111 protein-coding genes, 1 tRNA gene and 1 other annotated feature (1 of these 113 only partly in view) are annotated in these 98,130 nt (G+C 37.5%); of the genes, 47 read left to right on the forward strand and 65 right to left on the reverse strand.

From position 1 onward, the window contains the following. Window positions 1–521 carry the 3' portion of a sulfite exporter TauE/SafE family protein gene (locus AWM68_RS20230; RefSeq protein ID WP_066245892.1) on the forward strand. 214 nt of this gene lie to the left of the window's left edge, so 521 of the gene's 735 nt are visible here — the last part of the coding sequence; its start codon lies off the left edge, out of view; its stop codon occupies window positions 519–521. A 5-nt stretch (window positions 522–526) separates the two neighbouring features. Further along, window positions 527–886, forward strand: coding sequence for a VOC family protein (locus AWM68_RS20235; RefSeq protein WP_066245894.1), 360 nt, complete (start codon window positions 527–529; stop codon window positions 884–886). Here the strand turns inward: AWM68_RS20235 and AWM68_RS20240 are convergent. The 5 genes from AWM68_RS20240 to AWM68_RS20260 form a co-directional block, all read right to left on the reverse strand. Beyond that, complete coding sequence (locus tag AWM68_RS20240; protein ID WP_066245896.1) at window positions 883–1,773, reverse strand: cation diffusion facilitator family transporter; 891 nt, start codon at window positions 1,771–1,773, stop codon at window positions 883–885. The genes AWM68_RS20235 and AWM68_RS20240 overlap by 4 nt on opposite strands. Window positions 1,774–1,864: 91 nt before the next feature. Next, window positions 1,865–2,611 (reverse strand): SDR family NAD(P)-dependent oxidoreductase, encoded by a 747-nt coding sequence (locus tag AWM68_RS20245; protein WP_066245898.1) that lies wholly within the window; start codon window positions 2,609–2,611, stop codon window positions 1,865–1,867. Between the two features lie 118 nt (window positions 2,612–2,729). Further along, on the reverse strand, window positions 2,730–3,182 hold the full coding sequence (locus AWM68_RS20250) for a CotD family spore coat protein (protein WP_231868472.1): 453 nt from the start codon (window positions 3,180–3,182) through the stop codon (window positions 2,730–2,732). 238 nt (window positions 3,183–3,420) lie between these two features. Then, a tRNA-Val gene (locus AWM68_RS20255) sits at window positions 3,421–3,495 on the reverse strand. Between the two features lie 300 nt (window positions 3,496–3,795). Further along, a complete protein-coding gene (locus AWM68_RS20260) occupies window positions 3,796–4,353 on the reverse strand; it encodes a phosphatidylglycerophosphatase A family protein (RefSeq protein WP_066245900.1) in 558 nt (185 codons plus the stop codon). 143 nt (window positions 4,354–4,496) lie between these two features. Between AWM68_RS20260 and AWM68_RS20265 the strand changes: the two genes are divergently transcribed. From AWM68_RS20265 to AWM68_RS20280, 4 genes are all read left to right on the forward strand, one after another. Further along, window positions 4,497–5,228, forward strand: a complete 732-nt coding sequence (locus AWM68_RS20265) for an alpha/beta hydrolase (RefSeq protein ID WP_066245902.1) — start codon at window positions 4,497–4,499, stop codon at window positions 5,226–5,228. A 59-nt stretch (window positions 5,229–5,287) separates the two neighbouring features. Then, window positions 5,288–5,803, forward strand: a complete 516-nt coding sequence (locus AWM68_RS20270; protein ID WP_066245904.1) for a YjcG family protein — start codon at window positions 5,288–5,290, stop codon at window positions 5,801–5,803. A 5-nt stretch (window positions 5,804–5,808) separates the two neighbouring features. After that, window positions 5,809–6,246, forward strand: coding sequence for a GNAT family N-acetyltransferase (locus AWM68_RS20275; protein ID WP_066245906.1), 438 nt, complete (start codon window positions 5,809–5,811; stop codon window positions 6,244–6,246). Between the two features lie 84 nt (window positions 6,247–6,330). Beyond that, window positions 6,331–7,026 (forward strand): DUF421 domain-containing protein, encoded by a 696-nt coding sequence (locus AWM68_RS20280; protein ID WP_066245908.1) that lies wholly within the window; start codon window positions 6,331–6,333, stop codon window positions 7,024–7,026. On the opposite strand, the gene AWM68_RS20285 is transcribed toward AWM68_RS20280, so the two are convergent. The 5 genes from AWM68_RS20285 to AWM68_RS20305 all read right to left on the reverse strand — a co-directional run bounded on the left by AWM68_RS20285 (window position 7,007) and on the right by AWM68_RS20305 (window position 10,902). Then, window positions 7,007–7,912 carry an MBL fold metallo-hydrolase gene (locus AWM68_RS20285; RefSeq protein ID WP_066245910.1) on the reverse strand — a complete coding sequence of 302 codons (906 nt, stop codon included), beginning with the start codon at window positions 7,910–7,912 and terminating at the stop codon, window positions 7,007–7,009. The two genes, AWM68_RS20280 and AWM68_RS20285, sit on opposite strands and share 20 nt — an antisense overlap. A 138-nt stretch (window positions 7,913–8,050) precedes the next feature. Further along, window positions 8,051–8,278 (reverse strand): hypothetical protein, encoded by a 228-nt coding sequence (locus AWM68_RS20290; RefSeq protein WP_066245911.1) that lies wholly within the window; start codon window positions 8,276–8,278, stop codon window positions 8,051–8,053. Window positions 8,279–8,393: 115 nt separating this feature from the next. After that, window positions 8,394–8,666 carry a hypothetical protein gene (locus tag AWM68_RS21605; protein WP_156488486.1) on the reverse strand — a complete coding sequence of 91 codons (273 nt, stop codon included), beginning with the start codon at window positions 8,664–8,666 and terminating at the stop codon, window positions 8,394–8,396. Window positions 8,667–8,728: 62 nt separating this feature from the next. Continuing rightward, window positions 8,729–9,619, reverse strand: a complete 891-nt coding sequence (locus tag AWM68_RS20300; protein WP_066245914.1) for a hypothetical protein — start codon at window positions 9,617–9,619, stop codon at window positions 8,729–8,731. A gap of 134 nt (window positions 9,620–9,753) precedes the next feature. Next, a complete protein-coding gene (locus tag AWM68_RS20305) occupies window positions 9,754–10,902 on the reverse strand; it encodes a hypothetical protein (RefSeq protein ID WP_066245916.1) in 1,149 nt (382 codons plus the stop codon). Between the two features lie 120 nt (window positions 10,903–11,022). Here AWM68_RS20305 and AWM68_RS20310 point away from each other — a divergent pair, with 120 nt between their 5' ends. Then, on the forward strand, window positions 11,023–12,054 hold the full coding sequence (locus AWM68_RS20310; RefSeq protein WP_066245917.1) for a hypothetical protein: 1,032 nt from the start codon (window positions 11,023–11,025) through the stop codon (window positions 12,052–12,054). Beyond that, a complete protein-coding gene (locus tag AWM68_RS21610) occupies window positions 12,051–12,203 on the forward strand; it encodes a hypothetical protein (RefSeq protein WP_156488487.1) in 153 nt (50 codons plus the stop codon). The genes AWM68_RS20310 and AWM68_RS21610 overlap by 4 nt, the downstream gene beginning before the upstream one ends. Before the next feature lie 170 nt (window positions 12,204–12,373). On the opposite strand, the gene AWM68_RS21615 is transcribed toward AWM68_RS21610, so the two are convergent. Beyond that, window positions 12,374–12,649: a hypothetical protein gene (locus AWM68_RS21615; protein ID WP_156488488.1), complete on the reverse strand. Its 276-nt coding sequence runs from the start codon at window positions 12,647–12,649 to the stop codon at window positions 12,374–12,376. Window positions 12,650–13,052: 403 nt separating this feature from the next. Between AWM68_RS21615 and AWM68_RS20320 the strand changes: the two genes are divergently transcribed. The 3 genes from AWM68_RS20320 to AWM68_RS20330 all read left to right on the forward strand — a co-directional run bounded on the left by AWM68_RS20320 (window position 13,053) and on the right by AWM68_RS20330 (window position 15,467). Beyond that, window positions 13,053–13,844, forward strand: a complete 792-nt coding sequence (locus tag AWM68_RS20320; RefSeq protein WP_066245920.1) for a CsxC family protein — start codon at window positions 13,053–13,055, stop codon at window positions 13,842–13,844. 157 nt (window positions 13,845–14,001) lie between these two features. Then, a complete protein-coding gene (locus tag AWM68_RS20325) occupies window positions 14,002–14,970 on the forward strand; it encodes a CsxC family protein (protein ID WP_066245922.1) in 969 nt (322 codons plus the stop codon). Window positions 14,971–15,215: 245 nt separating this feature from the next. Next, a complete protein-coding gene (locus AWM68_RS20330) occupies window positions 15,216–15,467 on the forward strand; it encodes a hypothetical protein (protein WP_066245923.1) in 252 nt (83 codons plus the stop codon). Window positions 15,468–15,525: 58 nt separating this feature from the next. On the opposite strand, the gene AWM68_RS20335 is transcribed toward AWM68_RS20330, so the two are convergent. The 5 genes from AWM68_RS20335 to AWM68_RS20355 all read right to left on the reverse strand — a co-directional run bounded on the left by AWM68_RS20335 (window position 15,526) and on the right by AWM68_RS20355 (window position 20,176). Beyond that, window positions 15,526–16,239: a glycosyltransferase gene (locus AWM68_RS20335; protein WP_066245926.1), complete on the reverse strand. Its 714-nt coding sequence runs from the start codon at window positions 16,237–16,239 to the stop codon at window positions 15,526–15,528. 45 nt (window positions 16,240–16,284) lie between these two features. Next, entirely contained in the window at window positions 16,285–16,989 is a 705-nt protein-coding gene (locus AWM68_RS20340) for a glycosyltransferase (protein ID WP_066245928.1), read from the reverse strand. A gap of 32 nt (window positions 16,990–17,021) precedes the next feature. Further along, entirely contained in the window at window positions 17,022–18,008 is a 987-nt protein-coding gene (gene galE / locus AWM68_RS20345) for a UDP-glucose 4-epimerase GalE (RefSeq protein ID WP_066245930.1), read from the reverse strand. Window positions 18,009–18,185: 177 nt separating this feature from the next. Then, a complete protein-coding gene (gene glf, locus AWM68_RS20350) occupies window positions 18,186–19,316 on the reverse strand; it encodes a UDP-galactopyranose mutase (protein ID WP_066245933.1) in 1,131 nt (376 codons plus the stop codon). Between the two features lie 59 nt (window positions 19,317–19,375). After that, window positions 19,376–20,176: a glycosyltransferase family 2 protein gene (locus AWM68_RS20355; protein WP_066245935.1), complete on the reverse strand. Its 801-nt coding sequence runs from the start codon at window positions 20,174–20,176 to the stop codon at window positions 19,376–19,378. Between the two features lie 206 nt (window positions 20,177–20,382). Between AWM68_RS20355 and AWM68_RS20360 the strand changes: the two genes are divergently transcribed. From AWM68_RS20360 to AWM68_RS20370, 3 genes are all read left to right on the forward strand, one after another. Next, on the forward strand, window positions 20,383–21,405 hold the full coding sequence (locus AWM68_RS20360; protein ID WP_066245937.1) for a glucose-1-phosphate thymidylyltransferase: 1,023 nt from the start codon (window positions 20,383–20,385) through the stop codon (window positions 21,403–21,405). Between the two features lie 338 nt (window positions 21,406–21,743). Next, window positions 21,744–22,640: a hypothetical protein gene (locus AWM68_RS20365; protein WP_156488490.1), complete on the forward strand. Its 897-nt coding sequence runs from the start codon at window positions 21,744–21,746 to the stop codon at window positions 22,638–22,640. Continuing rightward, a complete protein-coding gene (locus AWM68_RS20370) occupies window positions 22,637–23,635 on the forward strand; it encodes a hypothetical protein (RefSeq protein ID WP_066245944.1) in 999 nt (332 codons plus the stop codon). The genes AWM68_RS20365 and AWM68_RS20370 overlap by 4 nt, the downstream gene beginning before the upstream one ends. A 55-nt stretch (window positions 23,636–23,690) precedes the next feature. On the opposite strand, the gene AWM68_RS20375 is transcribed toward AWM68_RS20370, so the two are convergent. The 7 genes from AWM68_RS20375 to AWM68_RS20405 form a co-directional block, all read right to left on the reverse strand. Further along, window positions 23,691–24,482 (reverse strand): glycosyltransferase family 2 protein, encoded by a 792-nt coding sequence (locus tag AWM68_RS20375; RefSeq protein WP_156488491.1) that lies wholly within the window; start codon window positions 24,480–24,482, stop codon window positions 23,691–23,693. 7 nt (window positions 24,483–24,489) lie between these two features. Next, on the reverse strand, window positions 24,490–25,290 hold the full coding sequence (locus AWM68_RS20380) for a glycosyltransferase family 2 protein (protein WP_066245949.1): 801 nt from the start codon (window positions 25,288–25,290) through the stop codon (window positions 24,490–24,492). Between the two features lie 126 nt (window positions 25,291–25,416). Further along, on the reverse strand, window positions 25,417–26,034 hold the full coding sequence (locus tag AWM68_RS20385; RefSeq protein WP_066245951.1) for a methyltransferase domain-containing protein: 618 nt from the start codon (window positions 26,032–26,034) through the stop codon (window positions 25,417–25,419). A gap of 32 nt (window positions 26,035–26,066) precedes the next feature. Next, complete coding sequence (locus tag AWM68_RS20390; protein WP_066245953.1) at window positions 26,067–26,750, reverse strand: PIG-L deacetylase family protein; 684 nt, start codon at window positions 26,748–26,750, stop codon at window positions 26,067–26,069. Window positions 26,751–26,837: 87 nt separating this feature from the next. Beyond that, window positions 26,838–27,824 (reverse strand): glycosyltransferase family 2 protein, encoded by a 987-nt coding sequence (locus tag AWM68_RS20395; protein WP_066245955.1) that lies wholly within the window; start codon window positions 27,822–27,824, stop codon window positions 26,838–26,840. A gap of 93 nt (window positions 27,825–27,917) precedes the next feature. After that, on the reverse strand, window positions 27,918–28,928 hold the full coding sequence (gene galE, locus AWM68_RS20400) for a UDP-glucose 4-epimerase GalE (RefSeq protein ID WP_066245958.1): 1,011 nt from the start codon (window positions 28,926–28,928) through the stop codon (window positions 27,918–27,920). Between the two features lie 37 nt (window positions 28,929–28,965). Further along, window positions 28,966–29,955, reverse strand: a complete 990-nt coding sequence (locus AWM68_RS20405) for a glycosyltransferase family 2 protein (RefSeq protein WP_066245960.1) — start codon at window positions 29,953–29,955, stop codon at window positions 28,966–28,968. A gap of 149 nt (window positions 29,956–30,104) precedes the next feature. On the opposite strand from AWM68_RS20405, the gene AWM68_RS20410 reads away from it, so the two are divergent. Then, window positions 30,105–31,400, forward strand: coding sequence for a UDP-glucose dehydrogenase family protein (locus AWM68_RS20410; protein WP_082820831.1), 1,296 nt, complete (start codon window positions 30,105–30,107; stop codon window positions 31,398–31,400). A gap of 21 nt (window positions 31,401–31,421) precedes the next feature. Beyond that, a complete protein-coding gene (locus AWM68_RS20415; RefSeq protein ID WP_066245962.1) occupies window positions 31,422–32,384 on the forward strand; it encodes a UDP-glucuronic acid decarboxylase family protein in 963 nt (320 codons plus the stop codon). A 46-nt stretch (window positions 32,385–32,430) separates the two neighbouring features. Here the strand turns inward: AWM68_RS20415 and fabI are convergent, their stop codons facing one another. From fabI to AWM68_RS20425, 3 genes are all read right to left on the reverse strand, one after another. Then, window positions 32,431–33,210 carry an enoyl-ACP reductase FabI gene (gene fabI, locus AWM68_RS20420; RefSeq protein ID WP_066245964.1) on the reverse strand — a complete coding sequence of 260 codons (780 nt, stop codon included), beginning with the start codon at window positions 33,208–33,210 and terminating at the stop codon, window positions 32,431–32,433. Between the two features lie 105 nt (window positions 33,211–33,315). Then, on the reverse strand, window positions 33,316–33,462 hold the full coding sequence (locus tag AWM68_RS21785) for a hypothetical protein (protein WP_197468218.1): 147 nt from the start codon (window positions 33,460–33,462) through the stop codon (window positions 33,316–33,318). Between the two features lie 235 nt (window positions 33,463–33,697). Then, window positions 33,698–35,542: a monovalent cation:proton antiporter family protein gene (locus tag AWM68_RS20425; protein ID WP_066245966.1), complete on the reverse strand. Its 1,845-nt coding sequence runs from the start codon at window positions 35,540–35,542 to the stop codon at window positions 33,698–33,700. Between the two features lie 151 nt (window positions 35,543–35,693). Here AWM68_RS20425 and AWM68_RS20430 point away from each other — a divergent pair, with 151 nt between their 5' ends. Together AWM68_RS20430 and prpE are read left to right on the forward strand one after the other, a co-directional pair. After that, window positions 35,694–36,851 (forward strand): FtsW/RodA/SpoVE family cell cycle protein, encoded by a 1,158-nt coding sequence (locus tag AWM68_RS20430; RefSeq protein WP_066245968.1) that lies wholly within the window; start codon window positions 35,694–35,696, stop codon window positions 36,849–36,851. 66 nt (window positions 36,852–36,917) lie between these two features. Beyond that, complete coding sequence (gene prpE, locus AWM68_RS20435; protein ID WP_066246043.1) at window positions 36,918–37,658, forward strand: bis(5'-nucleosyl)-tetraphosphatase PrpE; 741 nt, start codon at window positions 36,918–36,920, stop codon at window positions 37,656–37,658. Between the two features lie 23 nt (window positions 37,659–37,681). On the opposite strand, the gene AWM68_RS20440 is transcribed toward prpE, so the two are convergent. From AWM68_RS20440 to AWM68_RS20455, 4 genes are read right to left on the reverse strand one after another with little or no spacing between them, the layout of a single operon-like run. Then, window positions 37,682–38,572, reverse strand: a complete 891-nt coding sequence (locus AWM68_RS20440) for an RluA family pseudouridine synthase (RefSeq protein ID WP_066245971.1) — start codon at window positions 38,570–38,572, stop codon at window positions 37,682–37,684. 1 nt (window position 38,573) lies between these two features. Next, entirely contained in the window at window positions 38,574–39,368 is a 795-nt protein-coding gene (locus AWM68_RS20445) for an NAD kinase (RefSeq protein WP_066245974.1), read from the reverse strand. Between the two features lie 14 nt (window positions 39,369–39,382). After that, window positions 39,383–40,030, reverse strand: a complete 648-nt coding sequence (locus AWM68_RS20450; protein WP_066245976.1) for a GTP pyrophosphokinase — start codon at window positions 40,028–40,030, stop codon at window positions 39,383–39,385. Beyond that, the gene (locus tag AWM68_RS20455) at window positions 40,027–40,425 is read right to left on the reverse strand and encodes a hypothetical protein (RefSeq protein ID WP_066245978.1); all 399 of its coding nucleotides are present in this window, start codon (window positions 40,423–40,425) and stop codon (window positions 40,027–40,029) included. Before AWM68_RS20455 ends, AWM68_RS20450 begins: the two co-directional genes overlap by 4 nt. Window positions 40,426–40,664: 239 nt before the next feature. Between AWM68_RS20455 and AWM68_RS20460 the strand changes: the two genes are divergently transcribed. The 5 genes from AWM68_RS20460 (at window position 40,665) to AWM68_RS21620 (ending at window position 43,703) form a co-directional block, all read left to right on the forward strand. After that, window positions 40,665–41,252: a CYTH domain-containing protein gene (locus AWM68_RS20460; RefSeq protein ID WP_066245980.1), complete on the forward strand. Its 588-nt coding sequence runs from the start codon at window positions 40,665–40,667 to the stop codon at window positions 41,250–41,252. Between the two features lie 38 nt (window positions 41,253–41,290). Next, window positions 41,291–41,962, forward strand: coding sequence for a lytic transglycosylase domain-containing protein (locus tag AWM68_RS20465; RefSeq protein WP_082820832.1), 672 nt, complete (start codon window positions 41,291–41,293; stop codon window positions 41,960–41,962). 130 nt (window positions 41,963–42,092) lie between these two features. Then, window positions 42,093–42,506, forward strand: a complete 414-nt coding sequence (locus AWM68_RS20470; RefSeq protein ID WP_066245981.1) for a hypothetical protein — start codon at window positions 42,093–42,095, stop codon at window positions 42,504–42,506. Continuing rightward, window positions 42,490–43,392: a ClpXP adapter SpxH family protein gene (locus AWM68_RS20475; RefSeq protein WP_066245982.1), complete on the forward strand. Its 903-nt coding sequence runs from the start codon at window positions 42,490–42,492 to the stop codon at window positions 43,390–43,392. The genes AWM68_RS20470 and AWM68_RS20475 overlap by 17 nt, the downstream gene beginning before the upstream one ends. Before the next feature lie 134 nt (window positions 43,393–43,526). Beyond that, a complete protein-coding gene (locus AWM68_RS21620) occupies window positions 43,527–43,703 on the forward strand; it encodes a hypothetical protein (protein ID WP_156488492.1) in 177 nt (58 codons plus the stop codon). 51 nt (window positions 43,704–43,754) lie between these two features. On the opposite strand, the gene pepF is transcribed toward AWM68_RS21620, so the two are convergent. The 3 genes from pepF to mecA form a co-directional block, all read right to left on the reverse strand. Next, window positions 43,755–45,572: an oligoendopeptidase F gene (gene pepF, locus AWM68_RS20480; protein ID WP_066245983.1), complete on the reverse strand. Its 1,818-nt coding sequence runs from the start codon at window positions 45,570–45,572 to the stop codon at window positions 43,755–43,757. Between the two features lie 96 nt (window positions 45,573–45,668). After that, window positions 45,669–46,835 (reverse strand): competence protein CoiA, encoded by a 1,167-nt coding sequence (locus AWM68_RS20485; protein WP_066245984.1) that lies wholly within the window; start codon window positions 46,833–46,835, stop codon window positions 45,669–45,671. Window positions 46,836–46,997: 162 nt separating this feature from the next. After that, on the reverse strand, window positions 46,998–47,666 hold the full coding sequence (gene mecA / locus AWM68_RS20490) for an adaptor protein MecA (RefSeq protein ID WP_066245985.1): 669 nt from the start codon (window positions 47,664–47,666) through the stop codon (window positions 46,998–47,000). Between the two features lie 319 nt (window positions 47,667–47,985). Here mecA and AWM68_RS20495 point away from each other — a divergent pair, with 319 nt between their 5' ends. Continuing rightward, complete coding sequence (locus AWM68_RS20495) at window positions 47,986–48,654, forward strand: TerC family protein (protein WP_066245986.1); 669 nt, start codon at window positions 47,986–47,988, stop codon at window positions 48,652–48,654. Window positions 48,655–48,733: 79 nt separating this feature from the next. Here the strand turns inward: AWM68_RS20495 and spxA are convergent, their stop codons facing one another. From spxA to AWM68_RS20505, 3 genes are all read right to left on the reverse strand, one after another. Further along, the gene (spxA, locus tag AWM68_RS20500) at window positions 48,734–49,132 is read right to left on the reverse strand and encodes a transcriptional regulator SpxA (RefSeq protein ID WP_066245987.1); all 399 of its coding nucleotides are present in this window, start codon (window positions 49,130–49,132) and stop codon (window positions 48,734–48,736) included. 272 nt (window positions 49,133–49,404) lie between these two features. Next, the gene (locus AWM68_RS22060; protein ID WP_269446803.1) at window positions 49,405–49,539 is read right to left on the reverse strand and encodes a hypothetical protein; all 135 of its coding nucleotides are present in this window, start codon (window positions 49,537–49,539) and stop codon (window positions 49,405–49,407) included. Window positions 49,540–49,575: 36 nt separating this feature from the next. After that, entirely contained in the window at window positions 49,576–50,190 is a 615-nt protein-coding gene (locus tag AWM68_RS20505) for a GNAT family N-acetyltransferase (protein WP_066245988.1), read from the reverse strand. A 129-nt stretch (window positions 50,191–50,319) separates the two neighbouring features. Here AWM68_RS20505 and AWM68_RS20510 point away from each other — a divergent pair, with 129 nt between their 5' ends. The 3 genes from AWM68_RS20510 to AWM68_RS20520 all read left to right on the forward strand — a co-directional run bounded on the left by AWM68_RS20510 (window position 50,320) and on the right by AWM68_RS20520 (window position 53,016). After that, on the forward strand, window positions 50,320–50,499 hold the full coding sequence (locus tag AWM68_RS20510; RefSeq protein WP_066245989.1) for a hypothetical protein: 180 nt from the start codon (window positions 50,320–50,322) through the stop codon (window positions 50,497–50,499). A gap of 96 nt (window positions 50,500–50,595) precedes the next feature. Next, window positions 50,596–52,356 carry a UbiD family decarboxylase gene (locus tag AWM68_RS20515; RefSeq protein ID WP_066245990.1) on the forward strand — a complete coding sequence of 587 codons (1,761 nt, stop codon included), beginning with the start codon at window positions 50,596–50,598 and terminating at the stop codon, window positions 52,354–52,356. A 120-nt stretch (window positions 52,357–52,476) separates the two neighbouring features. After that, window positions 52,477–53,016 carry an HD domain-containing protein gene (locus tag AWM68_RS20520; RefSeq protein WP_066245991.1) on the forward strand — a complete coding sequence of 180 codons (540 nt, stop codon included), beginning with the start codon at window positions 52,477–52,479 and terminating at the stop codon, window positions 53,014–53,016. Window positions 53,017–53,045: 29 nt separating this feature from the next. Here the strand turns inward: AWM68_RS20520 and AWM68_RS20525 are convergent, their stop codons facing one another. The 6 genes from AWM68_RS20525 to AWM68_RS20550 form a co-directional block, all read right to left on the reverse strand. Next, on the reverse strand, window positions 53,046–53,897 hold the full coding sequence (locus AWM68_RS20525; protein ID WP_066245992.1) for a DegV family protein: 852 nt from the start codon (window positions 53,895–53,897) through the stop codon (window positions 53,046–53,048). A 144-nt stretch (window positions 53,898–54,041) separates the two neighbouring features. After that, window positions 54,042–55,040 (reverse strand): ABC transporter ATP-binding protein, encoded by a 999-nt coding sequence (locus tag AWM68_RS20530; RefSeq protein ID WP_066245993.1) that lies wholly within the window; start codon window positions 55,038–55,040, stop codon window positions 54,042–54,044. Further along, on the reverse strand, window positions 55,040–56,059 hold the full coding sequence (locus AWM68_RS20535) for an ABC transporter ATP-binding protein (RefSeq protein ID WP_066245994.1): 1,020 nt from the start codon (window positions 56,057–56,059) through the stop codon (window positions 55,040–55,042). The genes AWM68_RS20530 and AWM68_RS20535 overlap by 1 nt, the downstream gene beginning before the upstream one ends. A gap of 15 nt (window positions 56,060–56,074) precedes the next feature. Then, window positions 56,075–57,097, reverse strand: a complete 1,023-nt coding sequence (gene opp3C, locus AWM68_RS20540) for an oligopeptide ABC transporter permease (protein ID WP_082820833.1) — start codon at window positions 57,095–57,097, stop codon at window positions 56,075–56,077. Beyond that, window positions 57,097–58,026 carry an oligopeptide ABC transporter permease gene (opp3b, locus tag AWM68_RS20545; RefSeq protein ID WP_066245996.1) on the reverse strand — a complete coding sequence of 310 codons (930 nt, stop codon included), beginning with the start codon at window positions 58,024–58,026 and terminating at the stop codon, window positions 57,097–57,099. The genes opp3C and opp3b overlap by 1 nt, the downstream gene beginning before the upstream one ends. A 238-nt stretch (window positions 58,027–58,264) precedes the next feature. Further along, a complete protein-coding gene (locus tag AWM68_RS20550; RefSeq protein ID WP_066245997.1) occupies window positions 58,265–59,944 on the reverse strand; it encodes a peptide ABC transporter substrate-binding protein in 1,680 nt (559 codons plus the stop codon). Between the two features lie 430 nt (window positions 59,945–60,374). Here AWM68_RS20550 and AWM68_RS20555 point away from each other — a divergent pair, with 430 nt between their 5' ends. Then, on the forward strand, window positions 60,375–60,746 hold the full coding sequence (locus tag AWM68_RS20555) for a DUF3899 domain-containing protein (protein WP_066245998.1): 372 nt from the start codon (window positions 60,375–60,377) through the stop codon (window positions 60,744–60,746). Between the two features lie 27 nt (window positions 60,747–60,773). Further along, window positions 60,774–61,022: a binding site (T-box leader), on the forward strand. Between the two features lie 59 nt (window positions 61,023–61,081). Beyond that, complete coding sequence (gene trpS, locus AWM68_RS20560) at window positions 61,082–62,071, forward strand: tryptophan--tRNA ligase (RefSeq protein ID WP_066245999.1); 990 nt, start codon at window positions 61,082–61,084, stop codon at window positions 62,069–62,071. A 363-nt stretch (window positions 62,072–62,434) separates the two neighbouring features. On the opposite strand, the gene AWM68_RS20565 is transcribed toward trpS, so the two are convergent. The 3 genes from AWM68_RS20565 to AWM68_RS20575 form a co-directional block, all read right to left on the reverse strand. Continuing rightward, entirely contained in the window at window positions 62,435–63,181 is a 747-nt protein-coding gene (locus AWM68_RS20565) for a YjbA family protein (protein ID WP_066246000.1), read from the reverse strand. Between the two features lie 139 nt (window positions 63,182–63,320). Then, window positions 63,321–64,559: a beta-ketoacyl-ACP synthase II gene (gene fabF / locus AWM68_RS20570; RefSeq protein ID WP_066246001.1), complete on the reverse strand. Its 1,239-nt coding sequence runs from the start codon at window positions 64,557–64,559 to the stop codon at window positions 63,321–63,323. 42 nt (window positions 64,560–64,601) lie between these two features. Further along, window positions 64,602–65,534: a beta-ketoacyl-ACP synthase III gene (locus tag AWM68_RS20575; protein WP_066246002.1), complete on the reverse strand. Its 933-nt coding sequence runs from the start codon at window positions 65,532–65,534 to the stop codon at window positions 64,602–64,604. 232 nt (window positions 65,535–65,766) lie between these two features. Between AWM68_RS20575 and AWM68_RS20580 the strand changes: the two genes are divergently transcribed. Continuing rightward, the gene (locus AWM68_RS20580) at window positions 65,767–66,069 is read left to right on the forward strand and encodes a YppG family protein (protein ID WP_066246003.1); all 303 of its coding nucleotides are present in this window, start codon (window positions 65,767–65,769) and stop codon (window positions 66,067–66,069) included. 37 nt (window positions 66,070–66,106) lie between these two features. Here the strand turns inward: AWM68_RS20580 and AWM68_RS20585 are convergent, their stop codons facing one another. The 3 genes from AWM68_RS20585 to AWM68_RS20595 form a co-directional block, all read right to left on the reverse strand. After that, window positions 66,107–66,286, reverse strand: a complete 180-nt coding sequence (locus AWM68_RS20585; RefSeq protein WP_066246004.1) for a ComZ family protein — start codon at window positions 66,284–66,286, stop codon at window positions 66,107–66,109. Window positions 66,287–66,565: 279 nt separating this feature from the next. Further along, entirely contained in the window at window positions 66,566–67,477 is a 912-nt protein-coding gene (locus AWM68_RS20590; RefSeq protein WP_066246005.1) for an NAD-dependent epimerase/dehydratase family protein, read from the reverse strand. A 114-nt stretch (window positions 67,478–67,591) separates the two neighbouring features. Further along, window positions 67,592–68,332 carry an alpha/beta hydrolase gene (locus tag AWM68_RS20595; RefSeq protein ID WP_066246006.1) on the reverse strand — a complete coding sequence of 247 codons (741 nt, stop codon included), beginning with the start codon at window positions 68,330–68,332 and terminating at the stop codon, window positions 67,592–67,594. Between the two features lie 418 nt (window positions 68,333–68,750). On the opposite strand from AWM68_RS20595, the gene AWM68_RS20600 reads away from it, so the two are divergent. Then, window positions 68,751–68,930 (forward strand): YjzD family protein, encoded by a 180-nt coding sequence (locus AWM68_RS20600; protein WP_066246007.1) that lies wholly within the window; start codon window positions 68,751–68,753, stop codon window positions 68,928–68,930. Window positions 68,931–68,968: 38 nt separating this feature from the next. Here the strand turns inward: AWM68_RS20600 and AWM68_RS20605 are convergent, their stop codons facing one another. Beyond that, window positions 68,969–69,148, reverse strand: a complete 180-nt coding sequence (locus AWM68_RS20605) for a YjzC family protein (protein ID WP_066246008.1) — start codon at window positions 69,146–69,148, stop codon at window positions 68,969–68,971. 89 nt (window positions 69,149–69,237) lie between these two features. After that, window positions 69,238–69,561, reverse strand: a complete 324-nt coding sequence (locus tag AWM68_RS20610; RefSeq protein ID WP_066246009.1) for a hypothetical protein — start codon at window positions 69,559–69,561, stop codon at window positions 69,238–69,240. Between the two features lie 89 nt (window positions 69,562–69,650). On the opposite strand from AWM68_RS20610, the gene AWM68_RS20615 reads away from it, so the two are divergent. Both AWM68_RS20615 and AWM68_RS21790 read left to right on the forward strand, forming a co-directional pair. Further along, entirely contained in the window at window positions 69,651–69,944 is a 294-nt protein-coding gene (locus AWM68_RS20615) for an HNH endonuclease (protein ID WP_066246010.1), read from the forward strand. 4 nt (window positions 69,945–69,948) lie between these two features. Beyond that, window positions 69,949–70,089, forward strand: a complete 141-nt coding sequence (locus AWM68_RS21790) for a hypothetical protein (protein ID WP_197468214.1) — start codon at window positions 69,949–69,951, stop codon at window positions 70,087–70,089. A 117-nt stretch (window positions 70,090–70,206) separates the two neighbouring features. On the opposite strand, the gene moaD is transcribed toward AWM68_RS21790, so the two are convergent. The 4 genes from moaD to AWM68_RS20635 are packed head-to-tail and all read right to left on the reverse strand — an operon-like array spanning window position 70,207 to window position 72,690. Then, the gene (moaD, locus tag AWM68_RS20620; protein WP_066246011.1) at window positions 70,207–70,446 is read right to left on the reverse strand and encodes a molybdopterin converting factor subunit 1; all 240 of its coding nucleotides are present in this window, start codon (window positions 70,444–70,446) and stop codon (window positions 70,207–70,209) included. Then, the gene (locus AWM68_RS20625; protein ID WP_066246012.1) at window positions 70,446–70,907 is read right to left on the reverse strand and encodes a molybdenum cofactor biosynthesis protein MoaE; all 462 of its coding nucleotides are present in this window, start codon (window positions 70,905–70,907) and stop codon (window positions 70,446–70,448) included. Before AWM68_RS20625 ends, moaD begins: the two co-directional genes overlap by 1 nt. After that, entirely contained in the window at window positions 70,904–71,431 is a 528-nt protein-coding gene (mobB, locus tag AWM68_RS20630) for a molybdopterin-guanine dinucleotide biosynthesis protein B (protein WP_066246013.1), read from the reverse strand. The genes AWM68_RS20625 and mobB overlap by 4 nt, the downstream gene beginning before the upstream one ends. Continuing rightward, window positions 71,371–72,690 carry a molybdopterin molybdotransferase MoeA gene (locus AWM68_RS20635; protein ID WP_269446804.1) on the reverse strand — a complete coding sequence of 440 codons (1,320 nt, stop codon included), beginning with the start codon at window positions 72,688–72,690 and terminating at the stop codon, window positions 71,371–71,373. Before AWM68_RS20635 ends, mobB begins: the two co-directional genes overlap by 61 nt. A 109-nt stretch (window positions 72,691–72,799) precedes the next feature. On the opposite strand from AWM68_RS20635, the gene AWM68_RS21625 reads away from it, so the two are divergent. Next, window positions 72,800–72,991 carry a hypothetical protein gene (locus AWM68_RS21625; RefSeq protein WP_156488493.1) on the forward strand — a complete coding sequence of 64 codons (192 nt, stop codon included), beginning with the start codon at window positions 72,800–72,802 and terminating at the stop codon, window positions 72,989–72,991. A gap of 3 nt (window positions 72,992–72,994) precedes the next feature. Here AWM68_RS21625 and AWM68_RS20645 read toward each other — a convergent pair whose 3' ends face one another. Beyond that, window positions 72,995–73,768 (reverse strand): alpha/beta fold hydrolase, encoded by a 774-nt coding sequence (locus AWM68_RS20645; RefSeq protein ID WP_066246015.1) that lies wholly within the window; start codon window positions 73,766–73,768, stop codon window positions 72,995–72,997. Between the two features lie 142 nt (window positions 73,769–73,910). On the opposite strand from AWM68_RS20645, the gene AWM68_RS20650 reads away from it, so the two are divergent. From AWM68_RS20650 to AWM68_RS22165, 3 genes are all read left to right on the forward strand, one after another. Beyond that, window positions 73,911–74,723 (forward strand): Cof-type HAD-IIB family hydrolase, encoded by an 813-nt coding sequence (locus tag AWM68_RS20650; protein ID WP_066246016.1) that lies wholly within the window; start codon window positions 73,911–73,913, stop codon window positions 74,721–74,723. A 350-nt stretch (window positions 74,724–75,073) separates the two neighbouring features. Continuing rightward, complete coding sequence (locus AWM68_RS21630) at window positions 75,074–75,217, forward strand: hypothetical protein (protein WP_156488494.1); 144 nt, start codon at window positions 75,074–75,076, stop codon at window positions 75,215–75,217. A 2-nt stretch (window positions 75,218–75,219) separates the two neighbouring features. Beyond that, window positions 75,220–75,624, forward strand: a complete 405-nt coding sequence (locus tag AWM68_RS22165; RefSeq protein WP_066246017.1) for a DUF3813 domain-containing protein — start codon at window positions 75,220–75,222, stop codon at window positions 75,622–75,624. 27 nt (window positions 75,625–75,651) lie between these two features. Here AWM68_RS22165 and AWM68_RS20660 read toward each other — a convergent pair whose 3' ends face one another. Then, window positions 75,652–76,239, reverse strand: a complete 588-nt coding sequence (locus tag AWM68_RS20660) for a GDSL-type esterase/lipase family protein (RefSeq protein WP_066246018.1) — start codon at window positions 76,237–76,239, stop codon at window positions 75,652–75,654. Window positions 76,240–76,384: 145 nt separating this feature from the next. Between AWM68_RS20660 and AWM68_RS20665 the strand changes: the two genes are divergently transcribed. Continuing rightward, window positions 76,385–76,837, forward strand: coding sequence for a GNAT family N-acetyltransferase (locus tag AWM68_RS20665; protein WP_066246019.1), 453 nt, complete (start codon window positions 76,385–76,387; stop codon window positions 76,835–76,837). 25 nt (window positions 76,838–76,862) lie between these two features. Then, entirely contained in the window at window positions 76,863–77,123 is a 261-nt protein-coding gene (locus AWM68_RS20670) for a NifU N-terminal domain-containing protein (RefSeq protein WP_066246020.1), read from the forward strand. Between the two features lie 75 nt (window positions 77,124–77,198). On the opposite strand, the gene AWM68_RS20675 is transcribed toward AWM68_RS20670, so the two are convergent. Both AWM68_RS20675 and AWM68_RS20680 read right to left on the reverse strand, forming a co-directional pair. Further along, window positions 77,199–78,017, reverse strand: coding sequence for a BsuPI-related putative proteinase inhibitor (locus AWM68_RS20675; protein WP_066246021.1), 819 nt, complete (start codon window positions 78,015–78,017; stop codon window positions 77,199–77,201). A 140-nt stretch (window positions 78,018–78,157) separates the two neighbouring features. Beyond that, window positions 78,158–79,024 (reverse strand): YitT family protein, encoded by an 867-nt coding sequence (locus AWM68_RS20680; protein WP_066246022.1) that lies wholly within the window; start codon window positions 79,022–79,024, stop codon window positions 78,158–78,160. Between the two features lie 156 nt (window positions 79,025–79,180). Here AWM68_RS20680 and AWM68_RS20685 point away from each other — a divergent pair, with 156 nt between their 5' ends. After that, entirely contained in the window at window positions 79,181–80,044 is an 864-nt protein-coding gene (locus AWM68_RS20685) for a DegV family protein (protein WP_066246023.1), read from the forward strand. A gap of 56 nt (window positions 80,045–80,100) precedes the next feature. Beyond that, window positions 80,101–80,238, forward strand: coding sequence for a hypothetical protein (locus tag AWM68_RS21795; protein WP_197468215.1), 138 nt, complete (start codon window positions 80,101–80,103; stop codon window positions 80,236–80,238). Window positions 80,239–80,293: 55 nt separating this feature from the next. On the opposite strand, the gene AWM68_RS20690 is transcribed toward AWM68_RS21795, so the two are convergent. Continuing rightward, window positions 80,294–81,430 (reverse strand): histidine kinase N-terminal domain-containing protein, encoded by a 1,137-nt coding sequence (locus tag AWM68_RS20690; RefSeq protein ID WP_066246024.1) that lies wholly within the window; start codon window positions 81,428–81,430, stop codon window positions 80,294–80,296. A 164-nt stretch (window positions 81,431–81,594) separates the two neighbouring features. Here AWM68_RS20690 and AWM68_RS20695 point away from each other — a divergent pair, with 164 nt between their 5' ends. From AWM68_RS20695 to ligD, 3 genes are read left to right on the forward strand one after another with little or no spacing between them, the layout of a single operon-like run. Then, the gene (locus AWM68_RS20695; protein WP_066246025.1) at window positions 81,595–82,476 is read left to right on the forward strand and encodes a Ku protein; all 882 of its coding nucleotides are present in this window, start codon (window positions 81,595–81,597) and stop codon (window positions 82,474–82,476) included. Further along, window positions 82,473–83,435 carry an RNA ligase family protein gene (locus tag AWM68_RS21935; RefSeq protein WP_066246026.1) on the forward strand — a complete coding sequence of 321 codons (963 nt, stop codon included), beginning with the start codon at window positions 82,473–82,475 and terminating at the stop codon, window positions 83,433–83,435. Before AWM68_RS20695 ends, AWM68_RS21935 begins: the two co-directional genes overlap by 4 nt. After that, window positions 83,408–84,328 (forward strand): non-homologous end-joining DNA ligase, encoded by a 921-nt coding sequence (gene ligD, locus AWM68_RS21940; protein WP_066246027.1) that lies wholly within the window; start codon window positions 83,408–83,410, stop codon window positions 84,326–84,328. Before AWM68_RS21935 ends, ligD begins: the two co-directional genes overlap by 28 nt. Before the next feature lie 110 nt (window positions 84,329–84,438). Here ligD and AWM68_RS20710 read toward each other — a convergent pair whose 3' ends face one another. From AWM68_RS20710 to AWM68_RS20730, 5 genes are all read right to left on the reverse strand, one after another. Beyond that, complete coding sequence (locus AWM68_RS20710; protein ID WP_066246028.1) at window positions 84,439–85,461, reverse strand: LacI family DNA-binding transcriptional regulator; 1,023 nt, start codon at window positions 85,459–85,461, stop codon at window positions 84,439–84,441. Window positions 85,462–85,749: 288 nt separating this feature from the next. Next, window positions 85,750–87,273, reverse strand: coding sequence for an alpha-amylase family glycosyl hydrolase (locus AWM68_RS20715; protein WP_066246029.1), 1,524 nt, complete (start codon window positions 87,271–87,273; stop codon window positions 85,750–85,752). A gap of 30 nt (window positions 87,274–87,303) precedes the next feature. Next, window positions 87,304–88,140, reverse strand: coding sequence for a sugar ABC transporter permease (locus tag AWM68_RS20720; protein ID WP_066246030.1), 837 nt, complete (start codon window positions 88,138–88,140; stop codon window positions 87,304–87,306). A 1-nt stretch (window position 88,141) separates the two neighbouring features. Then, window positions 88,142–89,404 carry a sugar ABC transporter permease gene (locus tag AWM68_RS20725; RefSeq protein WP_066246031.1) on the reverse strand — a complete coding sequence of 421 codons (1,263 nt, stop codon included), beginning with the start codon at window positions 89,402–89,404 and terminating at the stop codon, window positions 88,142–88,144. Between the two features lie 152 nt (window positions 89,405–89,556). Continuing rightward, window positions 89,557–90,822 (reverse strand): extracellular solute-binding protein, encoded by a 1,266-nt coding sequence (locus AWM68_RS20730; RefSeq protein WP_066246032.1) that lies wholly within the window; start codon window positions 90,820–90,822, stop codon window positions 89,557–89,559. Between the two features lie 341 nt (window positions 90,823–91,163). Here AWM68_RS20730 and AWM68_RS20735 point away from each other — a divergent pair, with 341 nt between their 5' ends. Further along, window positions 91,164–92,888, forward strand: a complete 1,725-nt coding sequence (locus AWM68_RS20735; protein ID WP_066246033.1) for a glycoside hydrolase family 13 protein — start codon at window positions 91,164–91,166, stop codon at window positions 92,886–92,888. A gap of 618 nt (window positions 92,889–93,506) precedes the next feature. Further along, window positions 93,507–94,862: an MATE family efflux transporter gene (locus tag AWM68_RS20740; RefSeq protein WP_066246034.1), complete on the forward strand. Its 1,356-nt coding sequence runs from the start codon at window positions 93,507–93,509 to the stop codon at window positions 94,860–94,862. A gap of 42 nt (window positions 94,863–94,904) precedes the next feature. On the opposite strand, the gene asnB is transcribed toward AWM68_RS20740, so the two are convergent. Next, window positions 94,905–96,752 (reverse strand): asparagine synthase (glutamine-hydrolyzing), encoded by a 1,848-nt coding sequence (gene asnB / locus AWM68_RS20745; protein WP_066246035.1) that lies wholly within the window; start codon window positions 96,750–96,752, stop codon window positions 94,905–94,907. Window positions 96,753–96,911: 159 nt separating this feature from the next. Here asnB and AWM68_RS20750 point away from each other — a divergent pair, with 159 nt between their 5' ends. After that, on the forward strand, window positions 96,912–98,000 hold the full coding sequence (locus AWM68_RS20750) for an AI-2E family transporter (RefSeq protein ID WP_066246036.1): 1,089 nt from the start codon (window positions 96,912–96,914) through the stop codon (window positions 97,998–98,000). Window positions 98,001–98,130 lie beyond the last annotated feature (130 nt).

Below are 98,130 nucleotides of genomic sequence, written 5' to 3' on the forward strand. Positions count from 1 at the left end.
TTACCGGTTCCATAAGTTTAGCTGGAGGGATATGTGGAGGATTAATAGCATCAGCAATCTCGAGGGAACACTTAACGATCATTGCCCTGGTGTTGTTAACAGGAGCATTGTTTTTAACGTTTATCAAGACGAAGAAAGATGTGCAACCAGAAATTGAAACCAAACAGCTTTCTCCAAGAAAGTATCCATACCTTTTTGGAATCGGGGCATATGACGGTATGTTTGGTCCTGGTCAAGGAACCATGCAGATGCAGCTTTTTTTGCGAAATGGGTTTACATATATTCGAACGCTATCGTTTACTCGCTTCAACACATTCTTAAGCTGCACAGGCGCTGTATTTACCTATTTGTGGGCTGGTCACTATATGTGGGGAGTGGCTATTCCATTAACGATCGGCAGTATATGCGGTGCACAAGCTGCCATTAAATTAGCACCACACTTAAAAACAAAACAAGTTACAATCCTAATGAGGACTGTAACTGTTATGCTCATCCTTCAATTAATCATCCAGTGGGGGTAAAAAAAATGAAAATCAATGGGATCCATCACATTCAATTATGTATTCCTCACAATAAAGAAGAGGAAGCAAAACATTTTTATCAAGGAATCTTGCAGCTCAAAGAAATAACAAAACCAAAATCTCTTCAAAAAAATGGCGGCATGTGGTTTCAAATCGGTAATCAAGAGCTCCATATAGGTGTTGAAGACCAGATTGGAAAAGGTAAACATCATCCCGCTTTTCTTGTGGAGTGTCTTCAAGAATTGCGTGACCATCTTATTTTTCATAACATACAGATTCAAGAAGAACTCCCAATTCCGGGTTTTGATCGCTTCACCATCCGTGATCCGTTCGGAAATCGAATTGAATTTATTGAGCATGCTTAAGCTATAGGTTTCCCATTTTCTTTTCCGTCTTCTGGTTCAACATGAATTTGTATACTTTCAACATTATAGGCCTCTTTAATGGTATCTTCTATTTTCTCTGTAATTTCGTGGCTTTCTACAACGTTTAAAGAAGGGTCAACTTTTATCGTAACATCAATGATCGCTCGATTACCGTGTTTGCGTGCTTTTAGATCACCAACATTCTCAACGCCTTCTACATCAAGAATTTTGTGCTCCATTTCTTTTCCTTCTTCATAATCAAAACCGTCAGAGAGGTTATGAGACGTTTCGGAAAAAATTTCCCAACCCGTCTTAATTATAATAATCCCCACTAACACCGCAGCTGCTGGATCTAGCCATGGTAATCCGATTTGCGCCCCAAATATTCCAACAGCTGCTCCAATACTTACAAAAGCATCGGAACGGTTATCTAATGCTGCTGCTTTTAACCCTTGGCTATTTGTTTCTTTCGCAACTTTAATGTTATAAAAATAGACAATAAGCATAACCGCTGCACCGAATAAGGCAATGATTGCTGCTATTAAAGAAGGCTCGGTTTCTACTCCTTGAAACATTTTTTTAATAGATGAGATCAGTACTTCTATTCCGATAACCACCATGATGAAAGAAGCTACCATAGAAGCAATCGTTTCCGCGCGCAGATGACCATAAGGATGATCTTCATCTGCTGGTTTTTTTGAAATTTTAAGACCAATCAATACTGCTATGGAAGCAATAATATCTGTCGCATTATTCAATCCGTCAGCTACTAAGGCATCAGATTGGTATATGAAGCCTGACACCAGTTTAACGATAGAAAGAAAAATATATGCTCCTAAACTAATATAAACACCGCGTTCCACTCTTTTTTGCTGATCAGATTGCATTCTCTATTCTCCTTCGTTCAATGATACCTTTTACATCATAAAGAATGGTTTCCGGGTGGGTCTAGAGCAATCTTTTTCCCTATAGGAAACATTAATGCTCGTATATCATTTTCCTAGTCATTCCGCCATCAATTGTAATGTTCTCCCCTGTGATAAAATTATTATCACTTTGAGCAAGGAATAAACAAGCTCTCGAAATATCAGATGGAACTCCTACTCTTTTAGATAGATGCTGATCATGATCAATTTCTCTAAGCTCTTTATAATCACCTGTATGGATCCAGCCAGGGCTTATACTGTTAACAGTAATAAAATCGTCCGTGAATGAAGCTGCAAGAGCATGTGTAAGTGCCACAATCCCCCCTTTTGTTGCAGCATAAGCTTCAGAATTCGGCTCAGACATCGAAGCTCTGGTCGATGCCATATTAATGATAGATCCGCCCCCAGTTTGAGACATATATTTACCAGTTTCTCTAGAAAACAAGAAGACGCTTCTTAAATTCGTGTTTATGATCTCATCCCATTCTTCAACAGTTAATTCATAGGGTGATTTCCATTTAGAAAGGCCTGCATTATTAATCAAACAATTAATTTTACCTAGTTTATCATGTGTTTTTGTCACAGCTTTTATGATATCTTTAGGATCTTTTACGTCGCAGGTTATACCGATTGCCTTTTGTTGTATGTTACGGACTTCTGCTAAAGTCGACTCTAGTTCATTTTCATTGTAGTCAACCAATGATGGAATCCACCCTGCTTTTGCAAAATCAATTGCTATTTGTTTTCCAATTCCGTTGGCAGCGCCAGTTACGATTACAATTTTATCTTCATTACTCATGTTTAAAACCTCCATCATTCAATATGTATTTCTATATTTATTCCCTAACTTTGTTCACTCTCAAAACTTAAAATTAGAAGAAAAAAGAAAACTGCCGACAATGTCGACAGCTTAAACATTACTTCTTGCGCCATGGACCACATGGCGGAGGGCATGGTGGCGGACAAGGACACGGGGGTAGCATAGGTTGAGTTGTTCCCAAAATATTTTGCTGCGTTGCTTGGTTTAGGACGTTTGTATTTTGTGGAAAATAATGGACATATTTATAGTTCATCTGATTTACTTGTGTTGTTTGAGTTGGATGGATCATCGGAACATATACATCCTGCTGATTATATTGAACTTGTTGATTAGTAGGACTATATTGCGCAGGCAAAACTTGTGGAGGATAATATTGAGATGGTAGAGCTTGTGGATAACCATAGCCACCCATCTGCGGCTGAGACATAGCTCCCATAACTGGACCCATCTGTCCCATGGCACCCATAGTTGGTCCCATTCCCATTGCACCAGCTGCAGGCATACCCATTCCCTTTTTAGCAAAAATACCAGGGCGTTTAAATAAACCCAAAAAAGTGTTCTCCTTTCAAAAACCATAAATCATATTTCTCTATATTTTATGTAGGACGACTTAAAAAGTTCGTCCAATTTTGAATAAAGGTGCAAATTTCGGATATGAAGACGGGTTACCACTTATACTGAGTGGGGTATATAGACAACGAATCCTCACAAGACCAGCTATAGAGGGGTTAAAAAAACTAAAAAACTTCTTATCTAGTAGATAAGAAGTCTCGTATGTATGTTTGTAGTGGTGACCTGTGAGGGACTTGAACCCCCGACCCCTTCCCTGTCAAGGAAGTGCTCTCCCACTGAGCTAACAGGTCTTAAATGTTTTCTAGCAATCGTTTATGATATTTTAAAATATACGACACCCTTATTTCTCTGTCAATCATTTTTTAAATAGATTATGTTCCCTGCTTATGATTTATAAGCCTTAAAATTAATTTATTGGCCTTTATGAAAGAGTTATAGGCCCTCCAAATTAGATTATAGGCCCATATGAAGTTTTATCGGCCCTAAAAAAAGATTTATAGGCCTTTAATTCTTTTTATAGGCCGTTCGACAGCTGCTGCTCTTTCCGCACTAAAAGCCTCCACTAATCGGAGGCTTCTTCCTATAATCTATTATCCAATCTTCTCTTCATTCTCATGCTGTGCGATTTCTTCAGCTGTTAAACGCTCTTGTTTATCCCGAAGTCTGTGTGCTAACCGGCTTGAAGCATTTGCTGCAATACTTGCAACTAGATCGTCTAAGAAAGTGTGCACTTTTCCATTTGCTATTTTCGTATCAAGCTTTTGAATAATTCCCATCTTAAATTTATCCAGATGTCCAAATGTTGTAACAGCTATGCTTCCGTAACCAAATACAGCACCTAACGCAATGGTTTCATCTACGCCGAACAATCCTTCGTCCTGTTCCACAATGCTCTGCAAAGGTTCGGAAAGCTTTTTTTGTTCAGCCAACATATCAAGCTCTACACCTACTAAAATGGCATGCTGGATCTCCCGTTTCATTAGAACGGCATCTACGCTTTCAATACACTCTTCTTTAGTAAGACCTGGTGAAAACGGAATCTGCATTTCGTAAACAATGTCTGCGATCTCTGGTATGGTGACGCCTCTTTCATTCAGCAGTCTTCTTGCAGCTGCTTCAACTTCACGACTGTGCACTCTATTTTTCAACAGACTTCACCTCATTTTTTATGTTCACTGTATGGGCTGTTATTCGTATTGATTCTTTCATTATATCATTATGTGTTACAATTATACGAGTTGAATGAAAACGCTTATAATACATGATTACTGTCAGTAAAGGGGTTCTAATTATGGCCATACTTAAGGGTTCTATTACAGATGATAAAATTTATAGCAATTACTTAGATGAAGAGATTGACTTGTTGATTTATCTTCCTTCAAGGTTTACTCCGCTTGTTAAATATCCTATTCTCATAGCACAAGATGGTAGAGATTACTTCCAACTAGGAAAGCTGGCAAAGACCGCTGATAGACTGATGGAAGAAGATCAAATGCAAAGCTGCATTATTGTAGGTGTTAATCATAAAGGGATAACAGACCGAAAAGCTAAATACGATCCTGCAGGTGAGAAACACGAAAACTATATACGATTTATGGCATTTGAACTAACACCTTACTTGAATGAAAAGTTCAACACACTTCAATTAGGTGCTGGCATGGGCTTAATTGGTGATTCATTAGGCGGATATGTGGCATTTAAATTAAGCCTTTTGTATCCAAACACGTTTGGCAAAGTTATCTTGCAATCCCCTTATGTGCCTGAAAGCCTCATAGAGACGGTTGAGGCGATCGAACAGATGCAAACCTTAACCATCTACCATTCGATTGGAGACGAAGAAGATCAATTTACAAACCCAGAAGGCATCACGCGTGACTTTTTAACTCCAAATAGGAAGATAAAAAACTTGTTGGATCAATTGGCTCTGGATTATGAATACACAGAGTTTCAAGGAAATCACCTTTGGGTAAACTGGCAAAAAGATTTAGTTCCTGCGTTAATGTTTCTTTACAACAATCACTAACTGTGGGAAATAAATAGAATATTTGGTATACTAGTTCAAAAGATGAGGGAGGAAGAATTATGAAATATGGTATTGCTATTTTTCCATCAAAAAATCTACAAGATAAAGTGAATTCCTACCGAAAACGGTATGACCCGCATTATGCCCTTATCGCGCCTCATATAACGCTTAAGGAGCCTTATGAAGCAACTGAAGAAGAACTTCAAGAACAAATCTCATATATTTCTTCTGTCGCAAAAAGCATGGATCCTTTTACAATTTCAATCAATAAAGTTGGTTCATTTCATCCTGTTAACAATGCCATTTACTTAAAAATCAGCGAAGGTACTGAAATTAAGGCCCTGCATGATCAGCTCTATTCGGGTCCACTCGAACATCAGCAACCTTACAATTTCGTACCTCATCTGACATTGGGGCAAAAACTTTCAGATGAAGAACATTCTGATGTATTAGAACGTCTGCGCATGATTGATATTGTACATGAAGAAAAAATTGATCGTTTTCAATTGCTGTACCAACTGGATAACGGCTCTTGGACAGTATATGAAACATTTCGACTTGGAAAAGGAGTTTAAACAGATTGATTAAGACATTTACAACGAACGAACATGGCTTTCAAGATGCTCTGGCTGTTAGAAGAGATGTATTTGTTCGTGAACAGCAAATTGATGAAAGTGAAGAAATTGATGGAAATGAAGATGCATCTCTTCACTTTGTTCTTTACGATAACGGTATTCCCGTAGCAGCAGCCAGGCTTCGTGAAGTAAATGGTGAAGGAAAAGTGGAACGAGTTTGCGTCCTTTCTTCCTATCGTAAAAAAGGTTTAGGAGAAAAATTGATGAAGGCAATGGAAGAAACTGCTCTCAAACGATCTTTTTCCAGCACTATATTATATGCACAAACTCAAGCGGAAGACTTTTATAAAAAACTCGGGTATAACACCACTTCTAAAGAACCTTTTTTAGATGCCAACATACCTCATGTCGCAATGAAAAAAGTATTGAAGCCGTCAACGTGACGAATTCAATACTTTTTCGTTTATAAAAAACTATTCTCGTCAAAACTGTACAGTAATACGTATTTTATGAGGAGACAATGGTTGATGGACATTCATGTTGGACAATTAACGACCGAATTAGTCGTAGGCTTTGTTGCACTTTTTTTACTCACGAAAATTCTTGGTAAAACGCAAATCTCTCAAATTACACCTTTCGATTTCATTTCATCTATCTTTTTAGGTGAATTAGTAGGCAATGCCATGTATGATGACGAAACTTCAATTTTTGTTATCCTATATGCTATTTTGATTTGGGGAACAATGATTTACGTAGTTGAAATCATCTCACAAAAATTTAAAGGTACTCGCAAATTTCTTGAGGGAGCACCTACAATAGTTATTCGGAAGGGCATCATTGATCGATACATGCTAAAAAAAAGCAAGCTCGATATTAACCAGCTACAAAACCTTGTACGACAAAAAGGCTACTTTGGTTTAAGAGAAGTTGAATATGCCATTTTAGAATCAAATGGGTCACTTAGTATCCTGCCAAAATATCAATATGGTCCTCCAAACAGACAAGATCTGAACTTGCATAGCCAGCAGCAGCCAGAATTGCCTGTAACATTGATCTTAGATGGCGAACTTAATCACGATAATCTTTCAACGGCAGGTATCTCTAAGAAAAAATTAATGGAACAACTTCATAAACATGGTTATTCTTCCGTTGAAGAAGTGGTTTACGCCGAAATGTCAGAAGGAAAACTATTATTGATGCCTTTTAATGATCAGAAAAAATAACTGGCTTTCCTTCCCATATCTTATACATCGCTTTTCCTTCTTCTTTTAGCTGTATAAAATAGGCTGAAACAGCTGTTCTAAAAAGAGTATACATTCCAATGTTAGCAGGCTGAATGTTGTGTTGTGTTAGCATTTTCGCTATTAGGTTCTCAAAAGATATTCCAGACTCTCCAGAATCCACAATGATAGAATGAACTTCATAGGCTATTTTTTCATGAACATCCATATTTGCTTGAAGGACTTCCAGATACTTCTTGGTGAATTTCCCATGACCAGGAACCATTCCTTCAACATTCATGTTTTTTAATTTTAGTAATGTCTTCTGATTTTCTTTTGCATCTACGATAAAAGGAATCTTATGTTTTTCTAGTACATCAATTCCTAAGAATGCGTCTGCCGCATAAAGAATGCCTTTATACAGTACTCCATATTGGTTATGACTGTGCCCTTTTAATTCAATGAATTCAAGTGGAAATGAACTCTTCCAAATTCCTTCTGTGCAGATTTCATCCACCACTATTGAGGGAGCTTCTAAAAATTTATTTCTCATCTCTCTTAAAGGGGAGTTCCCGTTAAATAAATAGATAGGTTCTAGAATCGGGTTTCTCATGATCGCTTCTTCTAATGAAGGGGCAATCGTATGTATGTTAAAATTTCTTTGAATATATTGAGCTCCACCAAAATGATCTGCGTGCGCATGCGTAATAAAAAGATGAGTAAGAGGCAGATTCTCACTCTTAAGATGCTGAACCGCTTTTTTGGCAGCAGATGGTTCTAAACCTGCATCAATCAACATCCCCTTGTTTTTATCTTCATTTACAATATAACCTATATTTACAGCGCTATTAAAATAATAGCACCCGGCTGCTATCTCTTGAAATTCCATATTTAACACTCCCATTCATTCATAAAAAAACTAGGCTGCAATTTTTTAGTACTGTAAGGAATGCAGTCAGCCAGTAACAAAAGTCAACTGCTTCAGCAGCAACTATGTTTGTTGATAGATCAAAAAAAAAGAAACCTACTAAATGGTTTCGTTTAAAAATAATCCTTTTCCTTCTATTTCACTAAGAATTTGATCAAACCGTCTCTGTTTTTCTATGTCTAGCTTCTTACTGTGATTAAATGTATGAACATTGTTATTTTGAATAGGAGGTACATACGATACGACCGGTAGACCTTGTTCTGGTTTTTCCATTCGACTAGCATATTGCATTCGCTGAATCGGTATATACGGTAAAATATATCCCATATGCAACATCTCCTTTTATCATCTATTCTGTTATTACATACCCTTATCCTTCTAATGGATATCAAAAAAAGAACACTCTTGATCAAGAGTGCTCAAATAAAACACGTTGGATTGCTTATTCCCACGGGTCATAAAAACAGCCGTGGTTCGAGCTTGAGCTAGAACTAGAACTAGAAGAAGATTCATGATGTTTATGACTTGATGAAGATTCATGCTTTTTATGACTGGATTCATGTCTTGAACTTGAACTTGAACTAGAGCTAGAGCTAGAAGATTCACAATGATTCTTCTTCTCATGTATTATTACTTTATCTGCTTTGATGATCACTTTATCAGCATAAATTTTCTTCCTTTTCTTCTTCTTTTTACAAAAATAACAATCTTCCATGTTTCAACCTCCTCGTATAGTACATCTTATGCATGTCTATCGAGTTGGTTATAGGCATCTCACTAAAAATTGATTGCTATATGGTTTACAGCTTTAGCTCGATAATTTTGTTTATTAAAATATACAAAGGCTTCCACCGTAATATTTTTATCTATACTGCTTTTAAAAGGAATCTGGAAATCATCCAGCGAAAGCTTATCACCGCTGTTGAATTTTGTTTCACGCAGGGGGCAGATCCACATCTCTCCACGTTCTTTTGCTTTTTCTGCCCATTCATTATCCATAAACATCCAGATGGATTGTAGCATTTCATCTTGTGAAGGAGAAGTAATTAATGAGACAATCTTTCCCTTTAAGGCACAAGTTTCAGCAGGTTGGAACCGAAAGCAGATATAGGGGTTCTCTAATGTTTCTGTTCCTATATTCTCAAGATAAAATGAGCCTCGCACAAAACCATTTTTATCTTTTGTATAAATAACCGAATAATCGAAATAGCTCATACAATTCAAGCCTAGCTTTTTCATTGGTTCAGACTTAGAATCCTCCTGTGGAAATTCTTCAAAAACAGGCTCAGATGTTCGATTAATATTTATTCGTTTTTCCATACTTTTAATACGCTGCTGATAAAGATCGATTTGCTGATCCTTATCATTTATTTCGTCTTGAATACTTTTTAATAATTCTTCGTAACCTTGAATACGTTTTTCCATTTCATGTTCTTCTAATCGATTCAGCTTTTTTGTAAGCTCCTCTACGTGAGTGCGTAGGTTCTGAAGCTCTTTTTCCTTTTCTTCGATTTGTTGAAGGAAGTTATCCTTATTTGTTTCATTCTCTAACCGTTCGATGGTTTCCTCAGCAAAGACTAGCTTTTTTTCTAAATCTAGTGCTTTTTCTTTATAATATTCTACCCTTGATATGAGCCGCTCATAGCTTAATTTATCCTTTGTCCCCATGCATCTTCCCCCTTGCAAATTAGGCTCTTTCCTTATTGTATGTAACCCCTATCCAATCGTTCACTTTTTTTTCTCTAACAAAAAGGACCAACTGGTTTCCCAGCGGTCCTTTTTACTCTTCAGATCTTTTGTATTTAATGGTGCTGCAAGCAATTTTCAACAGAAATTTCACCGTTATCAACTGTGACAGTTCCTGTTGTAAATACTTTCTTGCCATGTGAATTAATCAATTCAACCTCGAACAAACTGCCATTTGGAGTGTCAACTAGAGCTAAATTAAAGTCAAGTTTTTCTCCTTTTTTATGATGGTTATTAATTTTTCCTTTTCCGGAAATCGTTAATTTCTTTCCACCCATGAATTTATCGCAGCATAATGACTCTTGGTTAAATTCTGTTGCTGTAAAACTAAAGTCTCTTTCACCATCAGATGTGTCAGTATCATTAAAGTTCAGCAAGAATTTACTGTTAACTAACTGGAAATTCGGACAAATATCAACTAATATTGATGCACGGCCAGTTTCAGTTGCCCCACTTGACTCGCTAGTTAATCCGCTTGCCTCTCCTTCTGCTTTGCACACACAATCGGGCCTGGGAAATATGTCAGGGCATTGTTCCGGGAACGTTACCGTCGGGCACATTTCATTTATCGTTTCTTCTGCTTCTAAATCATTTTCACGAGGTGAACAGAATTTAGCTAATACCTCTAGTTTTACTTCAGCTTCAACTTGGATGTCGACGCAGAAAGTAATATCTAATGGAAAAGATCTAGGTGCTGGACTGTTCAACAAAACAGTACCAGATGGCACACGGGCTAAGATTTTTGTAATACGGCAGAATAGGTCTGTTCCGTCTGGAAAGCACAGTACAAAAGATTCAAATACAGAAGCGTTTACCAATAGTTCTGTTACTTCTTCTCCGTTTCGGTCCACAACTTTCACCTTAATATCAGTTGTAAACAGGAGTTCAACTAGCTGTGCATCTGCAAACCCACCGTTAAGTGCAACGGTTACATCTCTCTTTTCTCCTACTTGTTCGCATAGAAAATGTTCAGCACATTCATCATGTGTTTCGTTTGAAAGCGGGAATGCTGGTGGTGTTTTAGGTACTTTTGTAATGATTCTTAACGGGCGACGTCTAGGATCATCTAAAGCATCTTCTATTTTTGCAATTTGTTCAGGAGTAAAAGAAACAGTTTTTCTTACGCTTAGTGCATCCGTCACCCAGTCGTAAACTTTCTGTACGCGGATACACTCATCCTGCAAGTGTTTATGATTGTTTCCCATTGTTTCCCTTCCTTTCCTCATCATGATCTGAAGATTCCATACATACTATGGGAATAGAGTGGGTTATGACACAAGTACGACTGCCTATTTTTATAGACAACAGTTCAGGGAGGAACCAATATGAAAACATTGTGGTATAACAATCATAAAGTATGTGATGTGACACCATTAGAATATGAAGCTATCAGTCTGTTATTACCGTATTGGGGGTTGCGGATTTCTGAAGAAGGTAAAGAAATTTCAGGTGCTCTCTCCACATTTATGTTAGGAATCCATGGCCTAACACAACAAAAAGTGAAAGAGCTTAATCAACTTTTACATCATACCGGAATTACAATTACTACGGATGATCGTGAAAAATGTGATCAGAGGTTTTATGTGGATTTTCACGAGAACCATCCCATGCCTTTAGCATTAAAAACGCCTGATCAAAAACTTTATTATCTCAATCCAGCTACAAATCTACGGTCTACTGTTCAGACCGCCATTCATAAAGGAATAACATTAAAAAGAAAGGACGGTCCACTGTTTCTAGCTGTTCAACCATCATTTGATAAACAAGCCACAGAATGGATTAGTTATTTAATTATTCAAACATTCTTGAGATCACATTTTGAAGCATTAACTTCTATTTCAGAGTCTACCTATATAACATGTGTTGAAAAGGTATTGGATAAAATAAATGACCGCTTTGCATCTATTCAACTTACAGATTATAAAACAAAGACTGCAAACGTTTCAGCAGCTACTCCTGATTCTGACACAGTTACAACTTCATCCATTGGTAGAGAAACAAATGAACATGAGCAAAAAATGGTGAATCAGCCAAATAGCAAAAAGGTATTAGGACAAAAAATAGCTGTTCCACAAATCAGGCAATTTTCTGCATCTGGTTCGTTAATAACAAATGATGTTCCTAAGCCTTATGATCCTGGCTTGTTAAACAACAGAAAATCGAAGCCATTTAATCCTTTTAATTCTGCCATACAAAATAAATCTCGACCGATACATCCATTCAGCCAAAGTCAATCCGACTCACATAAAACATCAGTCATCAGTCCATTTCATTCAAAAGAGCACACTTCGTCTTTAAATCGAGAATATACTAGCGATGACACCAAGTTATTCAAACAGAGGAGAGATGGAAAGTGAATAAGGATGATGTTCAGCAACTTTTTAATGAAATTAAAGCTAATAAATCTAAAGCTTCTGCAAAAAACAAAACTCTTTTTAGCCAGCAAGTAAAAAAAGGCTGCAGCTCCTGTGGAAAAGTAAAGTGGAAACCAAATAAGAATAATTAAGAAAGCTGCGATTGTGCGGCTTTTTTTATTTGCAGTAAAAAAATTTAACTATAAATAGCCTTTTTATAAAGAAACATGATTGCTGCCGTTACCTTTCTCTCCATCTTTTCATCTAATGTAATATCGAGAGGACAACCTACCCGGAAAATAAAGGGGGTGTAAGATGTATGTTAAGAAGAAGGAATACACATCATGATTGGAATAAACATCATGATTGTCACTGTAATAAGGAACATGATTGGAATAAACATCATGATTGTCACTGTAATAAAAAACATGATTGGAATAAACATCATGATTGTCACTGTAATAAAAAACATGACTGGAATAAACATCATGATTGCCACTGTAATAAAAAACATGACTGGAATAAACATCATGATTGTCACTGTAATAAAAAGCATGATTGGAATAAACATCATGATTGCCACTGTAATAAAAAACATGACTCTTGGAAACCAAAAACACTGTTTACTAAATGTGGGGAAAATCATCACCATTGTGAAAAAGAATGTCATTGTGAATCTATAGAATGTGTTGAAATTTTATGTGTCATTAAAGATAAGGATTGTCCTTGGTGCGGAAGATAACGAAATGACAAATACGATAACATTTACAGTGAGAAATCACTTTGTCTAGTCACTAACCAATTTAAAAAGAGCCTTGAGCTCTTTTTATTTTGTTTGATTTTATGCATTCACAAGCTTAATAAAAATGAAAAAGATTGTACTAAAAAAAGGCTAAAGACATGGATAATTCGCCGTCTCAATTCAAGTGAAAATGCATCTTCTATATAAGGGAGCAAGATGAATCTGCTTCCGAAATACCTAAATAATAGGAGGAAAATAAATGTCTGTAAACCCATTTCCACGTACAACGTCAACAGAGACTTGTGATGCTACTAATGTGACACCGACTCCAATTCCAGCAGGAACACCAATTATTAAAGTTCCTGTGGTCTTGCAAGAAATTCAAGTTCAGATTCCGATGCATGCTGAGATTGACTTTCCAGCTGGTCAATCCGTTCTTGAGGTGAAAACAATCGGTAAAAAGACCTTCGTGACACAATGCAAGTTGCTTAATCGCCCACCTGCTCCAGGAACTGATCCTAATACTTTTATCGGTAAGGTTTTTCTCAGTGGCTTTGTCCGCAAAAATATTCAATATGCTGCTAATCCAACAGTGGATGCTCAAGGTGAAATTCTATCCCCAATTAATTCATTGACGGTAGAAGTTCCTTGGAGCTGTGTAGCTAGAGTAGAAGGTTTCCTAAACCTTCCAGTTGGACCTTTTACTGATGAAAGAGCTGATTTCGGTTACTTGATTTCTCAACCTCTTCCAAATAATATGAATTTCGCTGCGAAAGATCGCTTAGAAGGTACAGACCTCTCTCAATTCCATCAGATCAGTACTCAATTTTTCAACGAGATGCCGTTCTGCGAGCTTATCCAAGCTGATATTATTGAAATTGACGAGTCGTTAGACCGTGTCCCTTTAACAGGCGGAACAGGAAGCCAAGCAATTGTTGGAGAAGGTACGTTTACTCGTCTTTCTGAAAAAATGGTATTAGATTTAACACTTAAACTTTTGCAAAATCAACAAGTTCGCGTTGCTTCTTTAGGACCAGTAGTAGATCTATAATCTGCTAATAAGATTTAAATATATAAGGGCCTTTGGGCTCTTTTTTTTTGTCTTAAAAAGGCTTGCTTCTATTTGGCCAGGCAAAGGATATTCGTCCATACAGTTACAGGAAAGTAGAATAATATAAAATGCGACTATAAATTAAGGAGGAGAAATATTGAGTGTAAATCCCTTTCCCAGAACAACATCCATGAATGTTTGTAAAGCCATCATTGATCCTTTCCCATCTGCCACTCCAGCTGATGGAACAATAATTATGGTTCCTGTCTTGCTGCAAAAATTCACTGTACAAATACCAATGCATGCAAAAATTGAATTTCCAAAAGGGGAAAATGTTCTCGAAATTAAACAGATTAAAAAAAAGGTCTTCATTACCCAGTGTCGTCTCGTTCAACCTAAAGGCAGCACTACATCAGGTAATCTATTTCTGAGTGGGTTTGTACGCAAAAATATTCAATATGCAGCCAATCCAAAAGTTGACTGCGAAAAAGAAATATTGTCTACGATAAAATCATTAACGGTGGAAGTCCCTTTCGATTGTGTTGTGCAAATTGAAAGTTTTCAAAGACCGCCTGTAGGGCCCTTTTTAGACACGAGGGATGAATTTGGATACTTCACCTCTCAGCCACTTGGAAAAGGTTACGCCGAAAAAGATCGTTTACTTTCTAACGATTTGTCTCAATTTCATCAGCATAGCACAGAATTTTTTAATGAACTCCCCTTTTGTGAGATCGTCCGTTCTGATATAACTGAGTTTGATGAATCCATCGACCGTAAATGTCATATTGAACACATTCCATTTGAAAAAGAGTGCAGAGTAATCAAATGTATCACATGTAAGAAAGTACCTTGCAGAATGTGCAGCAATAACAAAAATAAAAGTGGCAGATCAACATCATTATTAAGTAATGATTTCTTTTCTGCTGATATATTTACAAAACCCGCTAAGTGTCCTCATTGCAGTCAGGAAAAACCCAAAAAATGTGAAACATGTACAAAATGCCTGTGTAAAAAATGCAATTCAAAACCGTTAACGAGAGAATGTACATTTACAGAGCTGTCAGAGAAAATGGTGTTAGACTTAACTCTTAAATTACTCCAAAAACAACTTGTTTTACTTGATTAATAGAACTCTAAATTTAACCAAAAAAAGCTGCCATTTGCGGCTTTTTTTTTACTATTGATGCTTTTTAAAACAAATTTATAAGATGAATTACCAACACTAGAGACCGTACTAGATAATGAGCTCTTAAAGTTAGGAATTTGCCCTTTTTTGTACAAGTAGGTATAAAACCATACAAAAGTCCGTCCAGTTAAATATATTATATTATCCCTGAAATTTCAGGAAGGTTATAAAAAGGAGGAACATAAATGAGTTTATTTCATAACAATAGCTGCGGTCGCCAAAACAGCCAATGTACAGGTTGCGTGTGTGATGTACTAAGAAGATTATCACCAGGATCTTTAGTTAACATCATCTTAAAAGGTGGAGATGATTTTCTAGATGGAGAACTTACTTTCGCATGCTTAGACTCTGATACTTGCTGTGCTACATTTATCTTAGACGGTTATCCATTAATCATTGACTGTGAAAAAATTGCAGCTATTCAAGTTCTAACTTAATAGAATTCCAATCTGCAAAAAGAAATCAGGAACATTCCTGATTTCTTTTTTTGTGCTGCTATTCTTTTGTAATCAGCTTTTCAAATTGATCCGTAATTGCAATCTCTTTACATAGTTTTAGCAGGGTATCATTTCTGACTTTCCAAGTATGCTCATTCGGTTCTCCGCTTCTTAAGTAAACATAGTTTTCTTTGGCTGAAGAATAGATTTTAAAGCCATTTTGAATGCACGCTTTACAGAAAGCAGCATCTTCTGCAATGTTTGTGTTCGGAAACTGCACAGTGTTAAATACACTTTTTTTTATAATTAATGTTCCACCCATCAATAAGTTATTATTATATTTGCCCTCGTTATCCGCAAGCTTTCCACCAAATCGATTAGGGTTAAACTCCGTCAATAGCTTTTGCTTTTTAAAGTACATATAAATAGTCGTTTTTCCTACAACAGAAGCATTCGTTATTTCAAATGCCTTCATGCTATGTTTTAAGTAATAAGGAGAATAGTAATCATCATCATCGAACTTAGCAACATATGAGTATCTCGCTTTCTTCACCCCAAAATTAAGGCATTCTCCAAGAGAAGCGGATTCAGGTAATTGATAAACCGAAATGTTTGGGTATGATTCCGTTTCTTTTTTCCATTTTTCAATATCCAAATGATCTTTATTTAAAATAATGATTAATTCTTTATCTTCCCAAATTTGTCTGTTAAAGTTTTGCAATATATTTTCAAGACTATCTTGTCGTATTGTGCATGTTATGATAGAAATCATGACTATTTCCTCCCTTGTGCCAGAAAGCTGCTTTATACAACAAGGCTATTCAATATAGTCTTTGAAATTCTTAGTATTCGCAATTATTTTGCTTACACTGATAATAACATCAACCGGAACTTTCCAAGTATGCTGACCTTCGTCATCATTTCGTATATACACAAAATCATCCTTTGAAGAGGAATATACTTTAAATCCACTTTTAACACAATCCATAGTAAAAACACGGTCAAGTTCTTTTATTTGGTCTGCAAATTTTACTTTTTCATGGACGATCTTTTTAAAAACTAAAGTTCCCCCTTGCAAATACTGCTTGGCAAAACTCTTTTGATCATTAACAAATTGGTTTTCGTTATCCGGGTTAAAAACAGCTAAGATTTGTCTGTTTTTCAAATAAATATATACGGAAGTTTTTCCTATAACATCTACATCTAGCTTTCTAAGATTCTGAACTGATTTCTCTAAATAAGATGAACTGTAATAATCATCATCTTCAAAATTTGCAACAAGATCAAACCTTGCCTTTTCAACTGCAAAGTTAATACAAGCTCCTAAACTAGAATTCTGAGGTAATTGATAAACTGATATATTTTTATATTCTAATGCTTTTTCTTTCCATTTTTTAATGTCCATTCCATCATGATTTAAAATTATAATCAATTCCTTAGGTTCGAAGGTTTGATTATTGTAATTTTGAAATATGTTATCCATACAATGATCTCTGATGGTACAGGTAATTACTGAAACCATAAACGGCTCCCTTCTTATTCTATAGTCATATTTCACTTTTTTGCGTATCCATTTGGATGGGCTGAAAACCATTTCCATGCCGTTTCAATCATCTGTTTAAGATTGTATTTCGCTTCCCAGTTTAATTCATTCTTAATTCGCAAAGAACTTGCGATTAATGCTGGTGGATCTCCCTCTCTCCTTTTTACGTATTCCACTTTTGCTTTTTTATTTGTAACGTTCTCACACATCTGTATAATCTCTTTGACCGAGTAGCCTTTTTCATTTCCAACATTATAAATTTTGTGCGTACTGTTATTTTTTATCATATGCTCTAGCGCTCTGACATGAGCATTTGCCAGATCTGTTACGTGTATATAATCCCTGATGCACGTCCCGTCTTTAGTTCCATAATCGTTTCCATACACTTGAATTTTTTTCTTTTTTCCGGCAAGATGCTTTAGAATACTTGGAATTAAATGTGTTTCTGGATCGTGGTCTTCACCCAGTTCGCCATAAATATCAGCACCTGCTACATTAAAGTAACGTAATATTACATAGTTCAACTTATATGCATAATGAAAGTCTCTAATTAATTGTTCGCACATTAACTTTGACCATCCATATGGATTTATTGGTTTTGTTTCTAGATTTTCATTAATCAAGGAATTCGTTATTCCATATACTGCACATGAAGATGAAAATACAATGTTTCTTACTTGATGTTTGTTCATTACTTTTAATAAATTTAGAGTTCCTTGAACATTGTTTTCATAATAGATGGCAGGATCCTTTACTGATTCACCTACATAACAATATGCGGCAAAATGGATGACGGCAGATATAGGGTATTGTGAGAAAACGGAATCTATATCCCGATCATTCCGAATGTCACCTTTAATAAATTTTGCTTTTACTTGAACCGCCTCTATATGACCCTCAATCAAATTATCTAAAACGACAACTTCATAACCCTTGTTAATTAACTCTTTAACTACATGACTCCCAATATATCCAGCTCCACCAGTGACTAAAATCATACTTAAATCACACCCCACAATTTATGATCAACCCTATCAACTACATTCTCTATACACCTATCTTTAGATTTATTGAATACCTTGAGGAAATATGAATGAAAACAAAAAACCTTCCATTTTAAAATAGGGAAGGAATCAAATAGACCAAACTTATAAAATTCTAAAAGGAGAAAAATGCTACGGGTTACTAGGTTTAATTTCGGTTTCGAATAGATGTAAAGCTCTAGCTGCAACTTGGTCCATATTAAAGTATTTGTATTCTGCCAATCTGCCTGCAAAAATTACTTGATTTTTTAATTGCTGTGTTTCTTGATGGTATAATGTATATTTTTCATTATTCTCTTTTCGAAGTATTGGATAATAAGGCTCATTGACACCCGCTTTATAAGCTTTCGGATATTCAATAGAAATAGTAGTGCCCTTTGCATATTGTCCTGTTAGCTTTTTATATTCCGTAATACGGGTAAAATCGAATTCATTTGGATAGTTGACTTGTCCTGCTTCCTGAAAATCGTCTTTTTCATGATATTGAAAGTCAAATTTTAAGCTTCTGTAAGGCAAAGCACCATGCTTATAATCAAAAAAGGAATCGATCGGTCCGGTGTATACCATTCGTTTATAATCAATTTCATTAGAAACTTCTTTATAATCAGTATTTAATAATACCTTAATTCTTTGGTGTTTTAAGATCCTTTTAAACATGTTTGTGTAGCCGTGTTTAGGCAGTGCTTGATACTTATCCTTAAAATATCGATCATCTCTGCTAAAAGAAAAAGGAACACGACCAGTAACCGAGGCATCAAGCTCTTCCGGCTTCAGATCCCATTGCTTAACCGTGTAGCCTAGAAATACATTTCGATAAATGTAGTTACCTAAAAAACTAAGTTCTTGATTTTCATGTTCAATCATTTTAAATACTGGAATTTTATCACCAAAGCTATAATTTTCATACAATAATTCTTCTAATCTATGTGAGATACTTATAGGAAATAAGGCTTGAATAGAGTTTAAGTTGAATGGGACCGGTACTTTTTTTCCTTCTACAACAGCAAGCACTCTGTGATAATAAGGAGTCCAATCTGTAAATTTTGAAAGATATTCCCATACTTTTTTAGAATTCGTATGAAATAGATGCGGGCCATATTTATGAACTAATATTCCGTTCTCATCAAAGTAATCGTACGCATTTCCTCCGATATGATCCCGGCTTTCCACAATTAACACATTCTCTCCAAGCTGTGAAGCTATACGCTCCGCTATGATACATCCTGTAAAGCCAGCACCTACTATTAACCAATCAAACTTCATTTTCCTCACCCGCTTTTTCTTAACGTTTTCTCGATGGCAAAGAAGGATGTGACACCTAGTCACACCCCTTTTTTCTTTGGCTGCAGTTGTGCGATTTGCCTCCATCCGCAATAGGTCTTAAAAATGGGTTCATACTTATCTCCCCATTTTTTTAAAGTATACTGTACAAGCCATTCAAACACTTCATTATAAAGAGCAATTTTTTTGGTAGCATTATTCGGATGCTGCCGATAATTGTAAAGCATTTCATTCATCCAATGTATTTCAAAATGTTCGATCAGTAAATAATCTATTCTTCTATCCTCCATGTGCCTGCCTTCCCAAGGGTCATCAGTTGGCCATCCACCTACGCTTTTCAACGCAGTCGTACGATAAAATCTAGGGAAGGGAACATCATTTGATAACATAAATTCATATCGGTCATTATAGGAACGGCCCCCTATTCGCGGTACCTCAAGTAACATGTTTCCATCTCTATCCTGATATACATCGGTCTTATTTCCCCAAATCAGGGCAACATTTTCAGAAACTTGATCTATTTCTTTTCTCATTTTTTCTATTGTATTCGGAAATAGCCAGTCATCTGCATCCAATTTTAAAATATACGGTGTATGAATAGTGGCTAATCCTCTATTTTGTGTTTTGGACTGGCCTAGATTACTGTGGTTTTTTAAAAGAGTCACACGGGAATCTTTTAAAAATTCCTCAATGATTAATAGACTATTATCCGTCGAATGATCATCTACCAAAACAATTTGCCATTCCTTATAGGTCTGTTTAAATACACTCTCGATTGCATCTTTAAGAAACCGACCTGGGTTATAGGAAGGAATTAAAACAGTAACATCAGGTTTCTTCACATTTTTCTCCTTTCCATTTCAGTTTTCATTCTCCCCCTTCGTTACTTGGTCATCAGAACTCCGTTAAAGGGTAGAGTCATATAATCTAATAGTTCTATATGTTATCTGCTCATTTTTGTTTTGTAAGTCACAATGCCAACATGAATTCATACTATATATATATACTTTTAAAAGTAGTTAATTCGTATTATGGTGGTGGAAGTTTTTTGAAAGGAATTATCTTAGCAGCAGGAAGAGGAAGCAGATTACAGCCCTTTTCATTTACGCAGCCAAAAACAATGCTCCCTATAGCAAATAAACCCGTTTTGGAATATTGTATTGAAAACTTAAAAAAGGCCAATGTTAAAGAAATTGGAATAGTGATTAACTCATTACAGCACGAAATTATTAATTATATCCATTCCAGATTTGATCAGTCGGTTAAAATAACGTTTATCTTTCAGCATGAAGCAAAAGGAATTGCTCATGCATTAAAACAGGCAGAAGAATATATAAATAATGAGCCATTTATACTCTTATTAGGTGATAACTTGATTAAAGAGCCCCTTATTTCTCTTAAAAATCATTTAGAAAATCCAGAAATCAGCAGCTCTATCATGTTAGCAAAGGTTGATTCTCCAAAGGATTTTGGAATTGCAGAAATCAGAAATGAAGAAATTATTAAATTAGAAGAAAAACCATCGTTTCCAAAGTCTAACCTGGCAGTGATTGGAGCATACGCTTTTCGCCCTTCTATTTTTAAAGCAATTAGCCAAATAACTCCTTCCGCACGGGGAGAACTTGAAATTACTGATGCTATTCAATGGTTAATTGATAATGGACAAACAATCTCATATACGATTACCAACAAGCCTTATACTGATGTTGGCACGACGGAAAGATGGCTGATTGCTAACCATTGGGTATTAAGCGAGATAAATGCTTCATCTGAATTGAAAAATAAAAATGATGTAAAAATACAAAATTCTACTATTATACCACCGGTTGTTATTGGGCCAGGCTGTACTGTGACCAATTCAACAATCGGTCCATATGTAACCATTGGTACAGGCTCTTTTATAGAGAATTGTAAAATACAAAATAGTATTCTTCTCGAAGAAACGGTTATTAAAGATTGTTCTTGCACTTTTAAAGATGCCATATTCGGAAGAGAAACATATATTGAAGGATTAAAAGGCAATCTAGCAAGCTGTGTTTTGGGGGACAAAACAAAAATCATTTTAAGCTAATATAAAAAACTGTTCCACTTGAACCTTAAATGGAGAATCAATACGCTAATACCTTTATCGGGTACTGACGTATTTCTAAATGTTGTCATTAGTTACTTTAATTAAGTTCCTGTATGCAGCTTATAACCTTGAGTTACCTATTTTTGTAACATCATCAAGGAAATTATCATACTTTAAGATATATGTTCTTAAAAGAAAAGGTGTAAATTATGATATTTTGTACATCAGTCTGTTTGAATCATCTTGGAAAAGCAAAGGTATTAGCAAATTCCCTAAAAAAACATATGCCTAATAGCAGATTGGTAATGTGTTTGATAGAGAAAACGATGCCTTCGAATTTGAAAAATGATCCAGACTTTGACGAAGTCGTTCTGGCTAAAGATATGGGTTTTGCTAATTTTGAAATGATGATTTTTAAATATACGCAATACGAAACTGCCTGTGCTTGTAAAGGACAACTTCTAAGGTATGTTTACCAGAAATACAGCGATGAGAAATTCGTTTGTTACATTGATTCAGACACACAAGTATTTTACAGTTTTGATGAAGTCCTTTCCGCATTTAAGACGCATTCCATTGTCTTTACTCCCCACCTAAATGCCCCACCTGAAGATACGCATACAATCTGGGGAGAAAATGCTGAAATCTTATACCTGAGAGTTGGAATCATCAATGGCGGTTTTATTGGGTTGAAACGGTCAACGGAAACTGAAAAGTTTTTAACTTGGTGGACAGTCAGGCTTGAACACCATGCATTTTTTGATGCGGAAATGGGACTGTTTACCGATCAGAGATGGCTTACTGCTGCACTTGTTTTGTTTGATGATATCTATATCCTGAAGCACGACGGTTATAATGTGGCTTTTTGGAATATTAAACAGCGGTACATTACAATAAATCAAGAAGGTTATGCTGCGAACGGCGTTCCTTTTCGCTTTTTTCACTTTTCAAATATTCACTATCTTCGAGATCATCTTCCTCCGGATAATCCGTTAGTAACTCCAATTGTCCTGGAATATCTTTCTTTATGGGAGAAATATCAGGAGCAATATCCTACCCATTATGAATGGAGCTATAGCTTTTTTGATGATGGACTTAAGATTGAAGATAACTCAAGAGAAGCATTTAAAAATAATCCTAAATTAAGAACTAAAACAATAAATCCCTATTTACTATCCAATAAAGAAATTAGGAAATTAAACAAAAAAAATAAAACGAGGGTGAGATACCGTTGATATTTTGTACTTCTGTTTGCGCGAATCACCTTGCGTTGGCCAAGGTATTGGCCAAATCTATTAATGAACATATGCCTGGCTCTAAGATAGTCGTCTGCTTAGTTGAAAAAGAGCTTCCAGATATAAAGGAAGGATTGGAAATCTTTGATGAAATCGTATTGGCAAAAGATATGGGATTCGCTAACTATGAGCAGATCATCTTTAAGTACAGCCAATATGAAGCGGCAGGTGCATCAAAAGGTCAACTATGTCAATATGTTTTTAACAATTATCCTAGTGAAAGCCATGTTGTCTACTTGGATGCCGATACACAGGTTTTTGGTCCTTTTACAGAAGTGATGGAAGCTTTTAGGTCACACTCAATCGTATTAACTCCACATCTTTTAAATCCCACTTACGATCCTAACTTTCTATTTGGGGAATTTGCGCTATTGAATTCGGGTATCTACAATACAGGTTTCTTTGCTCTCAAACGTTCTAAAGAGTCCCAAGATTTTCTGGATTGGTTGTGCGAGCGCTTGGAACAGCATTGTTATCAAAATCCTGTCCAAGGCCTATTCATTGAACAAAAATGGTTTGATCTTGTTCCTATATTTTTTGATAAGGTGTTCACACTGAATCATCCTGGCTACAATATTGCTTATTGGAATGTGTTTGAAAGGAACTTCACGAGATCAAACAGCGGTTATAGCGTTAACGGTACTTCATTCCGGTTTTTCCACTTTTCCGCCTTGAATTATATCAAGGACACATTATATTTAATAAACAACGAAACGACTGTTCATGTTATGAGCATTATCGATGAATATAAAAGATTAATTAACGAGAATGGCCATCAGGAATTAGTAAACACAAGCTGGAGTTATCACAGCTTCGATAATGGACAATGGATACCTGATAAAGTACGCTCCATTTACCGAAATAGTCCTTTAGCACAAAAAGAGCTGATAAACCCATTCAGCGAAAACCGGCGTACCTTTAAAAAGTATAAATAATAGAAAAAAGGTTTTCTCATTTCTTTTCGATTTGAGAAAACCTTTTTTGTTTTTGTTATTTTGGTGTAAGAGAAGTTAATTCCACCCAGCCTGTTTTATTCAATCTAAATTGTGGCTCGAACTTATCTCCCCACTTTTTTAACGCATAATGAATGTTCCACTTAATCATTTCGTTTAACAGATCTTTCTTATTTACGGTAACATTATTGATATGTTTCCGGTAGTTATAGAGCATTTCGTCGATCCAATGAATTTTATAATACTCGATTAAAAGAACATCCATTCGTCGGTCTTCAAGATAACGACCTTCATATGGGTCATCCGTCGGCCAGCCTCCAACCCTTTTAAGAGCAGCTGTCCTATAAAATCGAGGATAGGGAATAAAGTTTGCAAGCAAAAACTCATAAGGGTCGTCATAAGAACTTCCCTTTATATCGAGTAATTTATATAATACCTCACCATAATCATCTTCCATTACGATTGTTTTCTTTCCGCAGATCAGTCCAACATCTTCTGAAACTTTGTTAGCTTCATTTATAAGAATTTCAAGTGTATCCGGAAAGAACCAGTCATCACTGTCCAGCATAATCGTAAACTCAGTTTCAATATGAGCTAAGCCTATGTTTTGGGTTTTGGACTGGCCTAGATTCTTCTTATTTCTTATTAGGGTTAGCCGGGAATCTGAAAGATAGTCTTGTATCGTTAATAAACTGTCATCAGTCGAAGCATCGTCTACAATTATCATCTTCCAATCCTGATACGACTGGTTAAACACACTTTCTACGGCGTTTCGTAAATACTTTCCGGGGTTATATGAAGGCATTAACACCGTTACCTTTTCATCCACTTTTTCTCTATTCCTCCCTTTCAATCGGAATTAATTTTTTTATGACTCTCCAGCCTCCTCTTATCGTCTTAAAAACGGGTTCGTATTCGTTTCCCCAACGCTTAAGAGCATCTCGAACAATCCACTCTACAGCCTCTTTATATACATCTTTTTGATGTGTAGAATTGCTACTATGAATTCTATAGTAAAGAATTGTCTCAGGTATATAATAAAAACGGTATTCTTCTATCAGTCTGAGAAACATACGTAGATCCTCTGCATGCCTGCCCTCAAATGGGTCATTGACTGCCCATCCGCCCATCTTTTTTACAGAAGATGTCCGGTAAAATTTTGGCCAGGGAATATAGTTTGCCCCCAAGAGTTCATATTTGTCCTGATGAATATTACTCCATTTATTTGAAACAAATCGGTATCTTTTTCTGCTTCTCATTTCCGTTACCTCAACAACGTCGCCGATAATTAATGCAACATCTTCTGGCACACTTTCTGCTGTATCCATTAATAACTCAACTGTATTTTCAGGAAGCCAGTCATCGCTGTCTAATTGCAGAAAAAATTCAGTCGTTATGTTTTGAAGTCCAATATTTTGAGCTATAGATTGGCCCCCATTTTTTTCATTCTTAATGAGTGTGATCCTCGGGTCTTGTAATAGGTCTGCAGCATGAAACAAGCTGTGGTCGGTTGATGAATCATCAACTATAATCATTTTCCAATATGGGTATGTTTGGTTAAATACACTTTCAATAGCTTCTCTCAAATAGTTCCCTGAATTATAAGAAGGTATTAAAATCGTCACTTCTTTCCTCAACTATTAAACACCTCCTGCATACGTCAAAATAATCCTTACTAATTTATATGCATAAAATCAAATTTAGATTGTACGAACGCTTAGATATGCACAAAAAAGAGCAAGTCAGAACTTGCTCTTTTAGTATTATTTCCTTACTACTCCGGTTAGAATGATCTGGTAATGGTCATCTTTTATTCCTAAAATCGCTTCTGGAATCTCATGGACGGCCAAACCATCGAGAAATGCTTTCGCCACCCCAACATTCCCAAACACTTCTACTTCTATTTTTTCTTCATCCACCAGTTCACTCAGCATCATTTTTAATGAAGTATCTGTAAATCTCCAATAGTCTCCATGAAAATCAGTTCGGCAGCTCTGGCTTAAACCTGTTGTGGTTAACAACAGTGTCCCGCCTGGCTTTAAAGCTTTTAATGTGTTTTTTAGCGCTGCTTTTATATCATAGATAACATGAATGACCTGTGTCAGAATAATACAATCAAAAACGTCTTCAGGGATATTCTCACCTGTTGCAAGATTTCCCAAAATCGTTGCATCTGGCGATGGAATCAAGTTCAACACGTCGCTGTTAGTGACAGCTGATCCATACGTCCTCGTGTAATAATTATCTCCTATTTCTAATACATGACCTTTTATCTCTGAGCGGTTATTTTCTAAGAATTGTTCAATGTAATACCTGTCAATTGGTTTTCCCCGGTCAAAACCAAAATTTCTGCTTTTGGGCCTTATCGAATGGTTATTCAATATGACTTCCTCCTCTTTTGACAAGCAGACTTTTAAAAAAGCTGCGCTCGCAAAATATAGTATTTTTCTGCATATTGACAGCCGTTTTCCATCCCGCGTTTTTCAGCCCACCTCTTCACATTCTCTGGTGAGATCAGATGCTGCGGATCCCGAATTTGAGAAACGTGCCTCTTCATTGCTTCTACCTTCATATCTACTTTTTCACCAAGATCCAAGAAAAGCTCACCGGCATTGTTAATCTGTGGATACTGCCAGACAATTAATGGATACTCATACATGGCAATCAGCTTGTAATGATGATTCGGCTGCGGTCGTAAGCTAGCCAAACAAGCGTTAAAAAGCGCTTTATGATCTTGATGAAAACTTGGATATGGAATAAAAACCATGGAAGGCTTAAAACTCATTAATATCTCATCTATTTTAGAAACTATTTCTTTTTGTGGAATGGTATCCAAGATTGCTTCTTTATCTTCATATATGACTTCAAAATCAATGCAACCCAAATATGCTAGTGCATCTGCCAATTCACTTTTTCTGATATCGGCTGTTACTTTCTTGCCTGAATGCCGGAATATCGTCTCACCTAACGCCGCAATGACCACTTTAACTTGATTTCCTAAGCTGCTAGCCTTCTCAATTAAACCTCCACAACCCAACACTTCGTCATCGGAGTGCGGCGCTATAATTAATATTCGTTCATTTCCATTGTTAAGCATCGTACACCCCCGAAACCTATTTTTACGTTACAGTTAGTTTTAATCTATTCAGCAATTACGGGAATGTATAGGCACGAAACTCTGAAGTTAAACCATTATCTTGAACAGCTGTTCATTATAGATAAAGCCCTGCTGCACTAACTGTTCATAATTTCCTAATAATCTAGTGCTGTCTAGAAATATCACAGCGTCTATCTTGCCGGAAGAATATAGATGATCAATTTTAGAACTTAAACTTCTTTTATTTTTATAATAATAATCATAGATTGAGAGACCGCTTTCTTTGCAAACAATGTTTATAAAATCCTTACACGTTTTCCGATCGCCTATCAGTGCAAAATTCGGCTTTCGATTTAATGTAAGAGTTAATTTTTTTTCGATGCCCTTACTAGAAATCAACCACACTTCATCTACTGTGTCCTGCCGGTTTACTCGGCTAAGTGAATCAAAATAAATGCGATACTGATAAAGCACTTTAGGTAGTTTATGAATCGGTAAAATTTCCATCATACGCATCCAAAGGTCATAATCATAGGCAATCTTATACTCAGGATTATAACCGCCAATTCTTTCAAAAACTGCTCTTGAAAACATAGAGGAACCGTGACAGATATAATTGGCACAAAAACGATTCTCAAATAAATAATCAGTGGAGGCACAATGTCCTTCAGCTTCCCATTCTAAAATGTCTTGTGAGATTTCCTCTTTTCCATGTATACATTTTATAAATGTCCCAACTGATGCTATTTCAGGATGCTTCATTACATACTTTACCTGTTCTTCAATACGATTTGGCATACTGAGATCATCAGCATCTTGAATAGCTATCCAGCTGCTGCTAGCATGTTTTACACCTACATTCAAACAATAGGCAGCACCTTGGTTTTTTTCTTGATGTATAATTTTTACCCTTTCATCTTTAATGGACTCCAGAATTTCGTATGATCGGTCTGTAGATCCATCATTTACAATGATTAGCTCCAGGTTTTTATACGTTTGGTTTAAGATACTATTTATTGCTTCTTCTACATAGCATTCAGCATTGTAAACAGCCATTACAACAGAAATTAACATTCATACTCCCCTTTTTGATTATTATATTTTCAAAGACTAATCCCGCCACAAATTTTAAAGTCGCTATTTACATCTCAGTAAACAGCGACTTGTTTAGTACAAATCATTTATTTTGTTCCACTGCCACTTCCAGGCATCTCGGCACATTTCATTGAGATCTTTTTCAGCTTCCCATCCAAGTTCCCTCTTAGCCTTTGTTGGATCCGCATAGCTGACAGCGATGTCTCCTGGTCTGCGATTCACAATGTTGTATGGAATCTTTTGTCCTGATGCTCTTTCGAAGGCTTTAATCATTTCCAGCACACTGTACCCTTTTCCTGTCCCTAGGTTATATGCTTCTATCCCACTGCTTCCGATTACTTTAGCAAGCGCCTTCAAGTGCCCTTTTGCCAGGTCAGTAATATGGATATAATCCCTGACTCCAGTACCGTCTTTTGTAGGATAATCATTGCCATAGATGTTAACTTCCTTTAATTTCCCAATAGCAACTTGTGTAATATACGGCGCTAAGTTGGAGGGTATTCCATTGGGATTCTCACCAATCAGGCCGCTTTCATGGGCTCCAACCGGATTGAAATAACGCAACAGGGCAATGCTCCACGATTTGTCTGAGACATAAAGGTCCCTTAATACCTCTTCAACCATCAGCTTTGTCCGGCCATACGGATTGGTTACGCCAAGCGGAGTGTCTTCTGAAATTGGCATTTTCTCGGCCGTGCCATAGACTGTTGCAGATGAGCTCACAACCAATTTCTTTACACCGTACTTCTGCATCACTTCGCAAAGTATAATCGTTCCTGAAACATTGTTTCGATAATATTTTAACGGCATCCACACCGATTCCCCAACTGCTTTTAATCCGGCAAGATGGACGACTGCATCAATCTTCTGCTCGGTAAAAATCCTTTCTAATTTCTTTTTTTCTATAAGATCGATTTGCTCAAAGATAAAATCCTTGCCTGTGATTTCCTTTATGCGGTGTACGGTATCTAACTTACTATTAGACAATTTATCTAACACTACAAGGTCATAATCGTTATATAAAAGTTCTACACAGGTATGGCTGCCAATAAAACCGGCTCCACCTGTAACCAAAATAGCCATTTCATTGCCTCCTGGTAAATTGGTTTTTCTTAATCGTTTATTGATAGTATCCAGCCCATATTTTGAACAAATTGTAATTCAATTTGAAGTCTTTTTCCTTCAATTTATTGAACACATGTATTAATCTAATATCTTCTAAAAAAATTACTCCATCTACATCTAGGTTTTGATAAATTTGTATAATGTCATTTTCATTAAAATCTTTATAGAAATAACTTGTTACTTCTAATTTATTAATTGAACTGACCTTTTTAAAATCTTCGCATGCCTCCTTTAATCCAAAAACAATCAATTTGGGCTCTCTTCCAGGCTTTTTTTGCAAACTCATATTTATATGTTTAGTAGCGACTAGCCAATCTTCATTAATCGTCTGATTATTGTTTCGGCTTATTGAATCATTATGAATACGATATTGATAAAGCACATTTGGGATCTTGTGCATGAAAGTTCTCTCAAGCATCCTTAACCATAAATCATAGTCATAACATATTTTATATTGAGGATCATAGCCGCCCACTTGATGAAAGAGAGATTTAGAAAAGATAACAGAGCCATGACAAAAAGGATTTAAATAATATCGGTAAGCGTATATATGCTCTTTAGAAGAAAGGTGGTTTCTAGTTGATTCTATGTGTAGGCTCCTTTTAGGAACTTCAGTTTCACCTGAAATACATTCAATGAATGAACCTGCAGCATTAACATCTCGATGTTCTTTAATAAAACGCACTTGCTCCTCTAGCTTATTCGGCAGACTGATATCATCTGCATCCTGAATTGCAATCCAATCTCCCTGCGCTGCACCTATGCCAGTATTTAACGCGTGTGCAGCCCCACAGTTTTCTTCCAAATGGATAACCTTTATTCTTCGGTCATCTAGTGTACTCAAAATATTCTTTGTTCCATCTATCGATCCATCATTAATAATGATTAGTTCAAAGTTTTTATAAGTTTGAAGAAGCACACTTTTAATAGATTCCTTCAAATAACATTCACCATTAAACACAGGCATTATTACAGATACCAGCATATGTTACTCCTCTTCTTTTAAGGATCTGACATATTATTTCATATGCTGAAAACCTTAAAATGGTAACAGTATTTTAGGCTGCTGCCGTTTCCTGTTTACAAGCATCCTCATATCTTGTTATGTACATCATTAAATGAGGAGGTGCTTTATTGAAAATATTAATAATAGGAACAGGCTATGTCGGCACAACTACCGCATTAACCTTATGTGAACTCGGACACCAAGTTATAGGATACGATGTAGACCCATTAAAGATTGCTTCCTTGCAAAATAAAAACTTGCACTTTTATGAACCCGGATTGAAAGATTTACTCGTTAAGCATTTACATTCTGGAAATATTCGATTTACTGAAAACATAAAACAAGCTGTTCAACAAAGTGAAATTATCTTTATTTGTGTAGGTACACCACAAAATGATGATGGAAGTGCAAACCTAGAATATGTACAACAAGCAGCAACAATGATTGGAAACTATTTAAATAACTATAAAGTTATAGTGAATAAAAGTACTGTCCCTGTAGGAACAGCTGAAAAAGTAACAAAATGGATACATGACTCTATGGTATCCCCTATTCAATATGACGTAATTTCAAATCCCGAATTCTTAAAAGAAGGGACAGCTTTAGCAGATTCTCTAAACCCTGAAAGAATTGTTATCGGAAGCCATAGCGAGAAAGCCACAGATAAAATGAAAAATTTGTACTCTAAATTTAAGACTACTTTTGTTCACACGACACCTCAGACTGCAGAACTGATTAAATATGCTGCAAATTCATTTTTAGCTACTAAAATATCTTTTATAAATGAAATCGCTAGATTATGTGAAAATGTGAATGTCGATGTAAAGGACGTCGCTTTCGGAATTGGCTTAGATTCAAGAATTGGTTCATCTTTTCTCCAAGCAGGAATTGGTTACGGGGGCTCGTGCTTCCCTAAGGATGTATTGGCATTACTCTCAACTGCACAACAAAACAATACTAACCTATCATTATTAGAAAAAACGTATAGCATTAATAACACTCAACCATTTTATTTCATCGAAAAGATTAAGAATAAATTAAAAGATATTAAGGGGAAAAACATAGCAATACTTGGTTTGTCATTCAAGCCTCATACGGATGATATCCGGGAATCTCCTGCGTTAAAAATTATTGAAGAATTATATAAACAATCAGCAAACATTTTTGTTCATGATCCAGTAGCAAAACTCCCAAAAATTCTTTCACAGAAAATAACCCAGATTCATTCCATTCACTCATTACCGGAAAATACAGATGCACTCATAATTTGTACCGATTGGCCGGAATATGAAACGTTTGATTGGTTACAGGTTAAACAAAAAATGAGGAACCCTTACATCTTTGATGGTAGAAACATGTTAAATGCAAGTAACATGACAAAGTTAGGTTTTTATTATGATGGGATAGGCTACCGACAATTTTAACTTTCACGGAGGGAATAGACCTTGAAAAAAATTGTGATTACTGGTGTTGCTGGTTTTTTAGGTTCTCACCTTGCTAAAGACCTTTTATCTAAAAAAAATAAGGTCATTGGTTTAGATAATTTTTCAACTGGAAAAAAACAGAACTTGTCATCGTTTTCATCAAATACCAATTTCACATTAATAGAGATAGATGTATCCAAGGAAAAAGTAATGGACTTAGAAGAATTAAATGGTATTGATGAGATTTATCATTTAGCCTCACCTGCTTCCCCTGCCTTTTATCAAAAAACTCCTTTCGATACTATAGCAGTAAATACTATTGGGACTAAAAACATGTTGGATATTGCAAAAAGAAATAATGCAAAGCTAGTTTACCTTAGCACAAGTGAAGTATACGGAGACCCTGAGATCCACCCGCAGCATGAAGATTATAAAGGGAGTGTAAATACATGGGGTCCAAGAGCTTGCTATGATGAGGGAAAAAGACTTGGTGAAGTATTCTGCTACTTGTATTATCAGCTATTTAATCTTCAGGTCAAGGTAGCCCGTATTTTTAATACGTATTCCGCGGGTTTACGCAATGATGATGGAAGAGTCATTTCAAATTTCATCACTCAAGCCTTAAAAGGAGAAAATATAACCGTATATGGAGATGGCACGCAAACTCGATCATTCTGTTATGTGGATGATACGATAGAAGCATTAACTTTAATGATGAAAAATGATAAAGCAAATGGTGAGATTATTAATATTGGTAATTCAGAAGAAATTTCAGTCATAAACCTAGCTACCCTAATACAAAAGCTCACTAATTCTTCGAGTTTAATTACTTTTCATCCCCTTCCAAAGGATGACCCAAAACAAAGATGTCCGAATACTAATAAAGCTAAACAAATATTAGGCTGGGAGCCAAAAATAAACCTTCAGGAAGGTTTACTCAGAACCATCAAGGAATACAGAATAAAACTTGGGTATGTTGGTTGATGTAAAAAGACCGTTGTTGGATTTAACCAATCAACGGTCTTTTCGATTAACGAGCAATAATATTATACCCGCTGTCTACATGAAGAATTTCACCCGTGATACCACGAGCTAAATCACTCATCAAGAATAGCGCTGCATCCCCAACTTCTTCTTGCGTGTTCGCTTTTCTAAGCGGTGATCTTTCCTCGATCTCTTTTAATACAGAATTGAAGTCACCTATTCCTTTGGCAGCAAGTGTACGGATCGGACCTGCTGAGATTGCATTTACACGGATTCCGTCTTTTCCAACATCACTTGCTAAGTACTTTACACTTGCATCAAGTGAAGCCTTTGCTACACCCATAACATTATAATTGGAGACAACTCTTTCTCCACCAAGGTAAGTAAGCGTTATGATACTTCCACCTTCAGTCATTAATGGACGAGCTTCTTTCACTACGGCCGTAAGTGAGTATGATGAAATATTATGAGCAAGAAGGAAGCCTTCACGTGTTGTGTTCAAATACTCTCCTTTTAGCTCTTCTGTGTTTGCAAAAGCGATACAGTGTGCTAATCCGTGAATAACGCCTACCTCTTCTTTAAGTTGTGCAAACGTCTTTTTAATTTCCTCATCACTCGTAATATCACATGGAAGAACGATTGAATCTTTTCGATCTAAAGATTCTGCTAAATCTCTAACATTTTTCTCAAGTCTTTCGCCCGCATATGTAAATACGAGTCGTGCACCAGCATTTGATAGAGCTTGGGCGATTCCCCATGCGATACTTCTTTTATTTGCCACACCCATAACTACAAACGTTTTGTTTTCAAGTGATAGTTGATACATAAAAGCATTCCTCCCAATTGTTTACGTTTCAATTTTTATAATTAGTATTTGTTATTAGTACCAAGTCCTAATTAGTATAACAGAAACAATAGGGAAATTCACTAGTTAACCTTTGCTAGTCTGAATATTTTTCACTTCATAACCGCAAGAATCACAGCGATAAATTACATTTTGATTCGATTGAGCGATCAAAATTTCATGGTTTAAATCATGCATCTTATGACATTTCGGACAATGGACAACTGGATTCATTCTGTTCAGCTCCTTTTTTATGTTTACACCTAGCATGCTCATTTTTAACGAAATTTAAGGATGTTATGGCAAATTAATGCTTTTTTTCAAGGCTGTTTTTGTAACCTTCGTAGTATTGAAAGGGATTTGATCTTGTTCATGACTCTCCCCTTCAGCATAGCAGGCGGTGAGCCACATTTTTTAGTAGAGTCGCATAAAATAAAAAGCGCTGGGATAACCAGCACTTTTTATCACTTTAACTCAGTATTTGCCTCATTTGCTGAATCTGTTCCTTGCTCCCTGTTACGACCATCTTATCTCCTAAAAGTATTTCTGTATCACCATGTGGAACGATTGACTCTTTTCCTCTATAGATTCGTACGATGATACTGTCACCTAAGAATGGGAAGTTTCTTAATGCTGTTCGATGGTACGAACGATTTGAAACAATGATTTCATTTAGACTGTTGTCTGATGTTGTTAGTATATCAACAACTGCTGGATTTTCGATTAATGCTTTCAATAATACTTGTGATGAGAAGTAAACAGAATATACTTCTATCCCTTCTTCTTTCAATGCATTCCTTTTTACCGGATCCTCTATACGTGCAACGATCCGTTGAACTCCTTCTTCCTTTGAAAGGAGCGCCAGATTTTTGTTCGTTTCATCATTTCCCGTTGCAAATACAATAACGTCGGTATGAAAGACGTTCGCTGCTTTTAGAGTATCTATCTCGTAATTTTCAAGTTCACGAATATTAAAGCTATCTAACTGTTTCTGATCTTTCTCTTCTTGCCTCGTATGATACAGTCTATATTCAAAACGAGCTTGATCTAATTCTGTCGTAATGGGCAGCGTAAACTGGTTTGCACCGACAAACACGAGTTGTTCTTTAGCCGCTTCTTCATCCTTCTTTTTTGGGAAGAACTTCTTAAAGAATATTGGTGTAATGATCGCACTTATAACAGCTGTTAAAATTAATGCAGATGACGTACGCGCATCGATGATGTTAATTCGTTCCCCAATTTTAGCAGCGGCAATAACAAGTGAGAGTGTTGACGTTAATAAGAATCCAGCAGCCGTTACTGTTTTCCAGTCATACCATTTACGAAGATACAAAATGGGCAGAAATTTAGAAATAAGCAATGCTAACAATAGTAATGGTATCAATGCCAGTGCTTTTGGATCAGCAAAAATGGATCGAATATCGAGTTCTACTCCGACCATAACAAAAAAGATCGGAATTAAAAAGCCATATCCAAACGAGTCCAGTTTATGGACAAGCTGCTTATTAGGTGATAAAAGCGAAACCAATACTCCCGCTAAAAAAGCACCTAATATATTTTCAGCGCCAACCGATTCAGAAAGCCCGACTAAAACGATGATTAATGTAAAGACAGCTCTTGTATCTAGCTGAATCGTTCCTTTAGACATGGTGTCAAGAAAAGATCTGTGTCTTAACTGTTTACCTACGAAATATAAAATCACACCTGCAGCGAAAAGAATGAGCAATAACCACATTCGGCTGGGATCCCCTGATTCAAGTGAAACAAACAAGGCTAAGAGGATCATGGTCACAAGATCTGCAATAACTGCAACCAATAATATGATCTGACCGATCGTGGTTTTAGATAATTTTTCTTCCTTTAATGTAGGTACAACGACACCTAAAGAAATCGTAGAGATAACGAGTGTCATAAAGAATGCACTCTCTGTAAAGCCACCCCAAACAAATAATAGAGATAATCCATAAGAGAGGATGAGAATAAATAGAAAAATAACACTTGAGACAACAAGACGGTTAGGCTCTTTTTTCTCCGCATTCTTTTTCTTTGTATTTGCTTCTCCTGCAAAGATACTAAAATCAATTTCAAGACCACTTAAAAACATTAAAAAGATAAAGCCAAGCACGGACAGTATTTCAAGCCAAGCGTCTGAATGAACAATATCAAAACCGCTTTTTCCTAAGATGATTCCTACAATAATTTCGGCAACGACAACAGGAATAATTTTTAAACGGAATTTGTTCAGTAAGATAGGAACAAAAAATGCTGTAAGAATGACAATTACTAATGAAGCAAAAGATGCATGTTCTTCCATAACCCCTCCATAGTTTCTTATTTATTATTGGTTTACTATAGTAAAGCAGAAAAAGAAATGTCAAACGATTGTGCTCAAAATGATTTGCAAACGCCCTGTTTTTAGGTAAGATAATACATGTTATTGTTTTACTTTAAGGAGTCGATTCCACATGCAAAATAACCACAGATCTCCATGGCAGCAACTCGATTACAATCTATTGTTTATCTTATTCTTAATGGTCATCTCAAGCTGTATTGCGATCTATAGTGCACAGATGATGGATCAATACGGCAGCAACTTCGTTATAAAACAAATCGTATGGTACATTATCGGTGGCATTGCTGTAGTCGGAGTGATGGTGTTAGACTTTGATCAGTTCAGAAAGTTATCTTGGTATCTATATGGACTAGGCATCCTGTTGTTATTAGGAATTCTTGCTGCACCAGAAAGCATTGTACCAAACATTAATGGTGCACAAAGCTGGTACAGATTTGGACCTTTTGCACTTCAGCCGTCGGAGCTTGTAAAAGTCGCGCTCGTAATTGCCCTAGCAAATACGATTGCAACACATAATGAAAAGTATATTATTCGTACCATTCATGAAGACTTGTTGCTACTTGGGAAAATTGCTGTAATCGCTGGTTTTCCAACTTTTCTCGTATTATTGCAACCTGACCTCGGTACGAGCCTTGTTTTTATGGCAATCACAGGTAGCCTTCTGCTTGTGTCAGGAATTAGATGGAGAATTATACTTATTCTTATTCTTTCCTTTATTTTATTTATATCAATCCTGGTTTGGATATATTTTACCTTTCCTCAATTTTTCGTAGAACACATCCTAGATCAATATCAGCTGAACCGATTTTATGCATGGCTTGATCCCTATGGACATAAAGACGCTGGATATCATACGAGAAACGCTCTGCTTGCCATTGGGAGCGGAATGCTTTTTGGAAAAGGATTTACAGAAGGATCTGTATACCTCCCAGAAGCTCAAACTGATTTTATCTTCTCAATTATCGGAGAAGAATTTGGTTTTGTAGGAACAAGTTTTGTGATTTCACTCTTTTTCTTAATGGTCTACAGAATGATTAATACAGCTCTCGAAAGCAATGAAGCATTTGGAAGTTATCTATGTGCTGGTGTTATCGGCATGTTTACCTTTCAAGTATTTCAAAATATCGGTATGAACATTCAAGTTATGCCAATCACTGGTATCCCCCTCCCGTTCATCAGTTATGGAGGCAGTTCAGTACTCGCATGTATGATCGCATTTGGTCTCGTTCTGAATGTTCGTTCAAGAACAGTAAAATACATGTTTGAATAACACCTGATTTTTTTCAGGTGTTTTTCTTTTACCTTTGAAGTATCCTATGGAGGATGAGGTGAAATGATGAAATATGATATTATTGGTGACATTCATGGATGTTATAAAGAGTATTGTGAGCTATTGTTAAAGTTGGGCTACGAGTGGAATAACGGATTGCCCATACATAATGACAGCCGGAAACTTGTTTTCTTGGGAGATTTAATGGATCGTGGGCCTGAGTCTATAAAAGTAATGGAACATGTTTACGAGCTCGTGAAAAATGATCTTGCACTTTATACACCTGGTAACCACTGCAACAAACTTTACCGGTATTTTTTAGGGCGTAATGTTCAGATCAAGCACGGATTAGAGACGACCGTAGCTGAACTAAAGGCACTAAGTAAGGATAGAAGACAAGAAATTAGAGATCATTTTTGTGACCTCTATGAAAATGCACCGCTTTATTTACATCTTGATGATGGAAAGCTAGTTGTAGCTCATGCTGGAATACGCGAAGATTATGTAGGTCAGACACATAATAAAGTAAAAACATTTGTTTTATATGGAGATATAACTGGAGAAACCAATCCCGATGGAACACCAGTTAGAAGAGACTGGGCAAAAAAACATTCTGGCAGAATTACCATCGTTTATGGTCATACACCAGTTGAAGAAGTCCGTCATATTCAAAACACGTGGAACATTGATACAGGTTGTGTCTTTGGAGGTAAATTAAGTGCCTTAAAATATCCTGAGCTTGAGTCAGTAAGTGTTCCTTCATCACTTCCTTTCGTACCTGAAAAGTTTCGCTCATTTGATGATTAAAAAGATATGAAGGATTTGTGCGATTACCACAAATCCTTCATATCCTTTGGACAACTTACTTCTAATTTTATTTGATCATCAGTAAATGGGTGTGTGAAAATTGTTCGTTCACTGTGGAGTGCTTGGCGATTGATGAAGTCGTAGCTGCCGCCATACAAGTCATCTCCTAAGAGCGGATGACCAATTGATGCCATGTGAACTCTAATTTGATGAGTTCTTCCCGTCTCCAACGTTAGTCTGACAACTGAAAAATCTCGGTCCCGAAGATAATCTATTTTTTCATAATGAGTGATCGCTTGCTGTCCATCTTCCCTAACCATTCGTTCAATGATACTGTCAGGATTTCTTCCAATCGGAGAGTCAATTGTACCATTCAGTCTCTCTACTTTTCCATGAACAAAAGCGATGTAACCTCGTTTTATAGACTTATTGATCTGTTTTTTAGACATAAGAGAATGGGCAAATCGGTGTTTAGCAATTAAAACGATTCCTGAGGTGTCCTTATCCAATCGATTTACAGCATGAAACGTACCTGGTATTCCCTTTTCCTGATAATAAAATAAAACGGCTGCAGCAAGTGAACCTTTTGGTTGATAATAAGACGGGATTGTTGGCATACCTGCAGGTTTATTGACAACTAAAAAATGTTCATCCTCATATACGATGTTTATTGATATATCCTCTGCTTCCATCGATTCACTCTTCGATTCTGGCGGAAAACAGACGATTACTTCATCACCGCTATTTAAGACTTTTCTTACCGTTACTTCTTCTTTATTCACAAAAAGAGCGCCGCCTTGAAATTTAATATCGGTCAGCGCTGCTTTTGAAATTTGTTTCGTTTTTAGATAGTCTCGTAAAAGAACTGGAGCCTCATTTTTTTCAACTGTCCAAGTGATTTTAAAATGGTTCATATCAATCTCCAACGAACGATTCTTTAACCCTTTTCCAAAATGGAAATGGTCGAAACCTAGCAAATCGTATTTTTTCTTCAGCTACCCTATATTGAATAGATTTTACTTTTTTTTGCACTAAAAACCGGTGATCGATGGTGATATGAAAATCCACATCGTTTACAGGTTTCAAAATACAGGTATGATGCTGCGGCAGAACGAGCGGGGACCCAATCGTTCGGAATACCCGGTTATTTATAGAAGCCATCTCTGATAGTTGAATAGACGCCAATGAAGGATGAATAATCGCCCCGCCTAGAGCTTTATTGTAAGCAGTGCTTCCAGATGGTGTAGAAATACACAACCCATCACCTCGGAAGGTTTCAAACCTCTCCCCTTTTATCTCAACGTCCATGACGAGAGAGCCTTCAACACTTTTTACCGTACATTCGTTAACGGCCAGATACCTTTTTTCATCAATTCCATCAATGTATCGAACTGTAACTTCTAAAAGCGGATATTCTACGATTTGAAACGGTGTCTTTGCAATATGTATAACAAGTTTTTCCACCTCTTCAGGCAGCCAATCCGCAAAAAAACCTAAATGACCTGTATGAACACCAACGAATGCTGTTTGATCTATTCTATGAACATAATGATGAAAAGCATGAAGCAATGTTCCGTCACCGCCTACAGTTATGACGATTTCGGGTTCTTTATCTTCATAGACTAGTTCGAATTCTTCCAGATATGCACGGATCTTCTCCGTTAGTATATTGGATTTGCTATCGCCTTTTGATATGATGGCAAATTTCATTCTCTCTCCATCCTTTATGATCCTAGATTGGTTTCATTAGAATTATCATTTCGTTCTAAAAACACGAGCTGTGCTTCTTGTATTTCTCCTTTAATCTGAGACATCTCTTCGTCTAGGCGATTTGCTGCCTCTGCAGCTCTTTGCAGACGCTGTCGAATGTCTTCAGGAATCTGGCCTTGATACTTATAGTTCATAGAGTGTTCGATTGTTGCCCAAAAATTCATTGCAAGTGTACGAACCTGCACTTCAACGAGAATCTTCTTTTCTCCATCTAAAACTTGAACAGGATACTCAATCACAAGGTGATACGATCGATAACCGCTTGGTTTTTTATGCGTAATATAATCTCTTTCTTCCACAATTGTAAAATCGTTGCGCTGGCGAAGAAGATTAATAACTGTTTTGATATCATCTGTAAACTGGCACATGATTCGCAGGCCAGCCAAATCTTGAATTTCCTTCTCAAGATGGTTATCCGGAATATTCTTTTGATAAGCTTTGTTCACGATCGACTTGATGGGTTTCACTCTTCCTGTAACAAACTCAATCGGACAATGCTGATTTGATTTCTCGAATTGTTCCCGGATTCCGCGAAACTTAATCTTCAGTTCATCTACAGCTTGCTTGTACGGAATTAATAGTGCTTCCCAATCCATGCTCATTGCGCTTCTTCCTCTGTTCCAAAAACCTTAATTACTTCATTCTCCATTTGTTGCCCATAGTTAGCGTTTCCTTGTATATTGTCCGTCAAAAATTCCATTTCTCTAGAGAAAGCAGTAAGTTCACGCTCTTCTCCTGTTACACTTTTAATAACGAAATCAGCTTTCTTCTGAAGTCCAATTTTCAATTCATTCCAGTGGTTGTGATCAATTGAGATATAAATAAACCCTTCTTCTCTTTCAAGTACATAAATGAATGCTAATCCGTCGGAATCCACAAGCATTCTCTCGCTGTCTTTCCATTGGGATAATTCTTTTCCCACATCACTTTGTACAAGCAGAATCAGTTTATTTTCGTTCCATGCAGTTGACTGCACATTCACTCGTAGTGGCATCATGTTAAAACCTCCTGTTTCTTCCCTTTTAGTGTAACACAAAATAGGAATTTATTAAGAAATTGAGAAGCATGTATAGCTATGAGATAATGAGTTTAATTTTCATAAAGTTTTGAAGTTCTTGAAGGTAGTTGATTTACGTTCCAGGTGCTCGCTTTCCGCGGGGCAGGCGATAAGCCACATTCATACGTTTTATTTATAAAATTAGAGCTATATTGAAGGAATCTAGGGAGGATCAAGAAGTGTCTCAAGAAATAGAAATTGAATTTAAGAATTTACTAACACAGGAAGAATTTTTTCGGCTTACTCAAGAATTTGAGATCAGCAAGAATGATTTTGTAAAACAAACCAATTATTATTTTGACACTGAGAAATTCCAGCTTAAAGGGCATAAAAGCGCCTTACGTGTCCGAATGAAGAATGATGCGTACACACTCACCTTAAAACAACAGTTTGAAGAACATATTCTAGAAACGCATCAGACACTTTCAAAAGATGTTTTTGCCGGTCTATTAAAAGGAAAGACGCTACCTGAAGGTGCTGTTTATGATGTTCTTACGGATTTAGATATTCACGTTTCAAAGATTACATATCTAGGAGAACTCACTACATTTCGTGCAGAATTTCCCTACAAAGCAGGACTGCTTGTTTTAGATGAAAATCAATATTTAGGTAAAATCGACTATGAAATTGAATATGAATCTGCCGATTATAAGGTTGGACTGAAAAATTTTAAAGAATTATTAGCCGAAAAGGAAATACCTGAACGTGTTACAGAAAGTAAGATTGCTCGCTTCTTTTCCGAGAGTAACAAAAAGACAAAAGGCTAAAAGTTCAATGTCAGCATATCTATCTAGGAGGACTTTCCTTGAATATCCAATCATATAAAGCGCTTATGGAAATACAGGCGCTGCAACAGCTGAACGTAAACACTTCCTCTACATCAGAATCTCTGCAATCCAACGAAAGTCCTTTTGCAGCATTATTGCAGGAAGCCTATTCTAAGGCAGGGCTTAATCATAACTCTAACGAAATGCTTAACATGAGGACTTACACGAATTCCAATATGCCTTTAGCAGCTAATCCTCAATATTCACTCCCTGAAGCATCTTTTTTTGGGGTAACAAGCATTTCATCTGAGAAATTAAACATTCCATCAAAAAAATTGGATGAGCTGATTCAAAATACAGCAAGTAAATTTGGAGTTGATCCTCACTTAATCCGGTCGGTAATTAAACATGAATCTAACTTTAAGACCACTGCACAAAGCCATGCTGGTGCACAAGGGCTCATGCAGCTAATGCCTGCTACCGCAAAATCCCTTGGAGTTACAAACCCTTTTGATCCGGTTCAAAACGTTGAAGCAGGAACAAAGTACCTAAAGATGATGCTTGATAAGTATGATGGCAACAAACAGCTTGCGCTTGCAGCTTATAATGCTGGCCCAGGCAATGTTGAAAAATACAATGGCATTCCGCCATTTAAAGAGACGATCAACTATGTAAAAAAAATCATGAACACATATCATACGTTCGTTTAGCCCTCACTCATTGAGGGTTTTTTTATTACAGTTTTTGCTATGTGTATCCTTGAGCATTCATATTGTTTGCTTACACTTCATAAACCTTGCTACAATAAAATTACAAATTAAAGCAAGGAGCTTTTGCACCATGTTTGACGAAACAAAAACACCATACGTTTCTTTAGGAGAAAGAGAAGGCATCGAGAAGCTTGTAACGACTTTTTACCGTTTGGTCGGACAAGATCCTTTACTGTCTCCGCTTTTTCCTGACGATCTTACGGAGACTGCATATAAACAAACTCAATTTTTAAGTCAGTTTTTTGGAGGGCCACCGCTATATACAGAGGAATTTGGACATCCTATGCTAAGGATGCGCCATATGCCGTTTCCTATAACAAATTCTCATGCAAAAGCTTGGCTCTCTTGTATGGAACAGGCGATGGCCACTCATAATTTAGAGCCTGAATTGAAAAACTTTTTGTTAAGCCGATTAAAAATGACTGCTTATCATATGGTGAATACTGAGGATTCAGAAAGGGGCGAGAATGCTGACACTGTATAATTCCAATTCCTTTTACGACGATCTAGAGAACAATAAAAACCATGCCTGTCAAAAGCCATTGGAAATCTATGCTGTCATCGACCCGCTATGCCCAGAATGCTGGTCATTGGAGCCTGTTTTAAAAAAGCTGCAAGTTCAATATGGTAAATATTTTACATTACGCCATTTTGTTTGTGGCAGCCTTGAGTCTTTAAACACGTATGTTCCACGAAAAAAAGGAATCAACACTGCTGAACAGATTGCTGAAAAGCGGGAAAAAACAGCATCGCTTTCCGGAATGAGCTGTGATGGAGATGTGTGGTTCGAAAATCCGATCTCTGCTCCACACAAGGCAACATTAGCTATAAAAGCTGCAGAACTTCAAGGGAAGCAGCAGGGAATGAAGTTTTTAAGAAAGTTAAGGGAAAATTTATTCTTAAATAAACAAAATATCGGAAACGATGAGGTTTTGTTAGATATTGCTCGCTCTGTTCAATTAGACGAAGAAGAATTCTTAAGTGATCTATCATCTGAAGCAACTATAAAAGCATTGCGCTGCGATTTAAAGTTTTCTCAAGAGATGGACGTTACACAAATCCCTACCCTTATTGTATTTAACGACAAAACGGATGACGACGGGATTAAAATCTCAGGCTGCTATTCCTATGATGTGTATGTAGAAATTCTCAAAGAAATGTCAGGTGAACCATTGGAGCCATCTCCGCTTCCTGAATTGGAAGATTTTCTTTCCACATACTCGTTTGTTGCAACGAAAGAAGTATCTGTAGTTTACCAAATTAGTTGTGAAGAAGCAGAAAAAAGATTAAAACGACTTGTCTTGCAGCAAAAAGTGGAACGAGTCCCTGTAAAATACGGTACATTTTGGAGATACGTCCCAACCCGCTGAATGATAAAAGCGGGTTTTTTATCGTAAAAAACTAAAAAACAACAATCATATTAAGAAGAAGCCATTCTCATAAGGACTTGCTTGCATATCCTCCCGTGCCTTGAATAAACATGTACAAAGGAGGGAGAAATCACATGTATCTCATTATGATGATCATAAGCCTTATTTCACTAGCAGGGAGCTTTTACTTTTTTGTGCTCTCTCTATTAAATATGGCACCAAAACTTCTTGCTGTACCGAGCCTTTTTATCGCGGTACTCTTAACAACCCTATTGTTTAATTACCGCTCAAAACTGAGACGAATCGGATAAAAGAACATAAATAAAATCCTGCCCGGTGATTTCGGACAGGATTTTTTGTGTTTATTTTTCAAAAAGCAGTTCTTCCATTTCATCAAGAATGGATTCAAATACTTTAAGCGCATTTTCAATCGGCTCAGGAGTTGTCATATCTACCCCTGCCTTTTTCAATACTTCAATCGGATAATCAGAACTACCCGCTTTTAAGAATTCAAGGTAACGCTCCACAGCAGGTTTCCCTTCTTCTAAAATTTGTTTAGATAAGGAAGCTGCAGCACTGAAACCTGTAGCATATTGGTAAACATAGAAATTGTAATAGAAATGAGGAATTCTTGCCCATTCTAATCCAATCTCCTTATCAATCACTAAATCTTCCCCGAAATATTTAACATTCAGGTCATAATAGATTTTCGTTAATAGTTCAGGAGTTAACGGTTCTCCGTTAGCTGCACGAACATGAATTTCTTGTTCGAATTCCGCAAACATTGTCTGACGGAATACGGTTCCTCTGAAGCCTTCTAAGTGATGATTCAATAAGTATAATTTTTCTTTTTTGTCAGAAGTCTTTTCCAGCATGTAATGATTCAATAAGGCCTCGTTGCAAGTTGATGCTACTTCTGCAACGAAAATTGAATAATCCGCATATGGATACGGCTGGCTTTCTCGCGTATAGTAACTGTGAACCGAGTGTCCGATCTCATGTGTTAATGTAAACAAGTTGTTTACGTTATCTTGCCAGTTCATTAAGATGTATGGCATAGTCCCATAAGCACCAGAAGAATACGCTCCGCTTCTTTTGCCTGCATTCTCATGTACATCGATCCAGCGCTTTTCATAGCCTTCTTTTACGATTCTTTTATACTCTTCTCCCATTGGATCTAAGCTGTCTAATACAAGCTGCTGAGCTTCTTTAAAGCTGACTTCCATCTTTGCGTCTTTCACAAGCGGTGTGTATAGATCGTACATGTGAAGCTCGTCAAGGCCAAGTGCTTTTTTACGAAGTCGCACATAGCGATGCAATAGATCTAGGTTATCATTCACCGTTTTTACTAAGTTATCATAAACAGCTTCTGGAATATTGTTATTGTTTAGAGCTGCTTCGCGGGCTGAACTGAACTTTCTTGTTTTAGCGAAGAAATTGTCTCGTTTAACGGTTCCGGCAAGCGTGCTCGCAAACGTATTTTTGTATGAATCATATGTCCCATATACCGCTTTGAATGCCTCTTCTCTTACTCTGCGGTCAGAGCTTTCCAAGAAGCGAATGTAACGGCCGTGCGTTACTTCAATTTCTTCCCCATTTTCATCTTTGATTACAGGGAATTTAAGATCAGCATTATTAAGCATGCCGAATGTATTGCTTGAAGTATTAGCTACTTCTCTCACATCCGCAAGAAGAGCTTCTTCTTCTTTTGAAAGAACATGTGGACGCTGACGATTAATTTCATCTAATGCGTGTTTATATAGTTTTAATGGCTCATGACTTTGTAAAAATTGGTTCAATGCCTCTTCTGATAATGAAAGGATTTCAGGAACAGCAAATGATACGGTGCTGCTTACCTGTGTAGCAAGGTTAGAAGCACGGTCATTCAACCCTTGGTATAGAGAGTTTGTCGTATCCTGATCATATCTCATATGAGCGTATGTATAGAGCTTGCCAAGTTTCTTGGTTACCTCATCTTGTTTTTGCAGATAGGAATATAGTGTTTCAGCTGACTCTCCAAGCTTTCCTTGGAAACCTTTAAGTTCTGGCAGCAATTCTTTTGTTTCATTAAATTCTTTTTCCCATACGTCATTAGACGCATATATTGCTTCTAAATCCCATGTATCTTCTACAGGAAGTTCATTACGTTTAGGCAATGATTTCGTTTTTGTTTGAGACATACATACACCTCCAAGTAAATTAAAGAGAAACGTGATTTCACACTCTCCTTATGTATATCTACATATTACCAGAAAATGCTTATACAAAGTCAAAAATTAAGACTTTTCACTGAAAATTTCGTCTAGTTTAAATGCCTCTTCAACTGTTTTAGGATAATGAATATCACGTAATTTTTTCCATGTTTGATCTGTAACCTGTTCAATAAATTTATGTCTTTCTAAAAAGTGAAGATAACCTCTCATTGCGTTTTTCCAGGATTCATTGATATATGGGAAATCTCTTACTTGTAAGATCCTCTTTTGAAGCAGCCTCTCAAACTCTTGCTCAATAAAGTTAATGGAGAATAGTGAAACAGACAATTTTTCAATCATAAATAACAAATAGGTCTGCCACAAATAAGGAGAAGTTTCGAAGTGATAATAACCATTAGAAGGCACTCCTGCAAGCGGGGGAAATAGTGTTAAGGAGCGGTGATTAAAATATAAAACTTTTTTAAAATACATAACAGAGGGAGAAGTATTTTTAAATGCAGTCATCCTCCATGTCGTTTTTTGCTTAAGCCATAAGTTTTTATAATGTAGAAACTCTTCTTCATTATAGGTTTGTGATACCTCTTGAAAATAATTAAAATTCTTTGAGGAAAACCTGTACGAAATAGCAGCAGATTTCCTTTGCGAAAGAGGAAGAATGTTTCTGAGGAGTACAAACTGATCCTGAAGAGGGCAATAATAATGAAGAAAAAGGTTACCAGCATTGTCTTTCTTTGCTGCTGAAAGATCTGTACTTTGAATCAAATGTAGAAAGTTTCCTTTATGCGTTAACCGCTTCAATCCAAAAATCCAATCTGATTGTATGTTAAGAGACTGATAACCTTGAATCCTGCTTCTTAATTGGTCTTGGCTTATCGACGCACATTGAAACTCAATCGCATGGTTATGCTTCGAAAGAAACAAATCAGGGCGCTGGGCAATATCACGTAAATAAAATTCAACAATCGGTTCTTCAGATAATGCTATGAGCCACTTATACAGACCTTTTTTACCGAGCATATGATAGTTCGTTTCAGCTTCATGAAACCCTGCACATTCCTCATATGAACGATGTGCAAAATGCCAAGTCTTTTTCATACCGCACTTTGGAATTACTTTACTTTGGCAAACCGGACATAAGAGTCCCCCTTCTTTATTTTTTGCAACCCATTCCTCTTTTGTTGAATCACCTACCATATCAACAAATTGATTCTTATATAGCGCTACCAGCACTCCATTCACCTCAATATCATTTTATTTTAATGATGAAAGAAGCAGATAGAATTGTCATATTCCGGTTTGCTCAATAATGCGTTGAGAAAGTGCTAGTATTGTAGAAGAACACTTTGTAAAAAAACAAAAACCGATTTCAATGAATCTGAAATCGGCTATATCCTATAATTTAAAATGTTTTTGTATGTGTTCTAAAGCTCCATCAGAAACAATTGTTTTTCCGTACTCTTGAACGCGATAAACGGATAAATCTGAATCATTTCCGTACTCTAAGAGCTGGGCCAATAAATCATCTTGTTCTCGATCTGATGTTTCTACATTGAATGTTACATATAAATAATATTTGCCCTGGAAGTGAAACAGAGCGTTTTCAAAGGACGAAGAATCGATGGTATGACTTAATGAGATAACATCTTCAAAGTCTCCAAACGAAATCAAGAATGACAGGTAATCTTCCTCAGTTTCTTCTAATTCATCAAATTCCTCTTCTGCTTGAAATTGCTGATCTAATAGTTGTTCAATATTTTGATCAACAGGCAAATCTAATTTATCATCACCGATTGGCAGCTCAATTTTTTTACCGTCTTTAGACATTTGAGCACGAGTTACAATAATTTCAAGACCTTTATCCAGAGCCTGTACTTGAATCCACAGAGGACCTTCTAATGGAAACTGCTCTTGCTGATGTGCTTCGTCCATCATTTCCCAAAAGAGTTCTTCTCCTCTTTCGCGATCAGACCATATTTCTTCACGGTCGAAACCGCGCTCTTCAATATCTCTGTACGTAATGAAAAATTTAATAGTGAACTCATTCACTCTTTCAATTTCCATTCTGCTTCTCTCCCTTCTCTCCGGTTTGTTCGTGAAGGGATAAATACCCCTAGAAAAAAGCAAATCTTATTTCCTTTTATTCTCCGTCAAAAAATCAATCACAATTAAACCTCTTGTACCTTATTCTATGACAAAACGGAAAATATGGAAATAAAAAAGGCCTGTTTAATCTGCCCTTTTTTAACCCTATGAAGATAATGAATTTAAAGCGCCCAACTTGACGCAGATGACCAAGCTAGACTATAATTCAAAGGTCTTTAAGGTTAACATATTGTACCATAAATCATCTGAAATTTCATTACATACGGGGGGTTTACGTTTGGAAACAGAATTTCTGATATCCTTGCTGCAAATCATTGCAATCGATATTCTTCTCGGCGGAGACAACGCAATTGTCATTGCCCTTGCCAGCAGAAACTTACCAGAGAAACAAAGAAATAAAGCCATCTTCTTAGGTACAGGACTTGCTATAGTGGTTCGTGTAGTACTAACCATTGTAGCTGTTTACTTATTAAATATTCCTTTCTTATATCTTGCTGGAGGAATCTTACTGTTAATCATTGCTTACAAGCTTATTTTAGAAGAAGATGAAGAACTTGATGTAAAAGCGGGTAAAAACTTATCAGATGCCGTAAAAACTATCGTATTTGCTGATATTGCTATGGGACTTGATAACGTGCTCGCAGTGGCAGGTGCTGCCCATGGAAATATTGTTCTCGTTGTCATTGGACTATTAGTATCTGTACCCATTATTATATGGGGAAGCAAAATAATATTGCACTTTATGGAACGTTTTCCTGTTTTAATTTATATCGGAGCTGGTGTCCTGGCATTTACTTCAGCTGGAATGATCGTGGAAGAACGAATGATTCATTCCGTTTTTGAAGGGAACGATTTGCTAAAATACGGTTTATACGTATTCTTAGTTGTAGGTGTCATTCTTGCTGGAATCCTGACTAATACTTTTAAGAAAAAACGTGCTAAATAAGAAGAAGTCTCGCAGGGATGCGAGACTTCTTTATTTTTGACAACAAAACTTCCGCCTTCAAAAAGCGGAAGTTTCGTTTTTATTCATTTACAAGACGCTGTGCTTCCATAAGCTGAAACGTACGTACTCGTCTTGGTAAGAAACGACGAATTTCGTCTTCGTTATAACCAACTTGCAAACGTTTTTCATCCAGGATAATTGGTCTGCGTAATAGGCCTGGATGGTCTGCAATCAATTGATATAAGTCTTGCAAAGGCATGGATTCAAGATTAATGTTTAGTTCCTGGAACGTTTTAGAACGAGTAGAGATGATCTCGTCTGTACCGTCCTCTGTCATTCTCAAGATTTGCTTAACTTCTTCTATTGATAAAGGTTCTGAAAAAATATTTCTTTCTTGATAAGGAATGTCATTCTCTTTTAACCATGCTTTTGCTTTCCGGCATGATGTACAGCTCGGCGAAGTAAATAGTGTGACCATAGTGGATCTCTCCTTCCCCTCTCTCTGATTTAGATACTTTAAAAAAGTTATTAAATCATTCATAGTATACTACACATTTTACATTTTCGGTAGAGGTTATACAGACTTTTGTACATTTTTACGAATTTGTCATACAAATGTAATACGTCAAACACCTATACAACTTGTCTTACATAACATGACTTTATCTACATATATATAGACGTATTACCCAAGAATAAGTTTCATAAAACATAAAAAAAATAAAAGAGTGGCAAAAGACCACTCTTTTTTTATGCAATCGTTTTTTTCAATTGAGATGCAGGGCCTTTTCTAGCAATGTTTGGCTTAAAATGTTTAAGATTCTTCTTAAGCATTTCTTTTAATAGCTCACGCTTTGTTTTTTTCTTTTTGTCTTTTTGTTTCATCCTGATCATCCTCCTTTAAAAAGGAAAATAGTAATATTACTCTGAAACAAGTTTTTCTTGTGAATCTACCGCCTTATCCTCAATCTGTTCTGGCTTAGGAACTAAGCTGCCTTGATCGAGTGTCAGCACTTCATTTGCTGGCTGATAAGATTTACCGTACAATTCATTATCTTTGTACGTGTGTACTTCATTATACGTCTTTTTCATGTTTTCATAAATAGTTTCTTCAGATTCTTCTGTTGGTGACCAATATAGAATCTCCATTTCATTTATTTCATTTGTAGCTAAAGAACGTCTTCTATATGCAATACTTGATGCATGTTCAAAACCTTCACGTGTATAAAAGCGCAGTCGTTTTTCAGTGTCTGTATCTTCATAGTCAACCGGCTCTACTTCTAATAATATCGGTTTCTTTTTTGCCTTCAATTTCTCAATAAGCTTATGACCGAGACCTTGTCCCCTAGCATCCTTAGAAACAAATAAGTAATCAATAAAAACAAAGTCTGGAAGTTCAACGTACATTAAAACGTGATGTTTTCCTTCATCTTTATGATAAATATCACTTTTTTCATCCAGTAACAGTTCCATATGTTCTTTTGATTTCATCTCTTCAATCGGAAAATATTGATTTAACTTCTCATACCAATTCATTGTTTCCTCATCAGCTCCTTTAATTATGGTGATTTATTATAGTTTTCCCTCTTTCTTCCTTTGTTATCATGAGATACAATAAAGAAAGAAGTACGTGGTGAACTCGTTGTTATAAGGAGGAGTCCTCATTTGATTTCATTCTTTACCGATTTAGTGTTAGTAGCTCTATGTGTGGTTGGTATTACAGCACTGATGGGAACCATTTCCCAAGTCATCGCGGTAAAATTGTTCGGCGGTAAAAAAGTTTCTCATTTTGTGGATAAATCGAAGTCCTTTCAAGAGAACTGGAGTCCTGTAAAAAGAAGATAAAAAATCGAACAACCCGTGAATTTTGGGTTGTTTTTTACATTTCAAGTTCGAACTGCTTTATAATACAAGGGTAGCATACATAATAGAGGTGTACAAATGCATAGAAACCTTAGAACGTTTATTAATCAATTAAGATCAGAAAAAGAGATCGTTGAAATTCATGCTGAAGTTGATCCATATTTAGAAATTCCTGAGATCCATAGACGCGTTATTGATGAAGAGGGCCCAGCCCTTCTATTTACAAATGTTAAAGGGAAAGACATACCGGTAGTAACAAATCTGTTTGGCACTATTAAACGGGTAGACATGGCTTTCGGACCTAAACCAGAACAACTGGTCAAAGAACTTGTTGGGTCTATTGATGAGTTAATGCCACCTTCCCCTTCAGTATTATGGAAGAAAAAAGGGATGATCAAAGATGTGTTATCTCTTGGTACAAAGAAAGTTAGCAAAAGTAAAGCTCCATTGTTAGAAACGTTTACTACTAACGTCAACATGAAAGACCTGCCTGCATTAACAGGCTGGCATCTAGATAGCAATCCATTTGTTACTCTTCCACTTGTGTATACAGAACATCCTGATAAGCATGAGCACAATCTGGGCATGTACAGAATAGAGATTAAGGAAGAAAACAAAACAGGGATTCACTGGCAAATTCATAAAGGTGGCGGTTTCCACCACTATGCAGCCGAACAGAAAAACGAAGCACTTCCTGTAACATTGTTCTTAGGGGGCCCTCCATCCTTAATGATTTCTGCGATTGCCCCACTGCCAGAGGCTGTTCCTGAACTTATGTTTTCATCGATGTTAATGGGTGAAAAGCTAAGTCTTGCACATGTTGATGGGCATCCGCATCCATTGATTGCGGAAGCTGAATTTGCGTTTGGCGGTGTTGTTCCACCACATGTGAGAGAACCTGAAGGACCTTTTGGTGATCACTATGGGTATTACTCATGGGCACATGATTTCCCTGTGTTTAACGTTGATAAGATGTGGAAACGAAAAGACGCGATCTATCCTGCTACGGTCGTAGGAAAACCGAAACAAGAAGATTATTTTATCGGGGAATATTTGCAGCGGTTAATGAGCCCGTTGTTCCCAGTTGTCATGAATGGTGTGCGTGATCTATGGACCTATGCAGAAACCGGATTCCACGCACTTGCAGGTGCTGTAGTACGTGAATCGTATTATAAAGAAGGCTTGGCACATGCTTTCCGTATTATGGGTGAAGGTCAGCTTACGTTAACGAAGTTTTTAATGGTAACGAATAAGCCTGTAAACCTTCAAAACTTTGCAGAACTAGCTGAAGGTGTATTGGAAAGATTCCTGCCTGAACGTGATTTATTGATCATTCATGATACTTCTATGGATACCCTTGATTATACGGGTCGAAAATTCAATACCGGATCCAAAGCAATCATGACAGGACTTGGTGAACCCGTTCGTGAATTAAAACGTTCGTATGAAGGTGGAACCATTTCCGGCATTGATAATGTAGGTGTATTTTGTGGAGGCTGTTTAACGGTTAGCGGTCCATCCTTCAACGAAGCTCCTGATTTTGCAGAACATTTACTCAAAAACAGTCATGACTCCTTCAAGGACTGGCCATTAGTATTTCTTGTTGATGATGCTTCTATTGCTGCAACACAAGCTGAATTTTTATGGACAACCTTTACCCGATTCGACCCAGCATATGATGTATATGCAAAAAGTACGATCGATCGTAATCGAATTAAGTATGAAGGCACCATTATTATTGATGCAAGGATGAAACCTTTCTATCCGGATGTGGTGGAAACTCGTGAGGATATCGATAAACTGGTTACTAATCGTTGGGATGAGTACTTTAAAAAGTAATTTTCACGGCAAAAAAAGAAGCGAATATTCGCTTCTTTTTTTAATTTATTTTGTTGATATATTGTCCAAACGGTGTTATTGTATATAACAATATACATTTTTATAGAAAGGAGAAATCTTATGCGAAATATTACTTTACTTGATTTATACAAACACCCTCATGTTCAGAAATATGTAAAGCGTTCTGGAATGGTTCATGCGATTTCGACTGCTTACCATGCCTATCGGTTAGCTGTTAAAAATGGTGTTGATCCTGATTTGGCAACAAAAGCAGCTTTCCTTCATGATATTGGTCATTACACTTGGTATAGAAATGGACACTGGGATTATGACATGTATAAAGAAAATGACATTCATGCCATTAAAGGAGCAGAACGTGCACATCGAGTGTTAGTTTCCTTAGGTGAAGATCGGAAAAATGCAAAAGAAATTGCCCTTGCTATTTTACTGCATACCGATTCTTATTTACCTGCTGGCTCATTAAACTTAAACCCCTTGCAACAGGTTGTTGCTTTTGCAGATGAAGCGGACGAAGAACCAGGCGGAAGCCACCACTACCGTACAATTAGTGATAGAAAAGCGATAACCATGCTTAAAAAATTAGATGAAATGGTAGATGAATATCATGAAGAAGAAAAAGTAAAACACTCTGTTTCCTAGGAAGGAAAAGAGTGTTTTTAACATACTTATTAGTAAGCGACAAAGCCGATCGCTTTTTCCCCTGAATATGTCCCAATCGTGCTTCCGAATCGAGTATAGATTACTTTTGGGAAACTTGATAAAGAAAACAGTTCATCAAATTCCTTTTTCACCTCGTCTGTGGAAGAAAAACTATGAATTAAATAAAGAGGCTTTTCTGGATTTTCAGCTTTCCATTCTGAGATAATTTCTTTCATTTTAGATAGTCCTTTTTTACTTCCTCTAAACTTACCGATTGTCTCAACAACTCCATCAACGATAGAAATCATTGGTTTAATATTCAGCATCCCAGCAATTGCACCTTGAACGGTAGAAATTCTTCCACCTTTTTTAAGGTTTTCTAATGTTTCAAGAAGAACGTAAGCTTTTATGCCTGTTTTCGTTTTATTAAGCTGATTCACAATCTCACTTAATGATTTCCCTTCTTGATGCATTTGAATCGCTTCATTCAATAAAATCTGTACGCCTCCAGAAGCAATTCCCGAATCAATGATCGTTACTTTTTCTTGTTCATCTTCCTTCAGCATGTTTTTTGCGATAGTAGCACTTTGGACGGTGCCGCTTAAATTAGATGAAATACCAATATAAAGTACATCATTCCCCTTATCAACTTCTTTTTGGAATGTTTCATAAAAAGATTGAGGGGATGGCTGGCTTGTCTTTGGTAATTCAGGTTCAGTAGACATGCGTCCATAAAATTCATCTTCAGTAATAGTAACTCCATCTAAATAGTGGTCTTCACCAAATTGTACATTTAACGGAACTACCGTTAAAGAATATTCCAGATTTTCTTGATTTATTTTAAGGTCAGTTGCACTGTCAATTATAAAACTAAGGTTCATATTGTTCTACCCCATTTCTGCTTCTCGTTCTAATAGTAGGGATGTGCAAAGAATTTCATAGGACTTTTGTATACGCTTTACACACTGATTTTAGTTTAACATAAAAAACAGCCTCCTGTAAGGAAGGAGACTGTTTAAAATGTGTTAATTATTTTGTTTAACAGCTTCTTCATCGTATAGATGACAAGCTACCCAATGTCCTTCTCGTGCTTCTTGCCATTTTGGCTTAACAGCAGCACACACATCCATTGCATGCGGGCAGCGTGTACGGAATCTGCAGCCGCTTGGAGGATTGATCGGACTCGGAACATCACCTTCTAAGATGATACGCTCACGGCTTCTTTCTAATTCAGGATCCGGAACTGGAATCGCTGATAAAAGAGCTTGTGTATAAGGGTGCAACGGCTCTTCGTAAAGCTCATCACTCGAAGTAAGTTCTACGATATTACCTAGGTACATTACACCAACACGATCAGAAATGTGTTTAACCATTGATAGATCATGGGCAATAAATAGGTAAGTAAGTCCGCGCTCTTTTTGAAGTTCCATCATCAAGTTTACCACTTGGGCTTGGATGGATACATCAAGTGCTGAAATAGGCTCATCAGCAATGATAAAGTCTGGATCCACAGCTAGAGCACGTGCGATCCCGATACGCTGGCGCTGACCACCTGAGAATTCATGCGGATAGCGATTTGCGTGTTCTTTATTCAAACCAACTGTTTCAAGAAGCTCGTATACACGGTTGTCACGATCTTTCTTTGTTTTAGCTAGTCCGTGAATATCAATACCTTCTGCAATGATATCTTTAACAGTCATACGCGGGTTTAGTGATGCGTATGGATCTTGGAATATCATCTGCATCTTACGGTTGAATTTCTTTAGCTCTGAACGAGATTTCTTATCGTGAACGTCTACACCTTCATAAGAGACTTCACCATCTGTTGCATCATACAAACGAATAATCGTACGTCCAGTCGTAGATTTACCACACCCTGACTCTCCTACAAGTCCAAGTGTTTCACCTTTATAAATATCGAAGGAAACATCATCTACTGCTTTTAGTACACCCTTTTTTCCAGCTGGGAAATATTTTTTTAAGTTTTTTACTTCTAGTAACTTTTCTCTTTCTACTACTGACATTATCGAGCACCCCCAACTACTGCCGCTTCTGGCGGTTCAACTTTCGGCGCTCGCTCATCTAATAACCAGCAAGCAGCTTTGTGAGAAGAAGAAACGTCAGTTACATCTGGCATATGATCCATACAAACTTCCATTGCATATGGACAACGAGCAGCAAAAGGACATCCTTTTGGCGGGTTCATCAAATCTGGCGGTGTACCAGGAATCGCCAATAACTCTTTTGATTCTGCGTTAAGTTTCGGCATAGAAGCCAATAGTCCCCAAGTATATGGATGTTTAGGCTTATAGAAAATCTCATCTACTGTACCTGTTTCAACAATGACTCCACCATACATAACCGCTACACGTTGAGCCAGGTTTGCTACTACACCAAGGTCATGTGTGATTAAAACAATAGCTGTTCCTGTTTTGTCCTGAAGATCTCTCATCAAGTCCAGAATCTGGGCTTGAATAGTAACATCAAGCGCAGTTGTCGGTTCGTCCGCAATTAGTACTTTAGGATTACAAGCAAGTGCGATCGCAATTACAACACGCTGACGCATTCCGCCTGAAAATTGGTGAGGATATTCTTCAACACGCAGTTCAGGATTTGGGATACCTACTAGTTTCAATAGGTTTATTGAACGCTCTTTCGCTTCACTTTTACTCATGTTTTGGTGTTTGCGAAGACCTTCCATGATCTGCTTACCGATTGTCATTGTCGGATTAAGTGAAGTCATAGGGTCTTGGAAGATCATTGAGATCTCAGCACCACGAATCTTTTCCATTTCTCGTTCAGTTGCTTTTGCAAGGTCTTTACCTTGAAAACGAATTTGGCCTTCTTTAATAGAACCAATTTTATTAGGAAGCAATCTCATGATCGCTTTTGAAGTAACCGATTTACCTGAACCGGACTCTCCTACGATTGCAAGTGATTCACCTTTGTCTAGTTTAAAGCTAACACCACGAACGGCCTTAACTTCTCCCCCATATGTCTGGAAGGAGACATGTAGGTTTTCTAATTCTAATAGTTTTTCCATTTATAAATCTCCTTCCTATCTTCTCATTTTCGGATCAAGTGCATCACGTAATCCATCCCCTAATAAGTTAAAGCTGATCATCAGGACACATAGAATCGCAGCCGGATATATGGCTAAATGTGGATAAATCCTCAATGATCTAAAACCATCAGAGATCAGGGCTCCAAGAGAAGCAGTCGGTGGTTGAATACCTAGTCCGATAAAGCTTAGGAATGCTTCAAAGAAGATAGCTCCTGGGATTGTGAACGTACTTGTAATTATAATTGCCCCTAACGTATTAGGAAGCAAATGCTTTGTAATTAATCTTCCATTTGTCGACCCAAGTGTTTTCGATGCTAAAACAAACTCACGATTCTTTAATGAAAGAATTTGTGCACGAACGATACGAGACATCCCAATCCACCCTGTAATAACAAGGGCTAGTGTAATAGAGAGGATCCCTGGATCAAGTATAATGATAAACAAAATGATTACTACTAGGTTTGGAATACCATACAAGATTTCAACAAATCTTTGCATTGTATCATCAACTCGTCCGCCATAAAAAGCAGAGATTCCTCCATAAGCTACACCAACGATTAAATCAATCGTTGCTGCAAGGAATGCAATATACAAGGAGATTTGTGTACCTTTCCAAACACGGACCCATTGGTCACGACCTAGTACATCTGTTCCAAACCAAAATTTTTGGTCTGCAGGAATGTTTTTCATCTCATATTGATTTACACCACGAATGTCTACACCATTAACACCTAAAAATTCTACTTTTTCTAATCCCGGAATTTTAGGAGGTAAGTTAGCTCTCATTAACTCTTGATCATCCACTCCATACTTGCTAAAAGACGGGGCAATCAATGAGAAGACTATGATAAAAACAATCGCAAATAGTCCAGCCATTGCTGCTTTATTCATTTTTAAACGTCTAAAGGCATCCTGCCAAAAGCTCAAACTTGGCTTTGAAATCTCTTCACTTTTTCCTGTTACTAATTGAGCAGGACGAAATAAATCTGGTGTTAGTTTTCTTTCTGACATACTCATTATGATTTACCTCCTGCTACACGAATACGAGGGTCAATGATTCCATAAAGAATATCAACGACTAAAATGATAGCAATAATAAGAAAACTATAGAATAAAGTAGTTCCCATAATTACTGGGTAATCATTTAGATTAATACTCTTTACGAACTGTTCACCAATACCAGGTATTGCAAAAATATTTTCTATTACTAAAGACCCCGTAATAAGTCCGATAGACAAAGGTCCTAGAATTGTGATAATCGGGATCATACTGTTACGTACACAGTGTTTTAAAATTACTGCGTTCTTGCTGATTCCTTTTGAACGAGCCATTAATATATAGTCAGTACCTAAAATCTCAAGCATTTCAGTACGCATAAATCGTGCCACGGTAGCGATTACTCCTACGGATAGAGAGAATGCCGGCAAGATATGGTACTCCGGTCCATTCCAAAAAGCAACTGGAAGCCACTGCAATTTAACACCAAAGTAGTATTGCACAAGTCCTGCAAATACAAAGGATGGAATGGCAATTCCGAATACTGCAACGATCATAGCTCCATAGTCTATAAACGTATTATGTTTAAGTGCTGCAGCTATACCAAGAACTAAGCCGACTAACGTTCCAAATACCAATGCCTCAAAACCGACAGTAGCTGATGGCCCCATACCATTTGCAATCATTGATGTAACGGTACGTCCGTCAAACTGAAACGTATATCCTAAATCACCCTGTGCCAATTTCCCTAGATAATTTATATATTGAACAGGCACCGGGTCATTTAACCCGTATTTTTCGTTTAGAGCATAACGCTGAGTCTCAGTTAACTTATCTTGATTGTTAAAAGGAGAACCCGGTAATAACTTCATTAAAAAGAATGTAAGTGTTGCTATGATCAGCAGTGTTAACAACATTGCAAAAACACGCTTCGTTATATAACGCAACATTACACACACCTCCCCCAAATGTCTCAAACTTAATGTTTTGAAATCTTTCTGTAATATCTATCTTAAGGGACAAAATATTTTATATCAATAGAAAATATTCTTTTTTCGACATTTTCTGATATCTTTTTATATTTTATAAAAAATTGTACTTTTCTTATTTACAGGCAAAAAAGAGAGTACATGTCAGGAACACATGTACTCTCCTGAGAAAAACTATATACTATTTTTCAATAGAATATTATTGTTTTCCTTCAATGTAAGCCCACTTGTAAGAAACATCAGCTCCGAATAAGTGATGAGCTAAACCTTTAACATAAGGCTTTTGAAGGCCAGTTACACCACGTTGGTATAGTGGAGAGATCGCTTGATCTTCGAATAATACTTTCTCAGCTTCAAGCATAGTTTCCCAACGCTTCTTCTCATCAGTTTCTTTCTTAGCACTTTCGATTAACTTGTCATACTCAGGGTTAGAGTAAGCCATTTGGTTGTGCGGTCCATCTGTAATAAACATGTCAAGGAAAGTCATAGGATCTTGATAGTCAGGTCCCCAACCAGCGTAAGAGAAGTCATACTCCCCTTTAGACTCTAACTCAAGCTTTTGCTTAAATGGTTGTGCTTTAATGCTAACTTTGATTCCAGGAAGGTTCTTTTCAAGTTGGTTCTTGAAGAACTCACCCATTTTCTTAGCGCCATCAGAATCGTAGTTCAATAGCTCAAGTTCAACTGAATCTTTACCAAGTTCTTTTAGACCAGCAGCCCAAAGTTCTTTAGCTTTTTCTAAATCATATCCACCGAAGTTGCCGTTCGTTTTACGGTAGTCTTCGCCGTCTGGACCAGGAGTAAATTCACCAGGTACTAGGTAGTAAGCAGGTGTAGAACCGTTGTTAAGAAGAACGTCTACCATTGATTGCTTGTCATAAGCCATGTCGATCGCTTTACGGATGTTAGCGTTCTTAAGAGCTTCTGATTTTTGGTTTAAACGTAGGAAGAATACTGTAGCTTCTCCACGAGTGTAAAGATCTTCGTGATCTTTGTACTGATCAACATATTCCATGCTTAGACCAGTGATATCTGTTTGACCAGTTTCATAAAGGTTAACGCTTGTAGCAACGTCTTTAACGATTTTAACGTTAATTTCGTCTAATTTTACGTTGTCTTTATCCCAGTAGTTATCGTTTTTCTTGTACTGCCATCCTTCGTTGTGTTTCCACTCGTTAAGTACGAAAGGACCGTTGTATAATAGAGTGTTAGCTTCTAAAGCGTACTTGTCGCCTTGAGACTTAACAAACTCTTCTTTTTGCGGGTAGAATGTTGCGAATCCAGTTAATCCTAAGAAATAAGGAGCTGGAGCTTCAAGAGTTACTTCAAGAGTAGTGTCGTCAACTGCTTTAACACCTAATTGATCTACTTTACCGTATAATGGGTCACCATCAGTTTGGATCGCGTTAGCGTTCTTTACAGGTCCCATGATGTAAGCATACTCAGAAAGAGTATCTGGAGATAATGCTTTTTGCCAAGCGTATACGAAATCTTTCGCTACTACTTGAGATCCATCGCTCCATTTAGCGTTTGGATTTAATTTGAACGTGTAAACTGTTCCATCTTCACTTACTTCGTGGCTTTCAGCAACACCTTCAGTTGGCTTGTTGTCTTTATCAAGACGGTACAAACCTTCCATAACGTTGTTCATTACTTCGAATGATACAGAGTCTGTTGCTTGTGAAGAGTCCATTGAAGGGATTTCTTCCCCATCAAGGATGTTAAGTACTTGCGGCTCAGCTGGCTTATCCGATTTTGTTCCTTCGTCGCCGCCTTTAGCTTTCTCGTCGCCATCTTTGCTTCCACCACTACAAGCTGCTAAGAACATGCTTAGAACAAGTACTAGTGTAAGAAGCAATGACCATTTTGACTTCTTCATGTGTTGACCTCCCCTTTTTATCCTGTTAATTTGTTAGCAGATAAAAGCATCAAGAATTATCAGATATTTTCATCTACAAGTTCGATTATACAAGTTTTCAAACAATTGTGCATTTATTTTTTTTAAGAGTTTTACAAAAAGCCCATTATATTTACTTTTCCTTAACAAAAAATAGGTATAAATACCTATATCGTGTGAGGGTTTATTTTCTGATAATTCTACAAATTTTACCAAAATTATGTGTAAACTAGCATGGATATTACATTCTCGATTTTTTGTGATGTGAGGACGTGCCTAGGACATGAAGATAATTCGTCAATTTTATATTTCATTTGTTACAATGGGAGTATAGTCTGACGGTATAATCCAAATTTTGTGGTACATTTTTAAATGTTTATGGTGTATTTCTTACTACTTGGAGGCATAATTGATGAACTTACTTGTAAAGAGGATTCTGATGATATCAGCATTCCCTGTCTTAATAGCATTTGGAGCTACTTTAATTACTACCGGACCAATTACTCTTGAAAAATACATTAATACGCTTTTTTATTTTTCAATATCGATCGCACTTATAGGGATAGCATTATATGTAGTGAAAGGTGGTTTTTTTGATTTCTTTACGTATAGCTTTAAAAGAGTAACTAAAGCTCTTTCTAAAGCTCCAGAAATTGATGATCAGATTGCCTTTAAAACGAACTTTCACCTGTCGGAGCGTGTAAATGATTCTTATATGAAGTCGTTTCTGTACAGCGGTCTACTTTTAACTTTTATTTCAATTGCCGTTGCATATCTTTTGTAATTTGTGTATACTACTAAAAAATAAATGACACATGCGATGATAAAGAAGAGTACATGGTGTGAAACTTTCAGAGAGTCTGTGGCTGGTGCAAACAGACAGTGGATCATGATGGAATGGGCTTTTGAGCATTCTGACCGAACCTTTAGAAGTAGGCTCAGACGTGTAGATGTCCGCACGATATAAATGGACAGCGTATCGGTTCATCCTGTACGTTTTGAGTGATTTTCTTTTGTTTGAGAATTATAAGGGTGGCACCGCGGTCCATTCGTCCCTTGCTATAAGGCGACGAGTGGGCCTTTTTATATTTATTTTAAAGAATAAAGGAGAGATGAATCATGTCTGTAATCTTCTCAGGCATACAGCCGAGCGGAAATTTAACGATCGGCAACTATATTGGAGCAATGAGACATTTTGTCGAGCTTCAACATGAACATGAATGCTACTTCTGCGTTGTAAATCAGCACGCAATTACAGTAGCACAAGATCCAGTTGAACTTAAAAAGAATAGCAGGAACTTAGCAGCACTATACTTAGCTGCAGGTATTGATCCTGTTAAGTCTACTATTTTCATTCAATCTGATGTTCCCGCGCACACCAAAATGGGATGGATGCTTCAGTGTGTAACATACATCGGAGAATTAGAGCGCATGACACAGTTTAAGGACAAATCAACAGGGAAAGAAGCTGTTTCAGCAGGATTGTTAACATATCCCCCATTGATGGCAGCAGATATTCTTCTTTATAACACTGGAATTGTGCCTGTAGGTGATGATCAGAAGCAACATCTTGAACTTACGAGGGATATTGCAGAGCGCTTTAATAAGAAGTATCGCGATATTTTTGTAATTCCAGAGCCAAGGATCGCTTCTGAAGGAGCTAGAATCATGTCACTTGTTGATCCTGAGAAAAAGATGAGTAAATCTGATCCAAACCAAAATGCATTCATCTCCATGCTCGATGATGAGTCTGTCATTTTAAAGAAAATCAAGCGTGCTACAACCGATTCCGATGGTGTAGTAGCTTATGATAAAGAGAATAAACCAGGAATCTCTAACTTGCTTACGATCTATTCTCAACTGACTGGAGAAAGTATATCTTCTCTAGTTGAGAAATACGAAGGAAAAGGTTACGGAGACTTTAAACAAGGTGTTGCAGAAGCTGTTATTAATACGTTAAAACCCATTCAAGATCGTTATAAAGAATACGTTGATTCTTCTGAGCTAGATGATATTCTTGATCAAGGGGCTGAAAAAGCAAACTTTGTAGCAAATAAAACGTTAAATAAAGCGGAGCGTGCGATGGGGCTAGCTCGTAAAAGAATTTAATAGCTGATTTATAGCTGTATAGCAGATTCAAATTTGATAACAGCGATAACAGCAGCAAATCAATTCTTAAATATAAAAATATCAAAAAACCAGTGGAGCATAACATTATGATTCTCCACTGGTTTTTTAACAAACTGTTTATCTCGGATGCGCTGGTATTTCTCGGATGGCGCTCTTTCAGCGAGCCTTAAGGCTCACTTAGAGAGCATAAAACACCGTGAACGAGCATAAAACCTCGGGAGCGAGCATAAATCTTCGCGAACGAGCATAAAACCCCGTGAACGAGCATATAACGCGTTCATACTCACCAAAAACCAAAAAAAGCTGGCATCCGCACACGCGGAGCCAGCTTATTTAAGTGGTTTAATTCACTTGAGTTCCATTTTCAAGTTCCCATATCTTTTCAAAGTAAGGTTGTCCTTTTACTAGTCGTTCACACATATCCATATGTTTTTTGGACCAACCGCTTTTTAGTTCACAGTACAGGGCGTCCCATGCTTCGTCAAAATCCATTCTTTGAATTCTTCCGTATTGCTCTGGCATCCATTCGGTGCACCAATATCTCATCTCAGCTACATTTTTTGTTGAATGCAATTGATCTAGAGTCATAAAAAGAAGTTGCTTTAATTGTCTTTCTTTACGGGTTAACCCTCTCATACTGTCAGGGTTTGGAGAAAGAATGTGATATTCCTTGCTCATCTGCTTTTCGCTAAACGTATATACAGAAGTTTCGGTCTGCTCTGCCATTTCAAAGACGAGTTGTTCTTGTCTTGGAATGAGTCTGCTCTTACGGATTGGGATTCTGTAACCCATTGTATCAACAATGAGTGATTTCTTTTCATCCGTGATGATAAAGCAGTGTTCTAGCTGTACGCGCTGGTTGTTCTTTCTGACATAAGCTTTTTGATGGACTTCTTCTAGCAGTGCATCAGGAAGGTCATTTAAGTCATTTTCAATGTAGTGAAAGAGTGTGGATTCTATTTTAATAATGGGTACTTGGTCCAACAACTCAATGTAGTCGTCTTTTCGCCATTCATGAAACTCACAAACGTTGTAGCCATTCTCTTCTCCTTCAAACCAGTTGACCCAAACATCACGTAAGTATAACATCTGTACCCCTCACTTTTTTACCGATTTGTATTTAAAATCAGTATAGTCAGAGGTTGTCTTTTTTATTCTAAATTAAGGTAATTTACTCGAAGTATGCAAAAACCCCGCTTTCAAAAGAAAACGGGATTTTTTATTCGTATTATTCTTCTATTTTCTTAAATACAAGCGACGCATTGTGCCCGCCAAATCCAAGCGAATTGCTGAGAACAGCCTTCACTTCAGCAGATCGAGCAGTATTAGGAACATAGTCGAGATCACACTCTTCATCAGGTGTTTCATAGTTAATCGTTGGAGGCAGAATATTCTCTTGTATCGCTTTAACAGAGAAAATCGCTTCAATTCCGCCGGCAGCACCTAATAAATGACCTGTCATGGACTTTGTCGAACTCACTGGTATATTGTAAGCATGCTCATTAAACACAGCTTTAATTGCTGCAGTTTCAAATTTATCATTATAATCAGTGCTTGTTCCGTGTGCGTTAATATACGAAATGTCCTCAGGTGTCAGACCGCTGTCCTCAACTGCCTGTCTCATCGCACGAGCACCGCCTTCTCCACCAGGTGATGGCTGTGTAATATGATAAGCATCACCTGTTGCTCCATAACCTACGATTTCCGCGTAAATTTTAGCTCCGCGTTTTTTTGCAAATTCATATTCTTCAAGAACAAGAATACCAGCACCTTCTCCAATAATAAAACCACTTCTGTTTTTATCAAATGGACGGCTTGCTGTATTAGGATCCGGGTTAGTAGATAATGCACCAGCTTGGCAGAAGCCAGCAAGAGCCATATCTGTAATAGGGGCTTCAGTTCCGCCAGTCAACATAACATCAGCATCACCGCGCTGAATCACTTTGAATGCATCACCAATTGAGTTAGCGCCAGATGCACAAGCTGTTACGGTACATGAGTTCATGCCTTTTGCGCCAATTGTGATTGAAACTTGGCCAGAAGCCATGTCTGGAATCATCATCGGTACAAAGAATGGACTTACACGTCTTACACCTTTTGCTTCAAAGATTCGGAACTGCTCTTCATGCGTATCCATTCCACCGATACCAGAACCAATCCACACACCTACTCGCGGTGCGATTTCTTCAGTGATATCTAAATTAGCATCTTTAACAGCCATGATGGATGCTGCAACAGCAAATTGTGTGAAGCGATCCATTCTGCGTGCATCTCTTTTATCCATAAAATCTTCTGGTTTAAATTCTGTTGCTTCTGCGGCAACTTTTACAGGAAACTTTTCTGCGTCTCTTCTTGTTAGCGGACCTACACCGCTTTGACCTTCAACAATCTTTTTCCATGTTTCTTCTACACTGTTTCCAAGAGGTGTTACGGCTCCCATGCCTGTTACGACTACTCTTTTTTTCATTGTAAAACCAACTCTCCTTTGTACATCATTGTTGGATGAAGCTTATCTTCCCCAGCGAAGCGCAACTGCTCCCCAAGTAAGTCCGCCACCGAATCCAACAAGTACGATTGTATGATCTTCTTTTATTCTACCATCTTTTAGTGCTTCTTTTAATGCCATCGGAATAGATGCTGACGATGTGTTGCCGAAGCGATCAATCGTCATGACCATTTTTTCTTTCGGAAGTTCTAATCTTTCTCTTGATGCTTCCATAATTCTGATATTCGCTTGATGAGGTATTAAAAAATCAACATCTTCTTTAGAAAGTCCAGCTTTATGAACGACATTTAGAGATGACTCACCCATTTGCCGCACTGCAAATTTAAATACTTCGCGTCCGTTCATATGGATAAATTCATTTTGATAAAGATGTTTTGCACCTGTCCCATCAGATCCAAGTTCAAAAGAAAGAATACCTCTTCCTTCACTTACCTTAGATAGTACCGCAGCACCAGCTCCATCTCCAAAAAGTACAGCTGTATTGCGATCTTTCCAGTCTGTAATCTTTGATAGCTTTTCTGCTCCAACGACTAGAACGTTTTTGTAGGTCCCTGTTTCAATAAATTGCTTTGCAACGACTAAACCGTAGATAAAACCTGCACATGCGGCACTGACATCCATCGCTACAGCGTTTTTGGCACCTAAATAATCTTGGAGCTGACAAGCAACTGAAGGAAAAGGATTATCTGGTGTAACGGTAGCCACTACGATAAGATCGATCTCTTCCGCAGCAATACCTGCATCTTTCAACGCATCCTGAGCTGCAAATCGAGCCATATGAGACGTTGTCATCGATTCTTCTGCAATTCTGCGTTCTACGATTCCTGTTCGAGTCCGAATCCACTCGTCATTTGTATCAACCATTTTTTCCAGGTCGGAGTTCGCTAGAATTTTTTCAGGGATATAGCTTCCCATCCCTATGATTCCTGCATTCATAACATTACCCCTTTGGCTTTAGTTTATTTTTAATATAATCCTTTTCACTCACATAGAGGTGAGCTTTTGAAATCTTTTATAATCAAATATTATGACCTGGTACTAATTTTATGATATCTCTTATAATTTGTCTAGTTAAAGTTCTTTTCTTTCACCAATACAGGGCTTAGGGCATATCCTGTATGGAAGAAAAATGTAAGTTTAGCGAAATTGATATTAGGAGTGGTTCAAAATGCATCATTCTCAACCTAGACAACAGCCCATGTATCCTCCACAGTTTCCTGGACGTTTCCCAATGGGCCCTAATCAGCAGCAGCATATGCAGCAAGGTTTCCCACCTCCACAACACTTTGGTGGCCCTGGATTCAGAGGCATGCCTGTTCCTTTTCACCAACCAATGCCTCGACCATTTTTACATTCTTTCAGAACGCAGGAAGGCTCACTTGATTATAATAAAATCTTCGCCGTAATCGACCAATCCGTTAAAGTCGCACAACAGATCTCCCCTATCTTCTCTGCGTTTAAGAAGAAGTAAAAAAGCCAACCCGACATGGGCTGGCTTTTTCTTATGTTTACTTATTCTCTTCTTTTCCAAGTTCGTACGCGTCATTCATCACATTCATTAAAAGTTGAAGCATCGGCTGAACATCTTCCATGCCTAATTCGATCCCTTTTTTCTCAAGAAAAGCCTGTGCTTCAGGCAGATGACTCATAGCGATCTGCATAAATTTCATGTTGCGCTCTGTATCCATTTTTTTAGACCTCCCTAACAATATGTACAAGGTATAATAACCCGCTTTCTATTATAAAGAAAAATGAGTGCTGAACAAATGTTTTGTGAGATTGTTTAATAAGTAATCCCTGAAGTTTTGGTTTTATTCCCGCGAGATTTGGTAATTATCCCGCGAGTTTTACTACTATATCCACGGGTTGATTTAAATCGACATGAATAATCTATGCAATACCCTAAAGCCTACGTTCATTGCAGTAATCAAAGAAGGCGTCCCGAATATTCAGGAGCACCTATACAGCTATATTTCTTTTGAATTTGGCTTTGATTTTTTGTTTTTGTTTCTAAAATGCATAATTTGCTTCATGATGCCTTCTTTTATTTTTGTCTTTGCACGAAATCCAAGCTCTGCTTCCGCTTTTTCCCCTTTAATCCTCATCTTTCTTTTTTCTTTAAATGTTAATTTATCTGCTTTTAATTCGCTTAAGCCTTCCACCCACTGATTCGGGTTGCCGCTTGAAATGTTATAGATTTCATTTTTTGCTGAAGACTTTCCGGCTAAATACAGTGCTTCAGCTGCATCATCAACGAATAACACATCTTCTGTTATTGAATCTTTTGATATAGACTCATTTCTTTGGAGATCTTGATCTTCTATCGAGATCACTTGTTGGTACGTATGATGTTCTGGTTGCCCCGGTCCATAAACTGTAGGTAAACGCATAATCACAAAAGGAAAATCGTACTGTTCAGCCAACTGTTTTACCATATTTTCTTCAGTTAGCTTGATAAGTCCAAATAAAGTTTCAGGATTTTTAGGGGAACTTTCCAGAACATCACCTTGCCTTTTACCATAAACATCATATGAAGAAACGTATACAAGTTTTGTTTGGCTGTTAGCAAAAGATGCTACTTTTTTCAAAACAGAGACATGTCTTTGTACTTCATCCTCTATATTTGCCCACGGTGCAGTTGGTTTGATTGAACAAGCCAGGTGAAAGATCACATCACATCCGTTAGTATGAGGCTGAAGGTCAGCTTCATTAATATCCATAGGAAGATATTGAAATCCAGCATGGCGTGCAATATAGTCTATTCGATCAGGAGATGCTGCCATATCTATTCCGACGACATCAACTTCTTCATCCAATAAACGGCTGCACAAATGATAACCGATAAACCCTGCCGCTCCTGTTACAAATGCCTTTTTCATGTAAGAGCCTCCAGTTCCATTTTTCTCCTCTTACTATCCTATGGGGATGCTCCTAAGAATACGATACTTTTTTTCCATTCAAAAACCTCATTGAACACTTCTTTACAATGAGGTTCATAACAGTTTTTCATGATTTTTAAAAAAGGCTTGAAATGCCCTGGCTGGATTGAATGTCGTCTCAGGTACATGAATGGAAAGGGATATCGGGGCATTAAGATTTTGTCTTCTCTTTTCATAGGTCCTGCTATGATCTTTGAAATTAAATGCTACACCTCTTGCAGCATGCCATATCTGAACTGGGGTTTTCGCTTTAAGATCTTTTATGGAAGGAAGATTGTCAATAAGATGCTCTACGTTATCTACTTGCACTTGATAAGCTGAGCTAATCTCTCTGATCAATCTTTTGAAGAACAAACGGTTTTGTCTTTCATGGTTAAAATGACTCTTTAAGTCAATACATGGATTTATAAAAAGAGCGGAACGAATATGTTCTTCCATGTCCTCCATAAGCCGCAGCGCAACGAGCGAACCCATTCCCTCCGCGATCAAATGTATATTAGGATTTAAGATTTCATGTTTCATGACATAGTGGTACAGTCTCTTTGCAAGTATTACTGAAGAAGGACTGCCCCAATGTCTTCCATATAAATTAGAATAGAATATCGTGTAACCTTGATTCTTGAGGGATTGTATGAGGTTTGCGCGTTCAGTGTTTTGTTTCCAAAGACTTGTATATTCGTCCACATAATGGCTGCAGTCACCGATAATCATTACTGCGAAACCATTAGGCTGCTCTGGTAGATGTATGATGTTCCATTGATTATCAATTTGGAAAGTGCGTTTATCGATGCTCACAATTCTCCCCTCGCATTAGCTTTTCTTATCTAATGTATGCATGGGAAAATTTTTAGCCAAAGTTATCTGCCTAAGTTTTAAGAATCGAGCTCTTTTTTTAACTGCTCTAGCGTTTCTTTTCCTTGTGGAGTCAAGTTCTTTTCATCTTGTTCTTCTAACGCCTTCAATTCCTCCCACTTTTGCTCCATTTTTTTACCTCCCTATTTTTTGCCCATAAAAGTAATAACAAAATTCTTGTTTATGTACCTTCTTCTTTGTTCATGGGTTTTATCCTGTTAAGCTTGAACAATTTATGAAAATTATTAACATTTATGACATTATGTTAGATAAAATACAGAAAGAATCTTTCCCTTTATCTCAACTTTTGTTACTATACAGAAGGGTAAAGAATTCGTTTACATAAAGAGGTGAATGTAGCATGCGTTATATTTGGACGTTAATTTGGTCTTTATTATTAAGCAATATGATTTTTTATGTGCTTGTTTCAATGCAAGGCGGAACATTCGATTTTGTAAAAGCTTCTATTTTTGGAGTAATATTTACAGTCGTTATTTCTGTTTTAGGTGAATTGTTGCCAGCAAAAAGCGAAGAGATATAAGATAAAAACCCGGACTTTTTCCGGGTTTTTATATTTAGTTACGGTTTTCTTTTATATGTCCATACACGATTATGGTTTGTTGTTTCCGGAAAACGGTCACCTGCTGATAAGTGGATCTGCTGTGGATCATTTACCATGCTTCCGGTTTCACCGATTTCAACATACATCCCATTATTCGGTGCTTTTTGACCATGTTTAAAATGTTTATTCTGCCCCATTTGATGTACCCTCCTTTCTTTTATAGGTTACCCGCGGTTTGCATGATAACACTTGCTAAAAAAAAGAAGTAATAACAACAAAAATTTGCTTAATATGCGCTATTAACTCCCGCTACTGCATGTAAAGGAAACACACATCGATAAATTTGATAGCCTCGCACATCATACTGCGCTTCTTGATTGCGGTTTTCTTGCTGCTTTTCTACATATGGGATAGCAAAATAAACGTTTTGCTGATCAACATACTCGATAAACCCTGTATAGGTTATACCATCCATCAACATCAATTGAACATGCTGATTTCTATTTTTCATACATGTTTTATATATTTTTTTAAACGGTGAACGGCCCATACCGCCTGACTGCCCTCCGAAGTTTTGTGATCCTCCGAACGGAAATGGTTGCGGATACATATTACCCCCTCCTTTTACCACATCCTATTCAAAGGAAATGAAGATGGTACTTGTGCCCAAATTACTATTGTGAAGGGATTGAATAATGAGTGGAGAAAGGTACATGTGAGCTTTGCAGAAGAGAACCGGTTGAACTAACCGTTCATCACTTAATTCCAAAAGAAGAAGGCGGCCGTTTTTCAGAAACCGCTAACCTTTGTATTCCATGTCATAAACAAATTCATTTTCTATATACAAATGCCGAGCTTGCATTACTTTATGCTTCTATAGAATCTCTAAGAAATGCTCCTGAAATAAAAAAGTTTCTAAAGTGGTTAAAAAAGCAACCTGCCACCGCTTTACCACGAATGAAAAAGTCCAATCGACTAAAGAAGAGGAGATGATGAAATGAACGAATTGGTCGGCACATGCGGTGTTTGCGGTAAAGATTTATATTGCACAGACGGGTTTTTTCAAGGCTACATCATCGATGAAAAAAATATATGCTACACCTGTTTCGAGCAAAACAAAAAGGAATCTGACGAGTAACTACAGTCAAATTCCTGTTTAGTGCTTATTTGTTTTAGTATCATTTTAGCCGAAAGCGACCACCTGGAACAGATATCAACTACTTTCAAATCCAACAAAGTTTACGAAATTGAATGATCAACCACCACTAACTGGCGGAATAAAAGCAACCGTATCGCCATCTTTAACTTGATCAGTAAGCTCTACATATTCTTCATTCACTGCAACGAGTGCATGTTCAATCCCTTTGAGCGGCCCAACTTGATTTTGCAGCAGACCTCTGATTTCCTCTACTGAAAGGGGTGAGTTCACATCAATAGTTACTTTTTCAGTTTTTGCTTGTTGTGCTAAACCTGCAAATAATAAAATATGTACCACTACTTCTCCACTCCTTCTGGATGACCAGCAGGATAGGCTTCTGTTCCCTTTTGATTCCCAACCCACTCTTCACCATCTGTATAATGTTCCTTTTTCCAAATCGGAACAATTTCTTTAATCCGTTCAATCGCGTAGCGGCTTGCATCAAATGCATCTTGACGATGAGGTGTAGATACAGCGATTGTGACAGCAACATCGGATATTTGGAGTGTTCCGATTCGATGAGAAATAGCTGTTATTGCTTTTGGCCATTTCACAAGAATCTCTTCCCCTATTTTTTGGAGCTGTTTTTCAGCCATTGGTACATACGCTTCGTAATGAAGAAACTTGGTTTGTTTGTCACCGGTCATCTCTCGGACTGTTCCAATAAAAACGGAAACAGCTCCAGCATTATGATGGATCACTTGATCGATAACGTCTTGATTGTTAATAGGCTCATTCGTAATGTTAAACCGTTTCATGATCCTTTTCTCTCCTTATAGCCATTCAGTATGTATTGAACTAAGAAATCCAACCATTTTTCCTCATCCCACTTAAATTGAGGGGGATTTGTGTTTATTTTTACATCATTTTCATGGATAAGGGCAATAACAGTTTCTGACCGATTGAAAAGGTCTATGTCACCTTTTTTGTCACGAAGAAGCACTGCCCTTGGATACTGTATATTTTTGTATCCTTCTATTATAATACAATCCATTTTTAATACCGTATAAATCTCGATCAATTGGTTGATAGATAACTCAGTATCCATAGACAATATCGAGTTCTTTGCTGAAATTACACTCGTTATAGATGCACCAGCCGTTCTGTGTCGTTCTGTATCTTTGCCTGAATCGTTTAAGTCCAGTCTGTCATTGTGTCCGTGATGTTTTATTACTCCAGTTTGTATTTGATGTTCTTTTAATCTTTTGACCAGTTTCGTAATTACGGTTGTTTTTCCGCTGTTTTGGTAACCGACGACTTGGAGAATAACGGGTGATTCCACGGCCACTCACTCCCCTCTCCATGCCATGAAAGAACAGCTACCTCACTTCCTTTTGCCCACCCTCTTGTACCTCCCGGAAGGACAATGAGACAATTTGCTTCTATAAGTGATGAGACGGAGCTGGATTTATCCAGACCAGCAGGAGTCACAACTTTTTGATCACAGTCTTCTGATAAGGTTGCTCTAACAAATCGAGTAAAAGGATTGGCTTTAGGAAAATCACTTGCAAGTATGGCTTTTGTGACAGCACAATGCGGTTTATTCATTTTCATACCTGATAAAATAACTGGACGGACAAACAGTTCAGCACCCACAAAGCAAGCAGATGGGTTTCCGGATAGACCAAACAGCCATTTCCCTTCATGAACTGCGACCGTTGTTACACTGCCTGGTCTCATAGCAATCTTATTAAACAACACTTCTGCTTCTAGCTTTTCGTAAATTGCAGGAAGATAATCATAATCACCAACAGAAACACCGCCTGTAGTAATCACCATATCTGTTTCTTCAAGGCATTCTTTTACGTTTTGATACAATGAATCCAAATCATCTTCTTTGTGCTGATATAATTTCACTTCAGCTCCCATTGATCTTACCTGTGCTGCTATCATATAAGCATTACTGTTTCTAATCTTTCCGGGCTGCAGGTCTTCATGTACATCGAGAAGTTCAGTTCCTGTTGAAAGGATGCCGACGACAGGCTTTTTATAGACAGAAACTAGATGATAGCCAAATGTCGCGAGGATCGCAACAATGCCAGGGGTGATTTTTGTACCTTGTTTCACTAAAAGCTTTCCTTGCTGTGTATCTTCACCTTGAAACGAAATATTTTCATCCTTTTTAATAGATCGTTTTATTTCAATATACGAATTTTCTTGATCGGTCATTTCTTTTACCAGTTCTAGCATGATTACTGCGTCTGCACCATCTGGAATCTTTGCTCCGGTCATAATTCGAATAGCTGTACCGCTGTTAACCCTGCATGAAGCTACATGCCCCGCTCCAATAGCGTCAACTACTTTTAACCTAACTGGGTTGTTTTGGGATGCATGCTTCGTATCTTCCGAAAAGATAGCAAAACCATCATAGGGAGAACGGTTAAAAGGAGGAACATCATGTGTTGCTATGACATCTGTTGCTATTATTCGGTCATCACTCGCAACTAAAGGCAGTTTCTCCGTATCCCATAATCTTGAATAAGCCATGATTTTCTCTACAGCGTCAGCTACAGGAAGTGGTGTTCTTTTTTTAACAGGCAAGAGATTTCCTCCTTTAATTTTAATTTTTCAGAAAATAAAAACTTTTCAGTTTACTTTTGGAGACAAGTTTGTTATTATTTTTTTAAATTATGGAAAGGATGTTGATCATATGAAGGTTTCTTATGAATATTACCACCGTTCTGGCTTTAAAGTAACCATTACCGACATCCCAGAAGAGTTGAACGAACAAGGCGTTTTCTCACTTCGTATCATGCATTCCTTACAAAAACAAATCGACGAAATTGATCATATGTACCAGCCGAAGAGAACATATCGACTTAAACTGGAAGAAACGGGGTAAAGATTACACCGTTTCTTTTTTTACTTTCAGCTGTTCTGTGATCCATTCTACAGCATTTAAATAAGCAGCCCGCGAAACTTTATGTCCTGATGTTTTATCATTCATATAAACGGATTGACTGTTTTTAGTTAAAGTCTCAACGTATGGTTTAGCAAACTCATAAGGGATAACCGCATCGACTTCACTATGCCAAATAAATAAGGGTCTGTCATTTAATTTTTCAATATTACTTGTAAGATCATATTCCTTGATATAGGTCATGGACTTCTCAAGTTCATTAGTGGTAAGCGGAATTTCATAACCTGCTTTTTGTATTCTTTCAATTTGCCACCTTGCAAACTTTTCATGAGCTGGTGTTCCCATAAGTGCACATCCAGCCTTAATTTCAGGGTTATTTACAAGCGATCCGTACGTAATGATTGCCCCCATTGAAGTTCCACCAACGGCAATCTGGTCTTCTGTAACAAGTTCATTATCATTTGCCCAGTCGATAATTGCGTTAACATCCTGGATGCCTTGATGAACGATATTCCAGAAGTCGTAATCCATGCTTTTTGGAGGATTAGATAAAATTCGTTCACCATGATGAAGAGCATCTGGTAAAATAACTCGAAATCCTTTTTCTGCTAGAGAATAGGCAAAATGTAAATTATGTTCTTTTGCACTTGTGTATCCATGTATAAAAATAAACAGCGGCAAGCTTTTACCGGTATTTTCTCTTTTTTCAGCCATTAAGAAAGGAATATCTTTAACCGTTCCTTTTTGTATTAAAACCATAAAGCGTATCTCCTCTTTCTCTTTTTTTCCATCTTATCATGAGACATGTTTCTTTTTCATGAATGAAGACCTGTATGAATAGACTTTTTCTAAGTAAAATAATACACTTTACGTAAAGATTCTAAAAAAGGCAGGTACTTTCGTGACACAACCATACTTAATAGCACTTGATCTTGACGGTACGTTGTTAACAGATGAAAAGAAGATTCCCCGTAAGACAAAAGAAATTCTTTTTAAATTGATTGAACAAGGACACCATGTATGCATTTCTACTGGAAGACCGTTCCGCTCATCTAACATGTACTATGAAGAGCTTGAATTAAGAACCCCCATCGTAAATTTTAACGGAGCGTTTGTTCACCACCCGCATGATGCTGAATTTGGCATCCACCATTCACCACTTGAACTGGATGTTGCAAAGCGGATTATTACAGCCTGTGAAACGTTTAAAGTGAAAAATATTATGGTAGAGGTTTTGGATGACGTATATTTAAAAAGACCCGATGAAGTAATTGTGAACACTTTCATTATGAATGAAAATCCTCTTCAAATTGGTGACCTGCATCAAACACTAAAAGATGATCCGACAGCCATTTTAGTGCATCCAGAAGATCATCATATTGCAGAGCTTAGAGCAATGCTTGAAAAAGAACATGCTGAAGTAGTTGACCAAAGAGTCTGGGCAGCACCTTGGAACATTATTGAAGTCATCCGCTCAGGAATCAGCAAAGCAACAGGGTTAAAAAAAATCGCTGAATACTATAATATCCCACAAGAACGGATCATCGCTTTTGGTGATGAGGACAACGATTTTGAGATGATTGAATATGCAGGCCATGGTGTTGCAATGGGAAATGCTATTGATGAACTAAAAGACCGTGCAAATTATGTAACATTAACAAATCAAGAAGAAGGAATCGCACATTATTTAAAAAATGTTATGAAGTTGGTTTGATTTTCTTTGTTGCTTTTGGAAGAGGTTGATTTCCGTTTCAGGTGCTCGCTTTCCGCGAGGCAGGCGGTTAGCCACATTCGTACGCTTTACTCTTAAGTGTCTCACCTGCTCAGCCTGTCCTAGCCAAGAGTCTCGCCCTTATACTCTAATCAACTTTGGAAAGAGGACATTGAAAGAACTGTTCAAATAGCCAGCTCTTATAAAAAAGAAACAATCCGTTAATCTCCAGCTAAGAAATCAGCTGGGGATTTTTGTTTTTCCATTTCTTTTTATGATGGATTGATTGTAAGTCTACATATTGTAATCACTACGGTAAAAACTAATTCTATGGGAGAAAAGGAGGGATTCCAATGAGCAAAAAAAGCCGATCAAAACGCACCATTAAGCAAGGTGCAGATATGGTAAGCCAAGAAACAACAATGGCTTTTAGTAAAGATGAACAAGAAGGTCGCAAACGCGAAAAAGAAGAGAGAAATTCATTAGGAGGCATATAACGATGGCAAACAAATTATTTCAAATCGCTAAAAATGCTGTTCAGCAAGCTGTTGGTAAAGTGCAAAACTCTACACATGAGCTGAATAACAATATTTCTAACCATCATAATCCATCTCATACCGAACTTTCCGGGCATGATATGGAAGTTGCACAAAATGCTCTTTCTTCTGCGATGGCGAATTCTTCAGATGCAGAACGCGCACAGCTTGCTGAATTCCAAAAGCAGCTTGATGCACATTCTCATCCTGGAGCATCCCAAAATGCCCAATCTAAACACTTCACGTCTGGACAAACTGAACCCGGCCATTTAGAGTCTGGGCAGCCCCAATCTTTCTCTCAAGCGGCTGGCTTAAGTTTAGAAGACGCGCAGAGCTTATTGGAAGAAAATCCAGATTCATTAAAGTAAATAATGAATAAGATCAGCTTTCTCTTTTTAAGGAGAAAGCTGTTTTTTAGGAAATGTAATTGCTGTTAACATGTTTATTTTTCTTAATATCAATTCACTTAACTCTTCATAACCAAACTTATTGAAATGAAGTCCATCGTCAATTACATATTTTTGAATGTTTTTTTCAACAAGTGTTTCAAATAAAGGGACATAAGAGGTTCCTTCGTGTTTTGCGACCTTTTTTACAATCTGTGCGTATTTTTTCATTCTTTCATTTGTACGAGCTTTTTGCTGTTCTTCATAGACTGGGGCTGGGCTGATTAAGATCACTTTTTCTGCACCTATCTTGTTTACCATATATGTGAGGTTTTTTTCGTATTCTTTTAAAGGAATGAGCCTATGATCACTTGAATCGTTTGCGCCAAAAAGAATTGTCACAAAATCAGGATGATGACGTAACACATCGTCTTGCAATCTTACAAGAGCAGCTCTTGTCGTTTCTGCAGGTATACCAGCATTCATGACTACCCACTCCGTTAGCTCTTGCCTTAAACGGGAAGTTAATCTTAGCGAGCCATCTTTACTCTTTTCTTTTGAAGTGATGCTGTCTCCAAAACAAACAAGAGTTTTCATACATACTCATCTCCCTTTCGATACTGTTATTAAACTATTCGAAAGAAATTTCCATTTATCAAACGTCAAACACTCAATAAATTTGTTATAATGTGTTATGTGAAAGAGACATCTTACGTTGGCAGAGTAATTTTGGGGGCATTTTATGAAAATATATCGTGTAACGAATGAAGCTGAATCCCATATCATCGAAGAAATTGCACACTTATTCCTGCAGCAGAGGACGATGGATGGTGAGCCTGAAGAAAAATCCAGAACACTTGCGGGTATTAAAATGGCACTTGATCATCCTGATAAAAGCGGAATTATTGTTGCTGAAGAAGAAAATTCTGTGATTGGAATAGCCTTTTTTAATTTGGGAGTTAGTCTTCGCATCGGTGGACCTTATTTATGGTTAAACGAGCTTTATGTACACGAAGAACACCGAAATAAAGGGATTGCTCGAAAACTATTGCTTCATTTAATCTATTGGGCGGAACGAGATGGAATTAAATCTATTGAGCTTGAAACAGGAATCAACAATTCTGTCACGAAGCATTTGTATAACTCACTGGATTTTCATGATATCATCTCTAAAAGATATGCATTTCACTTTTAATTAAAATATGAAGGAGTGTTCAATCATGGCAATTGAATTTTCAATTCAACCTACACCAAACCCAAACGCAATAAAGTTTGATGGTTCAGAGAAATTTTTAGAAGGCAGACTTTCTGCACGCGTTGGGGATGACTCAGATTCAGCTCTTGCTAAAGCGTTGTTATCGATTGACGGCGTAGAATCAATCTTTGGATTTGAGAACTTTATTACGGTTAATAAAACAAATGATAGTGACTGGAATGAACTAATGCCAGAAATCCAAAAAGCATTGGAAGAGAATGCTTAAAAAATAACTTATCATCAGAAAACCAGCCTTTTTTATTATTGCAGGCTGGTTTTTTTATTTTAGATTTAGTTAAAGTTACTTAAACCTTTGTAATGGCACAGCAAGTAAATCTGTTCTTGCACCGTCTTTTGGACTGTAATAGAAAAGTTCCAGCATAAGCGTACCGTTTATAGGAAGATCTTCCGCTGGTATGTTGATCGTAAAAGAAAATGGCGCCCATGCTGGTGCACCCTCACTCGTTTGTTCATGATTCTCTACAAAAACGGTATGACCATCTGAAACCGAATAGGCAAACGAAGCTTCGAACACTCTCGCCTCTCCTGACACGTTGTATTTACCATCTTTGCCTGAAAATTGTATGTTTCGAAATGAGTTGTTCTGCACCTCTCCGATGCCGGATTGTAAGGTGAGGATTTCTTCAACTGTTAACTTTTCTGTATTAAGGGCTCCTGGGGAAATCTTACTTGGTGTAAAAGCTGCTTTCACTTTATAAATCCCAGCTTTTCTTTCTTCAGCAGAAACTTTCCACTTCGTTTTCCAAATATGGCTCGCACCAGCTTTTATCTGAACTTTTTCCGGTTTTTGCTCATAGCTTTTTCCTTTAGAATGTCTGAACACTTCTGTATTCGATGAATCTGTAACGGTTACGTCGAACATTTTAGAATCATTGAAACTGAGCGTTACCGTGTGATTGCTATGATTTTCAATAACAGCCAAAAAGTCTATCCCATCATTTCGTTGTTGAATAGATAGCACAGGATTTAACTGAGAGCTAATTTCTCCAGTTTCTTTTTCGTTTTTCTTTTCTTCTTTCGTGCATGCAGAAAGAAAAATTGATGTTATAAGAATGATTGATAAAAACATAAAGAAAAGATACTTTGTTTTTTGCATCATAGAGATGATCACCTCCATTACATTTTTACCTTTATATGGTGAATTTATAGAAAACATGCACAAATAAAACACGGTATGGATATTGTCCATACCGTGTGTACAAATTCAAGAGTTTTGTATTTGTTTGGGGTCAGACCCCATTAGTCATTTCTGAAGAAGCCGTAGATGCCTGTGGTGTGAACGATATTCGTAAAGGCATTCGGATCAACTTCTTTTAGCACTTGCTCAAGGTCATATAATTCATACCGGGTAATGACAATGATCAGCATTTCTTTGTCTTGCTTAGAAAACGCCCCTTTAGCGGGAATAATTGTAATACCACGAACCATTTTACCGTGGATTGCTTCTTGAATCTCTTTTCCTTTTTTCGTGACTATCATCGCTGTGAGCTTTTCGTGACGCGTATGTACGGCGTCAATAACTCGAGATGATACGTAAAGCGCAACAAGTGTGTAAAGCGCTTTTTCCCACCCGAAGAGAAATCCAGCAGCAAGAATGATTAATCCATTAAGGACAAAAAAGTAACCACCGATCGGTTTGTTTTTCATTCTTGAAAGTATCATTGCTATGATATCGAGTCCTCCTGTGGATGCCCCGTACTTTAAAGTGATTCCTACACCTAATGCAGCGATTACTCCTCCAAACACAGCATTCAGCAAGATATCAGATGAAACAACAGTTATTGGAATGATTTCAAGGAAAGCGGTTATCATGATAACACTTAAGAAGCTATAGATTGTAAATGACTTTCCTACCTTCATCCAGCCTAGGATGGTAACCGGAATATTAAACAATAAATATAAAATACCAGTACTAATTGGAAAAGCCGTATTAACAAGCAAAGAAGATATTAGCTGTGAAACCCCAGTAAATCCGCTTGCATAGACTTTTGCAGGAATTAAAAACATGTTAAGAGAAACGGCGTTTAATAAAGATCCTAAAATAATAAAAAAGATTTTCTTTAATTCTGTTATACCAAGATCGCTTAGGCGAAAACGTTCTGTCATATGTGAGGGTCCCTCCTTTCTTAATCCAAGATTCATTTTTAACAGAAAACGATGTACTCCGTCAATAGTCAAATCAGCTATTTTTAATACATGATCATTGCCTTTTCATTCCATCACAAGTTAAACTATAGAAAAAAGCCAAGCGGGTGAATTAACATGATTACGATAATTACTGATACAGGTTCAGATTTACCTAAACAGATTTTAGATGAGTATGAAATTACGATGCTCCCTTTAGTGGTTCAGGTAAATAATGAAGAGTTTCTCGATCGATCCAATATTGAACCGAAGCAGCTATATACATACATGAAGGAAGGCTCTGTCCCAAAAACAGCACAAGTTCCTCCTTCCATAATTAAAGAAACTTTAACATCTTGCGCTAGAAATAAACAACCAGCCATCTATGTAACACTGTCATCTGGGATTAGCGGTACTTATCAAACTGCTGTACTTATGAAAAACGAAGTGCTTGAAGAGTATCCAGACGCTCAAATTGAAGTCTTTGATAGTCAGTCAGCATCATTAGGGTACGGCTTAATGGTTTACGAAGCAGCCAAAGAGGCCAGAGATGGAAAGTCTTTTGATGAAATCATACATACGCTTCAACATTACCGTAATCATCTTGAACATATTTTTACCGTTGATGACCTCGAATATTTATTGCGAGGTGGACGAGTCAGTAAAACCGCAGCAGTTATGGGTACTCTTTTAAAAATCAAACCCGTTCTGCATATGGAAGACGGGAAACTGTTTCCTCTAGAAAAATTGCGCGGAAAGAAAAAAGTCCTTGGCCGTATGGTAGAAATTATGAAAGAACGCGCTGCGTCCCTTAATGACATTACAATCGGGATCAGCCATGCAGATGATACCGAAACGGCCCAAGCTTTGAAAGAACTTATTATTGAAGAGACCGGAAACAAAAACATCTTGATTACGATGATCGGCTGTGCAATCGGTGCTCATGCAGGTCCAGGAACAATCGCGTTATTCTTCTTAAATACACCTAAAAAAGTTTCTTAAAACATTATGAATAAACGATTACCTTCTGACAGATGTTAGTGACAGGAGGGATATTGATGACACATCGTTATACGAAAGATAACAATAAGCGTCCTGAAGATAATCAGGCAATGAACCAATTGAAGAATGAAGCAGAACGTGAAATAAAGCAAAAAGGCAAACAGCCCTATTCAAAAAAGCCAGATCATCTATAGTTAGATATATGAAAAAGCCCCCTGAGTCAGGGAGCTTTTTTTCTATTGAGAACCGTTATCTAATGATAGGAAATTTAATAGTAAAACACGTGAAGTCTTCTCCAGAACTTACATCGATTGATCCGTTGTGCTTTTCAACGATTTGTTTACAGACAGATAGACCAAGACCAGTACCAAGAGATTTTGTTGTAACGAACGGCTCAAATACGTTCTCTAGCAAATATCCAGGTATGGGATTTCCGTTGTTGCAAATGGCTAGATCAACAGTTTGATTTTCGTTTCTTTTTATAGAAACTCTTATCTTCCTTTCGCCATCCAAGCCGCTTAGCTCTTCTACAGCATTAACAAGGATATTTAATAATACTTGCTTGATTTGTGCGCTATCCCCTTCAATAATGGCTTTCTCACCAATCTCAGCACTCGTAACAATATTTGCCTCTGTAAACCGAGGATACATGAAATCCATCATTTCCTGAAGCAGGGATGATAGTGGAATCTTTTCAAGCTTATCTTCTAAGCCTCTCATTTTTGATAAATAAAGAAACTGGGTGATTTTTTCTTCAAGGCTTTGCATTTCATTTTGAATGATTTCAAAGTAATACTGAGATTGATCCGTTTTTTCCAGCTCTTTTTGCAGCAGATAGATGAATCCCTTTACAGATGTGAGCGGGTTACGGAATTCATGTGCAAAGCTTGCCGCAATCTGGCCAAGCATAGTTAATCGATCATGGTGCATCTCTTGAATGAATTGATTTTTTCGCTCAATAATTGAATCTTTAAGTGCTGTGTACTCCTTCACGCTTAAAAATACAAGCTGGTCAAAATAACGCTGCATTTTTAAGACACCCTCGCCTTTTGCTTGGTCATTTAATAATGAACACATTAAAAGCTCATACACGATACTGCGGCCAACATTTATGTTGTGGACAAAATCCCCTACGTTCGCTTTAGCTTCAATCCGTTCTTTGGCAATCTTGGTTGTTAATGCATGCAATCTTTCAAGTGACCCTGTTTCCAAATAATAGATCAGTTCTACAATCGTTTGATGTCCGTTCTTTTTTACTTCCTCATAGAAAGGGTCATTTTGAGGCAACAGTACTCTTTCCAGCCATTTTTCCACAATGCTTGATTTTTGTTCGCTTAGAAAATGAGCGAGTTCTGTATTTATTTTTATGTTTGTACTGCTATCCAATATAATCACCCTTTAAGTAAAACAAATTCTCCCCCCATTATGAATGATATTCCTTCTTTCTACAATGCATTGTCGAAATCTGTATATTCTATGGAAAAATATACATGAAGTATTACACTATGGAGAAACTATCACATAAATGAGTAAACGAAAGGATGGTTTCCATGCATACGATGTGGAAAGGTGCAATCAGCTTTGGGTTAGTAAACATACCGATCAAGCTGTTTGCTGCTACGGAAAATAAGGATATAAAAATGAGGTATCTTCACGAAAAGTGCCATAGTCCTGTTCAATATGAAAAGATCTGTCCCGTTTGTGAAGAGACAGTAGATTCAAAAGAAATTGTAAAAGGGTACGAATACGAACCAGGAAAATTTGTCGTGGTAGAAAAAGAAGAATTAGATGAACTTGCAGGTGTTTCTGATAAATCCATTGAAATCATTGATTTTATTCAATTAGAAGAAATTGATCCTATTTTCTACAATCGGTCCTATTTTATTGGCCCTGGAGAGAATGGAATAAAATCATTTGCTCTTCTCAAGAAAGCAATGGAAGACACCGGGAAAATTGGATTAGCAAAATTCACGCTTAGATCAAAAGAACATCTTGCTGCCGTTCGCGTTTATAAGAATGGCCTTGTTTTGGAGACCATTTTTTATCCAGACGAAGTTCGAAATATTGACCACGTACCTGGTTTAACAGACGATGTTTCTTTGAATGAAAAAGAAGTTGATATGGCAAAACAGCTGATTGAACAATTAACTTCTCCGTTTGAACCAGAAAAATATGAGGATGAATACCGTGAAGCCGTTTTGGAATTGATCAATAGTAAGATCTCGGGTGATGAAGTTAAGGTTGCTAAAGAAAAGCCAAAAACAAATGTGGTCGACTTAATGGAAGCACTTCAAGCGTCGATCAACGAGAGTAAAGGAAAAGAAACGGTTAGTAAAGAGAAAAAAACAAAAGAAACTTCTTCCCAAAAAGCATCGGGTGAAACGAAAGCAAAAAAGAAAAAGTCATCCGCTAAAAAGAAAGCGAGTTCATGATTAATCGGTTTTTAAAACCCATGCTCCCTTCTCTTTCAACGGATCTGCCTAAAGGTGAGAATTGGGTATATGAAGTAAAATATGATGGTTTCAGATGTCTATTATATTGGGACGAATCATCGATCATCATGACTTCTCGAAACGGTCACGAGCTTCACACGATTTTCCCAGAGATTCCTTACTACTTAAAAAATCTTCAGGGAAAGATTAAACACCTACTTCCCCTATTAATCGACGGAGAGCTTTGTATACTTGAAAATCAGTTTAAGGCGAGCTTTGAACAAATTCAAAAGAGAGGAAGACTCAAACAAAATGATAGAATCAAAAAAGCATCTGAACTCTTTCCTTCTTCTTTTTGTTCTTTCGATCTACTGGCACTAGAAGGCAAGTATATCTATCAGCAGCTTTTTTTACAAAGAAAGGAAAAATTGCAACATCTGCTTCATATGCTTGGTGTTCATACAGATGAAGTGTCCCTTACTAGCCCTATTAATTATATTCCTTTCACTTCTGACAAAGTAAAACTCGAGAAGACTGTTCAGACTCACGAGAGTGAAGGGATCGTTGCAAAGGATATTACGAATAAATGGTCGCCTGGAGAAAGGGCAAACAAATGGATCAAAGTGAAAAACCTAAGAGTAAACACATTTTTTATTCTTGGTTATGATACCGAAAACGGCTTTTTCCATGTGGGGGTTATAAAAGACCAAACCGTTTTCTTTACAGGATTGTTTTCTCATGGAATTTCTCCTGAAGAGAAAGAAGCATTAATTCAAATTGTGAAAAAGAATCAAAACGGAAAGTCAGGTTCTTTCATATCGTTAGAACCTTCTATATGTGTAGACCTATCCTATTTGGAGCTGTATAAGAATCAATTAAGACAGCCTAGGTTTGTATCTTTTCGATTTGATGTACATTGGGAGGAATGCACATGGGAAAGCCTGCAAAAGAGCCATTAAACCTTAACGTTAACGGTGAAGTTGTTACATTAACCAGTCCGGATAAGCCCCTTTGGCCAGAACTACATATTGTAAAGGTGGAATATATTAATTACTTGACTCAACTTGCTCCCTACATGCTCCCTTTTTTAAGAGACCGTGCTTTGACCGTCATCAGGTATCCTCATGGTGTTGGCGATGAGCGGTTTTATCAAAAAAATTGCCCAGATTATGCCCCACCGTTTGTAAATACTGTTAAGGAAGATGATATCAATTATATCGTGTGCAACAACTTGCCAACGTTGCTGTGGCTGGGCAATCAGCTTGCGTTCGAGTTTCATATTCCTTACCGGACATCTAGTACCAGTTACCCATCTGAGATCGTAATGGATCTTGACCCGCCTTCACGAAATGAGTTCCAGCTCTCTGTAGAAGCAGCCATTATGATCAAAGAGATTTGCGACAAGTTAAACCTTTCTACATTTATTAAGACTAGTGGTAATAAAGGAATGCAAATTTATATTCCCCTTCCTGATGGTAAGGTAACTTTTGACGAATCACGCCTCTTTACAGAGTTCCTCGCTCATTATTTGATTCAACAAGAACCTAAATGGTTTACGATTGAACGATTGAAAAAGAATCGCGGAAACCGATGTTATGTGGATTATATTCAGCATGCTGAAGGTAAAACGATTATCGCCCCTTACTCGGTAAGAGGTAATGAGGATGCGCTTGTTGCAACACCGTTACACTGGCATGAAGTGAACCAGTCTTTAAGGCCCGAAATGTTCCCTTTAAACGTAATAAATGACCGGGTGAAAGATGTCGGCGATCCGTTTAAAGACTTTTTTAAAGCAAAAAGTAATCAGCCGATCCTGCCTGTCATAAAAGCACTCAAAGAAAAAAGCCTCTAAGGAGATAAAAGAATCTTCTTTAGGCTTCGTTGTTAGTGTAAGGGGTTGATTTCCGTTACAGGTGCTCGCTTTCCGCTGGCAGGCGGTGAGCCACATTCGAAAAGGAACCCTTATTTCACACTGCTGCAAGTTTGTCGCTTCACTAATTCAAATGGTACGACAACTCGCTTTGCTGGTTTATCAGGTGTATTGATGCATTCTAGCAATCCTTTAGCCGCTTCATAACCAAGTTTAAATATATTAATATCTACAGAAGTTAATGAAGGTGATGAAAGCTCTGATAACATAACATTATTAAAGCTCAATAACGATATATCATCTGGAACACTTACTCCTAATTCGTTTAGTGTACTTAGGACCCCAAATGACATAACATCATCAATCACAAGAAGTGCGGATGGAGGCTCTTTTAAGGCAAGTAGTTCTTTAACCGCTTCCTGCCCTCCTTCTTTTAAAAACTCTTCATGAACAATATATTCGTCTTTGTATGGTAGCCCTGCGTTTCGAATGGCTTTTTCATAACCTAATAACCGGTCGATGGTTACGACTAAATTTAAATTTCCACCTACAAAACCGATTCGTTCATGACCGAGTGAAATCAAATATTCCGTCATTTCTTGTGCAGCCTTAAAGTTATCATTGTCTATATGCGTTATGCTTTCCGCGTTCTTAAATGGCTTACCAATAACAGTAAACGGGAATTTCTGTTCTTGCAAATAGCACATGATACGGTCATCCACACGGGAATATAACATTACGATTCCATCAACGCGACGCCCTTGCACCATACGGACAACACCTTCAAATATTTCATCTTCCGTATTCCCCGTTGACATATATAAGGCATATTCTTGTTCGTGAGCAATTGTACTGATCCCTCTGATAACTTCTGGAAAGAAGGGATTTTGGAATGCTTTATCAGCCGAACTTGGCATAACAAGTCCAATGGCTTGGGTGCTTCGGTTTGCTAAACTTCTAGCATTGAAGTTTGGATGATAGCCAAGATAGTCCATTGCTTCTTTTACTTTTCGTTTTGTTTTTTCAGAGATACGAGGGTTGTTTGCGATTACTCTTGATACAGTAGACGGAGCAACATCTGCTAATTTTGCTACATCTTTTATTGTAACTGACATGTTATAGTCCCCCTTTCAGACTATTTGGCTTTGTGTATACGCTTACTTAATCCTACATCATTGTATAGAATTTCTAGTAAAAAAGAAATATTAATTATTTTGGATTTGTTAAACAATGTAGCGCTTGAAAGTGGTTGATCTCCGTTACAGATGCTCGCTTTCCGCGGGGCAGGCGGTGAGCCCCTTGCCGCTTTGCGCCCTTAAGGGTCTCACCTGACCGCTTGTCCTAGCCGTAGTCTCGCATCTTTCACTGCAATCAACTTGACAATGAAGAAAATGAAACAAGAATCAAGAACGCTTATTTCTTTTTAATAGATAGAGAATAATACCAGCTGCGACAATTAGTCCACAGGCTAGAATATATGTCATCCATTGAGTGTCGGCCTTTTGTACCGAATAAATCTGCACCTTTTCTCCGTCTAGAGTCAAGTCGACTTTGTTTTTCTTTACCTTAATTTCATCTTTGTTTAGGAGACTCACTAGCTTTCTATCTTGTAAGTCCTTATCTGCAAATGAAATGGTATTTTTCTTTTTATCATTGTTATAGACCATATAAAGTGTTTCATCTTTATATGATCGCTTAAAGACCGCTGTTCCCCCTTGATCAACCAACATCGAATAATCTCCGCGGCGAAGAGCAGGGTGTTTTTGTCTTAGCTTCCCTAGTTTGGCTGTGAAAGCCTCCATATTCTTATTCTGTGAAAAATCCATCATTCTGCGGTTGTCAGGATCTTTTGCACCATCCATCATGTGCTCTGTTCCTTGGTAAAGAATTGGAATTCCAGGTGCAGTATAAAGATAAGTTAAAGCCATTTTAAGTCTTTTCTCTGGATCTTCTTGCTTTAACAGCACTTCACGCACAAATCGAGTGTTGTCGTGATTATCAATAAAGTTTCCTAATGTATAAGGGTCTTTATAATAAAATTTGTTTCTTTCCCATACTGCATTCAGTTCAGAAAGTGATTGTCCGCTTTGTCTAAAGATACGGACCATTTCATTAAACAATGGATAATCAACAAACGATCCAATTCCTGCTTTGTTGTAATCTGCAATATATCTTGGGTCGTTGTGCCATACTTCACCAATTAAGTAAAAGCCGGGCTTGGTTTGCTTAACACGGTCAGAGAATTCTCTCCAAAAATCTTTTGGAACGTGTTTTACTGTATCTAAACGATAGCCGTCAATATCCGTTTCTTTTATCCAATACTCGGCCATATCCAAAAGATACTTTCGTGTTTCTGGATTTTCTGTATTGAGGTCAGGCAGCCCTGCCAGCCAACCGTTTTCTACTTCTTGTTGATTATCCCAGTTTCCGATCTCCATCTGCGGATGAAACCAGTCCTTTTTTTCTGCGTCAACTAACCATGGGTGCTGATATCCAGTGTGATTTACGACTAAATCTACTATTACTTTAATGTCACGGTCATGAGCTTGTTTCACTAACTTCTTTAAATCTTCCTTAGAGCCAAAATGCTCTTCCGTTTCGTAAAAGTCCTCTGTCCAGTAACCGTGGTACCCTTTTGTCTCGTTTTTAACGACAGGCGTCAGCCAAATGGCTGTTACACCAAGGTCACTTAAATAATCAAGCTTTTCAATAATCCCTTTAAAATCACCGCCATGATAGGCTAGAGGATCATTTAAATCCACTTCAAAGTCATTGCTTTTATCTCCATTATGAAACCTGTCTACCATAATAAAGTAGATCGTTTCATCTCTCCATGATCGCTCTTCCTTTTTTTCTGCAAGCGCTTTATTTTGAACAGATAAAAAAAGAAGAAACGCTAAGCCTAAGAACATCATTCTTTTGACCATCGCCGTTCCTCCTTGAGTGCTTTGCTGTTTTTAACCTTTTGTACCACCAGCTGTTAGTCCAGAAATAAAGTAACGCTGCAGTGATAAGAAAAGCAGACCAATCGGAATTGCTACTAAAACAGAACCTGCTGCAAAAAGTGTAAAGCTGTTTCCAAATTCGTTCTTAATCATGTTAAACAAACCAACCGCAAGTGTCATCTTTTCATCTGAGCTGATTAGAATCGAAGCTAAGATAAAGTCAGCGAACGGTGAAATGAAACTAAAGAGTGCGATTACCGCAAGAATTGGCTTTGAAAGCGGAAGAATGATCTGCCAAAAGATACGGAAGTGCCCAGCACCATCAATACGTGCAGATTCATCTAATTCTTTAGGAATCGTATCATAATAGTTCTTCGCTAAGTATGTGTTCATCGGAATTAATCCGCCCACGTACACAAGAATTAAGGCAAAGTGTGTATCAAGCAAACCTACTTGGTATGCAAGAATATAGATTGCCAAGATGGCTACGAATTGCGGAATCATCTGCAAAATCAAGAAAAGAAGAAGTCCGTTCTTACGTCCAACAAACTTGTATCTTGAAAATGCATAAGCTGTAAGACCAATAAAGATTACCGAAAGTACCATTGTGATAAAGCAAATTTTCAGTGTGTTCCAGTACCAAATGAGGTAATCCGTTTCAGCGAACAGCTTTTTATAATGAGTCAATGTCGCATTCTCAGGAATGATCGTTGAGCTCGATAGTGTGTTACCTGGGTTAAAGGAAGAACCAATAACCCAGAGAATTGGATAGATTACGATTGCTATAGCCGACAATAATACTAGATAGGACAGAGTTAAACGAATTCTTCTTGCTGTTTTTATACTCATATTAAATCATTCCTTCGTCCTTAAATGATTTCGTCTTTCTAAACTGCCATAGGGCAAGTGAAACGATAATTAACGATAATAGTACAGTTACTGCTGCAGCCTTGCTATATTGAGCTGAAGTCATCGTTAAGTTATAGATCCATGAGATTAGGATATCTGTTCCTCCTGCATTTTGATCAGCTACTGCAGGACCACCGTTGTTAAAGAGGTAGATAACGTTAAAGTTATTAAAGTTAAACGTATATTGTGTAATTAAGATTGGTGCTGTTGTAAATAGAATCATTGGCAGTGTAATCTTGCGGAACTTATCCCAGTTCGATGCGCCATCTACTGTTGCAGCTTCATACAATTCACCCGGTATGGACTGAAGTACGCCAGTTGTCATCGCCATGATGAACGGGAAGCCTAGCCAAGATTGAATAAAGATCAATGCGATCTTCGTATAAAAAGGATCTGTCATCCAAGGTATGGAATCGATTCCAAGTGGTGCTAAAAGAGATTGGTTAATCGCCCCAAATGTGTCATTAAACAATCCTGAGAAAATTAAAATCGATACGAATGCTGGTACTGCCCAAGGCAAGATCAATAGTGTTCTTATAACACCCTTAAACTTAATTTCCTTTTGGTTTAAAACAACTGCCAGGAAAATACCTACTGAAACTTGAAGTGTTGTTGCCGTAAAAGTCCAGATAATCGTCCATGCAAAAACAGATATGAAAGTTTCACGCCAAATATCTAACGAGAATATTTCAATAAAGTTCTTGAACCCTACCCAATCCACAAGTTTTGCTGGTGGAGAGTTATATAGGTTGTAGTTCGTGAAAGCAAGAAGCAACATGAAAATAATCGGAAAAATAACAACAAAGATTAATAATAGGAATCCAGGACCAACCATTAAGTACGGGAATCCTTTATCAACTACATTGTGGTATTGCTCTTTCAGTGTGCTTAGTTTTAACCCTTGATCACGCTTTTTCCCATTCTGGTAAGCATCATAAATGTTAAATGAGTAAAACCCTAATCCGATTGCTACTACGAGTATTGATATAACCCCGTTTACTAGCAAGAATATTGAGTGATCACGAGGCACTTCAGTACCAAGAGTTACAATTCCCCAAAGCCCGATATTTAGAAAATCCAAAAATGCAATAAAATAACATGCTGCTAAAATTAAGAATGCGAAACCTTTAACAAATTGTTTGTTATAAAATTGCCCCATTCCTGGAATGATGGACAGCAGCGCTGCCGACTTACGATGTGTCATTACAGGGTTCCCCTTTCTTTTGCCCACTTACTGTTTTGTGTTTTGTTCGAAAGATTTTAGGACCCATTCATAAGCAAATCTTTCCAACAAACACAATAGTTAGAGAAAGCAGTACCCGCGACTTTTGGGTACCGCTTTCCTCTAATTATTTATTACTTGCTGTGGTTTGCTTCAATGTTTTGTCCAATTGTTTTTACTGCACTGTCTAGAGCAGCTTTTGGCTCAGACTTACCAGTTGCAGATAATTGAAGTGCGTTTGCAGCTGGAGCCCAAACTTCTGCCATTTCAGGAATGTTTGGCATTGGAACTCCACGTTCTGATTGAACAGCTACAGCTTTAGCTGCTTCGTTGTCTGCAATGATTGGGTCCTCCATAAGAGATACAACTGGAGGGATTTCTGCTGTTTTCTCAAATCGAGTTTTAGCATTTTCTTCGTTTGTGATAAACTCAACAAGTTTTGCAGCCCATTCTTTGTTTTCAGAGAATTGGCTTACATTGTAACCTTTAACTCCGATGAACGTTTTTACATACTCACCGTTTGGCAATTTAGGCATTGGTGCAACACCGATATCCACGCCAGCATCTTTGTACCCTTGGAATGACCAAGGACCGTTCATAACTGAAGCAACTTTACCTTCTTGGAAAAGTCCGTCAATTGTTTGTCCTGCTTTTTCACCAATGATACCTTTAGGGAATAATCCATCTTTGTACCAGCTAGTGATGTAGCTTAATCCTTCAACAGCACCTTCATTAGCTAGACCAAGGTCTTTTGGATCAAGAGTTCCGTTGTCGTCTTTAAATACATAGCTTCCGTATCCTGAAAGAACACCGTTCGCAAAGTAGAAGTCAGTCCAGTTTGCTAGGAATCCGTATTGTGCTCCACCTTTGTCACCTTTAGAGAAAGCAAGTACATCGTCTAAAGATTCTGGTGCTTCAGACATTTGCTTTTTGTTATAGATGAAAACTGGTGTTTCAGTTGACTTTGGAAGTCCATAAAGGTTTCCGTCATATGTTAATGCATTAATTGAAGATTCAGTGTAAAGCTTTGTAACATCATCAGAAACTTCGATTGGTGCGATTAGTCCTTCAATTGCTAATGGTCCAATACGGTCATGTGGAGTTGTGATAACGTCTGGTCCTTTTTTAGCTGGTCCATCAAGACGAAGCTTTTCTTGCTGGTCAAGCATTGGGATTTCTTTCATCTCAACTTTGATACCGTATTTCTCTTCGAACTTTTTAATAGCGTCTTGAGTACCAGAACCTTTTTCTTGGTCTTCCCAGATCACTAATTTTTCAGGCTTGTCTGCCGCCTTATCTTTCTTGCCGCCAGTAGATGAGCTGTCATCTTGCGGTCCGCAAGCAGCTAGAGCACTTGCAGCTAGAGCAAAAGTTAATGGTAATGCTAATAACTTTTTCATCAATTGTACCCCCTATTGTAATTGGAAATTCGAAGCATACAAACGTTTGCACAGATTAGCAAAAAAAATGTTTTTCTGTCTTTAATGAAGTTTTTTGCCGTTTATGAAAACGATTGCATTACGTGCTCAATTTCATTATACCTATGCTTTGAATTTTTACAATACTTTTTTAATTATTTTTGTTTTCGCTTTCATTGCTCTTGATTTTTTTGATGTAAGCGGTTTATACTATCATCATTACAAGTTGAAGGCAATGTACGATCCTTAAGTGGGTACAACCTAGGAAATCTATAGGTTGTGCCCTATTTTTATTTTTCAGGATAATGAAGGGAGAATGAAATATGTTAAAAGAAGCAATCTATCACAGAGCAGGAAACAACTATGCTTACGCATATGATGAGAAAACACTTCACATTCGTTTACGCACCAAAAAAGGGGACGCAGATTCAGTATCGTTAATTCATGGTGATCCATATGACTGGACGAAGGAAGGCTGGCAAACGGCAAGGGCTTCAATGACTTTAAGCGGTACAGATGAATATTTTGATTATTACTTTATTGCGATTCAGCCTCCTTACCGCCGTTTGCGTTATGGATTTGAGCTAAAAAGCGGTGAAGAAACACTGATCTATACAGAAAAAGGGTTTTATGAAGAAGCGCCATTTGATGACACGGCTTATTATTTTTGCTTTCCATTCTTAAATGCCATTGATGTTTTCCGTGCTCCTTCATGGGTAAAAGACACGGTTTGGTACCAGATCTTCCCTGAGCGTTTTGCAAATGGTGACAAGAGCAACGATCCAGAAGGGGCTCGCCCATGGGCAAGTGAAGAACCTAAGCCGAATAATTTCTTCGGTGGAGATTTTCAAGGTGTGATCGATCACATTGACCATCTCAAAAAACTTGGTGTGACGGGTATCTACTTCACTCCTATCTTCGAGGCAAAATCAAACCACAAATATGATACGATTGATTACTTAGAAATTGATCCTCAGTTTGGTGATAAAGAAACGTTCAAGAAGTTAGTAAAAGTTTGCCATGAGAACGGTATAAAAGTAATGCTAGATGCTGTATTTAATCATAGCGGCTATTATTTTGAACCGTTTCAAGATGTACTAAGAAATCAAGAGAATTCTATTTATAAGAACTGGTTCCATTTAAGAGAGTTTCCGATTCAAACAGAGCCGCGACCAAATTATGATACATTTGCTTTTGAAAAATCTATGCCAAAATTAAACACAGAAAATCCTGAAGTACGAGAATATTTGTTGAAAGTTGCCCGCTATTGGGTTGAGGAGTTTGACATCGATGGATGGAGACTTGATGTGGCTAATGAAGTAGACCATTCCTTCTGGAGAGAATTTAGAACAGCAGTTAAATCCGTAAAACCTGAAGCCTATATTTTAGGAGAGATCTGGCATGATTCAATAAGCTGGCTGCAAGGTGATCAATTTGATGCTGTAATGAACTATCCGTTTACAAATGCCGCGCTTGATTTTGTAGCAAAAGAATCCATTGATGCAAAAGTCTTTGCTGAAAAAATGACTTCTGTTCTTCACATGTATCCTGAGAATGTTAATGAAGCAGCGTTTAATCTGTTAGGCTCACATGATACGAAGCGTGTTCTAACATTCTGTGAGGAAAATAAAGATAAGATGAAGCTGCTTTTCCTTTTAATGCTTACGTTTAAAGGAACACCTTGCATCTATTACGGTGATGAAATCGGCATGACTGGCGGTAATGACCCTGGCTGTAGAAAATGTATGGAATGGGACGAATCCAAACAAGACTTAGATCTCTTCGGGCATATCCAATCTCTGCTCTCACTTCGTAAAGAACACAAAGTATTAGCAAACGAAGGTGAAATGAAATTCATTTCAGCAGTTGGTCAATCTCTTGTTTACGAGCGATCAACAGATGAAGATAGTGTGCTGATTATTCTGAATGCAGGAGAAAAAGAAACTGAGATTTCAGTTGAGATTCCTGAAGGTTACATCCACCTTTTCGGGTCATCATTTGAAGGATCATTGCCTGCATATGGATTCAGTTTATACCAAAAGAAATAAGACTGTTTATCAAGGATGTGTTAATAGCTGTTTTTGTAAATTTTTTTGATATTTGAAGGGTTGATTTCCGTTCCAGGTGCTCGCTTTCCGCGGGGCAGGCGGTGAGCCACATTCGTTACGTTTCACTTTTAAGTGTCTCACCTGCCCACCTGTCCCGCAGGAGTCTCCCACCTTCTACTACAATCAACTGTTCAAAGAAGACAATTGATAAGATTTTTTAGACAATAGCTTTTTTTGAAAGTTAGTGTCTGTGGTTTTTTAAATCTCCTCTCTATGTACAGGTAGCTGGGAGTCGGCCATACTGGAATTTTTTATCGTACACGTTAATTACCTTTTTTACGTTACTTTATGGTTTTTCTTCATTGACAAGTTGCTTGTAGTGTAAGGATGCGAGACTCCTGCAGGACGAGTGGTCAGGTGGAGACTCCTAAAGGCGCAAGGCTCACCGGACGCCCTGCGGAAAGCGAGCATCCTGAAACGGAGAGCAACCACTTTACAAAGACTACAAAGCATATCCAACAGCCCCTTACCGTAAAAAGTAAGGGGATTTTATTTCAGTAACTTAACTTTCCTGCTACAATGGAAAATATTCAATCAACACGATGGAGAGGGATGTACATGAAAGGAAACAAAGCCGCCAAGCTTTCCCTTTTTGCCATTACGTGGCCGATCTTTATAGAAATTATGCTTCATATGTTAATGGGTAACGCTGATACGCTCATGCTAAGTCAATATTCAGACCATTCAGTGGCTGCAGTTGGTCTGACTAACCAGTTATTATCAATCGTAATCGTCATGTTTGGTTTTGTAGCTACTGGTGCAAGTGTTGTCATTGCACAAGCGATCGGTGCTAAATTGGAAAGGACTGCAGCAGAAGTTGCCGTTGTAGCGATAATGGGGAACTTGCTTTTCGGTTTACTATTAAGTGCCATCTTAGTCATCTGGGGCGATGTTTTTTTAAGGTGGATGAACACACCACCTGAGTTAATGGCTGATGCATCCAGCTACCTTTTGATTGTTGGTGGATTTTCATTTATTCAATCTGTCATTATGACGATTGGAGCTGCTATCAGAAGTTATGGGTTTACGAAAGATGCGATGTATGTCACGATCGGCATGAACATCTTAAATGTTTTTGGAAACTACTTGTTTATTTTTGGAGCGTTCGGTTTCCCTGTCTTAGGCGTTGAAGGTGTAGCCATTTCGACTTCTGTCAGCCGTTTTCTTGGTTTAGTCGTGATTTTGTATCTATTATTTAAGCGATCTTCTATTCCTCTTCCCTTTGCAAGTTCTATTAAATTGTTCCCAATTCATATCAAGAGCGTTTTAAGAATCGGTTTGCCTTCAGCTGGTGAACATCTTTCATACAGTGGATCTCAGATGCTTATTACGTTTTTTATTACATTGCTTGGAACAACTGCGCTGACAACGAAGGTATACACGTTTAATATCATGATGTTTATCTTCCTGTTTGCGGTTGCGATCGGTCAAGGCACCCAGATTTTAATCGGTCATTTAATCGGAGCAAAATCATATGATTCTGCCTATAAAATGTGTTTAAAAAGCCAGACGTACGCCATGATCATCAGCTTTTTGATGGCAGGGGTTGCTTCTCTGTTTGCTAAACCCCTTCTTTCTATATTTACAGACAACCCCGAGATCATTAAAGAAGGTACTTTATTGCTCTACTTAACACTGTTGCTTGAACCAGGACGTTCGTTTAACCTTGTTATTATTTCAAGTTTACGTGCGGCTGGAGATGTTAAATTTCCGGTTGTGATGGGTATCATTTCCATGTGGGGTGTAAGTGTACCTCTTGCTTATCTTTTAGGCATTACGTTTGATTTGGGCTTAGTGGGCATTTGGCTTGCTTTTACAGCTGACGAATGGCTTCGAGGTTTGTTCATGCTATCGAGATGGCGAAAGAGAAAATGGCAAAAGCAGCATATCATACAAAGAGAAGCTACTGCTTAAAAAAGTAAAAACCGGAGAACATGATGTTTTCCGGTTTTTTATTTAATCAATAATATTAATATGATAATCTGATAACCAGCTATCAATCTGCGCGAGATGCGCCATAAGCTGAGGACCTGTCATCAGCTGGCCAAACCATGGCTCTTTAAATGTTTCCCCGTTCGTATCAATGATCTCTTGCACTTTTTTGCGGTTAAGCACTTCAAAAAGAGGAGAATTTTTTTTCGAAACAATAGATTGCAGCCAGTCTTTGACTCCATTCGTGTAAGCAGGGTGGAACGTTTTTGGATATGGACTCTTCTTGCGGTACAATACATCTTTTGGAAGAACTCCCGTTAATGCTTTCCTAAGAATCCCCTTCTCTCTTCCGTCCAACATCTTCATGTCCCAGGGAATGTTCCATGCGTACTCTACAATTCTATGATCTGCAAAAGGTACCCTTACCTCTAATGAAGCTCCCATACTCATACGGTCTTTCCGATCTAAGAGAGTTGTCATAAACCAGATCATATTAAGGTAAAAAATCTCGCGGCGTCTAGCCTCTAATTTTGTTTCTCCATCTAATCCTGGAGTCTCATTGACCGTTTCTTCGTACCTTTGCTGTACATATGACGCTAAGTTCAGCTTTTTAGACCATGAATCTTGCAGCAGATTTTGTCGAGCTGCCGTTGAACGCATCCATGGAAACATCTGACGGTTTAAGAGCTCTTCTTTATGAAACCATGGATACCCGCCAAAGATTTCGTCTGCACATTCTCCTGACAAGGCAACAGTAGATTGCGGTTTAATCTGCCGGCAGAACCATAATAAAGATGAATCTACATCAGCCATTCCTGGCAGGTCACGAACGGTAACCGCTTCACGCAAATGGTTGATCAAAAGCTCATTATCAATCACACAACTATGATGAACAGAACCTGTCGCCTCTACCATTTGATTGATCCAGTAGGCATCTGAATTTGGCTGATAATCACTTGCTTTAAAATATTTATCATTATCTACATAGTCGATGCTGAACGTATGAAGTTCACCTTTGTTTTCTTCTTTAAAATAATTTGCAGCGATTGCCGTGATTGCACTAGAGTCAAGTCCCCCTGAAAGGAAAGTACAAACGGGTACATCTGCTATTAACTGCCGTGTCACTGCATCATTAACAAGATGACGTACATTTTCAACCGTATCATCTAAAGAGTCTTGGTGAGGTTTGCTCTCAACGTTCCAATAACGCCAAATTTTCAATCCGTTTTTCGTAAACGTTGCAGCATGAGCAGGCCGCAGTTCTTTTATGCCTTTATAAACCCCGTTACCTGGTGTTCGAGATGGACCAAGGCCAAATACTTCCTGCAGTCCTTCCCGGTCCACTTCAGCCTTCATTTCCGGATGAGCTAATATTGACTTTATTTCGGAACCAAATAGAAACATGCCACCTTGCTCAGTATAAAAGAACGGCTTAACTCCTAAGCGGTCACGGGCCACGAATAAGCTTTGCTTCTCTTCATCCCAGATGCCGAACGCAAAGATTCCGTTAAATTTCTCAATACAACCTTCTCCCCACTCAATATAGGAAATTAACAGAACTTCTGTGTCAGAATGTCCCTCGAAATGATAGCCTCTTTGTAATAGCTCCTTTCGAAGATCTTCTGTATTATACAATTCACCGTTGTAGCAAAGCGTATAATTTGTTTTGTTCTTTGCCCTTGTCATCGGCTGAACGCCGCCTTCAATATCAACAACCGCTAATCTAGCGTGACCGAAGCCTGCATGTGTGGTACTCCAGACATTAAGCGCGTCTGGTCCTCTTTTAGATAAAGGTGTTGCCATTTTGATTAAAATATTCTTTTCATTAATGAGGTTACGATTCCAATCTGCCCAACCCGTTATTCCGCACATTGGTTTCATCCTTTCTGTACAAACTCCATTTCTAGTACGCATGCCCATTACTCAGCATATGCTTTTATCCTTGTTCGGGTGTTTCTGAAAATATTTGTGCAAGTTCTTCCAAGTTGTATATAATGAATACATATTTCAGAAGATAAAGGTGATTATTGGATGCCACAGTCGAAGTTTTTTCGTATCGGATACGGTTTGCTCCTCATTTTTCTTATTATTCTAGTGGGAACAAAGATTGATTTTATTTTTAGACCGATCGTCGTACTTGTTCAAACATTATTTTTTCCGTTTTTACTAGGCGGTGTTCTCTACTATTTGTTCCGTCCCGTTGTTCAGTTTTTACATAAGCGAAACGTTCCAAAGGTATTATCCATCCTGCTTATCTATCTGCTGGCTATCGGACTATTTGTACTCTTGTTCTATTCCATTGGTCCGGTCCTGCAAAGACAAGTTAGTAATTTAGTAGAAAATACCCCAGCTTTAATTGATGCTATTCGCTCAAAACTGAATGATCTGCAGCAGAACGAATGGGTTAGTCGTTTCCAGGATAGTGAACAGTTTGATGTAAAAGAGATTTCTGATAAAGTGTCAGCTTATCTTTCTAACAGTGCTCAAACCATTGGTACGAACATCGCAAACTTTATTGGAATCATTACAAACATTATTATGATTTTTGTTACGGTTCCTTTCATTCTTTATTACATGTTAAAAGAAGGTGAAAAGGCACCACAAATGGTGCTCCAAACATTACCTGAAAGACAGCGTAATAATGGAACAAAAATTTTAAAAGACATGGATATCGCGTTAAGTTCCTACATTCAAGGTCAAATCTTAGTCAGTGTTTGTGTCGGAACGATGCTGTACATCGGATACTTGGTGATTGGGATTGAGTACTCCTTAATCCTGGCGATCATCGCCATGTTTACAAATGTTATCCCGTTCCTTGGTCCCATCATCGGAGTTGTGCCAGCACTTATCGTAGCAATCGTCGATTCTCCAGCTATGGTCATTAAGGTACTTGTCGTGATGGTTATAGCTCAGCAAATTGAAGGAAATATCATCTCTCCTCAAGTCATGGGTAAGAAGCTCGACATCCACCCGCTGACAATCATTTCAATCTTGCTAGTTGCTGGAAGCCTTGGCGGATTACTTGGTTTGATCCTAGCCGTTCCGGTCTATGCTGTATTAAAGGTTATTGTGTTGCATACTTACAGATTAATTAATTTAAGAAGAACGAAAGAATTATAGGATTAAGAAAAGCACCGGAAACTGATCTCCGGTGCTTTTTAATGTGACAAATAAGATTCTTAGTTTTGATTTTTTTCCGCTCGTAAATCTTATCTTCCGCTCGTAAATCTTATTTTCCGCTCGTAAATCT

Source organism: Fictibacillus phosphorivorans, assembly GCF_001619875.1.
Classification (GTDB): domain Bacteria; phylum Bacillota; class Bacilli; order Bacillales; family Fictibacillaceae; genus Fictibacillus; species Fictibacillus phosphorivorans_B.

Coding starts and splice junctions, on each gene's coding strand:
- AWM68_RS21605 (WP_156488486.1), bottom strand. CDS start 8,666: ATGGAAGATTGTTATTTTTGTAAAAAGAAGAAGAAAAGGAAGAAAATT.
- AWM68_RS20515 (WP_066245990.1), top strand. CDS start 50,596: ATGCATAGAAACCTTAGAACGTTTATTAATCAATTAAGATCAGAAAAA.
- AWM68_RS20645 (WP_066246015.1), bottom strand. CDS start 73,768: ATGGTTTTAATACAAAAAGGAACGGTTAAAGATATTCCTTTCTTAATG.
- AWM68_RS20455 (WP_066245978.1), bottom strand. CDS start 40,425: ATGATGCCACTACGAGTGAATGTGCAGTCAACTGCATGGAACGAAAAT.
- AWM68_RS20715 (WP_066246029.1), bottom strand. CDS start 87,273: ATGGTCAAAAGAATGATGTTCTTAGGCTTAGCGTTTCTTCTTTTTTTA.
- AWM68_RS20305 (WP_066245916.1), bottom strand. CDS start 10,902: ATGGGAAACAATCATAAACACTTGCAGGATGAGTGTATCCGCGTACAG.
- AWM68_RS20590 (WP_066246005.1), bottom strand. CDS start 67,477: ATGAAAAAGGCATTTGTAACAGGAGCGGCAGGGTTTATCGGTTATCAT.
- AWM68_RS20300 (WP_066245914.1), bottom strand. CDS start 9,619: ATGGGGACAAAGGATAAATTAAGCTATGAGCGGCTCATATCAAGGGTA.
- glf (WP_066245933.1), bottom strand. CDS start 19,316: ATGAAGTTTGATTGGTTAATAGTAGGTGCTGGCTTTACAGGATGTATC.
- AWM68_RS20695 (WP_066246025.1), top strand. CDS start 81,595: ATGCATACGATGTGGAAAGGTGCAATCAGCTTTGGGTTAGTAAACATA.
- AWM68_RS20445 (WP_066245974.1), bottom strand. CDS start 39,368: ATGAAATTTGCCATCATATCAAAAGGCGATAGCAAATCCAATATACTA.
- AWM68_RS20340 (WP_066245928.1), bottom strand. CDS start 16,989: ATGGTTTCAGTAATTACCTGTACCATCAGAGATCATTGTATGGATAAC.
- AWM68_RS21790 (WP_197468214.1), top strand. CDS start 69,949: ATGAACGAATTGGTCGGCACATGCGGTGTTTGCGGTAAAGATTTATAT.
- AWM68_RS20740 (WP_066246034.1), top strand. CDS start 93,507: ATGAAAGGAAACAAAGCCGCCAAGCTTTCCCTTTTTGCCATTACGTGG.
- AWM68_RS20520 (WP_066245991.1), top strand. CDS start 52,477: ATGCGAAATATTACTTTACTTGATTTATACAAACACCCTCATGTTCAG.
- AWM68_RS21615 (WP_156488488.1), bottom strand. CDS start 12,649: ATGTTTTTTATTACAGTGGCAATCATGATGTTTATTCCAATCATGCTT.
- AWM68_RS20685 (WP_066246023.1), top strand. CDS start 79,181: ATGATTACGATAATTACTGATACAGGTTCAGATTTACCTAAACAGATT.
- asnB (WP_066246035.1), bottom strand. CDS start 96,752: ATGTGCGGAATAACGGGTTGGGCAGATTGGAATCGTAACCTCATTAAT.
- AWM68_RS20235 (WP_066245894.1), top strand. CDS start 527: ATGAAAATCAATGGGATCCATCACATTCAATTATGTATTCCTCACAAT.
- mecA (WP_066245985.1), bottom strand. CDS start 47,666: ATGGAAATTGAAAGAGTGAATGAGTTCACTATTAAATTTTTCATTACG.
- galE (WP_066245930.1), bottom strand. CDS start 18,008: ATGATTTTAGTCACTGGTGGAGCTGGATATATTGGGAGTCATGTAGTT.
- AWM68_RS20665 (WP_066246019.1), top strand. CDS start 76,385: ATGAAAATATATCGTGTAACGAATGAAGCTGAATCCCATATCATCGAA.
- AWM68_RS20710 (WP_066246028.1), bottom strand. CDS start 85,461: ATGTCAGTTACAATAAAAGATGTAGCAAAATTAGCAGATGTTGCTCCG.
- AWM68_RS20535 (WP_066245994.1), bottom strand. CDS start 56,059: ATGGAAAAACTATTAGAATTAGAAAACCTACATGTCTCCTTCCAGACA.
- AWM68_RS20475 (WP_066245982.1), top strand. CDS start 42,490: ATGCTGACACTGTATAATTCCAATTCCTTTTACGACGATCTAGAGAAC.
- trpS (WP_066245999.1), top strand. CDS start 61,082: ATGTCTGTAATCTTCTCAGGCATACAGCCGAGCGGAAATTTAACGATC.
- AWM68_RS21620 (WP_156488492.1), top strand. CDS start 43,527: ATGTATCTCATTATGATGATCATAAGCCTTATTTCACTAGCAGGGAGC.
- AWM68_RS20550 (WP_066245997.1), bottom strand. CDS start 59,944: ATGAAGAAGTCAAAATGGTCATTGCTTCTTACACTAGTACTTGTTCTA.
- AWM68_RS20675 (WP_066246021.1), bottom strand. CDS start 78,017: ATGATGCAAAAAACAAAGTATCTTTTCTTTATGTTTTTATCAATCATT.
- AWM68_RS20310 (WP_066245917.1), top strand. CDS start 11,023: ATGAAAACATTGTGGTATAACAATCATAAAGTATGTGATGTGACACCA.
- AWM68_RS20565 (WP_066246000.1), bottom strand. CDS start 63,181: ATGTTATACTTACGTGATGTTTGGGTCAACTGGTTTGAAGGAGAAGAG.
- AWM68_RS20320 (WP_066245920.1), top strand. CDS start 13,053: ATGTCTGTAAACCCATTTCCACGTACAACGTCAACAGAGACTTGTGAT.
- fabF (WP_066246001.1), bottom strand. CDS start 64,559: ATGAAAAAAAGAGTAGTCGTAACAGGCATGGGAGCCGTAACACCTCTT.
- AWM68_RS22060 (WP_269446803.1), bottom strand. CDS start 49,539: ATGAAACAAAAAGACAAAAAGAAAAAAACAAAGCGTGAGCTATTAAAA.
- AWM68_RS20720 (WP_066246030.1), bottom strand. CDS start 88,140: ATGAGTATAAAAACAGCAAGAAGAATTCGTTTAACTCTGTCCTATCTA.
- AWM68_RS20505 (WP_066245988.1), bottom strand. CDS start 50,190: ATGAATTGGTATGAGAAGTTAAATCAATATTTTCCGATTGAAGAGATG.
- AWM68_RS20725 (WP_066246031.1), bottom strand. CDS start 89,404: ATGACACATCGTAAGTCGGCAGCGCTGCTGTCCATCATTCCAGGAATG.
- AWM68_RS22165 (WP_066246017.1), top strand. CDS start 75,220: ATGGCAAACAAATTATTTCAAATCGCTAAAAATGCTGTTCAGCAAGCT.
- AWM68_RS20335 (WP_066245926.1), bottom strand. CDS start 16,239: ATGATTTCTATCATAACATGCACAATACGACAAGATAGTCTTGAAAAT.
- AWM68_RS20280 (WP_066245908.1), top strand. CDS start 6,331: ATGGACATTCATGTTGGACAATTAACGACCGAATTAGTCGTAGGCTTT.
- AWM68_RS20680 (WP_066246022.1), bottom strand. CDS start 79,024: ATGACAGAACGTTTTCGCCTAAGCGATCTTGGTATAACAGAATTAAAG.
- AWM68_RS20265 (WP_066245902.1), top strand. CDS start 4,497: ATGGCCATACTTAAGGGTTCTATTACAGATGATAAAATTTATAGCAAT.
- AWM68_RS20440 (WP_066245971.1), bottom strand. CDS start 38,572: ATGAACCATTTTAAAATCACTTGGACAGTTGAAAAAAATGAGGCTCCA.
- AWM68_RS21795 (WP_197468215.1), top strand. CDS start 80,101: ATGACACATCGTTATACGAAAGATAACAATAAGCGTCCTGAAGATAAT.
- AWM68_RS20530 (WP_066245993.1), bottom strand. CDS start 55,040: ATGTCAGTAGTAGAAAGAGAAAAGTTACTAGAAGTAAAAAACTTAAAA.
- AWM68_RS21935 (WP_066246026.1), top strand. CDS start 82,473: ATGATTAATCGGTTTTTAAAACCCATGCTCCCTTCTCTTTCAACGGAT.
- AWM68_RS20600 (WP_066246007.1), top strand. CDS start 68,751: ATGCGTTATATTTGGACGTTAATTTGGTCTTTATTATTAAGCAATATG.
- opp3b (WP_066245996.1), bottom strand. CDS start 58,026: ATGTTGCGTTATATAACGAAGCGTGTTTTTGCAATGTTGTTAACACTG.
- AWM68_RS21625 (WP_156488493.1), top strand. CDS start 72,800: ATGAAGGTTTCTTATGAATATTACCACCGTTCTGGCTTTAAAGTAACC.
- galE (WP_066245958.1), bottom strand. CDS start 28,928: ATGGCTATTTTGGTTACAGGTGGAGCCGGTTTTATTGGCAGCCATACC.
- AWM68_RS20395 (WP_066245955.1), bottom strand. CDS start 27,824: ATGTTAATTTCTGTTGTAATGGCTGTTTACAATGCTGAATGCTATGTA.
- AWM68_RS20290 (WP_066245911.1), bottom strand. CDS start 8,278: ATGGGATATATTTTACCGTATATACCGATTCAGCGAATGCAATATGCT.
- AWM68_RS20585 (WP_066246004.1), bottom strand. CDS start 66,286: ATGGATACAGAGCGCAACATGAAATTTATGCAGATCGCTATGAGTCAT.
- AWM68_RS20660 (WP_066246018.1), bottom strand. CDS start 76,239: ATGAAAACTCTTGTTTGTTTTGGAGACAGCATCACTTCAAAAGAAAAG.
- spxA (WP_066245987.1), bottom strand. CDS start 49,132: ATGGTCACACTATTTACTTCGCCGAGCTGTACATCATGCCGGAAAGCA.
- AWM68_RS20730 (WP_066246032.1), bottom strand. CDS start 90,822: ATGAAAAAGTTATTAGCATTACCATTAACTTTTGCTCTAGCTGCAAGT.
- AWM68_RS20270 (WP_066245904.1), top strand. CDS start 5,288: ATGAAATATGGTATTGCTATTTTTCCATCAAAAAATCTACAAGATAAA.
- ligD (WP_066246027.1), top strand. CDS start 83,408: ATGGGAAAGCCTGCAAAAGAGCCATTAAACCTTAACGTTAACGGTGAA.
- AWM68_RS20625 (WP_066246012.1), bottom strand. CDS start 70,907: ATGAAACGGTTTAACATTACGAATGAGCCTATTAACAATCAAGACGTT.
- AWM68_RS20555 (WP_066245998.1), top strand. CDS start 60,375: ATGAACTTACTTGTAAAGAGGATTCTGATGATATCAGCATTCCCTGTC.
- AWM68_RS20470 (WP_066245981.1), top strand. CDS start 42,093: ATGTTTGACGAAACAAAAACACCATACGTTTCTTTAGGAGAAAGAGAA.
- AWM68_RS20405 (WP_066245960.1), bottom strand. CDS start 29,955: ATGCTGGTATCTGTAATAATGCCTGTGTTTAATGGTGAATGTTATTTG.
- fabI (WP_066245964.1), bottom strand. CDS start 33,210: ATGTATCAACTATCACTTGAAAACAAAACGTTTGTAGTTATGGGTGTG.
- AWM68_RS20605 (WP_066246008.1), bottom strand. CDS start 69,148: ATGGGGCAGAATAAACATTTTAAACATGGTCAAAAAGCACCGAATAAT.
- AWM68_RS20735 (WP_066246033.1), top strand. CDS start 91,164: ATGTTAAAAGAAGCAATCTATCACAGAGCAGGAAACAACTATGCTTAC.
- AWM68_RS20330 (WP_066245923.1), top strand. CDS start 15,216: ATGAGTTTATTTCATAACAATAGCTGCGGTCGCCAAAACAGCCAATGT.
- AWM68_RS20670 (WP_066246020.1), top strand. CDS start 76,863: ATGGCAATTGAATTTTCAATTCAACCTACACCAAACCCAAACGCAATA.
- AWM68_RS20390 (WP_066245953.1), bottom strand. CDS start 26,750: ATGCTTAACAATGGAAATGAACGAATATTAATTATAGCGCCGCACTCC.
- AWM68_RS20525 (WP_066245992.1), bottom strand. CDS start 53,897: ATGAACCTTAGTTTTATAATTGACAGTGCAACTGACCTTAAAATAAAT.
- AWM68_RS21785 (WP_197468218.1), bottom strand. CDS start 33,462: ATGAATCCAGTTGTCCATTGTCCGAAATGTCATAAGATGCATGATTTA.
- prpE (WP_066246043.1), top strand. CDS start 36,918: ATGAAATATGATATTATTGGTGACATTCATGGATGTTATAAAGAGTAT.
- AWM68_RS20240 (WP_066245896.1), bottom strand. CDS start 1,773: ATGCAATCTGATCAGCAAAAAAGAGTGGAACGCGGTGTTTATATTAGT.
- AWM68_RS20750 (WP_066246036.1), top strand. CDS start 96,912: ATGCCACAGTCGAAGTTTTTTCGTATCGGATACGGTTTGCTCCTCATT.
- AWM68_RS20580 (WP_066246003.1), top strand. CDS start 65,767: ATGCATCATTCTCAACCTAGACAACAGCCCATGTATCCTCCACAGTTT.
- pepF (WP_066245983.1), bottom strand. CDS start 45,572: ATGTCTCAAACAAAAACGAAATCATTGCCTAAACGTAATGAACTTCCT.
- AWM68_RS20575 (WP_066246002.1), bottom strand. CDS start 65,534: ATGAATGCAGGAATCATAGGGATGGGAAGCTATATCCCTGAAAAAATT.
- AWM68_RS20610 (WP_066246009.1), bottom strand. CDS start 69,561: ATGTATCCGCAACCATTTCCGTTCGGAGGATCACAAAACTTCGGAGGG.
- AWM68_RS20425 (WP_066245966.1), bottom strand. CDS start 35,542: ATGGAAGAACATGCATCTTTTGCTTCATTAGTAATTGTCATTCTTACA.
- AWM68_RS20430 (WP_066245968.1), top strand. CDS start 35,694: ATGCAAAATAACCACAGATCTCCATGGCAGCAACTCGATTACAATCTA.
- AWM68_RS20245 (WP_066245898.1), bottom strand. CDS start 2,611: ATGAGTAATGAAGATAAAATTGTAATCGTAACTGGCGCTGCCAACGGA.
- opp3C (WP_082820833.1), bottom strand. CDS start 57,097: ATGAGTATGTCAGAAAGAAAACTAACACCAGATTTATTTCGTCCTGCT.
- AWM68_RS21630 (WP_156488494.1), top strand. CDS start 75,074: ATGAGCAAAAAAAGCCGATCAAAACGCACCATTAAGCAAGGTGCAGAT.
- AWM68_RS20285 (WP_066245910.1), bottom strand. CDS start 7,912: ATGGAATTTCAAGAGATAGCAGCCGGGTGCTATTATTTTAATAGCGCT.
- AWM68_RS20450 (WP_066245976.1), bottom strand. CDS start 40,030: ATGAGCATGGATTGGGAAGCACTATTAATTCCGTACAAGCAAGCTGTA.